The sequence below is a fragment of the Streptomyces canarius genome, assembly GCF_014650735.1.
GTDB lineage: Bacteria > Actinomycetota > Actinomycetes > Streptomycetales > Streptomycetaceae > Streptomyces > Streptomyces olivaceoviridis.
In genome coordinates this window covers 113,421-228,763 of the sequence record NZ_BMVN01000007.1, presented here as the reverse complement: position 1 = coordinate 228,763, position 115,343 = coordinate 113,421, and the positions used below count along the sequence as shown (strand labels likewise).

At 72.9% G+C, this 115,343-nt stretch carries 93 protein-coding genes, 1 tRNA gene and 2 pseudogenes (2 of these 96 cut by a window edge); 56 read left to right on the top strand and 40 right to left on the bottom strand.

Features of this window, described 5'->3' with window-relative positions:
• From IE294_RS13270 to IE294_RS13210, 13 genes are all read left to right on the top strand, one after another.
• Window positions 1-996, top strand: partial view of an ABC transporter substrate-binding protein gene (locus IE294_RS13270; protein WP_189885586.1) — the 3' portion only. The gene continues 348 nt to the left of window position 1, outside the view; 996 of the gene's 1,344 nt are visible here — the last part of the coding sequence; the start codon falls outside the window, past its left edge; it ends in the stop codon at window positions 994-996.
• A complete protein-coding gene (locus IE294_RS13265) occupies window positions 996-1,937 on the top strand; it encodes a carbohydrate ABC transporter permease (protein WP_189885584.1) in 942 nt (313 codons plus the stop codon). The genes IE294_RS13270 and IE294_RS13265 overlap by 1 nt, the downstream gene beginning before the upstream one ends.
• A gap of 2 nt (window positions 1,938-1,939) precedes the next feature.
• Window positions 1,940-2,833 carry a carbohydrate ABC transporter permease gene (locus IE294_RS13260; RefSeq protein WP_189885582.1) on the top strand — a complete coding sequence of 298 codons (894 nt, stop codon included), beginning with the start codon at window positions 1,940-1,942 and terminating at the stop codon, window positions 2,831-2,833.
• Window positions 2,834-2,840: 7 nt separating this feature from the next.
• Entirely contained in the window at window positions 2,841-4,106 is a 1,266-nt protein-coding gene (locus tag IE294_RS13255; RefSeq protein ID WP_189885579.1) for a 6-phospho-beta-glucosidase, read from the top strand.
• Window positions 4,097-5,083 carry an N-acetylglucosamine kinase gene (locus IE294_RS13250; protein ID WP_189885578.1) on the top strand — a complete coding sequence of 329 codons (987 nt, stop codon included), beginning with the start codon at window positions 4,097-4,099 and terminating at the stop codon, window positions 5,081-5,083. Before IE294_RS13255 ends, IE294_RS13250 begins: the two co-directional genes overlap by 10 nt.
• Before the next feature lie 72 nt (window positions 5,084-5,155).
• Window positions 5,156-6,610, top strand: a complete 1,455-nt coding sequence (locus tag IE294_RS13245; protein ID WP_189885576.1) for a purine-cytosine permease family protein — start codon at window positions 5,156-5,158, stop codon at window positions 6,608-6,610.
• A 196-nt stretch (window positions 6,611-6,806) separates the two neighbouring features.
• Window positions 6,807-8,255 (top strand): GlnX family signal transduction membrane protein, encoded by a 1,449-nt coding sequence (locus tag IE294_RS13240; protein ID WP_373315816.1) that lies wholly within the window; start codon window positions 6,807-6,809, stop codon window positions 8,253-8,255.
• Window positions 8,256-8,269: 14 nt separating this feature from the next.
• Window positions 8,270-9,301, top strand: coding sequence for a glutamate ABC transporter substrate-binding protein (locus IE294_RS13235; RefSeq protein ID WP_189885574.1), 1,032 nt, complete (start codon window positions 8,270-8,272; stop codon window positions 9,299-9,301).
• Between the two features lie 41 nt (window positions 9,302-9,342).
• On the top strand, window positions 9,343-10,623 hold the full coding sequence (locus IE294_RS13230; RefSeq protein WP_189885571.1) for a coiled-coil domain-containing protein: 1,281 nt from the start codon (window positions 9,343-9,345) through the stop codon (window positions 10,621-10,623).
• On the top strand, window positions 10,620-13,103 hold the full coding sequence (locus tag IE294_RS13225; RefSeq protein WP_189885569.1) for a serine/threonine-protein kinase: 2,484 nt from the start codon (window positions 10,620-10,622) through the stop codon (window positions 13,101-13,103). The genes IE294_RS13230 and IE294_RS13225 overlap by 4 nt, the downstream gene beginning before the upstream one ends.
• 3 nt (window positions 13,104-13,106) lie before the next feature.
• Window positions 13,107-14,486, top strand: coding sequence for a PP2C family protein-serine/threonine phosphatase (locus tag IE294_RS13220; protein ID WP_189885567.1), 1,380 nt, complete (start codon window positions 13,107-13,109; stop codon window positions 14,484-14,486).
• A gap of 115 nt (window positions 14,487-14,601) precedes the next feature.
• Window positions 14,602-15,945: a VWA domain-containing protein gene (locus IE294_RS13215; RefSeq protein WP_189885565.1), complete on the top strand. Its 1,344-nt coding sequence runs from the start codon at window positions 14,602-14,604 to the stop codon at window positions 15,943-15,945.
• A gap of 34 nt (window positions 15,946-15,979) precedes the next feature.
• On the top strand, window positions 15,980-17,692 hold the full coding sequence (locus IE294_RS13210) for an FHA domain-containing protein (protein WP_189885563.1): 1,713 nt from the start codon (window positions 15,980-15,982) through the stop codon (window positions 17,690-17,692).
• Window positions 17,693-17,698: 6 nt separating this feature from the next.
• Here IE294_RS13210 and IE294_RS13205 read toward each other — a convergent pair whose 3' ends face one another.
• Window positions 17,699-18,676, bottom strand: coding sequence for a methyltransferase domain-containing protein (locus tag IE294_RS13205; RefSeq protein ID WP_189885561.1), 978 nt, complete (start codon window positions 18,674-18,676; stop codon window positions 17,699-17,701).
• Window positions 18,677-18,762: 86 nt separating this feature from the next.
• Here IE294_RS13205 and IE294_RS13200 point away from each other — a divergent pair, with 86 nt between their 5' ends.
• From IE294_RS13200 to IE294_RS13185, 4 genes are all read left to right on the top strand, one after another.
• Entirely contained in the window at window positions 18,763-19,167 is a 405-nt protein-coding gene (locus tag IE294_RS13200; protein ID WP_014672780.1) for a globin, read from the top strand.
• A 163-nt stretch (window positions 19,168-19,330) separates the two neighbouring features.
• Window positions 19,331-22,642, top strand: coding sequence for an FtsX-like permease family protein (locus IE294_RS13195; protein ID WP_189885558.1), 3,312 nt, complete (start codon window positions 19,331-19,333; stop codon window positions 22,640-22,642).
• A 509-nt stretch (window positions 22,643-23,151) separates the two neighbouring features.
• Window positions 23,152-26,178 (top strand): FtsX-like permease family protein, encoded by a 3,027-nt coding sequence (locus IE294_RS13190; RefSeq protein WP_189885711.1) that lies wholly within the window; start codon window positions 23,152-23,154, stop codon window positions 26,176-26,178.
• An 82-nt stretch (window positions 26,179-26,260) separates the two neighbouring features.
• On the top strand, window positions 26,261-27,211 hold the full coding sequence (locus tag IE294_RS13185) for an ABC transporter ATP-binding protein (RefSeq protein WP_189885556.1): 951 nt from the start codon (window positions 26,261-26,263) through the stop codon (window positions 27,209-27,211).
• A 63-nt stretch (window positions 27,212-27,274) separates the two neighbouring features.
• On the opposite strand, the gene IE294_RS13180 is transcribed toward IE294_RS13185, so the two are convergent.
• Genes IE294_RS13180 through ettA form a run of 3 tightly spaced genes read right to left on the bottom strand, consistent with a single transcriptional unit; the run spans window position 27,275 to window position 30,066 of the window.
• Window positions 27,275-27,955 carry a DUF8185 domain-containing protein gene (locus tag IE294_RS13180; protein WP_189885554.1) on the bottom strand — a complete coding sequence of 227 codons (681 nt, stop codon included), beginning with the start codon at window positions 27,953-27,955 and terminating at the stop codon, window positions 27,275-27,277.
• On the bottom strand, window positions 27,952-28,395 hold the full coding sequence (locus IE294_RS13175) for an acyl-CoA thioesterase (protein ID WP_189813397.1): 444 nt from the start codon (window positions 28,393-28,395) through the stop codon (window positions 27,952-27,954). The genes IE294_RS13180 and IE294_RS13175 overlap by 4 nt, the downstream gene beginning before the upstream one ends.
• A gap of 6 nt (window positions 28,396-28,401) precedes the next feature.
• A complete protein-coding gene (ettA, locus tag IE294_RS13170; protein WP_189885552.1) occupies window positions 28,402-30,066 on the bottom strand; it encodes an energy-dependent translational throttle protein EttA in 1,665 nt (554 codons plus the stop codon).
• A 619-nt stretch (window positions 30,067-30,685) separates the two neighbouring features.
• Between ettA and IE294_RS13165 the strand changes: the two genes are divergently transcribed.
• The 5 genes from IE294_RS13165 to IE294_RS13145 all read left to right on the top strand — a co-directional run bounded on the left by IE294_RS13165 (window position 30,686) and on the right by IE294_RS13145 (window position 35,722).
• A complete protein-coding gene (locus tag IE294_RS13165; protein ID WP_189885550.1) occupies window positions 30,686-31,177 on the top strand; it encodes a hypothetical protein in 492 nt (163 codons plus the stop codon).
• Window positions 31,178-31,229: 52 nt separating this feature from the next.
• Window positions 31,230-33,197: an NHL repeat-containing protein gene (locus IE294_RS13160; protein WP_229917148.1), complete on the top strand. Its 1,968-nt coding sequence runs from the start codon at window positions 31,230-31,232 to the stop codon at window positions 33,195-33,197.
• 373 nt (window positions 33,198-33,570) lie between these two features.
• Window positions 33,571-33,720, top strand: a complete 150-nt coding sequence (locus IE294_RS13155; protein ID WP_189885548.1) for a hypothetical protein — start codon at window positions 33,571-33,573, stop codon at window positions 33,718-33,720.
• Window positions 33,705-34,337, top strand: coding sequence for a lytic polysaccharide monooxygenase auxiliary activity family 9 protein (locus IE294_RS13150; RefSeq protein WP_189885706.1), 633 nt, complete (start codon window positions 33,705-33,707; stop codon window positions 34,335-34,337). The genes IE294_RS13155 and IE294_RS13150 overlap by 16 nt, the downstream gene beginning before the upstream one ends.
• 179 nt (window positions 34,338-34,516) lie before the next feature.
• Window positions 34,517-35,722 carry a cellulose-binding domain-containing protein gene (locus tag IE294_RS13145; protein WP_189885546.1) on the top strand — a complete coding sequence of 402 codons (1,206 nt, stop codon included), beginning with the start codon at window positions 34,517-34,519 and terminating at the stop codon, window positions 35,720-35,722.
• A gap of 18 nt (window positions 35,723-35,740) precedes the next feature.
• Here IE294_RS13145 and IE294_RS13140 read toward each other — a convergent pair whose 3' ends face one another.
• From IE294_RS13140 to IE294_RS13125, 4 genes are all read right to left on the bottom strand, one after another.
• Complete coding sequence (locus IE294_RS13140; RefSeq protein WP_189885544.1) at window positions 35,741-37,099, bottom strand: Cys-Gln thioester bond-forming surface protein; 1,359 nt, start codon at window positions 37,097-37,099, stop codon at window positions 35,741-35,743.
• 330 nt (window positions 37,100-37,429) lie between these two features.
• Window positions 37,430-37,963 (bottom strand): single-stranded DNA-binding protein, encoded by a 534-nt coding sequence (locus tag IE294_RS13135; protein WP_189885541.1) that lies wholly within the window; start codon window positions 37,961-37,963, stop codon window positions 37,430-37,432.
• Between the two features lie 465 nt (window positions 37,964-38,428).
• Entirely contained in the window at window positions 38,429-40,888 is a 2,460-nt protein-coding gene (locus IE294_RS13130) for a YfjP family GTPase (protein WP_189885539.1), read from the bottom strand.
• A gap of 3 nt (window positions 40,889-40,891) precedes the next feature.
• Window positions 40,892-42,499 (bottom strand): dynamin family protein, encoded by a 1,608-nt coding sequence (locus IE294_RS13125; protein ID WP_189885537.1) that lies wholly within the window; start codon window positions 42,497-42,499, stop codon window positions 40,892-40,894.
• A 319-nt stretch (window positions 42,500-42,818) separates the two neighbouring features.
• Here IE294_RS13125 and IE294_RS13120 point away from each other — a divergent pair.
• The 4 genes from IE294_RS13120 to IE294_RS13105 all read left to right on the top strand — a co-directional run bounded on the left by IE294_RS13120 (window position 42,819) and on the right by IE294_RS13105 (window position 45,964).
• A tRNA-Arg gene (locus tag IE294_RS13120) sits at window positions 42,819-42,894 on the top strand.
• Between the two features lie 427 nt (window positions 42,895-43,321).
• Complete coding sequence (locus tag IE294_RS13115) at window positions 43,322-43,750, top strand: hypothetical protein (protein WP_189885704.1); 429 nt, start codon at window positions 43,322-43,324, stop codon at window positions 43,748-43,750.
• A gap of 475 nt (window positions 43,751-44,225) precedes the next feature.
• The gene (locus IE294_RS13110) at window positions 44,226-44,687 is read left to right on the top strand and encodes a hypothetical protein (RefSeq protein ID WP_189885536.1); all 462 of its coding nucleotides are present in this window, start codon (window positions 44,226-44,228) and stop codon (window positions 44,685-44,687) included.
• A gap of 317 nt (window positions 44,688-45,004) precedes the next feature.
• Entirely contained in the window at window positions 45,005-45,964 is a 960-nt protein-coding gene (locus IE294_RS13105; RefSeq protein ID WP_189885534.1) for a D-2-hydroxyacid dehydrogenase family protein, read from the top strand.
• A 12-nt stretch (window positions 45,965-45,976) separates the two neighbouring features.
• Here IE294_RS13105 and IE294_RS13100 read toward each other — a convergent pair whose 3' ends face one another.
• A complete protein-coding gene (locus IE294_RS13100) occupies window positions 45,977-46,567 on the bottom strand; it encodes a DUF2087 domain-containing protein (RefSeq protein ID WP_189885532.1) in 591 nt (196 codons plus the stop codon).
• Window positions 46,568-46,777: 210 nt separating this feature from the next.
• On the opposite strand from IE294_RS13100, the gene IE294_RS13095 reads away from it, so the two are divergent.
• Window positions 46,778-47,092 carry a chaplin gene (locus IE294_RS13095; protein WP_189885530.1) on the top strand — a complete coding sequence of 105 codons (315 nt, stop codon included), beginning with the start codon at window positions 46,778-46,780 and terminating at the stop codon, window positions 47,090-47,092.
• A 115-nt stretch (window positions 47,093-47,207) separates the two neighbouring features.
• On the opposite strand, the gene IE294_RS13090 is transcribed toward IE294_RS13095, so the two are convergent.
• From IE294_RS13090 to IE294_RS13060, 7 genes and pseudogenes are all read right to left on the bottom strand, one after another.
• Window positions 47,208-48,074: a tyrosinase family protein gene (locus IE294_RS13090; protein ID WP_189885528.1), complete on the bottom strand. Its 867-nt coding sequence runs from the start codon at window positions 48,072-48,074 to the stop codon at window positions 47,208-47,210.
• Window positions 48,058-48,552, bottom strand: coding sequence for a tyrosinase family oxidase copper chaperone (locus IE294_RS13085; protein WP_189885526.1), 495 nt, complete (start codon window positions 48,550-48,552; stop codon window positions 48,058-48,060). The genes IE294_RS13090 and IE294_RS13085 overlap by 17 nt, the downstream gene beginning before the upstream one ends.
• A 100-nt stretch (window positions 48,553-48,652) precedes the next feature.
• Window positions 48,653-49,165, bottom strand: coding sequence for a hypothetical protein (locus tag IE294_RS13080; RefSeq protein ID WP_189885524.1), 513 nt, complete (start codon window positions 49,163-49,165; stop codon window positions 48,653-48,655).
• 163 nt (window positions 49,166-49,328) lie between these two features.
• Window positions 49,329-49,607 (bottom strand): annotated as a pseudogene (locus IE294_RS13075) (vitamin K epoxide reductase family protein); the annotation flags it as partial.
• On the bottom strand, window positions 49,579-50,082 hold the full coding sequence (locus tag IE294_RS13070) for a DUF5949 family protein (RefSeq protein WP_189885522.1): 504 nt from the start codon (window positions 50,080-50,082) through the stop codon (window positions 49,579-49,581). The pseudogene IE294_RS13075 and the gene IE294_RS13070, both read right to left, overlap by 29 nt.
• 159 nt (window positions 50,083-50,241) lie before the next feature.
• Window positions 50,242-50,529 (bottom strand): hypothetical protein, encoded by a 288-nt coding sequence (locus tag IE294_RS13065; RefSeq protein WP_189885520.1) that lies wholly within the window; start codon window positions 50,527-50,529, stop codon window positions 50,242-50,244.
• A gap of 146 nt (window positions 50,530-50,675) precedes the next feature.
• Window positions 50,676-50,969: a hypothetical protein gene (locus tag IE294_RS13060; RefSeq protein ID WP_189885518.1), complete on the bottom strand. Its 294-nt coding sequence runs from the start codon at window positions 50,967-50,969 to the stop codon at window positions 50,676-50,678.
• Window positions 50,970-51,063: 94 nt separating this feature from the next.
• On the opposite strand from IE294_RS13060, the gene IE294_RS13055 reads away from it, so the two are divergent.
• On the top strand, window positions 51,064-51,756 hold the full coding sequence (locus IE294_RS13055) for a hypothetical protein (protein WP_229917146.1): 693 nt from the start codon (window positions 51,064-51,066) through the stop codon (window positions 51,754-51,756).
• Window positions 51,757-52,356: 600 nt separating this feature from the next.
• On the opposite strand, the gene IE294_RS13050 is transcribed toward IE294_RS13055, so the two are convergent.
• The gene (locus tag IE294_RS13050; RefSeq protein WP_189885514.1) at window positions 52,357-52,596 is read right to left on the bottom strand and encodes a chaplin; all 240 of its coding nucleotides are present in this window, start codon (window positions 52,594-52,596) and stop codon (window positions 52,357-52,359) included.
• 214 nt (window positions 52,597-52,810) lie between these two features.
• On the opposite strand from IE294_RS13050, the gene IE294_RS13045 reads away from it, so the two are divergent.
• The 9 genes and pseudogenes from IE294_RS13045 (at window position 52,811) to IE294_RS13005 (ending at window position 63,535) form a co-directional block, all read left to right on the top strand.
• Complete coding sequence (locus tag IE294_RS13045) at window positions 52,811-53,158, top strand: hypothetical protein (RefSeq protein WP_189885512.1); 348 nt, start codon at window positions 52,811-52,813, stop codon at window positions 53,156-53,158.
• 56 nt (window positions 53,159-53,214) lie between these two features.
• A pseudogene (locus IE294_RS13040) lies at window positions 53,215-54,354 on the top strand (glycosyltransferase); the annotation flags it as partial.
• Window positions 54,355-54,746: 392 nt separating this feature from the next.
• Window positions 54,747-56,168: an exopolysaccharide biosynthesis polyprenyl glycosylphosphotransferase gene (locus tag IE294_RS13035; RefSeq protein WP_189885510.1), complete on the top strand. Its 1,422-nt coding sequence runs from the start codon at window positions 54,747-54,749 to the stop codon at window positions 56,166-56,168.
• 3 nt (window positions 56,169-56,171) lie between these two features.
• Window positions 56,172-57,542, top strand: coding sequence for an O-antigen ligase family protein (locus tag IE294_RS13030; RefSeq protein ID WP_189885503.1), 1,371 nt, complete (start codon window positions 56,172-56,174; stop codon window positions 57,540-57,542).
• Between the two features lie 655 nt (window positions 57,543-58,197).
• Window positions 58,198-59,859 (top strand): murein biosynthesis integral membrane protein MurJ, encoded by a 1,662-nt coding sequence (gene murJ, locus IE294_RS13025; protein WP_189885501.1) that lies wholly within the window; start codon window positions 58,198-58,200, stop codon window positions 59,857-59,859.
• A 52-nt stretch (window positions 59,860-59,911) separates the two neighbouring features.
• On the top strand, window positions 59,912-60,604 hold the full coding sequence (locus IE294_RS13020) for a polysaccharide deacetylase family protein (protein ID WP_306433439.1): 693 nt from the start codon (window positions 59,912-59,914) through the stop codon (window positions 60,602-60,604).
• Window positions 60,601-61,758 (top strand): glycosyltransferase, encoded by a 1,158-nt coding sequence (locus tag IE294_RS13015; RefSeq protein WP_189885497.1) that lies wholly within the window; start codon window positions 60,601-60,603, stop codon window positions 61,756-61,758. The genes IE294_RS13020 and IE294_RS13015 overlap by 4 nt, the downstream gene beginning before the upstream one ends.
• The gene (locus IE294_RS13010; protein WP_189885495.1) at window positions 61,755-62,405 is read left to right on the top strand and encodes a YveK family protein; all 651 of its coding nucleotides are present in this window, start codon (window positions 61,755-61,757) and stop codon (window positions 62,403-62,405) included. Before IE294_RS13015 ends, IE294_RS13010 begins: the two co-directional genes overlap by 4 nt.
• Window positions 62,402-63,535 (top strand): GNAT family N-acetyltransferase, encoded by a 1,134-nt coding sequence (locus IE294_RS13005; RefSeq protein ID WP_189885493.1) that lies wholly within the window; start codon window positions 62,402-62,404, stop codon window positions 63,533-63,535. Before IE294_RS13010 ends, IE294_RS13005 begins: the two co-directional genes overlap by 4 nt.
• Here IE294_RS13005 and IE294_RS13000 read toward each other — a convergent pair.
• The 4 genes from IE294_RS13000 to IE294_RS12985 form a co-directional block, all read right to left on the bottom strand.
• On the bottom strand, window positions 63,532-64,836 hold the full coding sequence (locus IE294_RS13000; protein WP_189885491.1) for a glycoside hydrolase family 26 protein: 1,305 nt from the start codon (window positions 64,834-64,836) through the stop codon (window positions 63,532-63,534). The genes IE294_RS13005 and IE294_RS13000 overlap by 4 nt on opposite strands.
• Before the next feature lie 184 nt (window positions 64,837-65,020).
• On the bottom strand, window positions 65,021-65,899 hold the full coding sequence (locus IE294_RS49325) for a chaplin (protein ID WP_189885489.1): 879 nt from the start codon (window positions 65,897-65,899) through the stop codon (window positions 65,021-65,023).
• Between the two features lie 119 nt (window positions 65,900-66,018).
• Window positions 66,019-66,255 (bottom strand): chaplin, encoded by a 237-nt coding sequence (locus IE294_RS12990; protein WP_229917144.1) that lies wholly within the window; start codon window positions 66,253-66,255, stop codon window positions 66,019-66,021.
• A 249-nt stretch (window positions 66,256-66,504) separates the two neighbouring features.
• Entirely contained in the window at window positions 66,505-66,903 is a 399-nt protein-coding gene (locus IE294_RS12985) for a rodlin (protein ID WP_189885485.1), read from the bottom strand.
• A 247-nt stretch (window positions 66,904-67,150) separates the two neighbouring features.
• Between IE294_RS12985 and IE294_RS12980 the strand changes: the two genes are divergently transcribed.
• Window positions 67,151-67,555, top strand: coding sequence for a rodlin (locus IE294_RS12980; protein WP_189885483.1), 405 nt, complete (start codon window positions 67,151-67,153; stop codon window positions 67,553-67,555).
• A gap of 73 nt (window positions 67,556-67,628) precedes the next feature.
• Here the strand turns inward: IE294_RS12980 and IE294_RS12975 are convergent, their stop codons facing one another.
• From IE294_RS12975 to IE294_RS12955, 5 genes are all read right to left on the bottom strand, one after another.
• A complete protein-coding gene (locus IE294_RS12975) occupies window positions 67,629-69,551 on the bottom strand; it encodes an AMP-dependent synthetase/ligase (protein ID WP_189885481.1) in 1,923 nt (640 codons plus the stop codon).
• 106 nt (window positions 69,552-69,657) lie between these two features.
• On the bottom strand, window positions 69,658-71,139 hold the full coding sequence (locus IE294_RS12970; protein ID WP_189885479.1) for a vWA domain-containing protein: 1,482 nt from the start codon (window positions 71,137-71,139) through the stop codon (window positions 69,658-69,660).
• Window positions 71,140-71,297: 158 nt separating this feature from the next.
• The gene (locus tag IE294_RS12965; RefSeq protein ID WP_189885477.1) at window positions 71,298-72,152 is read right to left on the bottom strand and encodes an ABC transporter permease; all 855 of its coding nucleotides are present in this window, start codon (window positions 72,150-72,152) and stop codon (window positions 71,298-71,300) included.
• Window positions 72,149-74,791 (bottom strand): CocE/NonD family hydrolase, encoded by a 2,643-nt coding sequence (locus tag IE294_RS12960; protein ID WP_189885475.1) that lies wholly within the window; start codon window positions 74,789-74,791, stop codon window positions 72,149-72,151. The genes IE294_RS12965 and IE294_RS12960 overlap by 4 nt, the downstream gene beginning before the upstream one ends.
• 185 nt (window positions 74,792-74,976) lie before the next feature.
• Complete coding sequence (locus tag IE294_RS12955; protein ID WP_189885473.1) at window positions 74,977-76,368, bottom strand: APC family permease; 1,392 nt, start codon at window positions 76,366-76,368, stop codon at window positions 74,977-74,979.
• Window positions 76,369-76,799: 431 nt separating this feature from the next.
• Between IE294_RS12955 and IE294_RS12950 the strand changes: the two genes are divergently transcribed.
• Window positions 76,800-77,630, top strand: coding sequence for an SCO4651 family lipoprotein (locus IE294_RS12950; protein WP_189885471.1), 831 nt, complete (start codon window positions 76,800-76,802; stop codon window positions 77,628-77,630).
• Between the two features lie 54 nt (window positions 77,631-77,684).
• On the opposite strand, the gene mmsA is transcribed toward IE294_RS12950, so the two are convergent.
• The 5 genes from mmsA to iolC all read right to left on the bottom strand — a co-directional run bounded on the left by mmsA (window position 77,685) and on the right by iolC (window position 83,957).
• On the bottom strand, window positions 77,685-79,187 hold the full coding sequence (gene mmsA / locus IE294_RS12945) for a CoA-acylating methylmalonate-semialdehyde dehydrogenase (protein WP_189885469.1): 1,503 nt from the start codon (window positions 79,185-79,187) through the stop codon (window positions 77,685-77,687).
• Window positions 79,188-79,203: 16 nt separating this feature from the next.
• Window positions 79,204-81,081 carry a 3D-(3,5/4)-trihydroxycyclohexane-1,2-dione acylhydrolase (decyclizing) gene (gene iolD, locus IE294_RS12940; protein ID WP_189885466.1) on the bottom strand — a complete coding sequence of 626 codons (1,878 nt, stop codon included), beginning with the start codon at window positions 81,079-81,081 and terminating at the stop codon, window positions 79,204-79,206.
• On the bottom strand, window positions 81,078-81,902 hold the full coding sequence (gene iolB / locus IE294_RS12935; RefSeq protein WP_189813460.1) for a 5-deoxy-glucuronate isomerase: 825 nt from the start codon (window positions 81,900-81,902) through the stop codon (window positions 81,078-81,080). The genes iolD and iolB overlap by 4 nt, the downstream gene beginning before the upstream one ends.
• A 7-nt stretch (window positions 81,903-81,909) precedes the next feature.
• The gene (locus IE294_RS12930) at window positions 81,910-82,788 is read right to left on the bottom strand and encodes a Cgl0159 family (beta/alpha)8-fold protein (protein WP_189885698.1); all 879 of its coding nucleotides are present in this window, start codon (window positions 82,786-82,788) and stop codon (window positions 81,910-81,912) included.
• 218 nt (window positions 82,789-83,006) lie between these two features.
• Window positions 83,007-83,957, bottom strand: coding sequence for a 5-dehydro-2-deoxygluconokinase (gene iolC / locus IE294_RS12925; RefSeq protein WP_189885464.1), 951 nt, complete (start codon window positions 83,955-83,957; stop codon window positions 83,007-83,009).
• A gap of 321 nt (window positions 83,958-84,278) precedes the next feature.
• Here iolC and IE294_RS12920 point away from each other — a divergent pair, with 321 nt between their 5' ends.
• Window positions 84,279-84,479 carry a helix-turn-helix transcriptional regulator gene (locus IE294_RS12920; protein WP_103810279.1) on the top strand — a complete coding sequence of 67 codons (201 nt, stop codon included), beginning with the start codon at window positions 84,279-84,281 and terminating at the stop codon, window positions 84,477-84,479.
• Between the two features lie 67 nt (window positions 84,480-84,546).
• Here the strand turns inward: IE294_RS12920 and IE294_RS12915 are convergent, their stop codons facing one another.
• Together IE294_RS12915 and IE294_RS12910 are read right to left on the bottom strand one after the other, a co-directional pair.
• On the bottom strand, window positions 84,547-85,590 hold the full coding sequence (locus tag IE294_RS12915) for a zinc-dependent alcohol dehydrogenase family protein (RefSeq protein ID WP_189885462.1): 1,044 nt from the start codon (window positions 85,588-85,590) through the stop codon (window positions 84,547-84,549).
• Window positions 85,591-85,620: 30 nt separating this feature from the next.
• Window positions 85,621-87,891: an MMPL family transporter gene (locus IE294_RS12910; RefSeq protein WP_189885460.1), complete on the bottom strand. Its 2,271-nt coding sequence runs from the start codon at window positions 87,889-87,891 to the stop codon at window positions 85,621-85,623.
• A gap of 164 nt (window positions 87,892-88,055) precedes the next feature.
• Between IE294_RS12910 and IE294_RS12905 the strand changes: the two genes are divergently transcribed.
• From IE294_RS12905 to IE294_RS12895, 3 genes are all read left to right on the top strand, one after another.
• A complete protein-coding gene (locus IE294_RS12905) occupies window positions 88,056-88,787 on the top strand; it encodes a TetR/AcrR family transcriptional regulator (protein ID WP_189885458.1) in 732 nt (243 codons plus the stop codon).
• A 146-nt stretch (window positions 88,788-88,933) separates the two neighbouring features.
• A complete protein-coding gene (locus IE294_RS12900; RefSeq protein WP_189813465.1) occupies window positions 88,934-89,173 on the top strand; it encodes a heavy-metal-associated domain-containing protein in 240 nt (79 codons plus the stop codon).
• 87 nt (window positions 89,174-89,260) lie between these two features.
• Window positions 89,261-91,522 carry a heavy metal translocating P-type ATPase gene (locus tag IE294_RS12895; protein ID WP_189885456.1) on the top strand — a complete coding sequence of 754 codons (2,262 nt, stop codon included), beginning with the start codon at window positions 89,261-89,263 and terminating at the stop codon, window positions 91,520-91,522.
• A gap of 626 nt (window positions 91,523-92,148) precedes the next feature.
• Here IE294_RS12895 and IE294_RS12890 read toward each other — a convergent pair.
• Complete coding sequence (locus IE294_RS12890; protein WP_189885454.1) at window positions 92,149-93,438, bottom strand: citrate synthase; 1,290 nt, start codon at window positions 93,436-93,438, stop codon at window positions 92,149-92,151.
• Window positions 93,439-93,720: 282 nt separating this feature from the next.
• Window positions 93,721-95,976, bottom strand: coding sequence for an SF1B family DNA helicase RecD2 (gene recD2 / locus IE294_RS12885; RefSeq protein ID WP_189885452.1), 2,256 nt, complete (start codon window positions 95,974-95,976; stop codon window positions 93,721-93,723).
• Window positions 95,977-96,030: 54 nt separating this feature from the next.
• On the opposite strand from recD2, the gene IE294_RS12880 reads away from it, so the two are divergent.
• Window positions 96,031-96,549, top strand: coding sequence for a hypothetical protein (locus IE294_RS12880; RefSeq protein WP_189885727.1), 519 nt, complete (start codon window positions 96,031-96,033; stop codon window positions 96,547-96,549).
• Window positions 96,550-96,702: 153 nt separating this feature from the next.
• The gene (locus IE294_RS12875) at window positions 96,703-96,963 is read left to right on the top strand and encodes a hypothetical protein (protein ID WP_189885449.1); all 261 of its coding nucleotides are present in this window, start codon (window positions 96,703-96,705) and stop codon (window positions 96,961-96,963) included.
• On the opposite strand, the gene IE294_RS12870 is transcribed toward IE294_RS12875, so the two are convergent.
• Window positions 96,950-97,330 carry a VOC family protein gene (locus IE294_RS12870; protein ID WP_189885447.1) on the bottom strand — a complete coding sequence of 127 codons (381 nt, stop codon included), beginning with the start codon at window positions 97,328-97,330 and terminating at the stop codon, window positions 96,950-96,952. The two genes, IE294_RS12875 and IE294_RS12870, sit on opposite strands and share 14 nt — an antisense overlap.
• Before the next feature lie 514 nt (window positions 97,331-97,844).
• Here IE294_RS12870 and IE294_RS12865 point away from each other — a divergent pair.
• Window positions 97,845-98,741: an RpnC/YadD family protein gene (locus IE294_RS12865; RefSeq protein WP_189885445.1), complete on the top strand. Its 897-nt coding sequence runs from the start codon at window positions 97,845-97,847 to the stop codon at window positions 98,739-98,741.
• 887 nt (window positions 98,742-99,628) lie between these two features.
• On the opposite strand, the gene IE294_RS12860 is transcribed toward IE294_RS12865, so the two are convergent.
• Window positions 99,629-100,399 carry a DUF2637 domain-containing protein gene (locus IE294_RS12860; protein WP_373315814.1) on the bottom strand — a complete coding sequence of 257 codons (771 nt, stop codon included), beginning with the start codon at window positions 100,397-100,399 and terminating at the stop codon, window positions 99,629-99,631.
• Between the two features lie 641 nt (window positions 100,400-101,040).
• On the opposite strand from IE294_RS12860, the gene IE294_RS12855 reads away from it, so the two are divergent.
• The 5 genes from IE294_RS12855 (at window position 101,041) to rbsD (ending at window position 106,959) form a co-directional block, all read left to right on the top strand.
• On the top strand, window positions 101,041-102,099 hold the full coding sequence (locus tag IE294_RS12855; protein ID WP_189813473.1) for a LacI family DNA-binding transcriptional regulator: 1,059 nt from the start codon (window positions 101,041-101,043) through the stop codon (window positions 102,097-102,099).
• The gene (locus IE294_RS12850; RefSeq protein ID WP_189885443.1) at window positions 102,096-103,652 is read left to right on the top strand and encodes a sugar ABC transporter ATP-binding protein; all 1,557 of its coding nucleotides are present in this window, start codon (window positions 102,096-102,098) and stop codon (window positions 103,650-103,652) included. Before IE294_RS12855 ends, IE294_RS12850 begins: the two co-directional genes overlap by 4 nt.
• Window positions 103,642-105,591 (top strand): ABC transporter permease/substrate-binding protein, encoded by a 1,950-nt coding sequence (locus IE294_RS12845; protein WP_189885440.1) that lies wholly within the window; start codon window positions 103,642-103,644, stop codon window positions 105,589-105,591. Before IE294_RS12850 ends, IE294_RS12845 begins: the two co-directional genes overlap by 11 nt.
• Window positions 105,592-105,670: 79 nt before the next feature.
• Window positions 105,671-106,573 carry a ribokinase gene (locus IE294_RS12840; protein ID WP_014672851.1) on the top strand — a complete coding sequence of 301 codons (903 nt, stop codon included), beginning with the start codon at window positions 105,671-105,673 and terminating at the stop codon, window positions 106,571-106,573.
• Window positions 106,570-106,959, top strand: coding sequence for a D-ribose pyranase (gene rbsD, locus IE294_RS12835; RefSeq protein ID WP_059261525.1), 390 nt, complete (start codon window positions 106,570-106,572; stop codon window positions 106,957-106,959). The genes IE294_RS12840 and rbsD overlap by 4 nt, the downstream gene beginning before the upstream one ends.
• A gap of 210 nt (window positions 106,960-107,169) precedes the next feature.
• Here the strand turns inward: rbsD and IE294_RS12830 are convergent, their stop codons facing one another.
• The 3 genes from IE294_RS12830 to IE294_RS12820 are packed head-to-tail and all read right to left on the bottom strand — an operon-like array spanning window position 107,170 to window position 110,305.
• Window positions 107,170-107,970, bottom strand: a complete 801-nt coding sequence (locus tag IE294_RS12830; RefSeq protein ID WP_373315817.1) for a sugar phosphate isomerase/epimerase family protein — start codon at window positions 107,968-107,970, stop codon at window positions 107,170-107,172.
• Window positions 107,971-108,005: 35 nt separating this feature from the next.
• A complete protein-coding gene (locus tag IE294_RS12825; RefSeq protein ID WP_189885436.1) occupies window positions 108,006-109,157 on the bottom strand; it encodes a dihydrodipicolinate synthase family protein in 1,152 nt (383 codons plus the stop codon).
• A complete protein-coding gene (locus IE294_RS12820; RefSeq protein ID WP_189885434.1) occupies window positions 109,154-110,305 on the bottom strand; it encodes a Gfo/Idh/MocA family protein in 1,152 nt (383 codons plus the stop codon). Before IE294_RS12820 ends, IE294_RS12825 begins: the two co-directional genes overlap by 4 nt.
• A 235-nt stretch (window positions 110,306-110,540) precedes the next feature.
• Here IE294_RS12820 and IE294_RS12815 point away from each other — a divergent pair, with 235 nt between their 5' ends.
• From IE294_RS12815 to IE294_RS12795, 5 genes are all read left to right on the top strand, one after another.
• Window positions 110,541-111,587, top strand: a complete 1,047-nt coding sequence (locus tag IE294_RS12815; protein ID WP_189885432.1) for a LacI family DNA-binding transcriptional regulator — start codon at window positions 110,541-110,543, stop codon at window positions 111,585-111,587.
• A 223-nt stretch (window positions 111,588-111,810) separates the two neighbouring features.
• Window positions 111,811-112,407 carry a dihydrofolate reductase family protein gene (locus IE294_RS12810; protein WP_189885430.1) on the top strand — a complete coding sequence of 199 codons (597 nt, stop codon included), beginning with the start codon at window positions 111,811-111,813 and terminating at the stop codon, window positions 112,405-112,407.
• Window positions 112,408-112,485: 78 nt separating this feature from the next.
• Entirely contained in the window at window positions 112,486-113,412 is a 927-nt protein-coding gene (locus IE294_RS12805; RefSeq protein ID WP_189885428.1) for a bifunctional helix-turn-helix transcriptional regulator/GNAT family N-acetyltransferase, read from the top strand.
• 828 nt (window positions 113,413-114,240) lie between these two features.
• Window positions 114,241-115,041, top strand: coding sequence for a sugar phosphate isomerase/epimerase family protein (locus IE294_RS12800; RefSeq protein WP_189885426.1), 801 nt, complete (start codon window positions 114,241-114,243; stop codon window positions 115,039-115,041).
• Between the two features lie 120 nt (window positions 115,042-115,161).
• Window positions 115,162-115,343, top strand: partial view of an MFS transporter gene (locus IE294_RS12795; RefSeq protein WP_189885425.1) — the 5' end (the start) only. Its footprint extends 1,060 nt past the window's final position; only the first 182 of its 1,242 coding nucleotides appear in the window; the start codon lies at window positions 115,162-115,164; the stop codon falls past the right edge of the window.

The following is a 115,343-nucleotide window of genomic DNA, read 5'->3' as shown; positions in this document are numbered from 1 at the left end:
GGCGCGCTGGTGGATCTGAACCCGTTCTTCGAGAAGTCCGGGATCGACCCGGAGAAGACGTTCCCGAAGCCGATGAACGAGTACACCCGGTTCGACGGCAACCGCTGCACGGTGCCGCTGCTCGGTGACGCGTACGGGCTCTACTACAACAAGACGGCGTTCGAGAAGGCGGGCATCGCGCATCCGCCGAAGACCTGGTCCGAGTTCGAGGCCGACGCCAAGAAGCTGACGATCCCCCAGGGCAGCGGGTACAAGCAGCTCGGGTTCATGCCGAACTACCACGGCTGGGAGTCCACCACCGAGCACTACCTCGGCCAGTTCTCGCCGACGTACTTCGACAAGAACGGCAAGTCGAACGTCGCCAAGGACCCGGCCTTCGCCCAGGGCTTCACGCTCCAGAAGAAGCTCGTGGACGAACTCGGCGGATTCCAGAAGCTGGAGAGGTTCCGCGCCACGCTGGGCGACGAATGGGGCCCCAAGCACCCCTTCCACACCGGCCAGGTCGCCATGCAGCTCGACGGCGAGTGGCGGCTCGGGATGGCCGAGGAGGCGAAGCCGGACTTCGAGATCGGGGTCGCTCCGCTGCCGGTCCCGGACGACCGGGCCGAGCAGTACGGCAAGGGCTACATCACCGGCACCATCGCGGGCATCGCCGCCACCAGCCACAAGCAGAACGCGGCCTGGGAACTGGTGAAGTACATGACCACGGACACGGACGCGGTGGTCGGCTTCGCCAACGGCATCCACAACGTGCCCTCCACGCTGGCCGCGCTGAAGTCGCCGAAGCTGAAGTACGACCCGCGGTTCAAGACCTTCCTGGACATCGCCGCCAACCCGGACTCCACCACGACTCCCGCCTCGATCAACGGCGGTGTGTACCTGGTGACGATCCAGCAGTTCGGCTACGACTACGAGAGCGGCAAGGTCAAAGATCTCAAGGCCGGGCTGAAGAAGACGGCCGCGCAGATCGACACGGACATCGCGCAGGCCCAGTGATGAGCGCCGTGACCCTCGCGTCGAAACGCCGGCGCTCGGCCCTGCGCACGCTCGCCTTCATGTCCCCGTGGCTCATCGGCTTCGCGGTCTTCTTCGCCTACCCGCTGATCTCCACGGTCTACTTCTCCTTCATGCACTACGACGGCTTCCGGCCGCCGACGTGGAGCGGCGGGAAGAACTGGACGTACGTCTTCGAGCACTATCCGCTGTTCTGGCCCGCCCTGCGCAACACGCTCTGGCTGGTCGTGATCATGGTGAGCCTGCGGGTGGTCTTCGGGCTGGGCGTCGGACTGCTCATCACCAAGATCAAGACCGGTACGGGCGTCTTCCGCACCCTGTTCTACCTGCCGTACCTCGCCCCGCCGGTCGCGGCCACCATGGCCTTCGCGTTCCTGCTCAACCCCGGTACCGGCCCGGTGAACTCGCTCCTGGAGAAGGCCGGGCTGCCGGCGCCGGGCTGGTTCAACGACCCCGCCTGGTCCAAGCCGGCGCTGACCCTGCTGGCCCTGTGGGGCGTCGGCGACCTGATGGTGATCTTCATGGCCGCGCTGCTCGACGTACCGACGGAGCAGTACGAGGCGGCGGAGCTGGACGGCACCTCGGCCTGGCAGCGATTCCGGTACGTGACCCTGCCGAACATCTCCCCGATCGTGATGTTCGCCGTCGTCACCGGCGTGATCCAGACCATGCAGTACTACACCCAGCCACTGGTGGCCGGGAAGGTCGCCTCCGGCGTGATCCAGGGCGCCGGGACCCAGTTCGAGCCCGGCTACCCCGACAAGTCCACGCTCACCCTCCCCCAGCTCGTCTACAACCTCGGCTTCCAGCGCTTCGACTACGGCTCGGCGTGTGTGGTGGCGCTGGTGCTGTTCGCCCTGTCGATGGCGTTCACCGCGCTGCTGATGCGGCGCCGGGGCGGCCTGATCCAGGCAGGTGACTGACCATGACGCAAGTACTGGAGCAGCCGGTCAAGCCGGCGCCGCTCGTCACCGGCGCCGAGCGCACCGCCCGGCGCCGGGCGGTGCTGGAGTGGGTCGCGGTCCACTCGCTCGGCGTCGCCGCCGCGCTGTTCTTCACGCTGCCGTTCGTGTTCGTGTTCCTGACCTCGCTGATGAGCGACAGCCAGGCCCTCAGCCGGGACCTGGTCCCGCACACCTGGGAGTGGGGCAACTACCACAAGGTCTTCGACACGCCCGGCTTCCTCACCTGGTGGAAGAACACGCTGCTGTACGCCGGTCTCGGCACCGTGCTGACCGTGGTGTCCTCGATCCCGGTGGCGTACGCGCTCGCCAAGTTCCGCTTCCGGGGGCGCAACCTGTCGCTCATGCTGGTGATCTCGATGATGATGCTGCCCCCGCAGGTGGTCGTCATCCCGATGTACCTCTTCTGGGCGAAACAGCTGGACCTGTCGGGCACGCTGTGGCCGCTGATCGTCCCGATGGCGTTCGGGGACGCGTTCTCCATCTTCCTGCTGCGCCAGTTCCTGATGACGATCCCGAACGAGTACCTGGACGCGGCGAAGGTGGACGGCTGCGGCGACCTGCGCACCCTGCTGCGGGTGGTGCTGCCCATGGCGAAGCCGGGCATCGCCGCCGTCGCCCTCTTCCAGTTCTTCTACGCCTGGAACGACTACTTCGGGCCGCAGATCTACGCGTCCGAGAACCCCGGCGCCTGGACGCTCTCCTACGGCCTGGAGTCCTTCAAGGGCGCCCACCACACCGACTGGAACCTCACCATGGCCGCCACCGTGCTGGTCATGGCCCCCGTGATCCTCGTGTTCTTCTTCGCCCAGAAGGCGTTCGTCGAGGGCGTCACCCTCACCGGAGTAAAGGGTTGAACTGGCTATGAAACTCACCGTGGTCGGCGGCGGCTCGACCTACACACCGGAACTCGTCGACGGCTTCGCGCGCCTCAGGGACACCCTGCCCGTCGAGGAACTGGTCCTGGTCGACCCGGCCGAGGACCGGCTCGAGCTGGTCGGCGGGCTGGCCCGGCGGATCTTCGCCAAGCAGGGCCACGGCGGCCGGATCGTCACGACGTCCGACCTGGACGCGGGAATCGACGGCGCCGACGCCGTCCTGCTCCAACTGCGCGTCGGCGGCCAGGCGGCCCGGCAGCAGGACGAGACCTGGCCACTGGAGTGCGGCTGCATCGGCCAGGAGACCACCGGCGCGGGCGGCCTGGCGAAGGCCCTGCGCACGGTCCCGGTGGTCCTGGACATCGCCGAACGGGTCCGCCGGAGCAACCCGCGCGCGTGGATCATCGACTTCACCAACCCGGTCGGCATCGTCACCCGCGCCCTGCTCCAGGCCGGGCACCGGGCGGTCGGCCTGTGCAACGTGGCGATCGGCTTCCAGCGGAAGTTCGCGGCCCTGCTCGGCGCGGCCCCGACGGATGTGCACCTGGCCCATGTGGGCCTGAACCACCTCACGTGGGAAACCGGTGTGCGTCTGGGCGGACCGGAGGGCGAGAACGTCCTGCCGAAGCTCCTGGCCGAGCACGGCGAGGCCATCGCGGACGACGTCCGCCTCCCCCGCCCCCTGCTGGACCGCCTCGGCGTCGTCCCCTCCTACTACCTGCGCTACTACTACGCGCACGACGAGGTCGTCCGGGAACTGCGCACGAAGCCCTCGCGGGCGGCCGAGGTGGCGGCGATGGAGCGCGAACTCCTGGCGATGTACGGCGACCCGGCCCTGGACGAGAAGCCGGCCCTGCTGGCCAAGCGCGGCGGGGCGTTCTACTCGGAGGCGGCCGTGGACCTGGCGGCGGCCCTGCTGGGCGGCGGGGGCAGCCCCTACCAGGTGGTGAACACGCTCAACAGGGGAACGCTGCCCTTCCTCCCGGACGACGCGGTGATCGAGGTGCAGGCGGCGGTCGGCCCGGCCGGCCCGGTCCCGCTCCCGGTCCCCGGCCTGGACCCGCTCTTCTCGGGCCTGATCGCGAACGTGACGGCCTATGAGGACCTGGCCCTGGAGGCCGCCCTGCGCGGCGGCCGGGACCGCGTCTTCCGCGCGCTGCTGGCACATCCCCTGATCGGCCAGTACGCGTACGCCGACGCCCTCACCGACCAGCTGATCGCACACAACCGGGAGCACCTCGCGTGGGCCTGACCGCACCTGACCCCCTGACGGTCCTCGCCATCGACGCGGGCAACAGCAAGACCGACGTGGCCGTGGTCAACGCCGCCGGGGAGGTGCTGGCCACGGCTCGCGGCGGCGGTTTCCGGCCGCCCGTGGTGGGCGTGGGCGCGGCGCTGGACGCGCTGGCGGAACCGGTGGCCCGGGCGTTCGCGGACGCCGGGGTCAGCTCCGTCGGCCATGTCGCGGCCTGTCTGGCCAACGCCGATCTGCCGGTGGAGGAGGAGCAGTTGGCGACCGCGCTGCACACGCGCGCGTGGGGCACGTCGGTGGAGGTCCGCAACGACACCTTCGCGATCCTGCGCGCGGGCGTCGCCGAGCCGCGCGGGGTGGCGGTGGTGTGCGGCGCGGGCATCAACTGCGTGGGCATGCGGCCCGACGGCCGTACCGCCCGCTTCCCGGCCATCGGCCGTATCTCCGGCGACTGGGGCGGCGGCTGGGGCCTGGCGGAGGAGGCCCTGTGGCACGCGGCCCGCGCGGAGGACGGGCGCGGCGGACCGACCTCCCTGGCCCGCACCCTGCCCGCGCACTTCGGCCTGCCGACCATGTACGCCCTCATAGAGGCGCTGCACCTGGAGCACCTGGACCACGACCGCCGGCACGAGCTGACCCCGGTCCTGTTCGCCACGGCGGCGGACGGCGACCCGGTGGCCCACGCGATCGTCACCCGGCTCGCGGAGGAGGTCACGGTGATGGCCACGGTCGCGCTGACCCGCCTGGACCTGCTGGACGAGGAGACCCCGGTCCTCCTCGGCGGCAGCGTCCTCACCGCCGGCCACCCGCAGCTGAACGACACCGTCCGCACCCTCCTGGCGGACCGCGCCCCCAAGGCCGACGTCCGCGTGGTGACGGCGAGCCCGGTGCTGGGAGCGGTCCTGCTGGGCCTGGACCGGCTGGGGGCGGACGCGGGGGCGCAGGAGCGGGCGCGGGGCCACTGGGAGGGGGGCTGATCCTGAGTCGTCCCGGGGGCGGAGCGGGGCAACAATGTGACCAGAGGTGCGGACCCGGCCTCGGGAGGCATCATGAGCGCATCGGCCGAGCCAAGAGTGTCCGGTCTCGAAGTCCGGTCCATCGACTACGTCCCGCTGGACGAGCGGCACGGCAAGCTCTGGCACCTGGGCCCGCTGTGGTTCATGTCCAACGCGCAGATCGCCACCCTGGCGGTCGGGCTGGTCAGCATCACCCAGGGCGGCAACCTCGTCTGGTCACTGCTGGCCATCGTCTCCGGCACCGTCATCGGCACCTTCTTCATGGCCTTCCACTCCGCCCAGGGCCCCCAGCTCGGGCTGCCGCAGATGATCCAGTCCCGGCCCCAGTTCGGCTACGTCGGCGCGCTGCTGGTGTGGCTGTTCGCCTATGTGCAGTACGCCGGGTTCAACGTCTTCAACAGCATCCTCGCCGCCGGCTCCCTGCACACCACGCTGCACGGCGGCGTCAAGCTGTGGGTCGTCGTGGTGACCGCCGTCGCGCTCGTCATCGCGCTGGTGGGCTACGACATCATCCACAAGGCCGAGCGGATCCTGACGTACACCTTCCTGGTGATCTTCGGGGTCTTCACCGTGGGCGTCCTGGTCACCCTGCACTACCCGGCGGGCTCCTTCGACCTCGGCGGCTTCCGGTGGACGCCGTTCCTCGCGCAGTTCGGCGTGGTCGCGGGCTACCAGATCAGCTGGGCCATCTACGTCTCCGACTACTCCCGTTACCTGCCTCCGGACGTGACCGTCCGCAAGACCTTCTACTGGACCTACTTCGGCTCCGCGCTGGGCGGCATCTGGCTGATGGTGCTCGGGGCGCTGCTGGCGGCCTGGGCGGGCCCGGGGACCTTCCAGACGATCCCGGCGATCGACGCCGCGGGGGACAAGGTGTTCACCGGGTTCGGCGCCGTCGTGCTGCTGTTCTCGGCCCTCGGCCTGGTCTCGGTGACCGCGCTGAACATGTACGGCGGGTCCCTCACGCTCATCAGCGCCATCGACTCGTTCAAGCGGGTCCGGCCGACGCTCGCCGTACGGCTGGTCACCCTCGGCCTCACCGCGGCGCTCTCCCTGGCCGGCGCGCTGGCCGCGACGTCGAACTTCCTGGCGAACTTCGAGAACTTCCTGCTCCTGGTGCTCTACCTGTTCATCCCGTGGACCGCGGTGAACCTCATGGACTACTACGTGGTGCGCCGCGGGCACTACGCCATCGCCGAGATCTTCAACCCGCACGGCATCTACGGCCGCTGGGGCCGGCACGGCATCATCGCCTACCTCGTCGGTTTCGCCGCCATGGTCCCGTTCTTCTCCGTCGGCACCCTGTTCCTCGGCCCCGCCGCGAGGGCGTTGGGCGGCGCCGACATCTCCCTCTTCGTCGGCCTGCCGGTCAGCGCGCTCCTGTACTGGTGGCTGACCCGCTCGATCGACGTGGCGGCGGAGACCCGGCTGGCGGAGGCGGAGGCGGCGGCCCTGGAACAGGCCGCCCACGAGCACCGCGAGCCGTGAGGCCGTCCCCGGCCGGCCCGTCGCCCGGGGAACCGATCCCCCGTCACCGGCGTGTTCCAGCACGGGAGGTAGTGCGTGAGCCGGTACGCGCCCCCGGGCACGCGGCGATCCGATCAAGATCCAGTGAAGGCCGGTGCGCGATGTCAGTGCGGGCGGTGATACTGGGCGGCGTACGGATGACCATGGGGGAGGTCGAGTGACACACCCGCCGAAGAGCAGCGCGGCGCCACCGCCGGCCGGGTCCGTCGGTGTAGCCGGTGTCCCCGGCATCCCCGCCCAGCCCGGACCGCCCGGGTTCCCCCCGGCCGTCGCTGCGGGGGTGCCGCCCGCGCGCCGGACCGCCTTCGCCGAGGGTGCCGAGCGGCTGCGGGCCGCCGCGACGACCGAGCCGGGGCGGTTGCGGATCATCGGTGCCGTCCTGGCGCTGCTGGTCGTCGCGTTCGGGGCGGTCACCGCCTGGCAGACCAGCACCCGCTCGGCCGCCGCCGACGACGTGCTGCACCGCAGCCAGCCGCTCAGTTACGGCGCGGCCGGCATCTACCGGTCGCTGGCCGACGCCAACACCGCGGCCTCCAGCGGGTTCCTGGCGGGCGGGCAGGAGAACGCCCGGTCCACGGACCGGTACGAGAAGGACATCCGCTCCGCCGCCGCCGGGCTCGTCACCGCCGCCGCCAACGCCGAGCCGGGCTCCGCGTCCGAGGAGACCATCGCCGGCCTGAACCGGCTGCTACCCGAGTACAAGGGCCTCATCGAGCGGGCCCGGACGTACAACCGGCAGGGCTATCCGGTCGGCGGCGCCTATCTGCGGTACGCCAACGAGAAGATGCAGGCGGAGATGCTCCCGGCGGCGGAGGACCTCTACACCACGGAGAACCGGCGGCTCGACGCGGACTACGCGGACGCGACGCCGTACCCGTGGGTCGCCATCGGGCTCGGGCTGCTCGCGCTGGCCGCGCTCGGCTGGGCCCAGCACCGCACGTACCGGCGCACCCACCGCGTCCTCAACCACGGCCTGGTCGCCGCCAGCGCCGCGACGGCCGTCGCCCTGCTGTGGCTGGTCGTGGGCCACATGGTCGCCCGGTCGGGGCTCGACGGCTCGTACGAGCACGGCATCCGCTCGCTCAACGTCCTCCACGACGCCCGGATCGCCTCCCTCAAGGCGCGTGGCAACGAGAACCTGAGCCTGGTGGCGCGCGGCGCCGAGACCGTCACGGTCGACGGCACCACGTACGACGCCTACTACCGCGACTTCGACCAGGACATCGCCGTGCTCGGCAAGGGGCTGACCGAGGCGGCGCGGCTCGCCGACGACCAGGGGGGCACCGCCCCGGTCAAGGAGGCCGAGGACGACATGGCGGTGTGGAAGCAGCGCCACGCCACGGCCCGCGCCGAGGACGAGAACGGCAACTACCAGCAGGCGCTGGACAAGGTGATCGGCGCCAAGGGCGCGACCGCCGAGTGCTTCGACGGCGTCGACCGCAGCCTGGCCCGGGCCATCGCCCACGAGCGGGCCGAGTTCCAGCGGGCGGCCGGGGACGGGCGGGACGCCATGACCGGGCTGCCGGAGGGCGCCGCCGTCCTCGCGGTGCTGGGCGCGGCCGGCGCCGTCGCCGGCATCGGCCGCAGGCTTTCGGAGTACCGGTGACAGGGGGCAAGGCGATGGACGTGAGCCGTGCGCGGTCCGCCCTGCGGGGCTGGGGCGGGGTCGCCGTGATGGCGGTGCTGTGCGCGCCGGCGCTGGCGTTCGTCCTGCTGCTGCCGTGCACCCAGCAGGCGCCGGACGACGCGCGGCAGGCCGGGCAGAAGACCGTCACCGGCACCCAGGCCCGCGCCGACGGGTGCGTGGACGCCGAGGCGCACGAGCGGACGCCGGCGCCGTCCGGCGCGGACGGTCCGACGATCGACGCGATCAAGGCACGCACGGGCGCCAAGCGGAAGCTGATCGTCGGCGTCGACCAGAACAGCTACCGCTGGGGCTACCGCAACCCCAACACCGAGGGCGCCCAGCTGGAGGGCTTCGACATCGACCTCGTCCACCGGATCGCCGAGGACATCCTCGGCGACCCGGACGCGGTGCAGTTCAAGGCCATACCGACCAACCAGCGCATCCCGGCGATCGAGGACGGACGCGTGGACATGGTCGTCCGCACCATGACGATCACCTGCGGCCGGCTGGAGCACGTCGCCTTCTCCGCGCCCTACTTCAAGACCGGCCAGCAGATCCTCGCCCCCAAGTCCTCCCCGATCACGGGCTACGACGCCTCGCTGGCGCACAAGAAGGTGTGCACGGCGGCCGGTTCGACCGCGCTCGCCAAGCTGGAGGCCGACAAGAAGGGCGGCCGGCTGCCCGCCACCACCGACCTGTCCACCACCGTGCCGAACCAGCTGGACTGCCTGGTCCGGCTGCAACTCGGCGAAGTGGACGCGGTGGTGACCGACGGCGCGCTCGCCGCGAGCCAGGCCGCGCAGGACCCGACCGTCGAACTGAAGGGCGCGCCGTTCACGACCGAGTACTACGGCGTGGCGATGAAGAAGGACGCCGGCGATCTGGTACGCCGGGTCAACCGCGTTCTGGTGGACTACCGCGCACACGGCTGGCAGACGTCGTACGACGACTGGCTGTCGGCGACACTGGGCAAGGACTCGGCCGCGTCGAAGCCGCCCGCGCCGCAGTACCGGCGCAGCAGTTGAGCCGTACCCGACCGGAACAGACAGCAAGCGAGAGGTGATCGATGGGCGTCACGGACCCCGCCGGGCCGGTGATGGACCGGGACGAGGTGGACCGTGCGCTGGCGCGGCTCGGCCAGGAGCACGAGGCGATCGAGACCTCGCTGCTGGCCCTCCAGGACCACGCGGGCCGCAGACTCCTCGAAGGCGCGCGGCTGACCGGCGTCACCAAGGAGCGCTGGCAGGCCGCGGAGACGCAGATCACCCGGCTGTGGGCGTACTTCGACGCCTACACGGCCGCGCTGCGCGGCGCCCGTGAGATCCGCGCCCGGCGCCGCTGGTCCAGCCGGGAGGACCTGGCGGAGCTGACCGAGGTGCTGCGCGGCGAGTCCGTGACCGTCCCCGACGGCGGGAACGGCAGACTGAGCGAGTCGTTCTCGCTGTCCGCGCTGGTGGAGCGGATGAACGAGCTGTACGCGACGAGCCTGGACATGATCGTCGCCGCCGACGCGGTCTGGTCGGCGCTGCCCGCGCGGATCGATCTGCTCGCCGCGGAACTCCAGCGCACCCGGCAGCTCGCGCACTCGGTGGGGGTGCGCCCCGGCGAGCACCCGGCCGGTGACGACCTGGAGCGGATCACCCGCACGCTGACCAGGCTGCGCGAGGACGTCGTCTCCGACCCGCTGGCCTTCTGGGTGCCGGCCGAGGGCAGTTCGGCGCCCGGCGGCGGACGCCCGGACACGACGGTGTACGACCGTGAGGCCCGCGCACTGGAGGACGTGCGCCGGGAGATCGACGCCGTGTTGACGGTCCGGCAGGACGCGGAGGCGCGGCTGATCCGGCTGCGGGACGTGCTCTCGCGCGCGGACCGCACCCTGGCCGAGGCGCGTACCGCGCGCGGTGAGGTGCTGGCCAAGATCGCCGCGACCGAGGTGCCGGTGGTGAGCGGGCCGCCGACCGCGCTCCAGGAGCAGCTGGCGACCGCGGCCGAGTACCGCAGGCAGGCCCAGTGGCACCGGCTCTCCCCGCTGCTGGAGTCGCTGGAGGTGCAGGCGGAGGACGAACTGCTGCGCGCCCGCGAGTCGTTGACCGCGGTCACCGCGCCGCTCGCGGTCCGCGCCGAGCTGCGCGGCCGGCTCGACGCGTACAAGGCGAAGGTCGCCCGGCACGGTCTCGCGGAGGACCCACTGCTGGTCGAGCGGTACGACGCGGCCCGCCGCATGCTGTGGAGCGCGCCCTGCGACCTGCGGGTGGCGGAGCAGGCCGTGCTGCGCTACCAGCAGGCGGTGGCGGAAGTGCTCGGCAGCGCGAGCGCGCCGGAGGACCGTAAGGGGGGCGAGTCATGAGTCAGCCGGGGCAGAGCTGCCAGCGGCCGGGCTGCGAGGGGACGTACGAGGACGTCGGCGGCGGCGAGCTGTACTGCGACACGTGCGGTCTCGCACCGGTCGTCTCGGCTGGGGGTCCCCCCTCTGGGGGAGGCATGGTGGGCTCGCCGCCCACCGGGGTCGCCCGGGGGGCGTCCGACAGCGGCAGTTCCCGCAGCTCGCGCAGTGCGCGCACGACCTCGCAGTCGTCGAGGTCGCGCCGCTCGGTGTCCGGGCGGCTGTCCCGGTCGCTGTCGGGGAAGCCCACGGGCCGCTCGGTGTCGGTGCGCAGCTCGGGCTCGTCCTCCGGGGCCTCCTCGCGGGGGCGGCTGGGCGCCGGGCTGGTCGCGGTGCCGCAGGTGCCGCGGCCCGACCCGCGCGCGATGGTGCTGGAGAACCCGGAGGTGCCGGAGCGCAAGCGGTTCTGCTCGCGGTCGGACTGCGGGGCGCCGGTCGGCCGGGCGCGGGGCGACCGGCCGGGCCGCACGGAAGGTTTCTGCACCAAGTGCGGGCACCCGTACTCCTTCGTGCCCAAGCTGCGGGCCGGGGACATCGTGCGCGGCCAGTACGAGGTCGCGGGCTGCCTGGCGCACGGCGGGCTGGGCTGGGTCTACCTGGCGGTGGACCGGGCCGTCTCCGACCGGTGGGTGGTGCTCAAGGGCCTGCTGGACACCGGTGACCAGGACGCGATGGCCGCGGCGATCTCCGAGCGGCGGTTCCTCGCGGAGATCGAGCACGCCAACATCGTGCGCATCTACAACTTCGTGGAGCACCTGGACCAGCGCACCGGCTCCCTCGACGGCTACATCGTCATGGAGTACGTCGGCGGCAAGTCCCTGAAGGAGATCGCCAACGCCCGACGGACGCCCGACGGACGCCGCGACCCGCTGCCGGTGGAGCAGGCGTGCGCGTACGGCATCGAGGCGCTGGAGGCGCTCGGCCATCTGCACAGCCGGAACCTGCTGTACTGCGACTTCAAGGTCGACAACGCCATCCAGACCGAGGACCAGCTCAAGCTGATCGACATGGGCGCGGTCCGCCGGATGGACGACGACGAGTCGGCGATCTACGGCACGGTGGGCTACCAGGCACCGGAGGTCGCCGAGTCCGGCCCCTCCGTGGCCAGCGACCTCTACACGGTGGCCCGCACGCTCGCCGTGCTGGCCTTCGACTTCCAGGGCTACACCAACGTCTACGCCGACTCCCTGCCCGACCCCGACACCATCGAGGTGTTCCGCCGCTACGAGTCCTTCTACCGGCTCCTGGTGCGCGCCACCGACCCCGACCCGGGCCGCCGGTTCGCCTCCGCGCAGGAGATGGCCGAGCAGCTGACGGGAGTGCTGCGCGAGGTCGTCTCGCTCCAGACCGGGCAGGCGCGGCCCGCGCTGTCGACGCTGTTCGGGCCCGAGACCAAGGTCACCGACACGGAGTTGTTCCCCCGGCTGCACGGGGACGTGTCCCGGCTGGGCGCCCGGCCGGTGCGGAAGGCTCCCGCCACTCCCGCCCCGCCCCCGCCGGCCCTGGTCGGGCCGGTCGACACGCCGGCCGCCGCGCTCGCCCTGCCGGTCCCGCTGGTCGACCCGGACGACCCCGGCGCCGGTTTCCTCGCGGGCCTGACGGCCTCGGCGCCGGCCGAGCTGATGAGCGCGCTGGCGGCGGCGCCCGCGCAGACCGTGGAGACCCGGCTCCGGCAGATCCGCGCCCGGCTGGAGAGCGGCGACCACCAGGGTGCGCTGATGAGCCTGGCCACGCTGGACGAGGAACAGGGCGACGACTGGCGGGTGGTGTGGTACCGGGGCGTGGCCGCGCTGGTCACCGGGGACTTCGAGCACGCCGCGCTCGCCTTCGACGCGGTCTACGACGCCTTCCCCGGCGAGGCCGCGCCCAAGCTGGCGCTCGGCCTGTGCGCCGAGGTGCTGGGCCAGCTGGACAACGCGGCCGAGTACTACCGCCTGGTGTGGACGACCGACCCGGGCTTCGTGAGCGCCGCGTTCGGGCTGGCCCGGGTGCGGCTCGCGGCCGGGGACCGCCGGGGCGCCGTGACGACGCTGGAGTCGGTGCCGGAGTCCTCCATCCACTACACGGCCGCCCGGGTCGCCGCCGTCCGGGCCCGGCTGAGACAGCGCACCGCGAGCGCGGGTGACGTACCGTTCCTGGACGATCTGACGGCCGCCGCCGGTCAGGTCGAGGCACTCCAGGCGTACGGCCTGGACCCGGCGCGGCGCGAGCTGTTGTCGGCGGAAGTGCTCGGCTGCGCGCTGGACTGGATACTCTCCGGGGGCCAGGGCACCGGGCCCGCCGCCGGAGGCCGGGTGCTGCTGGGCAGCGGTCTGGACGAGCGGGGCCTCCGCTTCGGCCTGGAGCGCGCCTACCGCACGCTGGCACGGCTGGCGCCCGGCGGTGATGAGAGGATCGAGCTGGTGGAACGGGCCAACCGTTACCGTCCCCGGACGTGGGTGTAGTCGATGTCGCAGATGCCCCAGCAGGCCGCACTGGCGAAGTGCCCGAGCTGCGCGGAGCCCGTGGAGTCGGGTGACCTGTTCTGCGGAGCGTGCGGATACGACCTTTCGGTGGTGTCCGCGCCGCCGCAGGACCATCCGACGCTGACCATGACGGGCCCCACCGGCCCCGGGGACGGCACGGCGTGGCCCACCCCCGGACCGCCCGGCCCCGCGGCCTCCCCCGAGCCGCACCTCCCGACAGACCTCCCGGGCACCGACTCGGGCGGCACGCCCCTGTCCGGCGAGGGATCCGGCGCCGCTCCGGGGGCCACGCCCCCGGCGGGGCCGGGCGGCGCCGAGCCGGGCGGGCACGAGGGCGGCGGGGGGCATTCCTCCGGTTCCGGGGTGCGGTTCGACCGGCCGGACGAGCCCGACGAGTACCCGTTGCAGGCACCGGACCCCCGGCCGGCCTCCGCACCGGCCGACCCGGCGCAGCTCTGCGTGGCCTGCCGGGCGGGCCGGGTGGACAGCGACGGCTACTGCGAGAACTGCGGGCACGCCCAGCCACGCGAACGCGACCACGTGGAGCGGGAGTCGGGACCGGTCGCCGCCGTCAGCGACCGCGGCCTGCGCCACCACCGCAACGAGGACGCCTTCGCCGTCGGCCACACCACGCTGCCCGACGGCACGCCGGCCGCGCTGGCGATCGTCTGCGACGGCGTGTCGTCCGCGACCCGCCCCGACGACGCCTCCCTGGCCGCCTCCCGGGCGGCCGGCGACACCCTGCTGGCCGCGCTGCCGCGCGGCACCCACCCGCAGGCGGCGATGCACGAGGCGATCGTCGCCGCCGCGCAGGCCGTCAACGCGCTCGCCGAGGAACCCGCCACCGCCCGCGAGCACGCCCCGCACCAGAACGCGCCGGCCTGCACGATCGTCGGCGCGGTCGTCACCCCCGGGCTGCTGGTCGTCGGCTGGGTCGGCGACAGCCGCGTCTACTGGGTGCCCACCGACCGCACCGCACCGCCCGCCCGGCTGACCGAGGACGACTCCTGGGCCGCGCAGATGGTCGCCGCCGGCCTGATGAGCGAGGCCGAGGCGTACGCCGACGCGCGCGCCCACGCGATCACCGGCTGGCTCGGCGCGGACGCCTACGAACTGGAGCCGCACACCGCGTCGTTCAAGCCGGACCGGCCCGGCGCCGTGGTGGTGTGCACCGACGGGCTGTGGAACTACGCCGAGACGGCGGAGGAGATGTCCGAGGTCCTCCCGCTCGACGCGGCGGCCCGCCCGCTGCACAGCGCACGGGTACTGGTCGGTCACGCCCTGGACGGCGGGGGCCACGACAACGTAACAGTGGCGGTCCTGCCGTTCCCGCTGCCGCCGCAGGGGGCAGGATCGGCCTGAGGGCCGTATCCGACGGGGGAACGGCACGGGGAAGCCGCGGCGGACCGGAGGGGACCGGTCCGCTCACAGTCGTCGCCTCGCGTCGGCGAGGTGTCCTAGGGGGATGTGAGCAAGCATGGCCAATTTCGCGAAGTCGAACGTGCCGCGGTTCTCGGTGGACGTCTACCAGAACGAGTACCTGCCCCAGGGCGGCAGCGAGGTCAACGCCATCGTCACGGTGACCGCGACCGGCGGCGGCACCATCGGCAGCGCGCTCACCGCGCCGGTGTACCCGCCGGGCGGGGGGCCGTCCGCCGCCGTGGCGCTCATGGTGGACTGCTCGGGTTCCATGGACTACCCGCCGACCAAGATGCAGGGCGCCCGGAACGCCACGGCCGCCGCGATCGACACCCTGCGCGACGGCACCCGCTTCGCGGTGATCGGCGGCACGCACGTGGCCAAGGAGGTCTATCCGGGCGGCGGGCGGCTCGCGGTCGCCGACGCCACCACCCGCGAGCAGGCCAAGCAGGCGCTGCGCCGGCTGAGCGCGGGCGGCGGTACGGCCATCGGCACCTGGCTGCGGCTCGCCGACCGGCTGCTGTCCGCGGCGGACGTCACCATCCGGCACGGCATCCTGCTCACCGACGGCCGCAACGAACACGAGTCGGCGGAGGATCTGCGGGCCACGCTGGACGCCTGCGCCGGCCGGTTCACCTGTGACGCGCGGGGCGTGGGCACCGACTGGGAAGTGAAAGAAGTCACAGGGATCGCCTCGGCGCTGCTCGGCACCGCCGACATCGTCGCCGACCCGGCCGGTCTGGCCGCCGACTTCACGCGGATGATGGAGACGGCGATGGGCAAGGAGGTCGCCGACGTCTCCCTGCGGGTGTGGACACCCGTCGGCACGACCATCCGGTTCGTCAAGCAAGTCGCCCCCGCCGTCGAGGACTTGACCGGCCGTCGTACCGAGGCCGCGCCGCGCGCCGGGGACTACCCGACCGGCTCCTGGGGCGACGAGTCCCGTGACTACCACCTGTGCGTGACGGTCCCGCCCGCCGGGCTCGGCCAGGAGATGCTCGCCGCGCGGATCTCCCTCGTCATCCCGGAACCGGACGGAACTGCACAGAACCTCGGCGCGCAGGGGCTGGTTCGGGCCGTCTGGACCGACGACATGACCGCCTCCACCGCGATCAGCCCCCAAGTCGCCCACTACACCGGGCAGGCCGAACTGGCGCAAGTCATCCAGAAGGGCCTGGACCTTCGCAAAGCGGGGGATTTCGACGGAGCAACCGCCAAACTGGGGCGCGCGGTTCAGCTCGCGAACGCCTCGGGGAACGCGGATACTGCGAAACTGCTTGCGAAGGTGGTGGACGTGGTCGACGCCGTGACAGGTACTGTGCGGTTGAAGACGAGGGTCGCGGAGGCGGACGAGATGACTCTGGAGACCCGGTCCACCAAGACTGTTCGTGTGAAGAAGTGACCCTCGGAAGCGTAGGAGAAGGGGAAGCACCGACATGCCGACCTGCCCGAACGGACACCAGTCGGGTTCCGACGACTGGTGCGAGGTCTGCGGTCACCGCATGGCCGGTGCCGTACCTCCGCCCCCTCCGCCGCCCCCGGGCGGTTACGGCTTCCCGCCCCCGCAGGGCGGCCCGGCCGGCGCCCGGCCGCACCCGGCCGGCGGCTCCGACCCGGAGCCGGAGCTGTGCCCGCAGTGCCGTACGCCCCGCGAGGGCGGCGCGCCGTTCTGCGAGGAGTGCCGGTGGAACTTCCTGACCAACACGGCGACCTCCTACACCCCGGCCGCCCCGCGCTCGCCGCAGCCGCGGTTCCAGCCGCCGAGCTCGACGTACGGCGGCGATGACGGGTACGAGTACCAGGGTTCGCGGCCCTCGCAGGTGAACCGGCCCGCCGAGCCGCTCCCGTCCTTCCACAGCGAGCCGTCGGGCCCGACGCCGTTCGGCGGCGACCGGGCCCCGTCCGGCCCGCGGACCTCCCCCGGCCCCTCGGGTCCGGCCCCCTTCGGCGCGGGCAACCAGCGCCCGCCCGGGGCGCCGCAGGGCTTCGGCCAGGGTCCGGGGCAGGGCGGTCCGGGGCAGGGCGGTCAGGGTGGTCCGGGGCAGGGTGGTCCGGGGCAGGGCCCGGGTGCCGGCAACCCGCCCGGTCCCGGCGGCCCCGGCGGTTTCGGTGGCCGGGGCACGGTGCCGGGCCAGGGTGGCCCGGGTGGCCCGGGTTCCGGTGGCCCGTCCGGCTTCGGTGGCGGTCCCGGGCAGGGACCGGGCGCGGGTGGCCCCTCCGGTCCGTCCGGGTTCGGCGGCGGTCCGGGGCAGGGTCCCGGCGGCCCGTCCGGCTTCGGCGGCGGCCAGGGCCCCGGCGGTCCGGGTGGCCCGGGTTCCGGCGGTCCGTCCGGCTTCGGCGGCAACCCGGGGCAGGGCCAAGGCCAGGGCCCGGGGTTCCAGGGCCCCTCCCCCTTCGGGCGTGAGCCCTCCCGTCCCGGTGGCCCGACCGCGCCCGGCCCGTCCGGCTTCGGCGGTGACCCCTCGCGTCCGGTGCCGCCGCCCGGCGGTCCCGGCGGTGCCCCGCAGGCGTTCCAGCCCTCCGGTGCACCGGCCCCGCCCGCGTTCCCGGGCCAGACCCGCCGGCCCCCGGCCGCCGACGACGACTGGGTGATCTCCCCGCCGTCGTCCACCGGCCCCGGCGGTCAGGGCGGCGGCTACGGCTACCCGCAGCCCGGCGGCACCCAGACCCCGCCGGGACCGGGCGGACCGGGCGGCTTCCCCCAGGCACCCCAGGCTCCGCACGCGCCGCAGGCCCCCCGGTCGACCACCTGGACCGCGACCATCGGCCCGGACCGCGAGTACTTCATGGCGATGATGCAGCGCTCCGGCCCCGAGGCCGCGGGCCTGAACCTGCCCGCGTACTCGCCCGAGCAGCAGCGCACGCTGACCGGCGACCAGGTCACCATCGGCCGCCGTCGGCACTCCACCGGCGACACCCCCGACATCGACCTGTCGGTGCCGCCGGAGGACCCGGGTGTCTCGCACCAGCACGCGATGCTGGTGCAGCAGCCGGACGGAAGCTGGGCGGTCGTCGACCAGAACTCGACGAACGGCACCACGGTCAACATGTCGGAGGAGCCGATCCAGCCGTTCGTGCCGGTCCCGCTCCAGGACGGCGACCGGGTGCACGTGGGCGCCTGGACGACGATCACCGTCCGCCGGGGCTGACCGCGCTCAGGGCAGGGGCCAGGCGTACGGCCCCTGCGGGTCGTCCAGCCACGCCCAGGCGTGCTCGCCGGCGACCGTGACGCCGTACCGGCCGCGTTCCGGTTCGCCCTCGCGCTCCCACAGGGCGTACGCCTCCTGCGGGTCGAGGGTGCCGCGGGTCAGGGTGAGCAGGAAGCGGAACGGCTCCTGCTCATGGGCCCGGCGTGGCAGTCCGGCCGGCGGGACGCCCTCGGGCTGCGCCCGGCGCCCGCCGCGCAGCGGCACGAAGAAGGCGGCCCCGGGCAGGAACGGGCCCTCCGCGTGCTCCGCGTCCCGCACGGTGAGCGTGAGCAGGCCGGTGGCGAGCGGGGTGAGGACGCGCGCGCCGGGGCGGCACTGGGCGAGCCAGGCGCGCGGCACCGTGGGCAGCTCGCAGGTGGCGATGATCCGGTCGAAGGGGGCGCGTGCGGGCACCCCGCGCGCGCCGTCACCGGTGACGACGACGGGGTGGTGGCCGGCCGCCGCGAGGTGCTGCCGGGCCGACTCGGTGATCTCCGGTTCCAGGTCGATGGTGGTGACGAGGTCGTCGGCGCCGAGCCGGTGGGCGAGCAGGGCCGCGTTGTAGCCGGTGCCGGCGCCCACCTCCAGCACCCGGTCGCCGTCCTCGACGCGCAGGGCGACCAGCATCCGGGCCATCAGGGAGGGCTGGCTGCTGGAGGAGAGCAGCTCGCCGTCGCGCAGCCGGGTGGCCAGCGGTACGTCCGCGTAGGCGCCGCGCACCCAGCGCTCCCGCGCCTCGCGGTCGGGACTCTCGCCCCAGCGGCGCTCGTAGCCGCGGGCCCCGGTGACGTAGTAGTACGGCACGAACAGGTGCCGGGGCACCGCCGCGAACGCCTCCCGCCACACCGGGTCGTCCGCCCAGGCCCCGTCGGCGTCGATCTCGCGCACCAGCTCGGCCCGCGCCGCGTCGGCGAGAGCCTCGATCCCGGTGTCGTAGGCGCCCATGGGTCCACAGTAGGGGCGGGCGGTCCGCGGACGGGGCTGGTCCTAAGCCTTGAGTCCTCGGTCACCCGGTCTGAGACGATGGACGGGTGAATGAGATTCGGCGCGGCACGCTTCAGGAGCAGACCTTCTACGAGCAGGTCGGCGGGGAGGAGACCTTCCGCCGGCTCGTCCACCGTTTCTACGAGGGGGTCGCGGAGGACCCGCTGCTGCGGCCGATGTACCCGGAGGAGGACCTGGGCCCGGCCGAGGAGCGGCTGGTGCTGTTCCTGATGCAGTACTGGGGCGGTCCGACGACGTACAGCGAGAACCGCGGCCACCCCCGGCTGCGCATGCGGCACGCCCCGTTCACCGTGGACCGGGCGGCGCACGACGCGTGGCTGCGGCACATGCGGGTGGCCGTGGACGAGCTGGGGCTGTCGGAGGAGCACGAGCGGACGCTGTGGAACTACCTGACGTACGCCGCCGCGTCGATGGTCAACACCCCCGACTGAGCACCCGGGACTGACGGGTCGTCACTGAAGGTCGGATTCCGGTCACCCGTCGCCGCATTCCGATCACAATCCGGTATAGACCGGCGAACAACCGCTTACCCGCCGCCCGGCCCTCTGCCAGCATCGCCCGCAGGTCTGGAAGCACCGGACACACGGGGGCCGGGTGACGGGGTTCGTCTTCTCACGCGCGCGTGCGCACCGCCTGCTGCTGGGCGCCGCGCTGCTGACGGTGGTGCTGACCACCGCCGTGCTCGCGACGCTCACGGCGTACTCGGGGGCGATCGGCGACGCGGCACTGCGCCATGTGCTCGGCGACCCGCGCAACGCCGCCGACACCGCGCTGATCGTGAAGGCGGACGTGCCCCCGGCCGAGCGGACCGCCGCCGACACCGCCGTACGCCAGGGCGCGCGCCGTACCTTCGCCGGGTCACCGGTGACCGTACGGACCCTGCGCCGCTCGGGGCCGTACGCCCTGCCCCGCTCCCTCCAGCCGCCCGCGAGCAGGTCGGGCGACCCGGACCTGACCTACTTCGCGGCACTGGACCACACGCAGGTGCGGGTGGCCGCCGGCCGCCTCCCCCGCCGTAGCGACGGCGAGGCCGAGGTGGCCCTCCCGGAGACGGCGGCCCGCGCGCTGCGGCTGGAGCCCGGCGCCCGGCTCACCCTGGCGGACCGGCTGGAGGGGCCCGCGGTCCGGGTCCACGTCGTCGGCGTGTACCGCCCCGCCTCGGTGACGGCACCGTACTGGCGGCTGGACGACCTGCTCGGGCGTGGGGTGAAGAAGTCCGGCTTCACGACGTACGGCCCGCTGCTCACCGACCCCGCCGTCCTCACCGGCGGCCGGGTCAGCGCCGGGGCGACGGGCTGGCTGGCGTCGGCGGACTTCGCCTCGGTGACGACCGGCCGGATCGGGGAGCTGCGGGCCGCGGCCCGGGCCGGCAGCGCGGCCCTGCGCGAGCCGGCCGCGCTGAGCGGTACGACGGTGTCGCAGAGCGCGCTGCCGGACGTGCTGGACCGGGTGGACCGTTCCCTGCTCGTGGCCCGCTCCACCCTGCTGATCGTCGCGCTCCAGCTGGTGCTGCTCGCCGGCTACGCGCTGCTGCTCGTCGCCCGGCTGCTCAGCACCGAACGCGCCGAGGAGACCCGGCTGCTGCGGGCCCGCGGCGCCTCCCGCACCCGGATCGCCGCGCTCGCCGGGGCCGAGGCGCTGCTGCTGGCGCTGCCCGCGGCCGTGGGCGCGCCCCTGCTCGCCGGCCCGCTCACCGCCCTGCTGGCCGGACACGGCCCGCTGGCCCGGCTCGGCCTGCGCCTGGACCTGCCGGCCGCCGGCCGGCCCGCCGTCTGGCTGGTCGCGGCCGGGGTCGCCGTCGGCTGCGCGCTGGCCGTGACCGTACCGGCGGTCACGGGCACGGGGGCCGAGGCACGCCCGTCCGGACCGCGGCGCTCCTGGGCCCCGAGGCTGCGCCGGAAGGCGGCCCGGCCGGGCGGCACGCGGGCCGTGCCGGCCCCGCTGCGGACCGGCGCCGACCTCGGGCTCCTCGCCATCGCTACGGTGGCCTACTGGCAGCTGAGCCGGCAGGACTCCGGCGCCGTGGCCGCCGACCGGTCGGGCGCGCTCGGCGTCGATCCGCTGCTGGTGGCCGCGCCCGCGCTGGCCCTGCTCGCCGGGACCGTGCTCACGCTGCGGCTGCTGCCGCCCGTGGCGCGGTTCGCCGAACGCTGGGCGGCCGGCGGGCGGGGGCTGCCGGCGGCGCTGGCCGGCTGGCAGTTCAGCCGGCGCACCGCACGCGGTGCGGGCCCGGTGCTGCTGCTCGTCCTCGCCGTCGCCCTCGGCATGCTCGCGATCGGGCAGGCAGCCTCCTGGGACCGCTCGCAGGACGACCAGGCCGACTTCCGGGCCGGGGTGCCGGTGCGGGTCGTGGCCTCCGGGGAGGACGGGTTCGGCCGTACGGACCTGTACGCCGGCCTGCCACGGGTGCGCGAGGCCGCCCCGGCCGTGCGTGCCGCCCAGCCGCTGTCCGGCGACCGCACGGCGACCGTGCTGGCCCTCGACACCGCCCACGCGGCGGACGCGGTCCTGATGCGCCCCGACCTGGCGGACGAGCCGGTACGGCCGCTGCTGGGCCGGCTCACCCCCAAGAGCACCCCGGCCGGGGCCGGCGTCCCGGCGGGCACCGCCCGGCTGAAGCTGACGGCCCGGCTGCGCAGCTCGACCGGGCCGGGCACCACGACCGCGGTGACGGTCACCCTGACCGACCGGTACGGGGTGCCGTACCAGCTGCCGGCCGGGCAGCTCCCCGCCGACGGGCGCCCGCACACCCTGACCCTCGCCCTCGGCACCGCCACCGGACCGGCGACCCTCACCGGTCTCCGCCTGGACCTGGCCCAGCCCGCCGAACGGGCCGAGCACCACCGCCTCACGATCGACGGGCTGACCGCGTCGGGCACGGACGGCACGGACCACCCGCTCACCCTGCCCGCCCGGTGGACCACCACCGCGGAGGCCGGCGGCGCCGCCGTACCGAGCGCCGCGACCAGCCCCACCCGTCCCGAGGTCACCGGCACCCACCCCCTGGCCTTCGCCTACAGCACCGGCTACCTCCCGGACGCCGGCATCTGGACCGTCGCCTCCGTCACCCTCCGGCTCCAGGCCGCCCAGCCCGCGCCCGCCGAGGTGCCGGCCGTCGCGACCGACCGCTACCTGGGCGCGGCGGGCGCCCGCACCGGGCAGCGGGTCGACCTCACCCTCGGCGACCGGCGGGTGCCGGTGCGGATCGTACGGGCGGTACGGGCGCTGCCGGCCACCGCCGACCCTGCCGCCACCGGCACCCACGACGGCGGTGCCGTCCTGCTCGACCTGCGTGCCCTGAACCAGCTGCTCCAGGCCCGGTACGGCGAGAACGCCACCCCCACCGAGTGGTGGCTCGCCACCGCGCCCGGCGCCTCCGCCCGCGTGGCCGCCGCCGTCCGGGCGCTGCCGGACGTCGATCCCGGGCAGGTCGTGGTCCGCGACGAGATCGCCGCCGAACTGCGCGACGACCCGTTCGGCGCCGGACCGGAGGCCGCGTTCACGGCGGCGGCCGTGGTCGCGGCGGCGCTCGCCGCCGTCGGCTTCGCGGTCGGCGCCGCCGGCGCGCAGCGGGCGCGCGGCGCCGAGTTCGCCGTCCTGCGCGCACTCGGCGCACCGCGCCGCCAACTGGCCCGGACGGTCGCCGCCGAACAGGCCGTCCTGGTGGGGCTGGCCCTGGCGGTGGGCCTGGGCCTGGGCACTGTACTGGCCCGCACCGTCCTGCCCCTGATCGTCCTGACCGGCGAGGCGACCCGCCCGGTACCGGACCTGCTGGTCCGACTCCCGTCCGGACAGGTCGCGCTGCTGCTCACCGCCGTCGCCGTGGCACCACTGACGATCGCGGCGACAGCCGCCGTACGCCGGGCGGACCCGGCACGGGCGCTGCGCGGGCAGGGGGGTGAGTGACGTGGGGATCGCTCCGGGTCCCGTCGCTCCGCAGGCGGCCACCGCGTGCCTGGTGACTCCCTACCGGCGGACCCGTCCACGGGACGCACTCGGACCGGTGCCCGCCACGCACCGGACCCCGACGGACCGGCCGACACCGCACGCCGTCCCCACCGAGGTGTCCCACGCGGGCGCTCCGACGGTACGCGCCCGACTGCGGGACACGCCCACGACGGTGACCACCACACACCGGAACCCCACGGACCGGCCGACGCCACGCACCGACTCAGCCGAAGCGCCCCGCGCGGGCGCTCCGACGGTACGGGCCCGGCTGCGGGACGCACTCGGACCGGTGCCCGCCACGCACCGGACCCCGACGGACCGGCCGACGCCGCACGCCGTCCCCACCGAGGTGTCCCACGCGGGCACTCCGACGGTACGGGCCCGGCTGCTGCGGGCGCTCGCGGCGGGGGCCGCCGTGGGTCGGACGGGGCGCGCGCGGGCTGCGCACGCTCAGGGAGGTGAGTGACATGGGCCGGCCGTTGCCGCGCGTGGTCGCTCCGTGGGTGCGGACCCGGCTGCGGGCCGCGCCCGGTGCCGCCGTCGCGCTCGCGTTGCTGGTCGGGCTGGCCGCGTGTCTGGCGGGCGCCTTTCCGCGGGCGGTGGACCGGTACGAGGACGCGGGACTGCAACGGACGCTCCGGCAGGCCCGCCCGGAGCACACCACCGTACGGGTGTCGGCGCCCCAGCCCGACCTCGGCCTGCCGCCCGAGCGGCGCGCCGCGGCACTGCGCCCCGACGCACTGGAGCGGCAGTACGAGAAGGTGCTCGGCACGGTCGGCAGCCCGTTGAGCGTGCAGCGCGCCCAGTCCGCGTACGGCGTCGCCGGCACCGTCAGCCCGGCGGTGCCCGACCCGTGGCTGCCCCGGCCGACCGGACTGCCCGCCCACATCTCGCTGGCCGCGCAGAACGGCCTCGCCGACCACGCGCGCGTGCGCACCGGCCGGCTGCCGCGCGCCCCGCACCCGGTCGACGCCTCGACCCCCGAGGTGGAGGCCGCCGTCACCGCCGCCACCGCCAAGGCCCTGCACATCAAGGTGGGTTCGGTCGTCCACATGCCCGCGCCCGGCCGCGGCCCGCTCGCCGTCCGGGTCACCGGCATCCTCGTCCCGCGCGACCCCGACGGCGCCTACTGGTCCACCGTCCCGCTGCTGCGCACCCCGACCCTGGTGACCCTGCCCACCCCCGGCCCGGACCCGGACAAGTACTGGCTCGGCGCGCTGCTGCTCGCCCCCCAGGCGGCCCCCGCCCTGCTGGGCACCAGCACCAACCCGGCCCGCTACTGGCACCTCGCCCCCGCCCTGCGCGGTCTGCACGCCCACGACCTGGACCGTCTGCGGCCGGCCGTCGCCGCCCTGGAGTCCGGCCCCGGCCTGCAACGCGCCCGCGCCGTCACCGACGACGGCACCGACATCAACACCGACCTGGACGACGCCCTCGCCTCCTTCTCCCGGCTGCGCTCCGGCATCGCCCCGCTGGTCTCCGTGGCCGCCGCGGGCGCCGCGACGGTCGTCGCCGTCGTCCTGCTCATGACCGGTGGCCTGGCCGCCGACCGGCGCCGCGCCGAACTCGCCCTGCTGCGCGCCCGCGGCGCCTCCCTGTCCGGCCTCGCCGGGCGGCTGCTCGCCGAGACCGCCGTGATCGCCGTACCGGCGGGCGCCATCGGCCTGGCGGGGTCCCTGCTCGTGGTCCCCGCCGGCCGGGTCGTCCCGGCCGTCCTCTCCGCCCTGGCCGTCACGCTCGCCGCCTGCGCCGCCCTCCCCCTGCGCGCCGCCCTCGCCCACCGCGCGGTCCGGCTGACGGCCCCGCGCGAGGACATCGCCTCGGTACGGCCGTCCCGGCGCCGTACGGTCGCCGAGCTGACCCTGCTGGTGCTGGCCGCCGGTGCGGTGGCCACCCTGCGCCGGCGCGGCACGACGGGCGACCAGCTGACGGCCGTGGCCCCCGTGCTGGTCGGAGTCATCGCCGCGTTGGTGCTGCTCCGCGTGTACCCGCTGCTGCTGCGGCGCCTGTCCGGTCCCGCCGGGCGGCTGCGCGGCGCGGTGGGCCACCTCTCCCTGGCCCGCGCGGGCCGCACCCAGGGCTCCGCGGTACTCCCGCTCCTCGCCCTGCTGACCGCGCTGACCACGGCGGCGTTCGGCGGCTCGGTACTGGCGGGTGTGGCCGAGGCCCGCGACCGGGCGGCCCTGCTCACGGTCGGCGCGGACGCCCGCGCCGACGCGGGCGCCCCCCTGCCGGCCGACGCCCCCGCCCGGGCCCGCTCGGTCCCCGGGGTCCGCGCGGTGACGCCCGTCAGCATCGCGTACGAGGCGAAACCGGAGGACGGCGAGAACGCGGTACCCCTGCTGGGCGTCGACCCACAGGGCTACGGCGCCCTGACGACGTACACCGGCCTGGGCACGTTCCCGTCCGCCCGGCTGACGGCGGGGGGTAGGACCGGCACGGGCCGGCTGACGGCGGGGGGTCACTCCGACGCGGTCCGCCTGCTGGCTGGGGGCCACCCCGGCACCGGCCCGCTGACGGCGGGGGGCCAGTCCGACGCGGTCCGCCTGCTGGCTGGGGGCCACTCCAGTAACGGCTACCCGGCAGGCGGGGACCACTCCCGCACCGCCCGCCTGACCGCCAAGGCCCGCCCCGGCACCGACTCCCTGACCGCCAAGGCCCACCCCGGCACCGCCCACCTGACTGCCAGGACCCGCCCCGGCGCCGGCCGCCTCGCGGGCGACGACGGGTTCGGTCCGCTCCCCGCCGTCGCCTCCCCCTCCGTCGCCTCCTCGTACGGCACCCGGCGGCCGTTCCTGGTGCGGCTGGAGGACGGCAGCGCGGTCACCGTGCGGATCGTCCTGGTCCGCGACCGCACGCCGGCCGTCTCCGGTCCCGACTTCCTCGTCGTGGACCGGGCGGGCCTGCCCGCCCGGTCGAGCCGTCCCACGACCCTGCTGCTCACCGGCGACCACGTGGACGCGGACGCCCTCCGGAAGGCCGTGGGAGGCTCCGCCGCCGTACGGCTCCGGGCCGGGGAACGCGCCCGGTACGCCGACTCGCCCCTCCAGTCCGGCGCCGAACACGTCTACACGGCGGCCGTCGCCACGGGGGCCGGCTTCGCCGTGCTGGCCCTGCTGCTGTCGCTGCTCCGGGCCGCCCCCGAACGGTCCGCGCTGCTGGCCCGCCTGCGCACGATGGGCCTCACCCGCGCCGAGTCCCGCCGCCTGCTGATCCTCGAATCCCTGCCCCAGGCCCTCCTGGCAGCCCTGGGCGGCACACTGACCGGCTGGACGGCGATCCGCCTCCTCGCGCCCGGCATCGACCTGACGACCGTCGCCTTCCCGACCGCCCAGACCCCCTTGACCGAGACCCGCCTCCACCCGGACACCTGGTCACTCCTGCTCCCGGCACTCGCGGTGGTGACGGTGGCGGTGGGAGTGGCGGCGCTGCAAGCCTGGTGGACGGGACGACGGGGCTCAGTGACAGAACTACGGGCGGGAGACGGCCGATGACGCCCCCCAGGACACCCGGCCGGCACGGGCAGACGACCCCACCCCCGCCCGGCACGGGCACGGCGCACCCGCAGGAGACCCCATGACAACCGACCCGAGCCTGACCGAGCCGGCCCACCGCGTCACCGAGGCCGGATCGAACCCCGCCTACGGCCACGACGCCCTGATCACCTGCGACCGCCTCGTCCGCGTCTTCACCACCGCCGGCACAGAGGTCCAGGCGCTCCAGGGCCTGGACCTCCTCGTCCGCGAGGGCGAACTGATGGCGCTGGTCGGCGCGTCCGGGAGCGGCAAGTCCACCCTGATGAACATCCTCGCCGGCCTCGACACCCCCACCGCCGGCGCGGCCCGCGTCGCCGGCCGCGACCTGCTCACCATGACCGCCGCCGACCGCCTCGCCTACCGCCGCGAGGTCGTCGGCTTCGTCTGGCAGCAGACCGCCCGCAACCTCCTCCCCTACCTCACCGCGGCCCAGAACGTCGCGCTGCCCCTCCAGCTCTCGCGCACCCGCAAGGGCCGCCGCGCCCGCACCGAACGCGCCCTGGAACTGCTGGAGCTGCTCCAGGTGGCCGACTGCCGCGACCGCCGCCCGCAGCAGCTGTCCGGCGGCCAGCAGCAGCGCGTGGCGATCGCCGTGGCCCTCGCCAACGACCCGGCCGTCCTGCTCGCCGACGAACCCACCGGCGAACTCGACTCCCAGACGGCCACGCAGATCTTCGACGCGTTCCGCACGGCCAACGAGACCCTGGGCACCACGATCGTCATCGTCACGCACGACCAGGCGGTGGCGAGCGAGGTCCGCCGTACGGTGGCGATCCGGGACGGCCGTACGTCCACCGAGGTGCTGCGCCGCAGCGAGATCGACGCGGCGACCGGCCACGAGACGGTCGTGGCCCGCGAGTACGCCATGCTCGACCGCGCGGGCCGCCTCCAGCTGCCCGCCGACTACCTCCGCGCCCTGGACATGCGCGACCGGGTGGCCCTGGAACTGGAGTCCGACCACATCGGCGTATGGCCCGACGACACACAGTGAGCCGAACCACCCGGTTCAGCGCACGCCGACCCGCCTGGCCAAGCGCACGCCGGTCCGCCCCGCTCAGCGCACGCTGACCCCGAAGGCCCCGAGCAGCCCCGCCTGGCGCACGGCCACCGAGCCGTACGGCGTACGCAGCCGCAGCCACGCCCCCGAGGAGAACAGCCCGATGTCGCCCGGCTCGCTGCCGGGCCGCAGGAAGCCCAGTGACCGGGCCGCGTGCACGGCCCGTACCGGCAGCCGGGTGCCCGCGATCCGCCGGGACCAGATGTCCTGCCCGATCCGGTCCAGCTCCGCGCGGGTACGGTTCTGCGGGCCCAGTTCCTCGGTGCGCGAGCGGAATTCGGCCACCGAGGCGGCGACCGTGGCATGCAGCGCGTCGGGCGCCGGCAGCCCCGGCTCGGGCTGCCAGCCGGCGCGCGGCGGCAGCACCCCGGCCCACGGCGGTCCGGTGACCGCGCCGGGGACGGCGGCGGTGGCCGCGCGCTCGTCCACGGACTCCAGGAACTCACCAGCGGAGACGGTCACGTCGAGGGTGACGTCGAGCCCGTCCTCGTACGGCTTCGCCAGCCGCACCGCGCGGACGGCCAGCACCTCGAAGGACGGTGGCCGGCCGAAGACGGCGAGTGCGGTGCCGGCCGCCTGCAACCGCACCGCGGCTCCACGGTCGAAGTGGAGCAGCCGGGAGAGGAAGGCGGCGAGGTCCGCCGCCTCCGTCTCGTCGGCGAGGTGCAGCACGGTCATGCCGCGACGGCCTCCCCTTCGGGATCGGGCTCGGCGTCCGCGGGGCCCTCGGCGGTGTCCGTGTACTCCTGGAGGAACTCACGCTCCTCCGCGGTGATCCGCCGCGGGCGCTGGGCGTCGAAGTCGAACGGGACGATGACCGTCGACGCCCGCACGTACACGAGATCGCCGTCCTTCACCTCGTAGGTGAGGGTGAAGGACGCGGCCTTGATCTCGGTGACCCACAGCTCGATGTCCACCGGCTCGTGCCGGTGGACGAGCTGCCGCTTGTAGTCGATCTCGTGGCGCGCCACCACGGACCCCTGCTTGAAGTCCTTGTCCGGGCGGAACAGGAAGTCGATCCGGGCTTCCTCCAGGTAGCGCAGGAACACCACGTTGTTGACGTGGCCGTACGCGTCCATGTCCGCCCAGCGCAACGGGCAGCGGTAGATGTGGCGCAAGACCGATCAGCCCCGGGTCAGCTTCTTGTAGGTGGCACGGTGCGGACGCGCGGCGTCCGGGCCGAGCCGCTCGATCTTGTTCTTCTCGTACGACTCGAAGTTGCCCTCGAACCAGAACCACTTCGACTCACCCTCGTAGGCGAGGATGTGCGTCGCGACGCGGTCGAGGAACCACCGGTCGTGGGAGACGACGACGGCGCAGCCGGGGAAGTCCAGCAGGGCGTTCTCCAGGCTGGAGAGCGTCTCGACGTCGAGGTCGTTGGTGGGCTCGTCGAGGAGCAGCAGGTTGCCGCCCTGCTTCAGGGTCAGCGCCAGGTTGAGCCGGTTGCGCTCACCGCCGGAGAGGACGCCGGCCGGCTTCTGCTGGTCCGGGCCCTTGAACCCGAAGGCCGACACATACGCCCGGCTCGGCATCTCGACCTGGCCGACGTTGATGTAGTCGAGCCCGTCGGACACGACCTCCCACAGCGTCTTCTTCGGGTCGATGTTCTCGCGGCTCTGGTCGACGTAGGAGATCTTGACGGTCTCGCCGACCTTGATGTCACCGGAGTCCGGCGTCTCCAGGCCCTGGATCATCTTGAAGAGGGTGGTCTTGCCGGCGCCGTTCGGGCCGATGACACCCACGATGCCGTTGCGCGGCAGCGTGAAGGACAGCCCGTCCACGAGGATCTTCTCGCCGAAGCCCTTGTGCAGGTCGTTGACCTCGACGACGACGTTGCCCAGGCGCGGGCCCGGCGGGATCTGGATCTCCTCGAAGTCCAGCTTCCGCATCTTGTCGGCCTCGGCGGCCATCTCCTCGTACCGCGCGAGACGGGCCTTGGACTTGGCCTGCCGCCCCTTGGCGTTCGACCGCACCCACTCCAGCTCTTCCTTGAGCCGCTTCTGGCGCTTGGCGTCCTTCTGGCCCTCGACCTTGAGGCGGGCGGCCTTGGTCTCCAGGTACTTGGAGTAGTTGCCCTCGTAGCCGTGCAGGCGGCCCCGGTCGACCTCGCAGATCCACCCGGCGACGTTGTCCAGGAAGTACCGGTCGTGGGTGACGGCCACGACGGTGCCCGGGTACTTGGCCAGGTGCTGCTCCAGCCAGTTCACCGACTCGGCGTCGAGGTGGTTGGTGGGCTCGTCCAGGAGCAGCAGGTCGGGCTGCTCCAGCAGCAGCTTGCAGAGCGCGACGCGGCGCTTCTCACCACCGGAGAGGTTGATCACCGGCCAGTCGCCGGGCGGGCAGCCCAGCGCGTCCATGGCCTGCTCAAGCTGGGCGTCGAGGTCCCACGCGTTCGCGTGGTCCAGCTCCTCCTGGAGCTTGCCCATCTCGTCGAGCAGCGCGTCGGAGTAGTCGGTCGCCATCAGCTCGGCGATCTCGTTGAACCGGTCGAGCTTGCCCTTGATCTCGGCGACACCCTCCTGGACGTTCTCCAGGACGGTCTTCTCCTCGTTCAACGGGGGCTCCTGGAGCAGGATGCCGACGCTGTAGCCGGGCGAGAGGAAGGCGTCACCGTTGGACGGCTGCTCCAGCCCCGCCATGATCTTCAGCACGGTCGACTTACCGGCACCGTTCGGGCCGACGACGCCGATCTTCGCCCCGGGGAGGAAGTTCAGGGTGACGTCGTCGAGGATCACCTTGTCGCCGTGCGCCTTGCGCGCCTTGCGCATGGTGTAAATGAACTCAGCCAAGAGAAACCGTCCGGCAGCTTGAAATCTGGCAGTGGGCAGATACACCCCATCTTGCCTGACCGCCAGCCCTGGATGGAAACCCGTCCGGTGCGGGTGCCCTGACCTGCGCTTTCTCGGTGGCGGCTGCTGCCTGTCCGGCACAGCAGGTCACTGCCGGCCGCCCTCGGCGCCCTCGTACGGACCAGGGACAGCCCAGGACGGCCCAGGGACGGCCCAGGACGACCCGAGCTGATCACCACGGTCCCGCCGGCCGCTCGACGGCGGCCGTCGGCGATACGGCGCATGGTTCCCAGCCGGGCCGGCCGGCGTCGGCAGCGGTGGCGGTTCTCCCCGAGGGCGCCGACAATGGTGATGGCCGGCCCGATGCCAAATCCCGATGCCAAATCCCGATATCATATCCCGATTCCCTATCGAGCGATCCAGCACCGGCGTAGAAGCGCTGACGTGCACGGCGGCGGCATCAGGCGGTGGCATTCTGCGGCCGGCTGCCCTATATCTTCTCGCCTCCGAAATCCATTCCAAAGGTCTCGAAGGTCCCCGGACGAGCGGGCGCATTTCCGAGTCGAGGCCGCGTCGGGGCACGGGGGACGTTTCGTAACGACTGCCGGGAGGATGCATCGTGGCACTCACCGAGACGGATCTGCTCACCATGGGCGACGGGGGCCTGGTGGAACTTTTCCGCGCCAGTCCACCCGGTGGCATTCCGCACGGCCCGCTGGAGGGCACGGGCATCGTCCGGTGGGGAGGCAAGTGGGTGGCCGAGCCGCTCGCCCGGCTGGTACGCCTGGCCGTGTGGCGGGGCAAGGTCTTCGACCACGAGGGCTATCTGAGCAATCGGATGACCTCGTTCGACGTGCTCGCCATTGTGGCTCAGGTGTACACCGGACCGAGCCTGCTGGACGACCAGGAGTGCATCGTCATCGACTATTCCAGGATTTCACTGGTAGCTCGGGGCGTTCGGGACGAGATGCGCGAAGTCGGCCCAGGACTTTATCTGGGCGTGGTCTGGCTACTGGGGGTCCGGGTCGGCTGGTTCGCACTGAGAGTGCCGGAAACAGGGTCCAAAGGCTTCGGGGCCGAGCAAGCCGCCGGCGGGCAGTCTGCTTTCTGATTGATCCGCTCCGCTCCGCATGCTTTCGCCGCACGGCGCAAAGGAATGATTCATGAGTATCCCTGGCATGCGTGTTCGCCCGCTGCCGGCCCGCAGAGGCAGCCGCAGCAAGGTGCGGGCCGGGGCCCTGCGGCTGGCGTCGGCCACTGTCGCAGCGGCCTGTACCGCCTTCGCCCTGCCGACATCAGCGCTCGGCGCCGCGCCGACCTCCTTGCAGGGGACCGTCACCGGGGCGGGCAAGCCCCTCCAGGGTTCCCAGGTCACGCTCATGGCGGGGTCACGCTCCGGAGCCACGAAGCTGGGCCAGGCCACCACCGACGCGCACGGTTCCTTCCGGATCACGTACACCAAGCCTGCCGACGGTGTCTTCTACGTCGAGGCCGCGTCCCAGCGGGCGCACCGGCTCCGACTACGCTCGGTCGTCGGGTTCGGCGCGGGCGGCGCGGTACACGAGCGGGCCGCGACCAAGGTGACGGTCAACGAACTGACCACCGTCGCCGCGACGTACGCCCTCGCCCAGTTCAGCGGCCGACGCGGCATCGCGGGACCCGCTCCGGGGCTTCAGAACGCCGCCGCGACCTCGTACACCCTCGCCGACCCGACGACCGGCAAGCCAGGAAGAGCTCTCACGGGTGACAGCGCCAACAGTGAGACGCTCGCCACACAGAACACGCTGGCCAACCTGGTCTCGCTCTGTGCGACGGACAACGCCGGATGCGGCAAACTGATCCGCCTGGCGACACCGGCCGGCGGCAGCCCGCCGGCCGACACCGTGCAGGCGGTCCTCAGCCTGGTGCGCAACCCGACGCAGTCCCCGGGCCGCCTGGAGGCCCTGGCCCGTACCGCGACCGTGTTCACTCCGGCTCTCACAGCGGCACCCCCGTCCTGGATCCTGGCCGTCCGCCACCCCGCTTCCCAGGTCTACGCGCCGGGCCGCATCGCGTTCGACGCGAAGGGCAACGTGTGGGCGAGCAACAACTGGAAGCCGGGTACGAGGGATCCCAGTGCCTACGTCACCGTGCAGGATCCCACCGGCCGGCCGACCCTCGGCAGCCCCATCAGCGGAGGCGGCATGAAGGGCGGAGCCTGGGGCCTGGCGATCGATCACGACGGATCCGTGTGGGTGCCCAGCTACGGCGGCAACGCGATGTCGAAGTACTCGTCCTCCGGCAAGCCCCTGTCACCCTCTGCCGGGTGGAAGAACGGTGATCTCGCCAAACCTCAGGGCGTCGCCGTCGACCAGCGAGGCAACATCTGGATCGCCAACTCCCACGGCCTCAAGGGCAAGCCCGGAGTGGGCAGCGTCGTGGTGTACCCCCATGGCGATCCGAGCAAGGCCATCACCATCACCGACAAGAGCTTCAACCACCCGTTCGCCGTGCAGATCGACGGCCAGGGCCGGGCCTGGGTCACCAACAGCCACCTCTCCCTCCAGCAGATCAGGGAAGCGGGCCGGCCCAGCAACATCGGGGGGAGCGTCACGGTCATCGGCCCCGACTTCAAGCCGGTCGCCTCGACCACCGACAAGTCGCTCCAAGGACCCCTCGGGTTCGCCCTGGACAGCAAGGGCAACGCCTGGGTGGCCAACTTCTTCACCAGCTCCGTCACCGAGGTCCGGCCGAACGGAACCGTCGCGGGCGTGCACCGACTGCCCAAGAAGGTCTTCCCCTGGTCGGTCGCCGTCGACGGCCAGGACCGCGTGTGGGTCGCCGGTTTCGGCAACTCCTCCGTGACACTCCTGTGCGGGGTGAACCGCGCGGCCTGCCCGTCCGGCGCGTCCACCGGCACCTTCCTGTCCCCCGCGCAAGGCTTCCGGAACAAGGCGATCCAACACCTCACCGCGGTACAGATCGACTCCTCCGGCAACGCCTGGGTGGCCAACAACTGGTCGAAGATCGTCCCGCCCACCGGCGGTGTGGGCCTGGTCGAACTCATCGGCGTCGCCACCCCGGTCTGCACACCCTTGACCCCCCTGCCGGCGCGCCCGTCGTCGGCGACCACCACCGCCTGCCCGAAGTAGACCGCGCGAGCCGACTACGCCCCGGCTCAAGGATCCGGGGCGCAGCTTCGGCGCTCGTGCGGGCCCCACGAGTTTGTCGTTCTGTTCGGTGTGCCACCGATGGGGAGGTTCGGAGCCGGCTGTGGCTGCGCCGCGGCTGCCGGGTCATGTGGGGTGCCGACGCGGTGGATTCCGCCGGTCTTGGCGCCCGCCGACTCGGCGACTCCCAGGTTTGGCGGAAACGAACCGTTGCCGCCGCGGGGCGCACCGCGCAGCCTGGAGGCGCGGGAGCGCTCCCATGCTGACTTCCGCCACAACCCCACAGTGAACCCGCGCGTGCACGGTGAAACCCGTCCCCCACACAGGAAGAGCCCCGTCATGCATTGTCATGAGCATGTACATCGTTCTGAGCCCGCACAGCATCGTGATCTCGTGCGTGGTGATCTCGTACGTCGTGTCCTCGTACGTCGCGATCCCGCACGTCGTGACCTCGCGCATCGGTATGTCACACGTCGTACCGTCGGCCGTCTGGCGCTCGTCCTGAGCACCCTCGTCGCGGTGCTCGTCAGCCTGATCACCTGGGGCGGTACGGCCTCCGCCCACGGCTCGGTGATCGATCCGGCCTCGCGCAACTACGGCTGCTGGCAGCGCTGGGGCAACGACTTCCAGAACCCGGCGATGGCGGAACAGGACCCCATGTGCTGGCAGGCATGGCAGGCCAACCCCAACGCCATGTGGAACTGGAACGGCCTCTACCGCAACGGTTCCGCCGGCAACTTCCAGGCCGTCATCCCCAACGGACAGTTGTGCAGCGGCGGCCAGACCGAGGGCGGACGCTACAACTCCCTCGACGCCGTCGGCCCCTGGAAGACCACGGACATCGGCGCCAACTTCACCGTCAAGCTGTACGACCAGGCCAGCCACGGCGCGGACTACTTCCTCGTCTACGTCACCCGGCAGGGCTTCGACCCCACCAAGCAGCCGCTGACCTGGAACGACCTGCAACTGGTCGCCCGGACCGGCAAGTACGCGCCCAGCCAGAACTACTCGATCCCCGTCAACACCTCCGGCTACAGCGGTCGCCACGTCGTCTACACCATCTGGCAGGCCTCGCACATGGACCAGACGTACTTCCTGTGCAGTGACGTGAACTTCCGCTGACCCACTGCCGGCCCCCGCACCCCGCCCCGCATCTCCCTGTCGTCACCCCGTCCCCACCCGATGGACGCGACCCGGGCGAACTGAGACCGGGTCGCGTCCAGCTCGGTTGGGAGCGCTCCCGTAACCGCGGAGGGGGCCTCCCCCCTCCCCCTCCCCACCCCTCCCGCTTGGAGCCGCACATGCCCGCCCTGCTCGCGCGATGCACGCGATGGCTGCGCCGGCCCTGGACCGCGGCCACGACCGCTCTCGCAGCCACGGCCGCCCTCGCCTCGGCGGTGTCGCTCCTGGTCGCGGTGCCCGCCAGCGGCGCCGGCACAGCGCCCGGGTGCCGCGTCGACTACACCGTCAACCAGTGGACCGGCGGCTACACCGCCCACATCCGTGTCACCAACCTCGGCCCCGCGCTGAACAGCTGGCGCCTGGCCTGGACCTACGGCGGCGACCAGCACATCACCTCGGCCTGGAACGCCACCGTCACCCAGACCGGCCACTCCGTGACCGCCGTCAGCACGGATTGGAACGCCGCCCTGGCCAGCGGCGCCGGCACCGACTTCGGCATACAGGGGACCTGGCAGTCCGCCGACCCCGCGCCCACCGACTTCAGCCTCAACGGCGCGCCCTGCGCCGGTGACGGCTCCGTCCCGCCGACCACACCACCCACCACGCCGGGCACCCCTCCTCCCACAGACCCGCCCGCCGACTGCGGTGGCGCAGTCCTCTGCACCGGCTTCGAGGACCAGGCCGGCACCTCGCCGTCCGGCGACTGGCACCTCACCGCGCCCGACTGCCAGGGCACGGGCACGGCCACCGTCGACACGGCCGTCGCGCACAGTGGCACCAGGTCAGTGCGGGTGGACGGGCGAGCCGGCTACTGCAACCACGCCTTCGTCGCCGCCACCGCCGACCTGTCGTCGGTCGGACCGGTGCTGTACGTCCGTCTCTGGATCCGGCACACCACCCCGCTCCCCTCCTCCCACGTCACCTTCGTGTCCCTGCCGGACTCCTCCCAGGGCGGCCGGGCGCTGCGGGTCGGTGGCCAGAACGGCGCCCTCCAGTGGAACCGGGAGAGCGACGACGCCACGCTGCCCGCGCAGAGTCCGGCCGGGGTGGCGCTGAGCAGGCCGCTCCCGACGGGCAGTTGGCAGTGCCTGCGGTTCGCGGTCGACACTTCCGCGCCCAAGCTGGACACCTGGGTCGGCAATGAGCAGGTGCCCGGGCTGCACGCCGACGGAGTGCCGACCCAGGACGTCGACCAGCAGTGGCTCTCCCGGACCACGCCGCCCCGGCCGACGGCTCTGCGGCTCGGCTGGGAGAGCTACGGCACCGGTGACGACACCCTGTGGTTCGACGACGTGGCCGTCGGCTCGGCGCCGCTCAGCTGCTGACGAGCGTCGCCCAGGGGGTCACCCGCCGTGGGCCGACTCCCTCTTGCGCAGCACGATCAGGACCACGCCGCCGATCACCACCAGCCCGATGGCCACGCCCGCGATCATGGGAGTGATCATCGAACCGCCGGTCGCGGCCAGGTTGGTGGTGTCGGCGGTGTCGCCGCCCACCGTGACCGGGCTGGGCTCGGTGTGGAGCTGGGCCGTCTCCGTCGTGATCGTGCCCTGGGTCTTGCAGTCCAGGACGCCGGTGAAGCGGTGGCTGAAGCCATGGGGGCCGGTGATCGTGAAGTCGTAGGCCTGGTCCTCCTGGAGCGGCACGGTCACCGTGCGGGACGCGCCCGCGGGGATCGTGTGCTCGGTGCCCATCAGGCGGAAGGTGAACGGCTCGTCACCCTTGTTGGCCGTGGTGATGTCCACACCGCCCTTGGCGCAGTTCTTGTGGGCCGAGACCGCCGGTATGGCGCCCTTCTCCGCCCAGCCGGCCGTCGCGGTCGCGGAGACCGTGGACTCGCTGGAGCCGGCCAGGATCTGGGTCTGGCTGCGATTCTCGGAGGCGAAGGCCCGGCCCACCGGCACGGTCGTCGACGCCTGCACGTTCAGCTGGGCCGTTCCGTCCGCCGCGTCCTCGGGGACGTCGAAGAACAACTGGCTGCCGTTCTTGGCCGAGGTGATCACCTTGCCGGTCTTGTCGATGATCCGCACTCCGCTGGTGGCCGCGTCCGCCGGCGGGTTCACCGTGACCGCGCCCGCGTTGGTGTGTACGGTCACCGGCCCGAGCAGGTCGCCCGGCCGGCCGGAGACCGCGGGCGGGTCCAGGGTGAGCGAGGCCTGCGGCTCGGCGACGTTCCGGGCGCTCTTCTCCAGGTAGTCGGCGAGCTTCTCGGCCTGTGGGTCCACGGCGTCGACCTTCGCGCCGTCGGAGTAGCGCCAGATGGCCACCTGGGTGCCGGCCGCCGCGTCCTGCTCGGTCAGCCCGCTCGCTCCCGCGTGCCGCGCGAGTGCGGCGAGGTCGTTGACCTGGGGGTAGGAGTTCTGAAGGATCCAGCGGATCCGGCCCGCGTCCTTGTTGGTGCCCAGCGAGGTGCCGCTCCAGGGCGTTTCCTGGTATCTGGCGTCCCGCTGGGTGGGGTTGTGGAGGTCGACGCAGTACGTCTGCAAGGTGCCGCCGCCGTCCACGGACATCTCGAACAGGCCCGCGGACACCCGCTGGTCGCCGCCGTCCTCGTGGATCACGGCCTCGCCGTAGGTCTTCAGACCGTTGATCGTGGCCGTCGCGCCGCCCTGGGTCTGCGGTGTGTCCTCGGCCACGGCCGTACCGGCGCCGGACAGCACGCCGGCCGCCATGAGGCCGGTCACCGTGGTGGCGGCGGCCATGCGGGCCGTTCCCGTGGACCGGCAGAACCCAGAGAGCGCAGCAAGCACAGAATTCCCCTTCGAGCAGGACCCGTTGGACGTGGGGGACGGTCCCACCAGCAGAATCGGCAGCCCCAAGGGGCACGCCCGGCATCCTATGGATCAGCCGGAGCCTCACCCGCCGGTCGGATCATCCGATGGCCGATCCGATCCGTAATCGTTATCGCCGGGACCGTCCACGAGCTGGCGGTATCGACAAATCCATCGGTTCGTACAGTGCGTTCAGCCGGTACGCACAGCACGGGGGGGACCGATCAGCGACAAGACGCGTTCTGCGATGTCTTCCTGACGTCACGTCACCGCCACCGCCTCCTGCTCATGTGGCGCGAGTCCCCCTTCCTCCACGCCCTGTTCCTGCATGTGCTGCTGCTCCTGGCCGCGCTGTTCCGGCTGTCCGTCCTGCGGTTCCGTCGGCCGCGGTGTCTCCCAGTTCGGCTCCGGGCGGGCCGCCGTCGGTGGCGCCTCCGGTTTGACCGCGCGCTGGAAGAAGGCCATACCGCGCGACAGGTCGTGGCCGATCGCCACGGCGTCGATGTCGGCGGACGCCCACTGCTGCTGTCCCTGCACCTCCGTGCGCACCTTGAGCCGGCCCTGGACGACGACCGGCTGGCCCACCTCCACGCACGCGGCCACGTTGACCGCGAGCTGCCGGTTGGCCCACACCGTGAAGAAGTTGGTGTGCCCGTCCGTCCAGACGTTCTTCTCCCGGTCCCAGTAGCGGGCGGTCACCGCGAGCCGGAACCGGGCCGACGGTCCCGTCGCCAACTCGCGGTAGGCCGGCCTGGTCGCCACGTTCCCCACCACACAGACGTTGGTCTCGTTCACTTCGATCGCTCCCCTCCCTCGCCCGGCCCTTTCCGGCCGGGCGGGCACGCGTACGGGCCCGTCCCGTACGGCTGCGTCTGCCGTACCAGCGCGCACCTCTGCCGTACGCGCCGGCACCTCACGACGACCGCCCGCACCGCCCGCCGCTTCTCCTGGCCGGACCCGCCGTGCGATCGCCGTGACCTCAGACTGCCTCCGCCGGGCCGAGCCCGCTGAGCGCTGTGGACGACCACCCCCCTGTGGAAAACCCCGCCACCCGCACGGGGGACAGCCGGCGCGGGTGACGAACGGCGCGGCTCACGACCGGCGCAACTCACGACCGGCATGAGTGACGATCGGCGCGGGTCACGAACGGCGCGGCTCACAACCGGCACGGATGACGACCGTCCGCCGCCCCCGTCACCCACCCCCCGCCGGCCACCTCTCCCCGCACTGACCAGGCACCTAACCTCACCCCACCCCGCCTCACCTCACCCCGCTCCCGGTCCGCACGACCCTTCCGTACTGCTCGCGCACCTCCCGGTACCGCAGCAGTTCCGCCGCCACCGGATCGAGCACCCGGGCCCGGCCGCAGCTAGCCGCCGCCTCTCGTAGCCGGCGTTCCGCTTCCTGGCCGTAACGTCGTGCGGGCCCCCGCGCCGCCATCCGGCAGGCCCACTCCACCAGCGGCCCGCCGATGATCCCGCACACCATCAGCAGCACCGGAACACCCAGGTTGGGCGCCATCACCCCGGCGATCTGTCCCACGAGCCACGCGCCGCCCGCGATCTGGAGCAGGGTCATCGCCGCCTGGACCAGTACGGCCACCGGCCACCAGCCCGGCCGGGGCGGGCGGCCCGGCGGCAGTCCGGCCCGGGCCGCCAGGTCGTCCAGCGCCTCGGACAGTCCGTGGGAGCCGCGTACGGCCGCTTCGCGCACCGCCTGGGCCCAGGGAGCGGGCAGCCCGGCCGAGGCCCGGTCGGACACCGTACGCACCGCCTGTTCGACGCTCTGCCGGGCCGTGGCCTCCTCGTCTGCCTGGGCGCGCACCGCGTGGCGGCCCGTCGTGGAATCGCCACGGCCCTGGTACCAGCGCCACAGCCGCAGCCAGGGCGTGCCGCAGGCGCGGTTGGCGTTGCGCAGCCAGGCGCGCTCGGCGGCCTCGCCCGCCGCGGTGGCGCCGACCGCGTCCGCGAGCCGTGCGGCGAACTCCTCGCGCGCCTCCTCGCTGAGGCCGACCCGTCGTCCGGTGGCGTAGACGGGTCGCAGCTCGGCCGCGGCGGTGTCGACATCGGCCGCCACCCGGCGGGCCGCGGCGCCGCGCTCCGCCACGAACTGGCCGAGCGCCTCGCGCAGGTCGCCGACGCCCTCGCCGGTGAGCGCGGACAGCGCGAGCACGGTGGCTCCCGGTTCGCCGTGCTCGCCGAGTGCGATGCCGTCCTCGTCCAGCAGCCGTCGCAGGTCGTCCAGGACCTGGTCGGCGGCGTCTCCGGGCAGCCGGTCCACCTGGTTGAGGACGATGAACATGATCTCGGCGTGGCCGGCCATCGGCCGCAGGTACCGCTCGTGCAGGACGGCGTCGGCGTACTTCTCCGGGTCCACCACCCAGATGACCGCGTCGACCAGTTTCAGGATCCGGTCCACCTGTTCGCGGTGCTGTACGGCGGCCGAGTCGTGGTCGGGCAGGTCGACCAGGACCAGCCCGCGCAGTTGCCCCTCGGTGTCGGGGCCGTGCAGCGGGCGGCGGCGCAGCCGGCCCGGGATGCCGAGCCGGTCGATGAGGCCGGCCGCGCCGTCGCTCCAGCTGCACGCGATGGGTGCGGCCGTGGTCGGACGTCGTACACCGGTCTCCGAGATGGGTACGCCGGCGAGCGCGTTGAACAGCTGGGACTTGCCGCTGCCGGTCGCTCCGGCGAGGGCGACGACGGTGTGCCGCCCGGAGAGTTTGCGGCGCGCGGCGGCCTCGTCCAGGACGCGGCCGGCCTCGGCGAGGGTGCGGTTGTCCAGTCGGGTGCGGGAGAGCCCGACGAGTTCGCGCAGGGCGTCCAGGCGGGAGCGCAGCGGGCCGTCGTACGCCAGCGGGGCCGGGGTGTGGCTGCCTGGCCCGCGGTGCGCGGGTTCCGCGGCGGAGGCGCGCTCGGTGGCGAGGGCGGCGGCGCTGGCGTCGGTGACGCGCCGCGCGATGAGACCGTCGTCCCAGGCGCCGGAGGAGTCGGGCCTGGCGTCGGCACCGGTGCCGGCGGCCGCGCCGGTGCCGGTGCCGGAGTCGGCCGTGGTGGTGGTCTTGGGGGGCGTGGTCTCGGCTGCGAGGCGGGGCTTCGGCGAGTGGGGCTGTGGCCGGGGTACGGAGACGCCGGATACGTCGCCGTCCTCGGCGCTGTGCCCGCGCGCGGGGCGCTCACGATCGGGGGTGCGGTCGCGTGCGCCGTTACGTTCGCGGTCGCCGTCCCCGTCCCGCGCGCCGTCACCGTCCCGCTCGGAGTCGCGGACCCGTTCGGAGTCGCGGACCCGCGCAGTGACGCCGTCCCGTTCGGCGTCGCGGTCGGCGTTCTCGTCCTTCACGCGCGCGGGGCGCCCGCCGCCGGAGTCCGGGCCCGGGCCGTCGCCCCCGTCCGAGCCGTCGTCGTTGCCCCCGGCGCTCTCCGCCCCCTTCCCCGCGCTCCCGTCCCCGTCGCCGTCTCCCTTCCCCGAGCGGCCGATGGTGGCAGGCCGCGGCGCGTCCGCGGGGCGATCGGCGCCGGGGCCGTCGTCCCCGCGCTTGCCCTTGACGAGGCTCGGACGCGCTTCCGGGAGGCCACCCGCGCGCTCGACACCGTCCATGGGGCCCGAGCCGGGGTGACCGCCGTGCTCCCTGGACCCCGTGTCGCCGCTGTCGCTGCCGAGGTGGTCCGTGCGCCTCATGTGCTCGGTGTGATCCGTGTGGTCGTGGTCAGTGACGGCGGTCACCGGTCACCTCTCCTTCTGCAGTACGGACAGCGCGGCGATGAGTTCGGCCTGGGGCTCGGGATGGACGTCCAGGGCGTCGAGCGGAGCGAGGCGCCGCTCGCGTTCGCGGTGCATGACGCGGTCCACGTGTTCGATGAGCAGCCGTCCGGCCCGGTCGCGCAGCCGCAGCACGCCGTGGGCGCCGAGCCGCTCGGCGAGCCCCTCGCCCGCGGTACGCGCCCGGCGCCCGCCGAGCACGGCCGTGGCGACGAGGGCGGCGACGACCTCCGGGTCGGGTGCGCCGGTGCGCTCCAGCACGCGTACCTCCTCCTCGGCGTACTCCTCCAGCTCGCGCCGCCAGCGGCGGGCCGCGAGCCCGATGCGGTGCTCGGAGCTCTCCAGGGAGGCGTCCCGGGCGGTGAGCCCCGGGGCGTCGGCGGCGGGTTCGCGCCGCCAGGCATCGTCGACGCGCTCGTCGGCGGCGGTCACGGCGCACAGCAGCAGGGCGGCCAGGCTGTCCACGAGGGCGTCCAGGAGTTCCCCGGCGGTGCAGTCCAGGGGGAAGGCGCGCCAGCGTTTGAGGGCGTCCCCGGCGAGTACGGCGCCGGACTGGAGACGGGCCCGCACGCGCGCGTGCTCCTTGTCGTAGGCGGTCTCGACGGCGGAGGTGAGCCGGTGGGCCGCCGCGTACTGGGAGGCGGCGGCGCCGGCCAGCTCGGGCAGGCGGGACTTGAGCGAGTCGAGGAGGCCGTAGGCCGTACGGGCCATGACGTGGTGGCGGGCGGCGGGGTCCTGGGCGTGGTGGACGAGCCAGCTCTTCAGGGGTGCCACGGCGGTGGCGGGCAGCAGTCCGGCGCCCCAGGCGGATTCGGGCAGCTCGGGCACGGTGAAGCGGGGTACGTCGCCGAGTCCGGCCTTGGTGAGCAGGGCCGCGTACTGCCGGGAGACCTCGGAGACGACCTGGTGGGGTACCCGGTCCAGGACGGTGACGAGGGTCGCGTCGTACTCCTTGGCGGTGCGCAGCAGGTGCCAGGGGACGGCGTCGGCGTAGCGGGCGGCGGTCGTGACCATGATCCAGATGTCGGCGGCGCAGATCAGTTCGGCGGCGAGGACGCGGTTCTCGGCGATCAGCGAGTCGACGTCGGGGGCGTCGAGGAGGGCGAGCCCGCGGGGGAGGGTGTCGGCGGTCTCGACGCGCAGCACGCGCGCGGGGCCCTCGTCGGTGAGCAGAAGCTCGTCGGCGGGGTCCTGGTGGGGCACCCACACGCGGGTGAGCTGGGGAAGCACGCGCATGCCGCTGAACCAGTGATGATCCTCCGGATGGCAGACAAGGACCGGTGTGCGGGTGGTCGGCCGCAGCACACCGGCCTCGCTCACCCGTCGGCCGACCAGGGAGTTCACGAGCGTGGACTTGCCCGCGCCGGTGGAGCCGCCGATGACGGCCAGCAGCGGCGCCTCGGGCTCCCGTAGGCGGGGTACCAGATAGTCGTCGAGTTGCGCGAGGAGTTCGTCGCGGTTGGCACGCGCGCGTGGCGCCCCCGCGAGGGGCAGCGGAAAGCGTGCGGCGGCGACACGGTCGCGCAGTGCGGAGAGTGTGTCGAGCAGCTGAGGCCGTACGTCCAAGGTCACCACATGCGAAGAATGCCCAATTTTAGGGGAATTCTGAAGCATATGGACATGTCTGCGCGCCGACGGACGGAACGGACGGAAGGGATGACCGGGACACGCACACAGTCCAGGCATAACGAGTGCACAACACCCGGGGCGTCGGGCGCCAAAAACGATGCACGATTCGTACCTGCCTGCGATTATCAGGACCGCTTCACCGAACCTCCACATCGAGCCACGGAGGCGAAGCGACAGGGTCAAGGAACCGGGAGCCCTATCCTTGACCCCGGCAACGTCACGGGTCAGCCCCCACCAGGGCACCAGGCACGAGGCCACCCCACCGGCCCCCGTAGCTCAGTGGATAGAGCAGGCGCCTTCTAAGCGCTTGGCCGCAGGTTCGAGTCCTGCCGGGGGCGCCAGTATCCGCCCTCCCGCTCGGGAGGGCTTTTCGCTGGTCAGAGCGGTTGTCAGCGGGTGCGACGAAGCCCCGGGCGCCCCCTTGATGATCAAGGGCGGCTCCGGGGCATTCCGGCTGTCGCCGGGCGCGGGTGGCCGTGCCGAGTACGTGTCGATGTTCTCGGCCCGAGGAAGATCAGCCAGCCCCGGCACTTGGCCACCCGGGCGGGCGGGGTGGCGTCGTTTGAGCCGCTTCGCAGGCATGGATCTCTCCGTGCCGGTCCGCTGGTTCCCGGCGGTGGTGTCGGGCTCGGGCAGGGGCACGCTCTCCGCGCACGTGGCTACGGTTCTCCCACCAGCCCCTGGCCCGGCGCTCTCGCGTTGCCTCGGGAGAAGAGCGTTGGTGTCAGCCGTGAGTTTGCCACTGACGCGAGCGGCAAGGCGAAGTCCATGAGTCAGTCGAACAGCGGCACGAATCAGAGTTCCGTATCCAAGCGGAGTACGTCTGCCAAGGCCCGGCGGGCCACGGCGAAGGCGACCGCTCCCGCGTCGCAGGCGGCGGACAAGGCGGCCGAGAAGGGCGGTGACGCGACGTCAGCAGCGGTGGACGGTGCCGGGCGTGTGGCCGGGACGAGCACCGCGGTCGTGCACAGCGCGGCCGAGCGTGTCCAAGCCGGCCGTCAGGCCGTCATCGCCGCCTCGGGACACGCCGTGGCCTTCGCCAGGACGGCGTGGACGGTGATCGCCCACCGAAAGCTCCTCGCCGCCGGTGTAGGTGCGGGCTTGTCGGCGTTGGGTGCCACGTCATACCTGGCGGGTCACCGCGCGGGGCGCCGCACGCACGGTCCGATCACCCGTCTGACCGGCGGGCGTATCTGAGCGGTGCCCAGGGGGCTGCGGTCGGCGGCAGTGACGGCAGCGCTGACGGCAAGACACCGGGCGGCGACGGCACTCGGCGATCCAGTGCGGCACTGGCGAGGTGTCGGCGGCCCACGCCAACGACGTCCGCTCGCTTTTCCAAGCGCTCGGCCGCAGCTTCGGGTCCCGCCGGGGGCGCCGGTCTCGCCCTCCATCTGGTCGCCAACGCCTGGGGTGTACTCGGCGCCTCCCACCACGTCGACACGGTGGCCTGCACCGAGGCGGGAAGCAGCGAGGTCCGTCAGGCAGAAGTCACGGACGCGTGTTCCTGAGTGAACCCCGGACCGGCCTGGACCACAGGGAACGTTTTTGCTGGTCACCCCGGCGCTGCCAAGTTCCCTCACTTTGCTGAAGCCGACCGCCACCCCGCAACGGGTCACGCTCGGCCCCGGTTGCCCCGGATGTTCATCGGGCGATCATCAGAAGGGGACCGATCTTGGCCGTGCAGTACCTCAGGCGTGTCGTCACGACGCTGGCCGCCGCAGCATCCCTCGCCCTCGCCGCGCCGACGAGCGCGCACGCCGGCGCCATGGGCTCGACGCCCGTGCGTACCTTCGTGTACAGCGTGGGCGGTATGACCGTGAAGGTGCCGACGGGTTGCATGTTCACGCACATCATCCGCGGCAGCGGCAGGAAGATCACGTACCAGAACGCCGGCGTCGACTGCGCCTTCGTCGCGGCCCTCAGCAGCGGCTTCTGCAACTGGCGCATCGACTTCACCTACGCCGACACCAACAACCGCACCTACCGCACCTCGCGGGGCAAGACGCACAGTGAGTGCAAGATCGACCCCATGCGGAACAACGCTCCCCAGACGCTTCCTCGTTATGGCAGGGCGTGTGCCCTCTATGTCAACGGCGTGCGACGCGTCAGCCAGTGTCACCACATCACCAAGTGAGTCGGTCATGAGTGAGCAGGAGCGGGGCCCCGGGCGGGGGCAAGCGGAGGATGTGCGCCGGCGGTGGGTCGGTGGGGGTGCGTTTGTGGTGGGGCTCGTGGGAGCCCTGGCGTTCTTCGCGTTCTTTCCCGGCCTTCCCCATGTCATCGACTGGGGAGCCGTTCTCGTGGCCCTCGGTGTGGGCGGCCTCATGCAGTGGGGGTGTGTGGCGTGGCTGAGCAGGAAGGGGGAAGTGAGAGTGGGCGTCGGGTGCAGCGGGATCAGCTGGGAGGGGTGTGCAGGCGCGCGCTAGAGTCGCCGCGCGGGAGGGAGATCGCGTGCGGCTTCGCTGTGTGGTGCTGGATGACTTCCAGGGTGTGGCGACCCGGTTGGCCGACTGGTCGGTGATCGAGGAGCAGGTGGAGGTCGTCGCGCTGCGCGAGCACCTCGACGGAGAGGACGCCGTCGCCGCGGCGCTCGCCGAGTACGACATCGTCGTGACGTTGCGCGAACGCGTCCCCTTCCCCGGCTCGTTGATCGCCCGCCTCCCCCGGCTGAAACTGCTCATCGCCTCCGGGATGCGCAACAGCGTCATCGACTACGCCGCCGCCGAGGCGCACGGGGTCACCGTGTGCGGTACGGCGAGTTCCAGCACCCCGCCGGTCGAGCTGACCTGGGCGCTGCTGCTCGGTCTCGCCCGTGGGATCGTCCAGGAGAACAACGCGCTGCGCGGCAACGGGCCCTGGCAGTCCACCGTCGGCGCCGATCTGCACGGCCGCCGGCTGGGCCTGCTCGGGCTGGGGAAGATCGGCGGCCGTGTCGCCCAGGTCGGCCTCGCCTTCGGCATGCGCGTCAGCGCGTGGAGCCAGAACCTCACCAAGGAGCGCGCCGAGGAGGTGGGCCTCCAACTCGCCGAGTCCAAGGAGGAATTGCTCCGCGACAGCGACTTCGTGTCCGTCCACCTCGCCCTCGGCGACCGTACCCGCGGTCTCGTCGGCGCCGCCGAACTCGCCCTGATGAAACCGACCGCCTACCTCGTCAACACCTCCCGCGCCGCGATCGTCGACCAGGACGCGCTGCTGGCCGCGCTGCACGAAGGCCGTATCGCCGGCGCCGGAGTCGACGTCTTCGACATCGAGCCGCTGCCGGCCGGTCATCCGATGCGTACCGCGCCGCGCCTCCTCGCCACGCCCCACCTCGGCTACGTCTCCCACGCCAACTACACGACGTACTACGGCCAGGCCGTGGAGGACATCCAGGCCTATCTGGCGGGCTCCCCCGTACGACGCCTGCCCTGAGGGCCACAGCGGTCAGGCGGGCCGGGGTCGCACGCGTTCGTAGACGCCCTCGCTCCGGCGTAGTTCGCGCAGGTCCACGAGGTACCGCCGGAGCGTCACATGGTCGATCTCGTCGGTGCCCTCGCACCAGGCCCGCAGGCGCTCGTTCACGACCCGCTCCGGGTAGGCGACCCCCGGCTCGAAGGTCCGCTCCGCGATGTGCCGCAGCACCTGCTGCTTACGGGTCCACTGGGCCGGCAGCCGCAGCAGACGGCCGTCCCGGACGAAGGTGCTCACCACATCGCCCGCGGCCGGGCGCGCGGAACCCTCCGTTCGCCGCGGGCGGGCCAGTTCGCGCAGGAGGTCGTGGGCGACGGCCAGGCCGTCCTGCGGTCCGTCCGTCACGGCTCCCTGCTCGCGCAGTCTGAGCAGGGCGAGGGCCGTGTCCTTGGGCGTGAGGCCCGCCGTCTCGGCGACCTGCCGGGTGCTCCGCGCGCCCAGCGCCACCGCCGCGAAGGCCCGCAACCTGTTCTCCTCGGCGAGCAGACCGATCAGCTGCCGCGACCGCTCACCGGCGTCCGGACCGTCGCCGGGACCGCTGTCGGGAACGTTGTCCGTGTCCATACCCGGAGGGTAGGGGCGGACCCCGGCCGACGCCCGTGAATAAACCCCGGCCCCGCGCGGCAGCACCCTGCCGTCGAAGCGACAGCACCCTGCCGTTGAAAGGGTGATCCGCCGCTGATCACCGTGACCAGCCCCGTGCGGCGCCGTTGAACGGGAAGTGCGGCGGCGGGCTTGCCGCTGCGCTTTCCGAGCTACAAAAAGGAGAACGTGATGTCTCGCATCGCGAAGGCAGCCGCTGTCGCTCTCGGCACCGGTGCCGTGGTGGTCAGCGGCGCCGGACTGGCCCTGGCCGACGCGGGCGCTCAGGGCGGCGCCGCCGGTTCGCCCGGCGTGGTGTCCGGCAACGTGGTCCAGGTTCCGGTGCACATCCCGGTCAACGTGTGCGGAAACACCGTCGACGTCGTCGGTGTGCTGAACCCGGTCTTCGGCAACGCCTGCGTCAACCACAGCGACAAGGGCAAGCCCGCCAAGCCCGCCAAGCCCGGCCCGGGTCACGACGGCTACGGCAACGGCTACGGCAACTGAGCCGACCGGCACGACAGCACGACAGGCGCCACACGCAACACGACAGGCACCACCACAGGAAAGGACCCCGGCACTCCGAGCGCCGGGGTCCTTTCCGCGTGCGGACACGTGCCGCTCAGGCGTACCGGTAGATCCGGCTCACGTCCTCCAACTGGTCCGGTGTCTCGTCCCACGGCGGCAGCTTCTCGTGCCGGGCGACGATCCGCTGGTGCTGGTCGTCGGCGGCGCCGGGCGGCTCGGCCGGGAGGTAGCGGTGGCTGCGGTGGGCCCGCTGCCAGCGGTACCACTGGAGGTCGAGGAAGGCGTGGTGCAGCCAGAACACCGGGTCGTTGACGGACGCGCCGCCGAGCATGGCGCCGCCGACCCAGCGGTGCACCCGGTTGTGGTTCTTCCAGGAGCCGCTGCCGCTGCCGGCCCCCCAGCCCTCCAGCTTGTTGCGGAAGCCCTTGCGGACGGTGGAGTCCCAGGGCCGGGCGTCGTAGACGGGGTCGTCCAGCGCCCACTCCAGCTCGCTCCGGGTGGGAAGCTGGAGCGGGGCGGCCGAGCGGCCGAGGTCCCGGGTGAGGAACTTGCCGTCGGTGACGCCCTCCCTGAGGGTCCAGTGGCCCGCCGCATAGGCGAACGGACCGGTCGTCACCTGCCGGTCGGAGCGCCGCCCGTTCCCGCCGAGCAGGTCCTTCGTCCACGGCACGGAGGTCGTCGTACGGTCCCGGGTCCAGTCCCAGTACGGCACCGTCACCGACGAGTCGATCCGGCGCAGCGCCCGTTCCAGGTCCAGCAGGAACCTGCGGTGCCAGGGCAGGAAGGACGGCGCCATGTGGGCCGTGCGCAGGCCGTTCTCGCCGTCGGTGGTGTAGAAGTCGATGTGCAGGCGCACGAACTCGTCGTACTGGCCGCGCCGTTTGAGCGTGAGCAGCGCGTTCACGAACCGTCGTCGCTCGCTCGCGGTGAGCGTGCTGACGTTCTTACGCACGTACGCCATGCTGTCCCCCCGTGTGCGCGTGCCCTCCCGGCTGTCCACCGGTGAGCCGGCCCGGCGCGAGGTCGCGCAGCTCCCGGCCCGGGCCGATCTCGTCCACGGCCGCCCGGGTCGCCTCCAGCGGTGTCCGGTACGACGTGTAGTGGTCGACCATGCTGAGCCAGGTGCCGTCGGCCCGGCGCATCAGGTGCAGCGGGCGTCCGTCGACGGTGATCCGCCACTCGCCCCCGTCCGCCTCGGGCCCCGCGGCCGGTACCAGGACGCCCTGGATACGGCGGCCCCGATAGGTCTCGTCGAAGGAGCTGCCGCCGGACCCACCGGCCGACGGCGCGGGGCGGGAGGCGGCGACGACCGGGGCCAGTCCCAGCGCCGCCGTGGAGGCCAGCAGCCTCCGCGCCACCTCCCTGCGGGACGGTCTCGCCGCTCCCGTTCCGGCCTGCTGCTCCGCACCGACCGCCACCGCGCCGACACCGACGACCATGCCCACTCCTCGTCCGGGATCAGATTCCGTACCGGCTAACCGGCCGAGGGCGCGCGGGGTCACTGAAACAGAGCCGTACGGCGGGTACGGCCGTGCCCGGCTACAGTCCCGGGCCCGTGCCCAGGTTGCCGCCGGCGACGGTCTGGAGGACCGGGGCGAGGACACCGGCCTGGGGCAGCTTGGCGCCGGGGAGGCCGAAGTTGTTCCCGTCGGGCGCGGTCAAGGGGGCGTCGAGGGACAGGCCGGGGGCGAGGGCCCGCAGGTCGCCGGCGGGCGCGTCGGCGTCGAGGTGGTCGAAGCCGTCGCCCAGGAGGTGCGGCAGCGGAGCCCTGGCGTCCAGGCCGGGCAGCCCACTGGTCACCGGCAGCTGGGGCACGGTCCGGTCGGGGAGGAGCCGGCCGGTGACGTACCGGGGTCCGTCGGGGGCGCCCGGCTTCGGCAGCGGCAGCTCGGCGCCGAGCCTCGGCACCTCCATGCCGAGCGCCGTCGAGACACCGCCCAGGGGCACGGGGACGGGGACCGTACCGGCCGCCGCGGCCGGGGCGGCGGCCCCCACGGCGGCCGCGACGCCCGTGACGACGGCGGCAAGGGTTCCTCGGGTGGTCGGCTTCATGTCAGGTACGGTCCCTTTCAGGATGCGGGGTGTTCGACGTCCGTACCGCGTAACGAGTGGAAAACGCCTTCATTTCGCAATTCGCCCGAGTGCCGTAATAGTCAGCCCATCGGTCGGCTCCTCGGTCAGCTCGTCCAGAAGTCCCACCAGCGGGTCAGCACGGCGACTCGAACTGCAACCAGGACACGAACCCGGCGCCGAACAGGCATCCGGCCTCGAACAGCAGCCAATACCAGCCGGGGAAGCGGGCGTCGGCCGGCAGGCTCATGCCGACGCGGGCGACGACGCCGTAGGCCGCCAGGCCCAGCATTGGGTCGGGGAAGCCGAAGACCGACGCCTGCGCGCTCCTCAGGGTGATGTTCCACGAGGCCGGCAGGGCGGCACCGCGGCTGGGCTGCCGGCCTCGTGGGGCATCAGACGCGCAGGCTGCGGGCCGGCAGATAGGCGTGCGCGGCGGCGTTCGTCGTTTCCGGGGATCCCGCGAACGCGGCCAGCTCCGCGCCCTCGACCGGCCGGCGGGGGCCCGTCGTGGGGCAGACGCGCGTCGTGAACATGAAGTAGGTGTAACCGAGTTTCCCGACCGCCTTCAGCCACTCCGCCGGCGGGGTGACCTGGGTGGTGACGTGCGGCATCTGCACGACGATCTGGCCCGCGACGACCAGCATGCTGACCTTCAGGCTCGGCCGGGTGGTGCCGTCGACCGGGTCGCCGCCCACGGGCAGGCCCATCTCGTCGAGGAGCCGGGCCACGGCGGCGGACGCGGCCTCCGGGCCGTCCGGGCCGTCGCCCAGCGAGCAGGCGAGGAGACACGGCGTCCTGCCGTCGCCCTCCTCGTTCCTGGCCATCCAGGCGAGCAGGGCGAGCGTGCCGAGGTCGGCGGCGCGGAAGGGGCGGATTTCGCTGGATACTGAGGTCACCGCGCGACCATATCGACGGGCCGGGGCGTCACCCGGCGGCTTCTCACCCTTCCGGAGCAGCGCCCGGGGTCGCTCCACACGATCGGGGGACGGGGTCCCCGGCACGCGTCAGGGCCGGTCCGCACGGGTGCGGTACCGGCCCTGACGGGCGCGCGGGCGTCAGCGTCGCAGGGGCAGGCCGCCGAGCAGCCCCCGCTGGTTGAGGGTGGTGGTGGCGCCCTTCACGCTGCTGAGCACGGAGTCCTTGTTCTCCGTGTTCAGCGCGTCCGACTGGTGCTGCAACGGCATCAGATCCCGCACGGCGGGCGGCTTCTCGGCCAGCTCGGCGAGCGCGCCGTTGAGGCTCATCGGCGGCAGGTGCCGGGCGTCGTAGGCGAACGCGGGTGCGGCGACGCCGGCAAGGGCCACGGAACCGGCGACAACGACGGCGGCCTTCAGGGACTTCATCGTGTTCCTTTCTTCGGCAACTCACGTCACCCCGGGAATTCTGACGCCCTGCCTAACGATGTCCGGCCGGGGCGGAAACCCCGCACCGAGAAGACATATGAAATTGCCGTACGGTCCCAGGGTCCAGGTAATTCCCCACGTCAGCGTCAGCCGGCCGTCGGCTGGCTCGACTCCACGGGGAGGCTGGGCAGGGAGGGCAGGGATTCCACGCCGGGGGCGGGCGCGTCCTTGCCGAGGAGGGTCGTCCCCAGCAGGTCGACCAGGCCGGACACCACGTCGCCGGCGGACGACAGGATCTGGTCGAGCTGCTCGGTGACCGCCTTCACCAGGTTGTCGATCGCGGCCTGGAGGGAGGAGAGCGCGTCACTGGTCAGGTCGCGGGAGGAGGGCAGCTTGGCGATGCCGCCGTGCCACGTGGCCGCCCGCGCGGCCAGGGCCACCGGGACGGCGGGGGCCGCGTGAGCGACCGGCGACGCGGGGGTGGTGGGAGCGGTGGAGGCCGCGGGGGTGGTGGGTGCCGTGGAGGCCGCGGGCTTGACCGGGGTGCTCGGTACGGCGGCGGCGGTGGGCGCGGCGGGCTTGGCGGAGGTCGCGGGAGACGCGGGGGCGGTGGGCGCGGCGGAGGCCGTGGGCGCGGACGGCTTGGCGGACGCCGACGAAGTCGAGGACGCGGCCGGGGCGGTGGGGACCGCGGGCTTGGCGGCAGCCGTCGAAGAGGCCGATGCCGTGGGGGCGGCGGGGGACGTGGGGGCGGCGGGCTTCGTCGATGACGTGGAGGAAGTCACGGGTACGGTGGCTGCCGCGGGCTTGGCCGAGGTCGTCGAAGAGGCCGGGGCGGTGGGCGCGGCGGGCTTGGCCGAGGTCGCCGGGGACGCGGGGGCCGCGGGCTTGGCGGGGGCCGCGGACGTGGTGGCCGCTGCCGGCTTGGCGGGCGCCGAGGGGGCCGCGGGCTTGGCGGAACTCGCCGGAGACGCGGACGCCGTGGGCTTCGCGGAAGCCGCCGAAGACGCCGAAGACGCAGACGCCGTGGGCGTAGCCGCCGTCGGCTTCGCCGGTGCCGTGGACGCCGCGGGAGCCGTAGGTGCCGCGGGCTTCGCCGTGTTCGCGGGCGTGGCCGCCGTAGGTTTCGCCGCCGTCGTAGGCGTGGCCGCCGTAGGTTTCGCCGCCGTCGTAGGAGTGGCCGTCGGTTCGGTGGCCGGCTTCGCCGCTGTCGTGGGCGTCGTCTGAGCCGCAGGCTTCGCGGGCGTCGTAGGCGTCGCCGCCGCAGGCTTCGCGGGTGTCGCCGCCGTGGGCTGGACGGCTGCCGGGTGGACCGCCGCTGTCATCGGGGTGGCCGGTTTCGGGTCGGTGGCGGCCTTGGCGACGGCCGCCTTCGCCGCCTCGCCCAGTCGCCTGGCCTCGTCGGCGGGGAGCTTGCCCCGCTCCAGCGACCGGTTGAGCAGATCGACGACCGGACCGAGTGCGGAGTCCGCGTTGCCCAGCGCTCTGACCTGGGCGAGCAGTGTGTCCTTCTGCGCTGCCGAGACGGGCGCCCGGGAGGCGGCACGGTCATGCTCCCGGGCCGTGTCGGCGGCGACCGCGATCGGGCCGGTGATCCCGACCAGGACGGACGCGCAGAGGACGGTGGACGCGAGACGCCGGGCAGGCAGATCACGCATGGTGTTCCTTTCGGTGAACAGTGGGACCTGACCCCACCGTCGATTCACCGATCGCCCACCGCAACCGCTCACCTACGTGCTGTGACCCGTCTGGGGGCCACAAAACCGGCCGTCCACCCCGCGACGGACGAGCGGGACGGGCGGCCGGCCGAAGGGTTGCGCCCTGACGTCAGTCGCTGACGCAGGTGCTGCCGAACGCCGGGTTCAGCAGCGCGATGACGTCCACCGTGTTACCGCACACGTTGACCGGCACGTGGATCGGGACCTGAACGGCGTTGCCCGACAGCACACCGGGCGAGCCGGCGGCGAGTGCGCCCGCACCGGCATCGGCGGAGGCCACGCCGGCACCGCCGGCGACGGCCGCGACGGCGGCGGAGGTCAGGACCAGGCCCTTCGCGATACGCGACATGGAGAGGTGCTCCTTGGGATCGACACAAACATCCGGGCGGGATGCCCGGCGTTGTGTCAACGCCTGGCGCTCCCCGGGGTTGTGCCGCCAATGGAGTGACGTGCGAACGACACGCCTTCACAACTCCGACACACTTGAGCAGTTTCTGATGATTAGTCCGGTTAGCCGCTAGAGTTGCGACCCTCTCCAGCACGTGTGAAAGGGCTCCGCCGTCATGCGCAAGTTCCCGGGTCCGCTGCTGCGTACGACGGCGGGCGCCTCCGCCGCCCTCCCCTCCCGCGAGACGCTCACGCTCTCCCCCGGCCCCCGGCGTACGCCCGTCGCACGGCACGACCCCGCTGCTCCTGCGGACGACGTACCCGACTCCACGGTCATCGCACCGGGTGACGTGCCCGCCCGGCGGGTTCCGGCCTACGCCGACACGCTCGGCCACGGCGGCGACGGGTGCGATCTCGGCCGGGCTCCGCGACGGGGTGGTGACCAGCCGGGCATCCGGCTCGTTTCCCACGCGGACGCGGCACGGGCCGGCGTGCTCTTCGCCGCTGCGAACGCCCGGAGGTAACAGGCGCGTTCACGACCGCAGTCCCCAGAGCGCCCCCGTGAGCGAGGAACCCGCGAATGCACCATCCAGCACCCGGCCTTCGACCCCGGGTCCTGCACCTCACGCAACCCGTCGACGGCGGCGCCGCCCGGGTCGTGCTCGACCTGGCCCGCGCCCAGCTCGCGGCGGGCCTGCGGGTCACGGTGGCCTGCCCGGGCGGCGCACTCGCCGCCGACCTGCGGGAACTGGGCGCCGACGTCCGGAACTGGCGGGCGAGCCGGTCCCCGGGTCCCACTCTGCGGGGCGAGGTACGGCGGCTCGTACGCCTGATCGACGAGGTACGGCCCGAACTGGTGCACGCACACAGTGCGAAGGCCGGCCTGGCCGCGCGGCTCGCCGTCCGCGGGCGTGTCCCGACCGTGTTCCAGCCGCACGCCTGGTCCTTCGAGGCGGTCGGCGGCCTCACCGCGGGGCTCGCCCTGCGCTGGGAGCGGTGGGGGGCGCGCTGGGCGGACCGGGTGGTGTGCGTCAGCGAGGCGGAGCGTGCGACAGGTCTGCGCGCCGGGGTACGCGCGGCGTACGTGGTCATCCCGAACGGCATCGACACGACCCGTTTCGCACCGGCTCCGGCCGGCGGCACTCCCTCGACTCCCGTGACGGACGGCCACGGTCGCCCCGTCGACGCCGAAGACCGCCCCCTCGTCGTCTGTGTGGGCCGCCTCTGCCGGCAGAAGGGTCAGGACGTCCTGCTGCGCGCCTGGCAGGACGTCCTCGGCGTGCTGCCCCGGGCGAGGCTGGTGCTGGTCGGTGACGGCCCGGACCGGGAGGGCTTACGCCAACAGGCGCCCCCCTCGGTGCAGTTCACCGGTGCCGTGGCCGACCCCGTGCCCTGGTACCGGGCCGCCGACCTGGTGGTGCTCCCCTCGCGCTGGGAAGGCATGGCGCTCGCCCCGCTGGAGGCGCTGGGCTGCGGCACCCCCGTCGTCGTCACCGACGTCGACGGCGCCCGCGAGAGCCTGCCGCCGGCACTCGCCGCGCACTGCCTGGTACCGCCGGAGGACCCCGCGGCGCTGGCCGGCGCGATCACCGCGCTGCTGTGCGACCCACCGCTGCGCGCGGGGCTCGGCGACCAGGGCCGCCGGCACATCCTCTCCGCGCACGACGTACGGCACACCGCCGAACGGATCGCGTCCCTCTACGACGAACTCCTCGGCACCGCCGACACGGACTCCGACACCACCGGCACCGGCTCCAACACCGCTGACACAGGCCGCGACCCCGCCGCCCCAGCCCCCGGCACCACCGACACCCCCGGCAGCAGCCTCGGCAGCACCGATGCGGGCTCCGACGCAGCGGCCCCGAGCCCCGGCACCGCCGACACGGACTCCGACACCACCCACACGGACCCCGGCACCGCCGACACCGGCTCCAACACCGCCGACGCAGGCCGCGACCCCGCCGCCCCACCTCCCGGCACCGCCACCCCAGCCCCCGGCACCGCCGACACCGGACCCGGCCCCGCCTCTCCGGGCCCCGGTCCCGCCGGCCCATCCGGGGCCGGTGAAGCAGCCCAGCTCGTGTCCTCCGAGTGCAGGGAGTCCATCCACTCGTGACTGCGGAAAGCACCGTTCCCTCCCCCGGCTCGCAGCCATGGGACCACGGATTCTCGCCCGTCTCGGTGTTGCCGGCCCGCACCGCCGACGGCTTCCGGTTCCCGGTGCGGCGCCCACCCGCGCGGCCCGCCTCCCCGCTGCCGCTGCTCGCCGCCGACCTGCTCGCCGCGCTGGTGGGCGCGGTCGCGCTGGACGAGGCCGCCCGCCGGCCGGTGCTCGTCGCCGCGCTGGTGTCCGGCGCGCTGCTGCTGCGCCCGCACCCCGCGCGGCCGGTGCCCGGTGTGCTCGACGAACTCCCCGTGGTGTGCGGGCGGATCGCGGTGGCCTGGCTGGGCCTCGCCGCGCTGCTCGCCGCGTACGACCCCGAGCGCGCCCTCACCGTCCGGACCCTGCTGCTGGGCTGCGCGCTGCACACGGCGGCGGCCGGTGCGGGCCGGGGCGCGGTGTACTGGCGGCGCCGGGTCGGACTGCGCCGCCACCCGCGTCCCGCCCTGGTGATCGGGCCCGCGGCGACCGCGCAGCGGGTGGCCGCCGCACTGCTCCGCCGGCCGGGCTGCGGGGTGCGGCCGGTGGGCGTGGTCGCGGAACACCCGGACGGCACCGGCGGGCTGCCGGTGCTCACCACCGGTGAGGAGGTGGAGCGGGCGCTCATCCAGAACGGGGTCCGGGTCGTCCTCACCGTCCACCCGGCCGTGCGCACGGAGAAGGGGCCGCTGCTGCGGGCGCTCACCGAGTCCGGCTGCACGCTGTGGGAGGTGGACGTGGACAGTCCGGCGTACGAGATGCGCGACCGGCTCGCCGGGTTCGCCGTGCGCCGCCTGGACCTGGGCGCGCGGCGGCGGACGAGCGTGGCCAAGCGGCTGCTGGACATCGCGGTGTCCGGGGCGCTGCTGGTGCTGGTCAGCCCGCTGCTGCTGGTGTGCGCGGTGGTGCTGCGGCTCACCGACGGGCCCGGGGTGGTGTTCCGGCAGGAGCGCATCGGCGAGAACGGCCGTCCCTTCACGCTGCTGAAGTTCCGCACCCACCGCCCGGTCGACGAGCACGAGGCGGCCACCCGGTGGAGCGTGGCCGGCGAGCGGAGGATGAACCCGTTCTGCCGGTTCCTGCGGCAGGCGTCGCTGGACGAGCTGCTCCAGCTGTGGAACGTCTTCCTCGGCGACATGAGCCTGGTCGGCCCGCGCCCCGAACGGCCGTACTTCGTCGCCCGGTTCAGCCAGACCTACCCGGGGTACGCGGCCCGCCACCGCATGCGGACCGGCATCACCGGGCTCGCCCAGATCAACGGACTGCGCGGTGACACCTCGATCGAGGACCGGGCCCGTTTCGACAACGCCTACATCGACAACTGGTCGCTGTGGCAGGACGTCTGCATCCTGCTGCGCACCGCCGCCGCGCTGGTGCGGTCCACGGGGAGCTGACCGATGGTCCTCCCCCTGCCGCTCCGGCACCCCGCTCGGCTGTCCCCGGTGCTGCCGGTGCTGCCAGTGGTGGCCGTCGTCGCGCTGCTCGCGCTGCCCGTCGCCCCCGGTGAGGAGGGCGGCGCGGGTCCCGCCGACGCGGTGTCCGCGCTGGTCGTCGTCTTCTGCGGGGTACGGCTGCTGCGCGCGCGCCGCCGCCCGCTCACCCGGACCGCGGCGGTCCTCCTCGGCCTGCCGGTTCCCGGTCTGGCGCTGGCCGCGCTGCACGCGCTCTCGCCGGGCGCCGGGCTCACCGGCCTCGGCCGTTACCTCCAGGTCTTCGTCCTGGTCCCGGCCGCCGTCGTGCTCCTCGTCCGTGACCGGGCCGGCCTCCGGCTGCTGGCCTGGTCGTTCGTGGCGCTCGGGGCCTGGCAGGGGGCGGTCGGCACGCACCAGTACGCCACCGGCACCGGCGCCTCCTACCAGGGCCAGGACATCCGCGCGGTCGGCACCTTCGGGGTGTCGGACGTGATGGGCATGGCCACGGTGGTGTCGTTCGGGCTGGTGTGCGCGGTGGGTCTGGCGCTCGGCCGGACCTCGGCGCGGGAGCGGACGCTCGCCGTGTGCTGCGCGCTGGCCCTGTCGGTGCCGCTCGCCCTGTCCTTCAGCCGGGGCGCCTGGATCGCGACCGTGGTCACGCTCACCGTGCAACTGGTGCTGTCCGGGCCGCGCCGGGCGCTGAAGGTGGGCGCGGCGGCGGTGGCCGCGTGCGTGGTGCTGGTGGGCGGGCTGGGGGTGGGTACGGCGATGCTCCAGGAACGGGTCGACAGCATCACGCGGGTCACCGACGCGCCCGACCAGTCGGTCACCGACCGGTACACGATGTGGGCCGCGGCCGGCGCCATGTGGCGCGACCGCCCGCTGACCGGCGTCGGCCTGAAGGGCTTCCCCGAGTACCGCGACGGGTACGCCTCGCTCGCGCTGTCCTCGGGCAGCGACACCGAGGGCGCGGGAGCCGCGTTCCGCCGGCAGCCGCTGCTGTCGCCGCACAACATGTACCTGCTGGTCCTCAGCGAACAGGGCCTGATCGGGCTGCTGTGTCTCGCGGGCGGCTGGATCGCCCTGCTGGTGTGCGCGCTGCGCGGCCTGTGCCGGACCCGCGCGTCCGGCGGCCGGGGCCTGGACTGCGCGCTGGTCGCCTGCGGGTTGCTGGTGTGGCAGCTCGTGGACTTCGCGTACGCCGACATCGGCGGCCCGTCGACCGTGCTGACGGCGGTGTGCTTCGGCCTGATCGCCTGGTGGGCGCTGATCGGCGGTGACCAGGTGGGCTCCGCGGAGCGCACCGCCGTACCGGCCGGACGGGGCAGCCGGCCCGGGGAGGCGGTACTGCGATGACGGCGCCGGCGCCCTGTACGCCCCCCACGTCCGCCGCGTTCCGCGCTCGGCCGCGCTCCCGGAGGCCGCCGCGATGATGCCGCCCAGAACCGACGGAACGCCGGCCCCGGAACCCGGCGCGCCCTTCCGCTCGACGCTCGACACGGAACCGGAAGCCAACGCGCCCCGGCCGACGCCCGACCCGGAACCAGAGGCCCACGCGTCCCGGCGACCGGCGCTCCACGCGGACCCTGAACCCAGCGCGCCCCGGCGACCGGTGCTCGGCCTCGGACCGCAGGCGCACGCACCCGGCCGGCCGGCACCCGGCGCACGACCGGAACCCGGCCCGGTCCGGCCGAAACGCAGCACGGAACCAGAACCCGGCCCACCCCGGCCAACACCCGACACGAACCCGCACCTCGGCCCACCCCAGCCAACGCTCGACACGAACCCGCAACCCGAGCCGCCCCAGCCAACACCCGACACGAACCCGCACCTCGGCCCACCCCAGCCAACGCTCGGCACGAACCCGCACCTCGGCCCACCCCGGCCAACGCTCGGCGCGGATCCCGAACCCGAGCCGCCCCAGCCGACGCTCGGCACGAACCCGCAACCCGGGCCGTCCGCGCCGTCCCGGCCGGCGTTCGGTGTGGGACCGGCAGGTGGTGGCCAGGGAGTGAGCCTGCCCATCGCCCGGCCGGCCGAGGCGGCCACGGTGGCGGGGCCGTTCCACCCCCCGGTGTCCCTTCCTGCCGATCCTGCCGAACACGCGCCGCCCACGCGGCGTTTCCTCGCTCAGGCCACTCTCGTCACCGCCTCGCTCTCCATGGCGGCGGCGCTGCTCGGGCTGGTGCGGGACCAGTCGCTGGCCCGGCTGTTCGGAGCCGGGCGGGACACGGACGCCTTCCTGGTCGCCTGGACGGTGCCGGAGTTCGCGGCCACGCTGCTGATCGAGGACGGGCTGGCCTTCGCGCTGATCCCGGCGTTCAGCATGGCCCTGGCCCGCCGCGCGCAGGGCGCGCCGGGGGATCCGGTGCGGTCGCTGGTGGCCGGCACCCTGCCCCGGCTGGCCCTGGGATTCACGGCGGTCGGGGCGCTGCTCGCGGTGGCCGCGCCGCAGTTCGTCGCCGTGCTCGCGCCGGGACTGCCCGACCCCGCTCTCGCCGTGGACTGCACCCGGCTCACCGCGACCTGTGTGCTGAGCTTCGGCCTCGCCGGGTACTCCAGCGCCGCCCTCAGGGCCCACCGCCGCTTCCTGGCACCGGCCGCGATCTACCTCGCGTACAACGTCGGCATCATCACGGCGATGTACGCGCTCGGTGGCCGGTGGGGCGTGCGGTCGGCCGCGTTCGGGGTGGCGGCGGGCGGCTGTCTGATGGTGCTGGTCCAGCTCCCGCCCCTGGTACGGCAGTTGCGTCGCCGCCGGACCGGCGGAACGGACGCCGGGGCCGCCGCCGTCGCGCAGCCGCTGGCGGTGCCGCTGCTGGCCACCGTGCTGCTGTTCGCGCTGTGCCGGCAGTCGCAGGTGCTGATCGAACGGTTCCTCGCCTCCGAACTGCCCGCCGGGGCCATCTCGCACCTGAACTACGCGCAGAAGGTCGCGCAGATCCCGATGACGTTGTCGATGATGCTGTGCACGGTCACCTTCCCGGTGGTGGCGCGGGCGCTGGCCGACGGCGACACGGAGCGGGCCCGGGACCGGGTGGAGCGGGATCTGGCGCTGGCCGGCTGTCTGGTGCTGCTCGGCACGGCGGCCGTCGTGGCCTGTGCCCCGCAACTGATCGGGCTGTTGTTCCAGCGCGGCGCGTTCACGGCCCGGGACACCGCGGCGACCGCCGGTGTGATGCGGGTCTACGCGCTCGGTCTGCTCGGCCAGACGCTGACCGGCGTCCTGGTCCGCTCCTACTTCTCGGCGGGCCGCGCCGCCTGGTACCCGGTGGCCGCCATGGCCGCGGGCATCGTCGCGACCTCCTGGACCGGTGCCTGGACGCTGGGGCCCTGGGGGGTCACCGGGATCGCCGCCGCGAACGCCACGGGCATCACCCTCACCGCCGTCCTGCTCCTCGCCGGGATGCGGCGCCGCAGCGTGCCCATCCGGACCGGGCCGGTGCTGCGCGAGCTGAGCCGGCCGCTGCGGGCGGCGACGGTGGCCACCGTGGCCGGCGGATTCGTGGGGAGCATACCGGCGGGCCCGCTCGCCGGGCTGGCCGCCGGCGGAGCCACGGTGACCGTCGTGTTCGTCCTGCTCGGCTGGGCGCTGGGCGCCCAGGGCTTCGCCCCCGCACTCCGTTCCGTACGCACCCTCACCCGAAAGCTCGCCCATGCCGCCCTTCGTTGAGTCCCCGGCCCCCACTCGGCACCTCGCCCCCGGCCCGGTCCCGTGGATCGCCATGTACCACTCGGTCGGCGACTGCTCCGACGACCCGTACCGCCTCACGGTCGGCCCGGACCGGCTGGAGCGGCAGTTGCGCTGGCTGCGCCGGCGGGGGCTGCGCGGGGTGTCGGTCGCCGAACTGCTCGCCGCCCGGGCCCGGGGCGAGGGACGGGACCTGGTGGCGCTCACCTTCGACGACGGGTACGCCGACTTCCTCGGCAACGCCCTGCCGCTGCTGATCCGTTGGGGGTGCACGGCGACCCTGTTCGTGCTGCCCGGCCGGCTCGGCGGCGACAACGCCTGGGACCCCCTCGGCCCGCGCAAGCCGCTGCTGACCGCCGACGGCATCCGGCGGGCCGCCGCCGCGGGCATGGAGATCGGCTCGCACGGCCTCACCCACGTAGACCTCACCCGGGCCGACGACGCCCTGCTGAAGGCCGAGACCGCCGAGAGCCGGGCGGTGCTGGAGGAACTGACCGGCACCCCGGTCACCGGCTTCTGCTATCCGTACGGCACGGTCGACGGGCGTGCCGTGGAGGCCGTACGGGAGGCCGGTTACGCCTACGCCTGCGCCATCGACCCCGGTGAGCTCACCGGGCCGCACGTCCTGCCGCGCGTGTACATCGGGCAGAACGACACCGCCGTGCGCCTGTTCCTGAAGTACCGGCTGCACCGGCTGCGCCGGCGGCCCGTCGAGGGGCTGCGGTGAAGGCCCTGCACATCATCACCGGGCTCGGCGTGGGCGGCGCCGAGCAGCAACTGCGGCTGCTGCTGCGGCACCTGCCGGTCGCGTGCGAGGTGGTGACCCTGACCAACCCCGGGCCGGTGGCCGACGGGCTGGCGGCCGACGGGGTCCGGGTGACCCACCTGGGCATGGCCGGGAACCGCGACCTGGCCGCGCTGCCCCGGCTGGCCCGGCACATCCGGCGCGGCCGGTACGACCTCGTGCACACCCATCTCTACCGGGCCTGCCTGTACGGCCGGATCGCCGCCCGGCTGGCCGGGGTCCGCGCGGTCGTCGCCACCGAACACTCCCTCGGCGACTCGCAGCTGGAGGGCCGTCCGCTCACCGCGGGGGTCCGCGCGCTGTACCTGCTGGGCGAGCGGCTGGGCCGGTCCACCGTCGCCGTCTCCCCCACGGTCGCCGCCCGGCTCGCCCGCTGGGGGGTGCCCGGGCCGCGCATCGCGGTCGTGCCCAACGGCATCGACCTGGCGCGGTTCGCCTTCGACCCGGACGCCCGCCGGCGCACCCGCGACCGGCTCGGGCTGCCCGCCGACGCGTTCGTCATCGGCGGCGTCGGCCGGCTCATCCCCGGCAAACGCTTCGACCTGCTGATCCGCGCCCTCGCCCGGCTGCCCGCCGACTGCCGGCTGCTGCTGGTCGGCGGCGGCCCGGAGGAGCCCGCGCTGCGGCGGGCCGCGCGGGAGGCGGGGGTCGCCGGGCGGGTGCTGTTCGCCGGGGAGCGGCCGTACCTGCCCGACGGCTCGTCCGGGCCCGCTCTGCCCGCGCTGGCGGCGGCGATGGACGTGCTCGCCGCGCCCTCCCCCGAGGAGGCGTTCGGCCTCGCGGTCGTGGAGGCGCTGGCGGCCGGGCTGCCGGTGCGCTACACCTCCTGCCCCGCCCTAGAGGACCTGCCGCCCGGGGCCGCCCCGGACGCGGTGCGGGTCCCGTGCGACGCCGGCGCCTACGCCCGCGCGCTCGCCGAGGTCCGCGCCGCCGGGCCCGGCCCGCGTACCGCCCCCGAGGCGGCCCGCCACTACTGCATCACCCGCAGCGCCGCCCGGCTGATGGACGTCTACACGGCGGCGCTCGCCCGCACGGTCCCCCCGTCCCGATCCCCCGAGGGAGTCATCCCGTCATGACCGACAACCGCGTCCACCGCCGCCCCCTGCGTCCCTCCCGTCTCCGTGCGCTGCCGCCCTGGTCGCTGGTGGCGGCCGGTGTCCTCGCGGGCGGGCTGCTGGGCGGCGGGTACGGCGTGCTCAGGGCCCCGGAGTACACGGCGACCAGCTATGTCGTCGCCGTCCCCACCGAGCGGTCCGACACCGCCACCGCGCTCGGCTTCGCGCAGGCCTACGGCCGGGTCGCCACCCAGGTGGCGGTGCTCGGCGACGCCCAGGTGTGGGCCGGGGTGCCGGCGGCCACCCTGCGCGACAGCGTGCGCGCCGCGACCTCGCCGGACGCGCCCATGGTCGCCGTGTCCGCCACCTCCGACCGCCCGGCGCGGGCCGCCGACATGGCCAACGCGGTGGCCCGCGCGCTCACCCGGCACGCCGACGCCGCCGAGGCCGACACGCACGTCGAACTCGTGCAGTTCTCCCGCGCGGTGACGCCCAGCGCGCCCACCTCGGCGTCCGCCGGGGTGACCGGACTCGTCGGGGCGAGCGCGGGCGGACTGCTCGGCGCCCTCGCACTGCTGGTCCGCCCGAGGCGGCGGCAGGAGGAGACGCTCCGCCCGGCCTCGGTGCCCGGTCCGGCCCTGGCCGCCGACGCGCACGGCCAGCTGTGACCGCCACCTACCCGGCGGGCCTCGCGCGTCCCACCCGTCACCCGGAACTGGTCACCGAACTCGTCACCGACGAGGACGCCTTCGCGGCCCTGGGCCCCGCCTGGGGGCGGCTGCACGCGCGGTGCGCCGCCGCGACCCCGTTCCAGAGCCATGCCTGGCTGTACTCGTGGTGGCGGTCGTACGGCCGGCGCGGGCGGCTCCGGCTGCTCGTGGTGCGCGCGGGCCGGGAGCTGGTGGCCGTCGCGCCGCTGATGCTGGTCCGCCGGCCGCTGCCCGCGCTGGTGCCGCTCGGCGGGACGATCTCCGACTACACGGACGTGCTGCTGGACGACGGCGACGACGGGCGGGCGGCCGGCGCGCTCACCGAGGCGCTCATTGACGCGGCGCGCACGGCGCTGGTCGACTTCCGGGAGGTGCGCCCGGGAGGTGCGGTGGAAGGGGTCTACGACCGCTGGCGCGGGCCGCGCCGCACGCTCCGCGACTCGCCGTGCCTGGAACTGCCCGCCGTGTCCATGGAGGAGCTGATCGCCCGGCTGCCGTCGAAGAAGTCGGCGCAGCGGGTGCGGGCCAAGCTGCGCCGGCTGACCGCGCTGGGCGTGCAGCGGCGGACGGTGGGCCCGGAAGAGGTCGACGCGGCGCTCGACCGGCTGCTGGAGCTGCACCGGATGCAGTGGCAGGGGCGGAAGGTGACGAGCGAGCATCTGCGGCCCCGGTTCCGCGAGCACCTGGTGCGCGCGGTGTGTCCGATGGTGCGCTCGGGGGACGCGGTGGTCACCGAGTTCCGGCTCGGCGAGGAGGTGGTGGCCGTCGACCTGACCCTGCTCTCGGGCAGCCTGGCCGGCGGCTACCTCTACGGCGCGCATCCGGGCCTGCGGCAGCGGAAGGCGGACGTGGCGGTGATACTGCTGGACGCCTGCACCGAGCACACGGGTGGCGGCCGGCGGGGCACGCTGAGCCTGCTGCGCGGCGACGAGCCGTACAAGCACCACTGGCGGCCCGAGCGGGTCGTCAACCGGCGGCTGCTCATGGCCCGGCGGCGCACCGCACCGCTGCTGACCGCCGCGCTGTGCGACGCGACCGTCCGGCAGCGGGGCCGGGAGGCGTTGCAGCGGTGGCGGGAGCGGGCTTAGCGGGTCCGCGACCAGGAGTCGAAGGGGAAGCAGAGGTCTGGGCCGAGCCAGTACCCGGCCCAGTCGCCCAGGCCCAGCGGCGAGCAGTCGGCCGGGGGCTCGGTGGTGGGCGCCGGCGTGGGGGCCGGGGGCGGCGTGGGCAGCGGGGCGGGCTGCTCGGTGCGGCCGTACAGGGCGGCCCGGTAGATCCGGGACGAGCGGGGATTGGCCGAGCACTGCCACACGCCGTGCGGGCAGTAGTCGGTCAGCGTGTTGTACAGCGGCTTGTGCGCGTCGATCCAGTCGAGCATGCGCCGCATGTACTCGGCGTTGTCACCATTGCGGAAGAGCCCCCACTCCGGATAGGAGATCGCCTTGCCGTGGGCCTTCGCGAAATCCACGTGCTGCTGGAGGCCGTACGGCTCGGTGACCTGGTCGTCGAAGGACAGCCCGCTCGGCTGGTCGTAGGAGTCCATGCCGATGATGTCGACCGTGGCGTCCCCGGGGTAGCACTCCGTCCACGGTACGGCGTCCCGGCCGCGGCTCGGCGCGAAGTCGAACCGGAACTTCTGTCCCGGCACCGAGCGCATGGTGGCGACGATCCTGTTCCAGTACGTCTTCCATGCCTCGGGGTCCGGTCCGCAGCGGTGGGTGTAGGTGGTGCCGTTCATCTCCCAGCCGAGCACGATCACCGTGTCCGGCACCTCCAGTTCCACCAGCCGCTGGGCGAGGGCCCTGAAGTGGTGGTCGAACGCGCCGTCCGCGGCCTGCCGCAGCAGCCACCGCACCTGGACGTCCGAGAGGTCCTCCTCGTTGCGCTCCTGCATCGGCACGTTGAGGACGAGTGTCCGGTCCGCCTTCTCGTGCCGCCACCGCGCCCATACGTCCAGGAAGCCGGGCGCTCCCTCGATGTCCCGCCAGCGGTCGCCGGGCAGATAGGTGTGGGCGACCTTCAACTCGGTCCCGCCGAGCCACTGACTCACCTCGGCCATGCGCGCGACACCGCGCGGCCCGGAGTCGAGGAACACCCCGAAGTCCGCGACGGCCCGACCGGACGCGGGAGGCACCGGACTCTGCGACGGGGTGGCGGGGAGCGGGACGGGCGGTGTCACCGGTGCGGGGGCCGGTGGAACGGGCGGGGTGGAGGCGGCCGTCGGAGTCGCCAGGGCCGTCGGGAGCGGGGTGGGCGGGACGGCGGCCCGCGCCGTCCCGGGGCCCGTGCTCAGCCCGGGGCCGGCCGCCAGGGTGACCGACGCGACGATCGCCGCCGCGAGGACGGCGGCCGGCCGACTGGACCGGGCCCTGCGCTGTCGCGGAGCCATGCCCGCTCCTTTCCCCACTGCCCTTCGAAGTCCGCCCCGCGCCATCCGGCACCTGACGCACAGTCACATACGGCCCGGCCGGCTGGGCGTGCGTGGGGGGCGGGCCGGGATCGCGCCGGTACGGCGGGTGGCGTGGGGGCCGGGCGCGGTCGGGTGCCGGGCCCTCGGTCCGGCACCCGGTGCGCTAGCGACGGGAGGCGGACCGGCCTCGCCGGTACAGGACGGCACCGGCCGCGATCAGGGCGGCGCTCGCGGCCGAGGTCGCGATCATGGCCGGGCCGTCACCACCGGTGTGCGCGAGCACGGGCGGCTCCTCGGGGTACTCCCCACCAGGCGGCGTGGCGTGGCCGCCACCGGGGGGCGTGCCCTCCTCGCCGCCGTAGGGAGGCGTGCTCTCCTCACCGCCGTAGGGAGGCCGGGTGGTCTCCTCACCGCCGTACGGAGGCGGAGTCGTCTGGCCACCGCCATAGGGAGGCGGGGTCGTCTTGCCGCCACCATACGGAGGGGCGGAGTGGCCGCCGCCATACGGAGGCGGGGTCGTCTCGCCACCGCCGTACGGAGGCGGGGTCGTCTCCTCGCCACCATAGGGGGGCGGGGTCGCCTTGGCACCACCATACGGAGGCGCGGAGTGGCCGTCACCGTACGGAGGCGCGGAGTGGCCGCCGCCGGAGGGAGGCGTGGAGTGGTGGCCGTCCGAGCTGCCGTACCCGGAGTCGCCCGAGTCGCCGTACCCCGTGTTCCCCGAACCACCGTGACCCGAGTTCTGCGAACCGCCGTTCCCGGAGTCGGCGTGCTCCTCGTCGGCGCTTTCGCTCCGTCGGCCGTGCGTGGCGCAGGAGTTGGCGAACGCCGGGTTCAGCGCGGCGGCGGCGTCGACGGAGTTGCCGCAGACGTTGACCGGGATGTTCACGGGGATCTGGATGGTGTTCCCGGACAGCACCCCGGGGGAGCCCTGTGCGGCACCGTGCGCGCCGGAGTCGGCGAGTGCGGAGCCGCCGTACAAGGACAGCACGCCGGTCGCGGCGGCGGCCACGGCCATGCCCTTGCTGAGTGTCTGTCGCAATCTCGTGGTCTTTCCTGCTCGAAGAAATGGGAAGGCCGGCCCCGGAGCGCGGAATCGACGGATCGGCGGTCCGGGGCCGGCCAGCGCGCAGCCAGGGGCTGGTGCGGTGTGCCGCGTCGTCAGTGAATGTCGCCGTTGATGCAGGTGTTGCCTGCCGCCGGGTTCAGCAGACCGATGACGCTGATCGTGTTGCCGCAGAGGTTGATCGGAATGTGGATCGGGACCTGGACGACGTTTCCGGACAGGAGGCCCGGGGAGTTCGCGGCGGCGCCATTGGACTCGGAGTCGGCGAAGGCGGGTCCGGCCAGGCTCAGGGCCAGGATGGCGCCCGCAACGGCAGCAGCGGTCTTCTTCATGAACGTTCCCTTCTCTGGGGTCATGCCCCAATGACGACCAGAACCGTGTGAGCACGACGTGAACGGTCGCGGCACGGAACGAGAGATTGACACAACAGGACACCGCGGAACGCGGACCGCACGACAATCACTCGATCGCACCCGCTCTCTCACACGTTTCCCTTCGCCCTCCCTCGCCGAAATACGTGGAAAAAGGCCCGGGAAGTCCGCGGACAACGCAGCGGACGACCCGGGCCCTGCCCTTTCGGCTCAGCTTTCGCCGTTGGCCGAGAGGACCGACAGGTCCTCCAGGACGTGCGAGACCGCACCGTCGCGCTTGGCGTTGGTGGAGTTGTCGTTGCACTGCTGTTGCAGGTGGTCCGACAGGATCGGGATGTCCTGGGCGGTGACGCCGATGAGGGCGTCGACCGCGACGTCGACGTCCTGGACGCCGACACACGGCTTGTTGAGCGAACCCTGCACCAGCGAGAGCTGCGGGCTCATGTCGCCCTTGGTCGCCGAGTTGCCCCACGACGACGCGGCGCCGTTGCCATTCGCGACGGTCGGTCCGTCGTCGTTGCCGATGGCAAGCGCCTGCGGCGCGGCCGCCACCGCCATTCCCACGACAGAAGCGGCGGTCGCGGCGGCGACCATTGCCTTCTTGAGCACTTCGCGTTCCTTTCCTCGTAGCGACGCATGCCCTACGGCCTCATCAACCCGGTGCATCAGGAATGGTTCCGCTGATTCACTCGGTTGGAGCGCGATTGCCTGGGGGGTGACGAGAGGTCATCAATCCGAAAAGCACACCACCAGCCCACCGCATCGGCCGTCGGGGTGAACGGGAGAAACCAGGATGGGTCAGCGGAGTTGACCAGTGCGCTCCGGTGGACGGGGTTTCCTCAGAAAGGACTGGCCAGTGATCAAGAAGATTGTTGCCACTGCGGCCGTCGCCGCTTCCGCCATGGGCGCCTCCGCCGCCGCGGCACCGCAGGCGCTGGCGCTCGGGAACGACAGCGGCCCGACCGCCGCCAATGGCAACGGTGCCTGGCAGAGCTACGGCAACTCGGCCACGTACGGGAACATGAGCCCGCAGATCGCCCTGATCCAGGGCTCTTTCAACAAGCCGTGCATCGCCCTGAACGACATTCCGGTCGGCGTCGGCGCCCTCATCGGTGTCAACGTTCAGGACATCCCGATCCTCTCGGACCACATGCAGCAGCAGTGCACCGAGAACTCCTCGAACGTCAAGCGCGACGGCGCGCTGGCGCACCTGCTGGAGGACGTGTCGATCCTGTCCGAGAACTCCGAATCCGGTCACTGATCCCGGTCCTTGGAGCGGGTCGCCGAGCCCTCGGCGGCCCGCTTCGGCGTGTCCGTGGCACCCGTCGGGTGTGTCAGCGCCGGTACAGCGCCTCGATCTGCTCCGCGTACGCGGCCGTCACCGCGTGCCGCTTCACCTTCAGCGACGGGGTCAGCAGCCCGTTCTCCTCGGTGAACTCGCCCTCGACCAGCGCGAACGCCCGGATCGACTCGGCGCGGGAGACCGCTTCGTTGGCGTGGTCGACCGCCTTCTGCACCTCGGCGCGCAGCCGCTCGTCGCGCACCAGCGTGGACAGCGGGGTGTCCGGTGGCAGCTTCCGTACGGACAGCCAGTGGGCGACCGCCTCCGGGTCGAGGGTGATCAGCGCGGCGACGAAGGGCCGGTTGTCGCCGACGACCAGGCACTGGCCGACGGGTGAGCGGCTGCGCAGCCGGTCCTCCAGGACGGCCGGGGAGACGTTCTTGCCGCCGGAGGTGATGAGGATGTCCTTCTTGCGCCCGGTGATGCTGAGGTAGCCGTCGTCGTCCAGCGCGCCGAGGTCACCGGTCGCGAACCAGCCGTCGCGCAGTGCGGCGTCCGTGGCGGCCGGATTGTTCCAGTACGACGCGAAGACCACCCCGCCCTTGATCAGCACCTCCCCGTCGTCGGCGAGCCGGACGCAGACGCCCGGCACCGGCCGGCCGACCGTGCCGGGGCGGGGGCTGAGCGGGGGCACGATCGTGGCGGCGGCGCTGGTCTCGGTCAGGCCGTAGCCCTCGTAGACGACGATGCCGGCCGCGAGGAAGAACAGGTTGAGGTCGCGGTCCAGCGGGGAGCCGCCGCTGATGGCGTACCGCGTCCGGCCGCCCAGCTCCTTGCGGATGCGGCGGTAGACCAGCAGGTCGTACAGCGCCCAGGCGGCGTACAGGCCCGGCCCTGGGCCCTTGCCGGTGCCGAGGAACTTCCGCAGGTGGGCCTCGCCGAAGCGGACGGCGACGCGTTCGGCACGGTCGAAGGAGGCGGCCCGGCCGAGTTTCTCCGCGGTGGCCCGCCCGGTGTCGTGGATCTTCTCGAAGAGGTACGGCACCCCGACCAGGAAGGTGGGCCGGAACTCCTTGAGCGCGGGCCGCAGTTCGTCGGGCTTCACGCTCGGGAAGTGGCCGGTCTCGATGCGGGCCAGCAGACAGGCGAGCTGGAGGGTGCGGCCGAGGATGTGGGCGAGCGGCAGGAAGAGCAGGGTGGACGCGGCCTGACCGGTGACCGCCTGGAAGACCGGGTGCAGCAACCCGACGGTGCCCGCGGCCTCGGCGTGCAGGTTGGCGTGGGTGAGGACGCACCCCTTGGGGCGTCCGGTGGTGCCGGAGGTGTAGCAGAGGGTGGCGATGGTGTCGGGGCCGAGTGCCCCGCGCCGCTTGGCGAGTTCGTCGTCGGGGAGGTCCCGGCCGAGGACGGTGAGGTCGGTGAGGGCGTCGGCGTCGAGTCGCCACAGGCGCGGGGGGTGCGCGTGGCCGGCGGTGCCGGTGGTGACGGTGGCGGCGTTCGCGATGGTCTCGGTGACGGCGAACCGGGCGCCGGAGTCGCGGACGATCCACTCGACCTGCTCGGCGGAGGAGGTCGGGTAGACCGGCACGGACTGGCCGCCGGCCGCCCAGATCGCGAAGTCCAGGACGGTCCATTCGTAGCGGGTGCGGGACATCACCGCGACCCGGCCGCCGGGTTCGAGCCCGGCGGCGACGAGCCCCTTGGCGACGGCGGCGACCTCGGCGGCGAAGGCGGACGCCGTCACCGGGTGCCAGGCACCGTCGCGGTCGCGGCGGCGCAGCAGCACCGCGTCGGGGGTCTCGGCCGCGTGCGTGAACGGCAGGTCGGCCAGGGAACCGGTGGTGAGCGGGGGTGCCAGGGGCGCGGCGCGCACCTCGCGGACCGCGCCCAGGGGGTCGCGGACGATCTCCACCGCGGCGCGGTCCACGAGACCGGTGCGCTGCCGTGCCCGTTTCAGATCCCTGCGTACGCCCATGACGGCTCCCGGTGGCGGTGCGTGGCCTGCCCAAGGTTCTGGCTGATGGGTCAACTTACTCACAAGTAAGGAAAGGTCAATGGGGCCCGCGGGCGTCGCTCCACGTTCACTCCACGGGGTCCGTGCCGCTCGCCTCGCGGATGGCGTCGGCGAGGCCGCGTACGTCGGCGTCCTCGGTGGTGCGGGCCAGCCCGGCGGCCCTGCGGGCGAGGCCGGTCAGGCCGGGGGCGCCGGGGAGGGCCGGGCGGTCCGCGGAGCCGGTGCGCAGGGCGTCGGCGAAGTACGCGGCGACCGCGGTGACCTGGAAGCGGGGGCTCGCCCGCCAGACCGAGCCGGCCAGGGCCCCGGTCTCCAGGGCGCCCGACGCCTCGTGCGGGTCGCGGGTCTCCGGGTCGAGCCAGCGGACGGTGGCGGTGGCGAGGTGACCACGGGCGCCGTGCCGGGTGTGGACGGCGTACAGGGCGGTGACGGTGTGCCCGGGGCCGACCTCGCCGCCGTCGACCCGGTCGTCGCGGAAGTCCTGGTCGGCGACCTTGCGGTCGTCGTAGCCGATGAGGCGGAAGCCGGTGACGGTGTGCGGGTCGAAGGCGACCTGGGCCTTGGCGTCCCGGGCGGTCAGCTCGATGTTCTGCGGGAGCTGCCCGGCGAAGACCTTGTCGGCCTCGCCGGGATCGGAGACGTACACGGTGTGGCCGTCGCCCCGGTCGGCGAGGCGCTCCATGAGGGAGTCGCCGTAGGTGCTGCCGACACCGACGCCGAAGAGGGTGACGCCGTGTTCGCGGCGGGCGTCGTCGATCCGGCGGAGGATCGCGTCCGCGCTGGTCTCGCCCGTGTTGGCGAGGGCGTCGGAGACGAGGACGACCCGGTTGGTGGCCCCCTTGCGGGCGCCCTCCACGGCGGTGGCGTAGCCCTCCTCGACGCCCGCGCCGAGGTTGGTGGAGTTCTGCGGCTCCAGGCTCTCGACGGCGTCGCGTACCGCGCCGCGGTGGCCGCCGAGCCGGGTCATCGGCAGCACGGTCTCGGCGTCCCCGCTGAAGGTGACGAGGGCGACGGAGTCGTCGTCGCGCAGCCGGTCCGTCAGGGTGGTCAGGGCGTGCTGGGCGAGGTCCAGGCGGCCGGGTTCACCCATGGAGCCGGATGTGTCGATGACGAAGGTGAGCGCGGCGGGCGGGCGGTGCGCGTCCGGCGCGGCGGGCCGGGTGGCGAGGCCGACCCGGACCAGGGACCAGTCCGGCTCGCCGGTGCGGGCGCCGTCGACGGTAACCGTGAAGCCGTTGCCGTCGGGCCGCCGGTAGTCCTGGCGGAAGCTGTTGACGAACTCCTCCGGGCGGACGGTCCCGGGATCGGGCCTGCGGCCGTCGGCGAGGGTGCGGCGGGCGTAGGTGTAGGAGGCGGTGTCGACGTCCAGCGCGAAGGTGGACAGCCGGCCGCCGGCGTCCTGCCGGACCACGCCGGACCCGCCGTCGCGGGCCTTCTCGCCGGCCGTCGGCGCGGCGCCGCCCGCGCTGCACGCCGTCAGCAGCAGCCCGCCCGCGGCCGTGAGCGCGAGCAGCGCCCGCCGTGCCCGGTGGTCCCCGTACCGCTCCATCTGGTCCTCCCCGTCTGCCCGTTGGCGCCGGACGTGTGCGTCCGCTGCCGACTGTGACGGGGCGGGGGCCCGGAACGTGCGCCCCGGGGAGTTGCGGATGGATCTCGAACCGGCCACGGCGGCGGCCCGTCGTGACCGGCGGGTGACGCGCCGGTGACCTAGGAGACGACGTCCTTGCGGGCGAAACCCCGGAAGGCCAGGGCGAACAGCACCAGGGCGTACGTTATGGAGAGCGCGGTGCCCTGGATCATGCCGGACCACTCGGGGCGGGGCTGGACGGCGTCGGCCCACGCGAACTGCCAGTGCGCGGGCAGGAAGTCACGCCAGTGGCCGAGGGCGGTGACGGCGTCCAGGACGTTGCCCACGATGGTCAGGCCGACCGCGCCGCCGACCGCGCCGAGCGGGGCGTCCGTCCTGGTGGACAGCCAGAACGCCAGCCCGGCGGTGACCAGCTGGGACACGAAGATGTACGCCACGGCCACCAGGAGCCGCTGGGCCGCCGTCCCCGTGTCGAGCGCGCCGCCGGTCGGTATCTGAAGCGGGCCCCAGCCGTAGGCGGCCGTGCCGGCGGCGAGCGCCACGAGCGGCAGCAGCACCATCGCGGTGAGGCTCATCCCGAGCGCCACCACGAGCTTGGACCACAGCAGCCGGGCCCGGGGCACCGGCGCGGCGAGCAGATAGCGCAGCGACGACCAGCTCGCCTCCGAGGCGACCGTGTCCCCGCAGAACAGGGCGACCGGGATCACCAGCAGGAAGCCCGCCGAGACGAACAGGTTCACGGCGGCGAAGTTGGCGCCGGAGGCGGTGGCCGTGTCCATCAGGGTGACCTGGTTGTTCCGGCCGCCCGGGTCGCCGCCGATCGCGAAGGCGATCAGCAGCACGAACGGCAGTACGGCCAGGACGGCCCCCATGACCAGCGTGCGGCGCCGCTTGAGCTGGCGGACCAGCTCGACCCGCAGCGGCAGGGTGCGCCCCGCCTGATAGCCGGAGGCGACCTCGGTGAGCGTGCTCATGCGGAACCTCCGATCAGGGTGAGGAAGGCGTCTTCCAGGCGGCGGTGCGGGCCGACGGAGGCGACCGGCACCTCCAGCCGTACCAGCTCCACGACCAGCCGCTCGGCGGTGCCGCCGGGTTCCAGCCGGATCAGCAGCCCGTCGTCGGTGCGCACGGCGGAGGCGACGCCGTCCAGCGCGCCCACCTTCTCCACCACGGGCTCCTGCACCGGTACGGCGGTGCCGACCAGCAGGGTGTCGCCGGAGCCGACGATCTCCCGGACCGGGCCCGCCTGCACCAGCCGGCCGCGGTCCATCACCACCAGGTGGGTGCAGGACTGCTCCACCTCGGCGAGGAGATGGCTGGAGACGATCACCGTACGGCCGCCGGCCGCATAGCGGATCATCACCTCGCGCATCTCGCGGATCTGGGGCGGGTCCAGGCCGTTGGTGGGCTCGTCGAGGATGAGCAGGTCGGGCAGGCCCAGCATGGCCTGGGCGATGGCGAGGCGCTGCCGCATGCCCTGCGAGTACGTGCGGACCGCGCGGGCGAGCGCGTCGCCGAGCCCGGCGATCTCCAGGGCCTCGTCCAGGTGGGCGTCCTCGGGCGGGCGGCCGGTGGCCCGCCAGTACAGCTCCAGGTTCTCCCGGCCGGACAGGTGGGGCAGGAAGCCGGCGCCCTCCACGAACGCGCCGACCCGGGAGAGCACCGACGCGCCGGGCCGGACGGCGTGGCCGAAGACGCGGATCTCGCCGGCGTCCGGCCGGATGAGGCCCATCAGCATGCGCAGGGTGGTGGTCTTGCCCGCGCCGTTCGGTCCGAGCAGGCCGAGGACCTGGCCCTTCTCCACCCGGAAGGAGAGGTCCCGGACGGCGTACCGGTCGGTGGACCCGGCGTACCGCTTGCTCAGGTCAGTGATCACCAGCGGGACCTCGGCCAGCGCGGGGTCGGGCGCGGGGGCGGCCGTCCGGCGGCGGGTGGTGAGCAGCAGGGCGAGGGCGGCGACCGCGCCGGCCACGGGCAGCCACCAGACCCAGGCCGGCAGGGGCGCGGCGGCGGTGGTGACGGAGGGGGCCGTCGGCACGCTCAGGCCTCCCTTCAGGGAGACGGTGTAGGTGGCCGGGGCGGCCGGGGAGGCGTAGCCGAGGTCGGTGGAGGCGAGGACCAGGCGGAGCCGGTGGCCCTTCTGCACCTCGTGGTCGATCGCCGGGAGCGTGACGGTGACGTCCTTGCCCGTCCTGGCGCCGGTCACCCGGAAGGGGGCGACGAGCTGGGCGGGCAGCACCTGCCGGGTGCCGTCGGGGCCGACGTCGTAGACCTTGCCGAACAGGACGGCGTCGTCGCGGGTGGAGGTGATGTGCACGGTGGCGGTCGGGGTGCCGGTGATGCGCAGGTCGCGGGTGAGCGGCGCCGAGTCGAACCGGGCGTACTGGCCGGGGAAGTCCAGGGAGACGCCGACGCCGAGCGCGGAGAGCTGGGCGAGGCCGCCGGAGCCGCCGAGGCCGGGCAGCGCGGAGACGCCGGGCGGGCTGGCGCCGGCCGGGTTGGCGACGCGCTGCGTGCCGCCGGTGAGGGCGATGGTGCGCGGATGGTCGCGCAGGCCGGGATAGGCGGCGGCGCTCGCGCCGCGCAGCCGGGCGGTGCCGTCGGCGGAGTCGACGCCGCCGGTGCGGGTGATGCGGAAGGCCGGGCCGGTGTCGGTGCCCTTGTCGCCCTTCAGGTAGCGGTCGAACCACGCGCGCACGCGTGTCTCGACCCGGCTGGTCTCCATGTCGCCGCCGTCGTGCCCGCCGGCGATCCAGTCGACGTCGACGGGGGCGCCGTTCGCGCGGATCGCCTTCTCGGCGGCGTCGGCCTGGCCCAGCGGGAACAGGGAGTCCGTCTGCCCCTGCACCAGCAGCGTGGGCACCTTGATGCGGTCGCCGACCGCCGACGGTGAGCGTTCCTCCAGCAGCTTGCGGGCGGCCGGGTCCGGGGTGCCGGACTCGGCGACCCGGTCGTACATCCGGCACAGGGAGGGCTCGAACTTCGCGCAGCCCCCGCCGGTGTTGACGAAGACGCCCGCCCACAGCTTCTTGAACACGTCGTCCGGGAAGAGGGCGTCCGCGAGGTTCCAGTAGGTGATGGCCGGGGCGATGGCGTCGACCCGGTGGTCGTACCCGGCGGCGAGCAGGGAGATCGCGCCGCCGTAGGAGCCGCCGGCCACGCCCACGCGCGGGTCGCCGGGCTTGTCGAGCCGCACCTGGGGCTGTCCGGCCAGCCAGTCGATGAGCCGGGAGACGTCGGCGACCTCGCCCTTCGGGTCGTTCAGGCCGATCTTCCCGGTCGAGCCGCCGAATCCGCGCGCGGACCAGGTCAGGACCGCGTACCCGTCCCGGGCGAGGTCCTCGGCCTGCCGACGCATGTCGTCCTTGCTGCCGCCGAAGCCGTGCGCGAGCAGGACGGCGGGGTGCCGGCCGGCGCCGGCCGGGGTGAAGTACGAGGTGTCCAGGCGCACCCCGTCGACCGCCATGACCTGGTCGCTGCGGCGCACGGCCCGCGGGTCGTCGGAGGCGACGGCCGCCGTCCACGTCCCGGCGCCGGCGAGCACCACGACGGCGGCCCCGGCGGCCAGGAGCCGACGGGGCCGCCGTAGCAGGGCGGGCAGTCGAAGATCCATGCGTCAACGGTACGGGGCGGTGCTGACAACCGCTGCCGACCTGGGGGTGAGCGGGTGCCCCTCCTCCGGGAGTACGGGGGTGCTGTGCCCTACCGCGGTCGTGGTACGGGCGGCGGCTCGGTCGCTTCCGTACCACGACCGCTGATGCGTCGTGCAGTTCCCCGCGCCCCTTCGGGGGCGGGTGATCAAACCTGCGCGTCCTCCGGGATCGACACCAGCCAGTGGGTGTCGCGGCGCGGGCGCAGGTACAGGGCCCAGTAGAGGGTCGCCGCCGCGGTGATGCCGCCGGTCCACAGCAGGTAGCTCGTCTCCTGCTGGGTCAGGATGTAGGCCAGGACGGCGATGAGCAGGACCGGCACCGCGGGCCACAGCGGCATCCGCCAGGCCGGGGTGTGCTTGTGGGAGCCGCGGCGGGCGAGCAGGGCGGCGACCGCGACGAGCAGGTACATGCCGGTCACCGAGACGCCGGTGACGCCGTACAGGGTGTCGAGGTTGACGAAGCAGAGCACCGCTCCGGGGACGCCGACCGCGAGGGTGGCGACCCAGGGGGAGCCGAAGCGGCCGAGCTTGGAGAAGACGGTGTTGACCGGGCCGGGCCAGGCCTTGTCGCGGGCCGAGGCGAACAGGACGCGGGAGTTCTGGATGACCATGACGATGCCCGCGTTGATGATCGCGAGGGCCACGCAGAGGCTGACGAAGGTGCCGACCGCGGAGTTGGACCAGGCGGTGACCATGGAGCTGATGTCGCCGCCGGTCAGTTCCTTGAGGTCGGAGGCGCCCATGGTGATGGCGGCGACCGGCACCAGGATGACCACGGTGGAGATGGCGAGGGTGGCGAGGACCGTCCGGGCGACGTTGCGGCGCGGGTTCTCCAGTTCCTCGGAGAGGTAGACGGCGGTGGAGAAGCCCTGGGTGACGAAGAGGGCGATGGCGAGGCCGGAGACCACCAGCATGGCCGTCACGGTGTCGGTGTGGCCGTTCGCGCCGGCCACCTGCATCGAGACCAGGCTGCCCACCCCGCGGTGGCTGTGCGAGAAGCCCAGCAGGGCGACGACCCCGGCGGCGATGACCTCCAGGACCAGGAAGATGCCGGTGATCCAGGCGTTGGCACGCAGGTCCAGCAGACCGGCGAGGGTGGCCAGCAGCATCACTCCGGCGCCCGTCATGGACGGGTCCAGGTGGACGAGGGGGGCGAGGTAGTCCGCGGTGCCCATCGCGATCACGGGGGGCACGATCATCACGACCAGCAGGGAGAGCACGAAGACCAGCCAGCCCGCGAGCCGTCCGGCCATCGTGGAGACCATGGCGTACTCGCCGCCCGCGCTGGGGATCAGGGTGCCCAGCTCGGAGTAGCAGAACGCCACGGCGATACAGAGGAGCGAGCCGATGGCGATCGTCAGGGCGGTGGCGGTGCCGAGGGAACCGAACAGGTCGGGGACGACGACGAAGAGCGTGGAGGCGGGCGTGACGCAGGACAGCGTCAGCAGGGTGCCGCCGACGACACCGATGGAACGCTTCAGCCCGGGTGCGGGGGCCGTCGCGGTGTCTACCACGGACTTCTGGAGCGTGTCGGTCATACGGCGGTTCCGTTCGACGTGAGCGGCTGGGGTGGGGGTCGGGAGCGCTATCGCCTCCGGCGGATCGTCGTACGTTCGTCTCGTCCGCTCCCGGCGCTGCATAGAGAACCCCGGCGAAAACCACCACGTCAATGGCCGTTTACCTTCGGAATCCGCACCTCCGGACGGGTGTGTGCCGCACCACTTTCCCAGGCTATGACGCCCCATAGGTGCATCCATCAAGCCCATGACTGATGTGACCTTGCTTTTGAAGGTCATCTGCTCGTAACCCCTTCGCCACCCGTTTCGTCCGGCCTGAACGGGAACCGCAGCCAAGGTTTCAAAAAAATGTCAGCCGTCCGGTATCCGGACGGGTTATCCGGTCGCGTCCATGTCAGTGGTGGCCGATAGAGTGCGCCGCGCACAACAGACGCACAGCTTGGGGTGGGGACATGAGGAAGAGGCACACCGCCGCCTGGGTGGCCTGCACGGCGGCAGCGCTGGTGGCGGTCTCCGGCTGCGGCACGGAGAGCGCCAGGACGGCCGTCAAGGCGGTCGACAAGGCCGATCAGGCGATGGCGGCACTGACGAGGGCGACGGACCGGACGGAGCGGCTGGGCTCGGCCGAGGTGCGGATGACGACCGACACCGGCACCAGCGGCCCGATCTCCATGAAGGGCACGTACTCCTGGGGCGGCGGATACGCCTTCGACGTGGAGATGGACACCAGGGCCGCGAACATGCAGGCCATGAACCACTCCCCCACGACGCACGTCCTGTTCGTCGACGGCGTCTACTACTACGACGTCGACCGCTTCGCCTCCGGCCCGTACCAGGGCAAGGACTGGATCAAGATCGACGGCTCGGTCCTCTTCGGGAAGAAGGGCGCCGAGGCCCTCAGCGGGGACAACGGCAGCCCCTCCGCCTCCATGAAGGGCCTGAAGTACGCCAAGGACGTCCAGGACCTCGGCACGCAGACCGTGAACGGGAAGCACACCACGCACTACCGCGGCGTCATCGACAGCGCCCACATGGGCAAGCTCAAGGACGTCTACGGCGAGGGCAGCCCCCTGAGCAAGGTGACCGGCGCGGAGTCGATCCTCATGGACGTGTGGGTCGGCTCCGACGACCTGCCGGTCCGGCTCAAGGAGAAGATCGGCGTCATGACCATCAGCATGGACTTCGACAAGTTCGGCAGGACCGCCACCGTGCAGGCCCCGCCCGCCGGGCGCGTCGCCGACCTCACCGACATGATCAAGAAGCAGCGGAACCAGCAGGGCTGAACGCGCCGGTGCCCCGCCCTCTCGCGCGAGGGGCGGGGCACCGTGCCGTCCGGCTCAGTGGTTGCGGGGGAAGCCCAGGTCCACGCCCGCCGGGGCGTCGGCCGGGTCGGGCCAGCGGGTGGTGACGACCTTGCCGCGGGTGTAGAAGTGCGTGCCGTCGTTGCCGTAGATGTGGTGGTCGCCGAAGAGCGAGTCCTTCCAGCCGCCGAAGGAGTGGTAGCCCACCGGCACCGGGATCGGCACGTTGACGCCGACCATGCCGGCCTCGATCTCCAGCTGGAAGCGGCGGGCGGCGCCGCCGTCCCGGGTGAAGATCGCGGTGCCGTTGCCGAACGGCGAGGCGTTGATGAGCGCCACGCCCTCCTCGTAGGTCTCGGCGCGCAGCACGCACAGCACCGGGCCGAAGATCTCGTCCTGGTACGCCTTCGCGCTGGTCGGCACCTTGTCCAGCAGCGAGATGCCGATCCAGTGGCCGTCCTCGAAGCCCTCGACGGTGTAACCGGTGCCGTCCAGCACCACCTCGGCGCCCTCGGCGGCGGCGCCCTCCACGTACGAGGCCACCTTGTCCCGGTGCGCCTTCGTGATCAGCGGGCCCATCTCGGACGTCGGGTCGTTGCCCGGACCGATCTTGATCTTCTCGGCGCGCTCGCGGATCTTCTCCACCAGCGTGTCGCCGACGGCGCCCACCGCCACGACCGCCGAGATGGCCATGCAGCGCTCGCCCGCGGAGCCGTAGGCCGCGCTCACGGCCGCGTCGGCCGCCGCGTCCAGGTCGGCATCGGGCAGGACCAGCATGTGGTTCTTGGCGCCGCCCAGCGCCTGCACGCGCTTGCCGTTCGCGGAGGCGGTGGTGTGGATGTAGCGGGCGATCGGGGTCGAGCCGACGAAGGAGACGGCCTTGACGTCCGGGTGCTCCAGCAGACGGTCCACGGCCACCTTGTCGCCGTGCACGACGTTGAAGACACCGTCGGGCAGACCGGCCTCGGCCAGCAGCTCGGCGAGGCGGACCGACGCCGACGGGTCCTTCTCGCTCGGCTTCAGCACGAAGGTGTTGCCGCACGCGATGGCGATCGGGAACATCCACATCGGGACCATCGCCGGGAAGTTGAACGGCGTGATGCCGACGACGACACCGAGCGGCTGGCGGATCGAGGCCACGTCCACCCGGCTCGCGACCTGCGTGGACAGCTCGCCCTTCAACTGGACGTTGATGCCACAGGCCAGGTCGACGATCTCCAGGCCGCGTGCCACCTCGCCCAGCGCGTCCGAGTGCACCTTGCCGTGCTCGGCGGTGATCAGCTCGGCGATCTCGTCCCGGTGCGCGTCGAGCAGCGCCCGGAACTTGAAGAGGACGGACGTGCGCTGAGCCAGGGAGGACTGGCCCCAGGTCAGGTAGGCGTCCTTGGCCGCCGCGACGGCCGCGTCCACCTCCTCGACCGACGCGAACGCGACCTTCGTGGTGACCGCGCCGGTCGCCGGGTCGGTGACCGGCCCGTACGCACCCGACGCGCCTTCGACGGTCTTCCCGCCGATCCAGTGGTTGACGATCTTCGTCATGTCCGGAGACTCCTTCTCACAGATGGCGGCGTCGGGTCGAGACGTGCCGTTCGTACAGCTCACGTGCCTTGACCGCGGCGGGGCGGGTCGCGGTCTCGGCCACAGGAACATCCCACCAGGCCTGCGCCGGAGGCGCCCCCGACACAGTGTCGGACGTTTCCGTCTCCACGTAGACACATGTGGGTGTGTCGGCCGCGCGCGCCTCCGCGAGCGCCGCGCGCAGGTCCCGTACGGTCTTCGCGCGCAGCACCCGCATGCCGAGGCTGGCCGCGTTGGCGGCGAGGTCGACGGGGAGCGGGGCGCCGGTGAAGGTGCCGTCCTCGGCGGTGTAGCGGTAGGCCGTGCCGAACCGCTCGCCGCCCACCGAGTCCGAGAGCCCGCCGATCGAGGCGTACCCGTGGTTCTGCACCAGCAGGACCTTGATCGCGATGCCCTCCTGCACGGCGGTCACGATCTCCGTCGGCATCATCAGATAGGTGCCGTCGCCGACCAGCGCCCACACGTTCCGCTCGGGCGCGGCGAGCTTCACCCCGAGGGCGGCCGGGATCTCGTAGCCCATGCAGGAGTAGCCGTACTCCAGGTGGTACTGGTCGCACGACCGCGCCCGCCACAGCTTGTGCAGGTCGCCCGGGAGCGAGCCGGCCGCGTTGATGATGACGTCCGACTCGTCCACCAGCGCGTCCAGGGCGCCGATGACCTGCGGCTGGGTCGGCCGTGCGTCGAGCTCCTCGGCCTCGAAGCAGGCGTCGACGCGCTGCTCCCAGCGTTCCTTGTCCTCGGTGTACTCGCTGACGTAGGAGTCGGCGACGCCGTGGCCGTGCATGACCAGTGCCTCGGTCAGCTCGCCCAGACCGCTGCGGGCGTCCGCGATCAGCGACAGCCCGGCCAGCTTGTGGCCGTCGAAGGGCGCGATGTTGAGGTTCAGGAAGCGGACGGCCGGGTTCTCGAAGAGGGTGCCGGAGGCGGTGGTGAAGTCGGTGTACCGGGTGCCGACGCCGATGACGAGGTCCGCGGTGCGGGCCAGCTCGTCGGCGGTCGCGGTGCCGGTGTGGCCGACACCGCCGACGTCCTGCGGATGGTCGTACCGCAGTGAGCCCTTGCCGGCCTGGGTGGAGGCGACCGGGATGCGGGTCGCCGCCGCGAACTCGGCGAGGGCCTCCTCCGCGCGGCTGTGGTGGACCCCGCCGCCGGCGATGACGAGGGGCCGTGCGGCGGAGCGGATCGCCCGGACCGCCTCCGCCAGCTCGGTCGGGTCCGCGCCAGGCCGCCGTACGGTCCACACGCGCGTCGAGAAGAACTCCTCCGGCCAGTCGAATGCCTCCGCCTGCACGTCCTGCGGCAGGGCGAGCGTGACCGCGCCGGTCTCCACGGGGTCGGTGAGGACCCGCATGGCCTGGAGGGCGCTCGGGATCAGGGCCTCCGGGCGGGTGACGCGGTCGAAGTACTTCGACACCGGGCGCAGGGTGTCGTTGACCGACACATCGCCCGCGTACGGCAGCTCCAGCTGCTGGAGGACCGGGTCGGCGGGGCGGGTGGCGAAGACGTCGCCGGGCAGGAGCAGCACCGGGAGGTGGTTGATGGTCGCGAGGGCGGCGCCGGTGACGAGGTTCGTGGCGCCGGGGCCGATCGACGTCGTGACCGCGTGCGTGGACAGGCGGTTCGACTGGCGGGCGTAGCCGACCGCCGCGTGCACCATGGACTGTTCGTTGCGGCCCTGGTGATACGGCATCACGTCCGCGTACTCGACCAGGGCCTGGCCGAGGCCGGCGACGTTGCCGTGTCCGAAGATGCCCCAGGTGGCGCCGATCAGCCGCTGCCTGAGGCCGTCCCGCTCGGTGTACTGGGCGGCGAGGAAGCGGACGAGCGCCTGGGCGACGGTCAGCCGGATCGTCATCGGTAGCCCCCTGTGCTTTCTACGTGGTCGGGGTGGAAACAGATCCGCCATTCCCGGGTCTCGCCCGGGCCCGCCATGACGTTCAGGTAGTACATGTCATGTCCGGGCTGGGCGATGGACGGGCCGTGCCAGCCGTCGGGGACGAGGACGGCGTCGCCGGAGCGGACTTCGGCGAGGACGTCGGCGCCGCCCTCCCGCGAGGGGAACACCCGCTGGTAGCCGAGCCCGTTCGGGCCGTCGATCTCGAAGTAGTAGATCTCCTCCAGCTCGGACTCCTCGCCCGGCCGGTGCTCGTCGTGCTTGTGCGGCGGGTACGAGGACCAGTGGCCGCCCGGCGTGATCACCTCCACGGCGATCAGCTTGTCGCACGCGAAGGAGTCGGCGGAGGCGAAATTGCGCACCCGGCGGGCGCAGGAGCCGCTGCCGCGCTCCTCGACGGGGACCTCCGGCGCGGGGCCGTAGCGGGCGGGGAGTCGTCGCTCGCACTTCGCTCCTGCCAGGGCGAAGCGGCCTCCCGCGCCGGAGGCGATCAGGACCTGGGCGTCCCGGGGCACGTACGCGAAGTCGGAGACATCCGCGAACACGCTTTCCCGGCCCAGGAGTTGGAACTCGTCGTGCTCCATATGTACGGTACATCCGCCTTCCAGCGGAAGCACGATCCACTCACTGTCCCCAGTGGTGAACGTATGGCTGCCACCGGGCGCCAGCTCGACGACACGCAGGCTGCTGTGCGTCCAGCCGGCCACCTTCGGATCGATGTCGACGGCGTACCGGGAGTTCGCGGTGGCACCCCGGGGCAGATGCAGGTCGGTGCTGGTCATGCGGCCCTCACAGCAGTCCTACGGCGGTGTCCACGGCGGCGGCCACATCGCCGTCCGCCGGGTACAGCAACGAGCGACCGACCACCAGGCCGCGCACGGTGGGGAGTTGGAGCGCGCCGCGCCACTTCTCGTACGCGGAGACCTGGTCCTCGGGCGAGTCGCCGATGTCCCCGCCGAGCAGCACGGCGGGCAGGGTGGAGGTCTCCATCACCCGGGCCATGTCGTCGGGGTTCTCGGTGACCGGCACCTTCAGCCAGGTGTAGGCGGAGGAACCGCCGAGGCCGGAGGCGATGGCGATGGACCGGGTGACCGCTTCGGCGGACAGGTCGTTCGTCACCTTTCCCCCGGGGGTACGGCGGCTGATGAACGGCTCCACGAACACCGGCAGCCGGCGCTCGGCCATGGCGTCGATGACGCGGGCGGTGGACTCCAGGGTGGTCAGGGAGCCGGGGTCGCTGTAGTCGACGCGCAGCAGCAGCTTGCCCGCGTCGAAGCCGAGGCGCTCGATGTCCTGCGGGCGGTGGCCGGTGAACCGGTCGTCCAGCTCGAAGCTGGCCCCTTGCAGACCGCCGCGGTTCATGGAGCCCATGACGACCTTGTGGTCCAGGGCGCCGAGGAGGAGCAGGTCGTCCAGGATGTCGGCGGTGGCGAGGACGCCGTCGACGCCGGGCCGGGACAGCGCGAGGCAGAGGCGTTCGAGCAGGTCGGCCCGGTTGGCCATGGCGAGCTTGCGGTCGCCGACGCCGAGCGCGCCACGGGCCGGGTGGTCGGCGGCGACGATCATCAGCCGTCCGCTGTCGTTCAGCAGGGGCCTGCGAGCCCGACGGGCAGCGGCCTCCGCGATCGCCTCGGGGTGCCGGGTACGGATCCGGACGAGTTCGCCCACGTCGACACGGGTGCCTGCGGCGCCTTGGCGGGGGGAGGCCGCGGGGACGTCGGGACGGGAGGGTGCGGTGCCTTCACGGGGAGCGGACGCGAGGGCGTCGGAGCGTGGGGGCACGGCGCCTTCGCGGGGAGGGGTCGGGGAGCCTTCGCGGGGAGCGGACGCGGTGGAGCCGGTGCCCGAGCCGTCGTCGGGGTGCGTGCCGGTGACGCGGCCGGCCCTCACAGCACCGCTCCGGCGTCGAGCGCGGCGGCCACCTCGTCCGGGGTCGGCATCGCGGAGGAGCACTCCAGGCGGGAGGCGACGATGGCACCGGCCGCGTTGGCGTGCCGCATGATCGTCTCCAGGTCCCAGCCGGCCAGCAGGCCGTGGCAGAGGGAGCCCCCGAAGGCGTCCCCGGCGCCGAGTCCGTTCAGGACGGTGACGGGCAGGGGCGGGACCTCGGCCGACTCACCCTTCTGGTTGACGGCGAGGACCCCCTTGGGTCCCTGCTTGACGACGGCCAGCTCGACCCCGGCGTCCAGCAGGGCACGGGCGGCGGCATGCGGCTCGCGCACTCCGGTCGCGACCTCCACCTCGTCCAGGTTGCCGACGGCGACGGTGGCGTGGCGCAGGGCCTCGGCGTAGAAGGGGCGGGCGGTGCCGGGGTCCGACCAGAACATGGGACGCCAGTCGAGATCAAAGACGGTGATGCCCGCCTTGGCCCGGTGGGCGAGGGCCGCGAGGGTCGCCGTACGGCTCGGCTCCTCGCTCAGGCCGGTGCCGGTGACCCAGAAGATCCGGGCCTCGCGAAGGGCGTCCAGGTCCAGCTCGTGGGCGTCGATCTCCAGGTCGGGGGCCTTGGGCTGCCGGTAGAAGTAGAGCGGGAAGTCGTCCGGCGGGAAGACCTCGCAGAAGGTCACGGGGGTCGGCAGGCCGGGGACGGGTGTGACCCAGCGGTCGTCGACGCCGAAGCCGCGCAGCGCCTCGTGGAGGTAGGTGCCGAACGGGTCGTCGCCGGTACGGGTGATCACGGCGGTGTGCCGGCCGAGGCGGGCCGCGGCCACCACCACGTTCGTCGCCGATCCGCCGAGGAACTTGCCGAAGGACGACACCTGGGCGAGCGGGACACCGGTCTGGAGCGGATAGAGGTCCACTCCGATCCGCCCCATGGTGATGAGGTCGTAGGCCATCGGCTTCCCTTCGTCATGGCTCTCCCCGGCTTTCTAGTCCCGCATGCCGAGCCATGTCAATGTTTTGTCCAGACATTCGGACTAGTCTCCGTCCGGGACGGCGTCACGCGGGCTCCCTATGTGGCTGCTGTGTCACAAAGACCTCGCTCCTGTCACACATGTCACGTGTACGCGGGTTCTCGGTCACACCCGGTCGACAGGGAGGCTCGGCTGGTCACTCAGCGTCGTTCACCAGGCGCAGGTTTGTGATCAGCGCAGCGCCCGGTCCCCCCGGTGGCCCTTCCCGGTCGCCGCCGCGGTGCGCGCGGGGAGGTGCAACGCATGGCCGATCGAAGGCTCTGGTCCTACAAGGAGATCGCGGCGCACATCCGGGTGCAGCCGGACACCGTACGGTCCTACCGCAAGCACGGGCTGCTGCCCCCGCCCGACCACGTCGAGGGCGGCAAGCCCTACTGGTACGCCGACACCGTCCGCGCCTGGGTCGCCTCCCGTCCCGGCAACCGCGGTCGCAGAGAGGACTGACGCGCTCTCGCGGCACGGTGCCGGGCGGCGGGGAAGCCGGGCGGGAGCGGTGGCGGGCGCTGGGCTCTCAGCTCCAGGGCTCGATGACCGTGACGCCCGCGCCCGGCGCCGTGTCCATCGCCGCGAGGGCCGCCGGAGCCGCGTCGAGCGTGATCGTCCGGGTCACCAGGAGATCCGGACGCAGCACGCCGGCGCGGACCAGGTGCAGCATGCCGGGATAGGTGTGGGCGGCCATGCCGTGGCTGCCGAGGAGTTCCAGCTCCAGGGCCGTCGCGCGGGCCAGCGGGACCGGGGTGGTGCCGTCGGGCGAGGGCAGCAGGCCGACCTGGACGTGCCGGCCGCGGCGGCGCAGACCGTTCACGGAGGCCGCGCAGGTGGCCGGCGAGCCGAGGGCGTCGAGGGAGAGGTGGGCACCGCCGCCGGTCAGCTCCCGGACGACGGCGGCCGGGTCGGACACCCCGGTCGCGTCCAGGCACTCGGCGGCTCCGAACGTGCGCGCCAGCTCCAGCGCTCGGGGTGACACGTCGACCGCGACCACCCGGGCCCCCGAGGCCGCCGCGATCATCACCGCCGACAGGCCGACCCCGCCGCAGCCGTGCACCGCGACCCACTCCCCGGCCGCCACCCGGCCCTGCTGCACCACGGCCCGGAACGCGGTGGCGAAGCGGCAGCCGAGCGCGGCGGCGGTGGCGTACGTCATGTCGTCCGGCAACGCGACGAGATTGACGTCGGCGTGGTCGAGCGCGACGTACTCGGCGAAGGAGCCCCAGTGGTGGAACCCGGGCTGGGTCTGCCGCTCGCACACCTGCTGGTCGCCCGCCGCACAGGACGGGCAGCTGCCGCAGGCGCAGACGAACGGCACGGTGACCCGGTCGCCGGGCCGCCAGCCGGTCACCCGCGCGCCCACCGCCTCGACCACACCGGCGAGTTCATGCCCCGGCACGTGCGGCAGCGTGATGTCCGGGTCGTGCCCCATCCAGCCGTGCCAGTCGCTGCGGCAGAGGCCGGTGGCCTCGACACGGACGACCACACCGTGTTCCGCGGGCTCCGGGTCGGGTACGTCCCGCACCTCGGCCGGCTTTCCGTACTCCTCGAACATCACGGCTCGCATGCATGCTCCTTTCGGGAACCTGCGCGAAGGCTAGACGCTCCGGGGGCCGCCGGGGTGGGTCACCAGTTCCGGTTCGTCGTGGCCGGTGAGGCCGCTCCCCGCGCCGCTACCGGGCGCTTCCCGCTCGCCCTCGCTCATGCCGAACCGGTCGTGGAAGCGCCGCAGCCACGCCGGCGCCCACCAGGTCGCCCTGCCCGTGAGCCGCATGACGGCCGGGACCAGGAGGCCGCGGACCACCATCGCGTCCATCAGGACCGCGAGCGCGATGCCGAGGCCGAGCATCTTGGTGTTGGTCACCCGGGAGGTGCCGATCGCCACCATGACCACGGCCAGGATGACCGCCGCCGCCGTGATCAGGCCGCCCGTGCGCTGGAGGCCGAGGCGGACCGCTCCCTCGTGGTCGCCCGTGCGGTCGTACTCCTCCTTGATGCGCGAGAGCAGGAAGACGCCGTAGTCCATGGAGAGGCCGAAGGCCACGCAGAACATCAGCACGGGCAGGGTGGTCTCGATGGAGCCGGGGCTGGTGAAGCCGAGCGGGCCGGACAGGTGGCCGTCCTGGAAGACCCAGACGACCGCGCCGAACATCGCCGTCAGGCTGAGCGCGTTGAGCACCACGGCCTGGAGGGGTATCAGCACGCTGCCGGTGAGGAGGAAGACCAGCAGGAGCGTGACGACGGCGATGAACACGGCCGCCCAGGGCAGGCGCTCCGCTATCGCGTGCTTGGTGTCCACCAGGACGGCGGCGGTGCCGGTCACCTTGGTGGCGAAGGGGGCGTCCAGCGCGCGCAGGTCGCCGACCAGCCGTTGGGCCGGGTCGCCCACGGCCTCTCCCGCGGGCTGGACCGTGAAGTAGGCGGTGTCGCCCTTGACCAGGGGGCCGTCGACGCGGACCACCTCGGGCAGGGCGGCCATCCGCTGCTTGTAGGCGGCGTACTGGGCGTCGGTGGCCCGGCCCTCGGCGAGGACTTCCAGGCCGCCGCCGGGGCTGCCGGGGAAGCCCTCGCGCAGGTGCTGCTGCACCACGTGGGACTCGGCGGTCGAGGGCAGCTGCCGGTCGTCGGCCGTACCGAACTCGACCCCCAGGAAGGGCAGTCCGAGCAGCACGAGCAGGGCGGTGGTGCCCAGGGCGAAGAGGGGGGCGCGGCGCATGACCAGGCCCGCCGTACGCGACCAGGCGGCGCCTCCCCCTGCCGGCTTCGACGCGCGGTCCCGGCGGAAGAGGCGGCGCAGGTCCAGGGAGTTGACCCGGTGGCCGAGCAGGACCAGCGCGGCCGGGAGCAGGATCAGGGCAGCCGCCGCCGCGAGGAGGACCACGGCGATGCCGGCGTAGGCGAAGGACCGCAGGAAGTACTGCGGGAAGAGCATCATGGCGGCCAGGGAGACCGCGACGGTCAGGGCGGAGAAGAGCACGGTGCGGCCGGCCGTGCGCAGGGTCGTGCCCACGGCGGCCGACGGGTCGGCGCCGGTGGACAGTTCCTCGCGGTAGCGGCGGACGATGAACAGGGCGTAGTCGATGGCGAGGCCGAGCCCCAGCGCCGTGGTGAGGTTCAGCGCGAAGACGGAGACGTCGGTGAAGGTGGTCAGGCCGCGCAGCACCGCGTTCGTCCCGAGGATGGCGACGATGCCGATGCCCAGCGGGAGCAGGGCCGCCACCGCGCTGCCGAAGACCATGACCAGCAGCACCAGCGTGATCGGCAGGGCGATCAGTTCGGCGCGGGTGAGGTCCTCCTTGATGACCGTCTGCATCTCGTGCCGCACCGCGACGATGCCGCCGATCCTCACCTCGACCGGGCCGTGCGTGCCCCGGTAGTGCGGGGCGATGCGGTCCAGGGTGCGGCCCATCGCGCTCTCGTCGCCGGTGACGCGGGCGGCGATCAGCGCCTCGTGACCGTCCTCGGCGCGCAGGGCCGGGGCCTGCGCGGGCGCGGCCTGCCAGTAGGAGCCGACGCCGGTGACGCCCGGCTCCCCCGCGAGCCGCGCGGCCAGGGTGCGGGCCTCGGCGGCCACCGCCGGGTCGTCCACCGAGGCGCGGCCCGCGTCGACCAGGAGCAGCAGGTTCGGCTCGGAGGCGGGGAACGCGCGCTCCAGCGCCTTGGTCGCGTACGTCGACTCGGCGGCCGGGTCCTCCCAGCCGCCGCTGCCGAGGCGGTCCGCGACCCCGCTGCCGGCCAGCACGGCGAGCGCGGTGAGCACGAGGGCGACCAGGAGCGACAGGCGTGGCCGGGCGGTGACGAATCGGGTCCAGCCACCGGCCCGGGACGGTTGGGCCCCGGACCGCGGCGCCTCGTTGACATCGGTCATCGTGCGGTGTCCCCTTCACCGTGACCAGCGCTGACGTGTGCGAGCACGGCGGCATGGTCCAGCCATTGCCTAGACTGGCAAACACGAGAGATCGCTCGCGTTTCATCAGAATGCGAGCGACCACTCGCGTTTGTCAATCGCGTTCGGAGAGCTGGGGATGACGCGTGCCCGACACCACGCAGAAGAACGGCACCTCGGAGGCCGCACAGAAGGACGGCACCCCGGAGGCCGGCACCTCCAAGGCCCGCACCTCGGAGGCCGGCGCCTCGGAGAAAGAGCAGACGCCGCGCCGCCGCCAGGCCCGCGGTGAACGCCGTATCGCCCAGCTGCTCGAAGCCGCCGCCCAGGTCTTCTGCACCACCGGCTACACCGCCGCCAGCACCAACGCCATCGCCCGTGCGGCGGGCGTCTCGCCCGGCACGCTCTACCAGTTCTTCCCGAACAAGGAAGCGATCGCGATCGAGCTGGGCGACCGGCTGATGCACGAGATGCGGGAGGCGTACGGCGAGGCACTGGCCCCCGTCGACACCGCCACGCCGCTGGAGGAGGCGATCGGCTCGGCCGTCGACCGCTTCATGGCCTTCAACACCGACCATCCGGCCTTCTTCGCGCTGATGCACGGATCCGACGTCCCGGGCCGGATGGCCGAGGCGCACGACCAGCTGCACACGACGGTGATCGGCCGGATCGAGGCCCTGCTCGGCTCGCTCGCGCCCGGCGCCGACCCGGCCGACGTCACCCGCACGGCCCGCGTCTGCCTCGGCATCTACAAGGCCGGCCTGGAGCTGGTCCTGGCCCACCAGGGCGCCGAGCGCGCCGCGTACATCCGGGAGACCAAGGACGTCCTGATCCGCTACCTGGAACCCCTGGTGGGTGACCGGCTCGGCCGCATCTGACACGCGACACCGCGAACCCGGGCGCGGGACCCCGGTGAAGTCATACCCCCTAGGGGTATAGTCTGAGAAGAGATGGGGTTCCTCCGCGGCCTCCACGGCCTCCGTGGACCCCACTGGCCCCACATGCCTCGACGAGGAGTAACGACATGACCGCTCAGACCGACACCACGGGCCCCGTCACCACCGTCTACCAGGTGACCGGCATGAGCTGTGGCCACTGCGAGGGCTCCGTCTCCGGCGAGATCTCCCAGATCCCGGGTGTCAGCTCGGTGAAGGCCGTCGCGTCGACCGGCGAGGTGACCGTCGTCTCCGAGGCCCCGCTGGACGAGGAGGCCGTGCGCGCCGCCGTGGACGAGGCCGGTTTCGAGCTGGCCGGCCAGGCCTGAGGAAAACCCTCCGTTTCCCCGACCCGGGCCGTGCCGACCAGCTGATACTGGATCCGTACGGCCCGGTCCGATGTCTGGAGTCCGGACATGACCAGCACCACCGCACAAGCCGCGAAGACAGCCGAAGCCACGGGCAGCACCTCCGAGACCGAGCTGCTCATCGGGGGGATGACCTGCGCCTCCTGCGCCGCCCGGGTGGAGAAGAAGCTCAACCGGATGGACGGCGTCAGCGCCACCGTCAACTTCGCCACCGAGAAGGCCAAGGTCACCTTCGCCGACGGCGTCCGGGTCGCCGACCTGATCGCCACCGTGGAGAAGACCGGCTACACCGCCGAGGAACCGCCGCCGCCCCGGCCCGCGCCCGAAACGGAACCGGGAACCCCCGCACCGGACGCCGAACTGGGCGCCCTGCGCCACCGCCTGCTCGTCTCCGTGCTGCTCGCCGCCCCCGTGGTCCTGCTCTCGATGATCCCGGCGCTCCAGTTCGACAACTGGCAGTGGCTCTCGCTCACCCTCGCCGCGCCGGTCGTCGTCTGGGGCGGCGCTCCCTTCCACCGGGCCGCCTGGACCAACCTCCGGCACGGCGCCGCCACCATGGACACCCTCGTCTCGGTCGGCACGCTGGCCGCGTTCGGCTGGTCGCTGTGGGCCCTGTTCTTCGGCGACGCCGGCATGCCCGGTATGCACGACGAGTTCCGTCTCACCGTCTCCCGTATGGACGGCGCCTCCACGATCTACCTGGAGGTGGCCGCCGGGGTCGTCGCGCTGATCCTGCTCGGCCGCTATCTGGAGGCCCGCTCCAAGCGCCGCGCGGGCGCCGCCCTGAAGGCCCTGATGGAGCTGGGCGCCAAGGACGTGGCGGTGCTGCGGGAGGGCCGCGAGGTACGGATACCGGTGTCGTCCCTGGCCGTCGGCGACCGGTTCGTCGTCCGGCCCGGCGAGAAGATCGCCACCGACGGCACGGTCGTGGAGGGCGTCTCCGCGGTGGACGCCTCCATGCTGACCGGCGAGTCCGTGCCGGTGGACGTCGGCCCCGGCGACCGGGTCACCGGCGCCACGGTCAACGCGGGCGGCCGGCTGGTCGTGGAGGCCACCCGGGTCGGCGCGGACACCCAGCTCGCCCGGATGGCGAAGCTGGTCGAGGACGCGCAGAACGGCAAGGCCGAGGTGCAGCGGCTCGCCGACCGGATCTCCGCCGTCTTCGTCCCCGTGGTCATCCTCATCGCGCTCGGCACGTTCGGAGTCTGGCTGGGCGTCACCGGCGACACGGTGGCCGCGTTCACCGCCGCCGTGGCCGTCCTGATCATCGCCTGCCCCTGCGCGCTGGGCCTGGCCACGCCGACCGCGCTGATGGTCGGCACGGGGCGCGGTGCCCAGCTCGGCATCCTGATCAAGGGCCCCGAGGTGCTGGAGTCCACCCGCCGCGTGGACACGGTCGTCCTGGACAAGACCGGCACGGTCACCACCGGCCGGATGAGCCTCCAGGCCGTGTACGCCGCCGAGGGCGAGGACGAGAAGGAGCTGCTGCGGCTCGCGGGCGCCCTGGAGCACGCCTCCGAGCACCCCGTGGCCCGTGCCGTCGCCGCCGGCGCCGAGGAACGCGCCGGAGCGCTCCCGCCGGTCGAACACTTCGAGAACGTGCCCGGTCGGGGCGTGCGCGGGCGCGTGGACGGCCGCGAGGTGGCCGTGGGGCGCCTCTACGACGACCTCCCGCAGGAGCTGGCCCGCGCGGCCCGCGAGGCCGAGCAGGAGGGCCGTACGGCCGTCGTGGCGGGCTGGGACGGGCGGGCCCGCGGGGTCCTCGCCGTCGCCGACGCGGTCAAGCCGACCAGCGCCGAGGCGATCCGCGAGCTGCGGGCGCTGGGGCTGACGCCGGTGCTGCTCACCGGGGACAACCGGACCGTCGCCGAGGCGGTCGCGCGCACGGTCGGCATCGACTCCGCGCACGTCTTCGCCGAGGTGCTGCCCGAGGACAAGGTGGACGTCGTACGCCGGCTCCAGCGCGAGGGGCGAGCCGTGGCCATGGTCGGCGACGGCGTGAACGACGCCGCCGCGCTCGCCACGGCGGACCTGGGTCTGGCCATGGGCACCGGCACGGACGCGGCGATCGAGGCCGGCGACCTGACGCTGGTGCGCGGGGACCTGCGGGTGGCCGCGGACGCGATCCGGCTGTCCCGGCGGACGCTGGCCACCATCAAGGGCAACCTGGTGTGGGCCTTCGGCTACAACGTCGCCGCGCTGCCGCTGGCCGCCGCGGGGCTGCTCAACCCGATGATCGCGGGGGCGGCGATGGCCTTCTCCTCGGTGTTCGTGGTGACCAACAGCCTGCGGCTGCGGACCTTCCGGTAGGGCGGGGGCGATTGCCGGGGCGGATGTCCCGGCCCCCCTGGAGTCCGGCGCGAGCCTCACATAAGCTCTACACAAGGCTCTCGCATCTTCCTTACGCTTGAGCCCCGATCGCCGTATCGGGGCTCTTGCGCACCTAAGGGACATATGCAAGAGACACAGATCACAGTGATGCGAACGTAACCATCGAAGGGGTTCGAGGGTCTAAGTTGGCGATGTCAGCCCAGCGTCTTGGGGGGCGCTGACTGGCATCTGGGGATGTCTTGGGGGACTTCCTCAGAGATGCGTTGCCGGGGCACGCACACCGGGAAGCTTTGAGCGGCCCTTCCGGCGTGCGTTGTCCCGGCAGATCGCACCGCACCACTGGAGCAGACCGAGTTTTGCTCGTTCTGCTCACAGACAGCGATTCAGGCGCTGTCCTCTCCGAGCGCCCGGCCGGATCCCGTGGGGGGAATCCGCACCGGGACATGGGAAGGCGCCCTGGTCGTCGGCCCGTGGGGGGACCGGCGTCCCAGGGCGCCTTCCGCTTTTTCCGCCTGTACCGCTACGACCCTCCGGCCCCTGCGGCTACGACGCGACCGCCGGGTACCTGGAGGCTCACCGCACCCCAGGCACCCGCCGAGAAGAACTCAGCGCTCCTCGACCGGCACGAAGTCGCGCTCCACCACGCCCGTGTAGATCTGGCGCGGGCGGCCGATGCGGGAGCCCGGCTCCTTGATCATCTCGGTCCACTGGGCGATCCAGCCCGGCAGGCGGCCGAGGGCGAACAGGACCGTGAACATCTCGGTCGGGAAGCCCATGGCGCGGTAGATCAGACCGGTGTAGAAGTCCACGTTCGGGTACAGCTTGCGCTCGACGAAGTAGTCGTCGGACAGCGCGTGCTCCTCCAGCTTGAGGGCGATGTCGAGGAGCTCGTCCTCCTTGCCCAGCGCGGAGAGCACGTCGTGCGCGGCGGCCTTGATGATCTTGGCACGGGGGTCGAAGTTCTTGTAGACCCGGTGGCCGAAGCCCATCAGGCGGACGCCGTCCTCCTTGTTCTTCACCTTGCGGATGAAGGTGTCGACGTCGGAGCCCGAGTCGCGGATGCCCTCCAGCATCTCCAGCACGGACTGGTTGGCACCGCCGTGCAGCGGGCCCCACAGGGCGCTGATGCCGGCCGAGATCGACGCGAACATGTTGGCCTGCGAGGAGCCGACCAGGCGGACCGTGGAGGTCGAACAGTTCTGCTCGTGGTCGGCGTGCAGGATCAGCAGCTTGTCCAGCGCGGCGACGACGACCGGGTCGAGCTCGAACTCCTGCGCCGGCACGGAGAAGGTCATGCGCAGGAAGTTCTCGACGTAACCGAGGTCGTTGCGCGGGTAGACGAACGGGTGGCCGATCGACTTCTTGTAGGCGTACGCCGCGATCGTCGGGAGCTTGGCGAGCAGCCGGATCGTGGAGAGGTCGCGCTGCTTCTCGTCGAACGGGTTGTGGCTGTCCTGGTAGAAGGTGGACAGCGCCGAGACGACCGAGGACAGCATGGCCATCGGGTGGGCGTCGCGCGGGAAGCCCTTGTAGAAGTTCTTGACGTCCTCGTGCAGCAGCGTGTGCCGCGTGATGTCGCTCTGGAACGCCGTCAGCTGGTCGACGGTGGGCAGCTCGCCGTTGATCAGCAGGTACGCCACCTCAAGGAAGGTGGAGCGCTCGGCAAGCTGCTCGATGGGGTAGCCGCGGTAGCGGAGGATGCCCGCCTCGCCGTCGAGGTAGGTGATCGCGGATTTGTAGGCGGCGGTGTTGCCGTAGCCGCTGTCCAGAGTCACCAGACCGGTCTGGGCGCGGAGCTTCCCGATGTCGAAGCCCTTGTCACCGACGGTGCTGTCGACCACCGGGTAGGTGTACTCGCCGTCGCCGTACCGCAGTACTACAGAGTTGTCGCTCACGTCTTCCCTCACCGACGTAGTGCCTCATCTTCGAGGTGCCCTGACTGTCTCTACCATCCCCCATTTGGCTCAGGAGAGTGCACTCGGGGTCGACCATTGGGCCTATTGGCGGCACTCAGTGCCGTCAACCTGCTCATCCTGCCCCCTCGAAGGGGTAACCGGAAGTGCTCTGTGACCTTCACGACTCGTTTGATCGATCATTTTCGCCGCGGGCCCGGATTCCGTGCCGCCACCGTGACTTCGGGGCCACCGCCCGTGACTTCGGGGCCCGCTGCCGGAGGCTCAGGCCCCCAGTCTGTAGTCCAGGGCCGTGCACCGCCGCCCGGCCGACACCGTGCGCACCGCCTGCCCGATCGCCTTGCGCGAACCGACGAGAACGACCAGTTGACGGGCCCGGGTGACCGCCGTGTAGAGCAGGTTCCGCTGGAGCATCATCCATGCTCCCGTGGTGACGGGAATCACCACGGCGGGATATTCACTGCCCTGCGAGCGGTGGATGGTCACCGCGTACGCGTGGGCCAGTTCGTCCAGTTCGTCGAATTCGTACGGAACCTCCTCGTCCTCGTCCGTCAGCACGGTCAGGCGCTGCTCCACCGGGTCGAGCGAGGTGACGACACCCACGGTGCCGTTGAAGACACCGTTCTTCCCTTTCTCGTAATTGTTGCGAATCTGGGTGACCTTGTCGCCGACGCGGAAGACCCGGCCGCCGAACCGCTTCTCCGGCAGATCGGGCCGTCCGGGCGTGATGGCCTGCTGGAGCAGCCCGTTGAGCGTGCCCGCACCGGCCGGCCCCCGGTGCATCGGCGCGAGCACCTGCACGTCCCGGCGGGGGTCCAGCCCGAACTTGGCCGGAATCCGCCGCGCGGCCACGTCCACGGTGAGCCGGCCGGCGGCCTCCGTGTCGTCCTCCACGAAGAGGAAGAAGTCCTTCAGCCCGTCGGTGAGCGGATGCTGCCCCGCGTTGATGCGGTGCGCGTTGGTGACGACACCGGACTGCTGGGCCTGCCGGAAGACCCGGGTGAGCCGGACGGCCGGGACGGGACTGCCGTCGGCGAGCAGATCGCGGAGGACCTCCCCCGCGCCCACGCTGGGCAACTGGTCCACGTCCCCCACGAAGAGCAGATGGGCCCCCGGCGGTACGGCCTTCACGAGCTTGTTGGCGAGCAGCAGGTCCAGCATGGATGCCTCGTCCACGACCACCAGGTCGGCGTCGAGCGGCCGGTCCCGGTCGTAGGCGGCGTCCCCGCCGGGCTTCAGCTCCAGCAGCCGGTGCACGGTGGAGGCCTCGGCCCCGGTCAGCTCGGCCAGCCGCTTGGCGGCCCGTCCGGTCGGGGCGGCGAGCAGCACCTTGGCACGCCGGGCCCGGGCCAGCTCCACGATCGAGCGCACGGTGAACGACTTGCCGCAGCCGGGGCCGCCGGTGAGGACGGCGACCTTCTCGGTCAGCGCGAGCTTCACCGCCGCCTCCTGCTCGGGCGCGAGGTCGGCGCCGGTACGGGATCCCAGCCACCCGAGCGCCTTGCCCCAGTCCACGTCCCGGAACCCCGGCATCCGGTCCTGGTCCGTGCGCAGGAGCCGCAGCAGCTGGGCGGAGAGGGAGAGTTCGGCGCGGTGGAAGGGGACGAGGTACACGGCGCTGACGGGCTCGTCGCCGCCGCCCTCGGGCCCGGGCACCTTCTCCCGGACGACCCCCGGATCGCCTCCGTCCTCCGGTACCCGGCCCAGCTCGCCCAGGCACTCGATGACCAGCCCGGTGTCCACCTGGAGCAGCTTCACGGCATCGGCGATCAGCCGCTCCTCCGGCAGGAAGCAGTGCCCCTGGTCGGCGGACTGCGACAGCGCGTACTGCAAGCCGGCCTTCACGCGCTCGGGACTGTCGTGCGGGATCCCGACCGACTGGGCGATCTTGTCGGCGGTGAGGAAGCCGATGCCCCAGACGTCGGCGGCGAGCTGGTAGGGGCGTTCCTTCACGACGGAGATCGACGCGTCGCCGTACTTCTTGTAGATCCGCACGGCGATGGAGGTGGACACCTCGACGGTCTGGAGGAAGAGCATGACCTCCTTGATGGCCTTCTGCTCGTCCCAGGCGTCGGCGATCTTCTTGGTGCGTTTGGGGCCGAGGCCGGGGACCTCGACGAGGCGCTTGGGCTCCTCCTCGATGATCCTCAGGGTGTCGACGCCGAAGTGCTGGGTGATGCGGTCGGCGAAGACCGGCCCGATGCCCTTGACCAGCCCGGACCCCAGATAGCGCCGGATGCCCTGGACGGTGGCCGGCAGCACGGTCGTGTAGTTCTCCACGTGGAACTGTCTGCCGTACTGCGGGTGCGACCCCCAGCGGCCCTCCATCCGGAGGGATTCACCGACCTGGGCGCCGAGGAGCGCGCCGACCACCGTGAGGAGATCCGCGGCGCCTCTGCCGGTGTCGACCCGGGCCACCGTGTACCCGTTCTCCTCGTTGGCGTACGTGATCCGCTCCAGCACGCCTTCGACCACGGCAAGACGCCGTTCGCCGGTCTGGGTCCCCGCCTGTTGAGCCATGATCCGACGGTACCGGTGAGGTCTGACAGCGGCCCACTGGTACCGTCCCCGCCCATGACCGACGCCGAGGGGAACGGGGCCGCCGCCCGGGAGTTGCGGGACCGCGTCGAGGCGGCCACCGCGGGAACGCCGTACCGCATGCAGGGGACGGCGCAGGGCTTCGACCTGACCGTCGACGTCCGTACCCCGCAGTGGCGGGAGCTCCTGACCCGGCACCGCGTCGGTCAGGTCCACACCTACCGGGTCGCGCTCCGCCCGCGGGAGAAGCGCTTCACGCTGACCGACGTCGTCCGCACCGTCGAGTACGAGGCGGGCCCGGGCGGGGTGCGGCTGGGCAGGACCGTGTCCGTCGGCCGGAGCGTGTACGTCACCAGGACGTGGAGCCCGGGCGGTACACCGGAGTACTCCTTCTCCTCCGCCGAGGGCCACCGCCTGATCCGTGGCGCGGCCCGGGAGCTGGGCTGGCAGGAGGTCCGGCCCACGAGCGTGAAGATCGCCATGGCCTTCGGCATCCTCGGCGGCGTCGTCGCCCTGGGCACGTTGATCGCCCTTGCCGCCGTGTTCTGGCTCTGAACGGCCAACTCGCCCACGAGCGCCGGGATTCGAGGCGCCGGACCGGCGCACTCCGCACACCGGCGAGCCGGCCTCTTCGGCCACTGGAGTGGCGGGCGCCCCGCACCCTGATCCTCGTATCGACGGGAGCCAGGACACGTGACCGGCTCCGTGATGGCTGCCACCGATGGCGGCGGCGAACGGCTCGGGGAACGCGTCGGCTCCACGGCGCCCGCACTCGCCGACGCGGCCGAATTCGACGAACCCCACGGGGTGGACTGCCTCGTCTCCGGCCGGGACGACGGCGACGCGGTCACGCTGTACGAGCGGGACGCCGACGGCTCCCGGTCGGTGGTCGCGGCCGAGGTCGACGTCGAAGAGCCATCCCGACGCGGGGCTCTCCCGGACCTCTTCGCCGCGCTCAGAGGGGGTTGATGCGGGCCTTGAGCAGGCAGAACTCATTGCCCTCGGGGTCGGCGAGAACGTGCCAGGACTCCTCGCCGGTCTGACCGATGTCGGCCGGGCGCGCCCCGAGCTTCAAGAGGCGTTCGAGTTCGGCGTCCTGATCACGGTCGGTGGCGTTGACGTCGATGTGCAGCCGCGGCTTCCCCGGCTCCGGCTCGGCCCTGCGGCTCAGGAAGAGCGTCGGCTGCGCGCCGCCGAACCCTTCCCGCGGCCCGATCTCGATGCTGCCGTCCTCTTCGCGTCCCAGCACCACGAAGTCCAGGACCTCGCACCAGAACCGCGCCAGCACCTCGGGTTCGCGGCAACCGAGCACGAGCTCACTGATACGACATGCCATGGAAGGAACCTGCTCTCAGCGTGGGGCGACCGGTGCGGCCACGCGAACCGGATGGGCTCAGCCCGGCGGCGCGGCGGGAACACGCCGAGACCGTACCGGGCGGGGCGAGGAGGTGCGAAGGGTTTTGGGAAGGCGAGGGTCGCCGCCCGGATGAGGGTCTTGAAAAAGCCCGGAAAGTGTTGCGGTCACTGACCCTGATGCGTACGCGATGGGGCGCAACTGCTTCTCGCTCACGCCCGCGAGGCCGGACGCGATCTGACGGATGACCGGAGCGGTCTCGCCGAGCAGGCCTGCTGCATCGCAGATGCCTGCGCAGCTCGACCGCCAGCCGCGACTGACGGCCGCCGCACCCCGCGCGTGATCCTGGCGTTGCACGGCCTGACGGGGCTGGTGACGGCCTGTGCGCAGTGCTGGGGTGGCAGCCGTCGGCGTGGTTCGGGGACCGGGGGAAGTACGCGTGGGGCGAACCCGTGGCGAGCCGGCTCGTTGATCACGTCGTATGAAAGGAGAGCTGATGGTCGGCTCGTCGCATGAGGCGTTGCACCGGATCTTCCAGAAGGATCCGGCGTTGCTGACGCGGGCGTTACAGCGGGTGCTGGATGTGCCGTTCCCGGAGCCGCGGGAGATCGCGGCGCTGAACGTGGACCTGACGGAGATCGAGCCGGTCGAGCGCCGAGTGGACACGTTGCTGCGGGCGGAGACGGATCAGGGCACGTATCTGCTGGTGGTGGAGTCGCAGGGGAAGGTGGACGAGCGTAAGCGGGGAAGCTGGCCGTACTACCTGTCGTACCTGTACGAGAAGTACCGGTGCGAGCCGGTACTGATCGTGATCACGCAGAGCAGTGCGACGGCGAAGTGGGCCTCGCGTCCGATCCGGTTCGGGTTCTCGGGGTGGGACTCGCTGACGGTGCGTCCGCTGGTGCTGGGTCCGGACAACGTGCCGGTGATCGCGGACGAGCGGCAGGCCGAGCGGGACGTCCCTCTTGCGGTGCTCTCGGCGATGACACACGGGCGTGGGCCGGGGGCGGCGGCCATACTGGAATCCCTGGCATCCGCCCTGCGGACCATCGACCCCGACAGTGCCGCGGTCTTCGTGCAGTTCGTCGACTCATGCCTGGCCGACCCCCAGGCGAAGCAGATGTGGAGGGATTTGATGACGGCGATCCAGTACTTCTGGCGACACCCCCTGGCCGAACAGGTACGGGAAGAAGGGCGGGAGCAGGGCCTGGAGGAAGGCCGAGCGGAGGCCAAGGCCGAGATGGTGATGCACATCCTGGAATGGCGTGGCGTCCCCGTACCGGAAGCCGTCCGCGAACGGGTGAACGCCTGCACAGACCTCGACCGGCTGGAAACCTGGGCCCAACGAGCCGTTCACGCGGCGGACGCCACGGAGTTGTTCACCGAGGAGTGAGCAAGTAGCCCTTGGGTCGCTCGCTCGCTTCCGGGCCAGTGCCGTGCTTCCGCGAGCCGAGTGAAGAGCGCTGCGCGTCGCCTTCGGCCCACCCTTGACCCAGCCCGCTCCAGCACGAGGGAGAAGCGAGCGAGCGGCCCGCAGAAGCGGTGGCCTAGCCCGGCACCGGGCCCTCGGGTCGGTTACGTCCGCATCGTCGGCAGGGGTGCGCGGTCGCGTCTCGGCAGCACGCCGGGTGGGCTCAGCGACTTACGGCCGGTGGGGTGCGCATCCGCGTCTCGCCCACACGTCGGGTGGGCTCGGCGACTTACGGCCCGGGGGGCGCGGGGGCGCCCCTCGCACGCCGGGCCGGCCCAACGGCGAACGGTGGATGGGGAGGGGCGCGACCACCTCTCGCCCACACGCCGGGCGGGCTCGGCGACTTACGGCCCGGGGGGATACGCATACGTACCTCGCCAGCACGCCGGGTGGCTCGGCGGCTTACGGCCGGTGGGGGGTGCGCATCCGCGTCTCGCCCACACGCCGGGCGGGTGCGGCGACTTACGGCCCGGGGGGATACGCATACGTGCCTCGCCAGCACGCCGGGTGGCTCGGCGGCTTACGGCCGGTGGGGGGTGCGCATCCGCGTCTCGCCCACACGCCGGGCGGGTGCGGCGACTTACGGCAGGGGGGCGCGGGGGCGCCCCTCTCGCACGCCGGGCCGGCCCAACGGCGAACGGTGGATGGGGAGGGGCGCGGACGCGTCTCGCCCGCACGCCGGGTGAGCTCGGCGGCTCGCGGCTGGGGGGGTGATTGGCAGATCTGTACCGGGGCCTACCGGGAAGGCGCAGGTGGGGTGGGGCGGGGGTGGAACGGATCTGCCTGTCTTCCGGGAGGAGCTGCTGGGGCTAGCGGCGGTGGCGGGGTTTGTCCTGGCGTGGGGGGAGCGTCAGGGTGATTTGGCGGACCAGTTGCTGGAAGCATGCCAGGGACGCGCAGGCGGGGAGGGCGGCGCCGGCGATTCCTGTGATCGTTCGGTCGGCCTGGGCCACGCACAGCATCATCGCGACGGATGAGAACATCAGGACGATGAACCACGAGTGCAGGGCCCGGCGCTGGTGCAAGGCGCTGCGCAGGATGGAGAGGGAAGCCACCATCCAGGGGCCGTACACGAGAATGGGCCACCAGGCGATCATCTCGCCGCTCGTGCCTGACGTGATGTTCCGCAGTGGCCCGTAAGCCGCCATTCCGCCGAAAACGCTGACCATCGCCACGATGACGGAAACGAATGCGGCGATCACGAAGCTGCCGGTCTGCATCCATTTGACGTGGATCTTTCGAACCCGGCTCTTGCGGTGTCCGGCCCCGGCGGAAGGGCGTCGGAGGGGCGGCAGCTGTGCGGTGATCCGGGCCAGGTTCTCCATCGGGTCGGCGTAGTCGGGTGACGGTTCGCCGCGAGGGGGCGGGACCACGGCCGGCTGTTCGGCCGGAACGGCTTCCTGGAGGAGGTAGGCGAGTTCCTCGGCCGGGTCCCAGCCCGAGTCGGGGGGCACCAGGAGGGGCTCCGAGTCCAGGGCGTCGACGGGGCTGCCGTGCCAGACGGTACCCACCGTGTAGGGGGGTGTGTCCGCGTACCGTTCACGCCGGGCGAAGGGGGAACCCGCATAGTCGTGATTCATGAAAATCCGCCCCGTCACACGCGATCCGCGCGACAGTCAGAGTTTGCCTGGTCGGTCCATCGTTGATTAAGTTCCTCCTGAACCGCTTCCAATAGCGTGAGGAACTCGCGGAGCAGCGACTCGGTGGCCTGGGGTTCGACGCGCACGCCGTCCCCGCGCAAGGTGCCACGCGCCTCCAGCGAGCGTGCAACACCGGGTGTGTAAATATACCTTCCCACCGTCGCCACACGACTCGCAGACAGACTGTCTTTCCTCGCGTCGCGGTGAGGCAAGCCATGGAACCTTGCTGTCGTCATATTCGAGCTAACGCCGCCCCCTCTCCTCCAGATGCGCGGCAAATGAGTGAACATGGCGTAGGGGAAACATTGGAAGTGCGTTTTTTCATTTGTGTCATTCACTTTTCAGTGGCCCGTTTGTGAGTCGAGTGGTTTGTATTCTGAAAACCCTTGCGGTCTGATCGTCCGCCCCGCCGCCGGCGGCTCGTCCGGCGCCGGGGCGGCCGGCCCCCTCACGCACCCCCGGTCACGATTGGGTCTCGGCCACCCGGCACCCCTTGCCTCCGACCTGTGTAATCGATTCCAATCCTCCCTACGGCAGGGATGTAATCGATTCCACGAGTCCACGAGGAGGTGGGGCCGGCGATGGCGAGCATCAAAGATGTGGCCGCTGCGGCGGGTGTGTCCGTGGCCACCGTGTCGCGCGCGCTGAACGGGCATCCGTCCGTCAGTGCCGACGCGCGGGCGCGGGTGATGGAGGCCGTGGACGCCCTGGGCTACCGGCCCAACGCCGTCGCCCGCTCCCTCCGGACGGATCAGACCCGTACCCTCGGCCTGGTCATCAGCGACGTGCTGAATCCTTACTTCACCGAGCTGGCCCGTTCCGTCGAGGAAGAGGCCCGCGCGCTCGGCTACAGCGTGATCATCGGGAACGCCGACGAGCGGCCCGAGCTCCAGGACCATCACGTACGGACTCTGCTCGACCGGCGGATCGACGGGCTGCTCGTCTCCCCCACCGACGGCGGTTCGCCCTTGATGCTGGATGCCGCCCGGGCGGGAACGCCGATGGTGTTCGTCGACCGGTGGATCCCGGGCGTGGACGTTCCAGTCGTCCGCGCGGACGGGCAGGCCGCCGTACGGGACCTCGTCGCCCATCTGTGCCGGCTCGGGCACCGCAGGCTCGCCATCATCGCCGGGCCCGCCGCCACCACCACCGGCAGCGAGCGTGTGGAGGCGTTCCGGGCCGCGCTCGCCGAGTACGGGCTCTCGCTCCCTGACGTCTACATCGGGCAGGGCGACTTCCAGGCGGAGAGCGGGCGGCGGGTCACCGAAGGGTTCCTCGATCTGCCGGAGCCGCCCGAGGTCGTCTTCGCCGCCGACAACCTGATGGCGCTCGGCGCCCTGGACGCCGTACGGGCGCGCGGGCTGCGCGTGCCCGACGACATCGCGCTGGCCGCGTTCGACGACATCCCGTGGTTCGTGCACACCGATCCGCCGGTCACCGCCATCGCCCAGCCGACCGGTGAGCTGGGGCGGGCCGCCGTACGGGCCCTGGTCGACCGGATCGAGGGGCGCACCCCGCGCTCCGTCACCCTGCCCGCGCGGCTCGTCGTACGCCGCTCCTGCGGAGAGACGCACGTGCCCTCCCAGACCCCCGCACCCCCCACGCAGTCCCCCTCCCCAGTGCAAAGGAGCACGTCGTGAGCAACCCGGACGAGTTGCTGCGCATCGAGGGCATACGCAAGACCTTCCCCGGCGTGGTCGCGCTCGACGGCGTCGACTTCGACCTGCGCCGGGGTGAGGTCCATGTACTGCTCGGTGAGAACGGCGCCGGCAAGAGCACCCTCATCAAGATGCTCTCCGGTGCCTACACCCCCGATGCCGGCCGGATCCTCGTAGGCGGTGAGGAGGTGCGCATCCATGGTGCGCAGGACTCCGAGCGCCTCGGGATCGCCACCATCTACCAGGAGTTCAACCTCGTTCCCGATCTGACCGTCGCCGAGAACATCTTCCTGGGCCGGCAGCCGCGCCGGTTCGGGATGATCGACCGGAAGCGGATGGAGGCGGAGGCCGCGACGCTGCTGGAGCGGGTCGGGGTCGACGTCTCGCCCCGGGCCCGCGTGCGGGAACTCGGCATCGCACGGCTCCAGATGGTCGAGATCGCCAAGGCGCTCAGCCTGGACGCGCGCGTGCTCATCATGGACGAGCCGACCGCCGTGCTCACCTCGGAGGAGGTGGAGAAGCTCTTCGCCATCGTGCGGTCGCTGCGCGAGGACGGCGTGGGGATCGTCTTCATCACCCACCACCTGGAGGAGATCGCCGCCCTGGGGGACCGGGTGACCGTCATCCGGGACGGGCGCAGTGTCGGGCAGGTGCCCGCCTCGACGCCCGAGGACGAGCTCGTACGGCTGATGGTGGGGCGCTCCATCGAGCAGCAGTACCCGCGTCAGCGGCCGGAGCAGGGCGCCGCGCTGCTGTCCGTCGAGGGACTGGGCCGCAACGGCGTGTTCCACGACGTGAGCTTCGAGGTGCACGCCGGCGAGGTCGTCGGTATCGCGGGGCTCGTGGGGGCCGGCCGTACGGAGGTCGTCCGGGCGGTGTTCGGCGCCGATCCGTACGACCACGGGGTCGTGCGGGTCTCCGGTGCCGAGCTCAAGCGGCACGACGTGAACGCCGCGATGGCGGCCGGGATCGGACTGGTGCCGGAGGACCGCAAGGGCCAGGGACTGGTGCTGGACGCCTCCGTCGCGGAGAACCTGGGGCTGGTGACCCTCCGGTCGGCCACCCGGGCCGGGCTGGTGGACCGCAAGGCGCAGTACTCCGCCGCCGAGCGGATCGCCGGGCAGCTGGGCGTGCGCATGGCGGGCCTCGGGCAGCATGTGCGGACCCTGTCCGGCGGCAACCAGCAGAAGGTCGTCATCGGCAAGTGGCTGCTGGCCGACACCAAGGTGCTGATCCTGGACGAGCCGACGCGCGGTATCGACGTCGGCGCCAAGGTCGAGATCTACCAGCTGATCAACGAGCTGACGGCCGCCGGTGCCGCCGTGCTGATGATCTCCAGCGATCTGCCGGAGGTGCTCGGCATGAGTGACCGGGTGCTGGTGATGGCCCAGGGCCGGATCGCCGGTGAACTCCCGGCCGACGAGGCCACCCAGGACGCCGTCATGGCGCTCGCCGTCTCCACCCCGACCGCCGGCTCGGACTCCGCCACCGGCTCCACCCCCCTCACCGACAAGGAGGCCACCCGTGGCCACTGACACGCTCAAGAGGCCGGCGGGCGCGAGTGGCGCCCCGGGCGGCCTGCGCCGGCTGCTCCTCGACAACGGCGCGCTCACCGCGCTGATCGTCCTGGTCATCGCCCTGTCGGCGCTGTCCGGCGACTTCCTGACGACGGACAACCTGCTCAACATCGGCGTCCAGGCGGCCGTGACGGCGATCCTCGCCTTCGGTGTGACCTTCGTGATCGTCTCGGCGGGCATCGACCTGTCGGTCGGCTCGGTGGCCGCGTTGTCGGCGACCGTGCTGGCCTGGAGCGCCACCTCCCACGGGGTGCCGGTGGTGCTCGCGGTGCTGATGGCGGTCGCCACCGGCATCGTCGCCGGTCTGGTGAACGGTTTCCTCATCGCCTACGGCAAGCTGCCGCCGTTCATCGCGACGCTGGCCATGCTGTCGGTGGGCCGCGGTCTCGCCCTGGTGATCTCGCAGGGCTCCCCCATCGCCTTCCCGGACTCGGTCTCCCACCTCGGGGACACCCTCGGCGGCTGGCTGCCGGTGCCGGTGCTGGTCATGGTGGTGATGGGACTCATCGCCGCGTTCGTGCTCGGTCGGACGTACATCGGCCGGTCCATGTACGCGATCGGCGGCAACGAGGAGGCCGCGCGGCTGTCCGGTCTCCGGGTGAAGCGGCAGAAGCTCGCGATCTACGCCCTGTCCGGGCTGTTCGCCGCCGCGGCGGGCATCGTGCTCGCCTCCCGGCTGTCCTCGGCGCAGCCGCAGGCCGCCGACGGTTACGAGCTGGACGCCATCGCGGCGGTCGTCATCGGCGGCGCCTCGCTGGCGGGCGGCACCGGCAAGGCGTCCGGCACGCTGATCGGCGCGCTGATCCTGGCGGTGCTCCGCAACGGCCTCAACCTGCTCTCGGTCTCCGCGTTCTGGCAGCAGGTCGTGATCGGTGTCGTGATCGCGCTGGCGGTGTTGCTGGACACCGTGCGCCGCAAGGCCGGGGCGACCCCGGTGGCCGCCGGCACGGGCGGGCCGAAGGGCAAGCAGGCGGCCACGTACGCGCTCGCCGCCGTGGTCACCGTCGCCATCGTCGGCGCGACCTCCTTCCTGCACAGCGGTTCCTCGTCGTCCACGACGCCGAAGATGGGGCTGTCCCTGTCCACGCTCAACAACCCCTTCTTCGTACAGATCCGGTCGGGTGCCCAGGCCGAGGCGAAGAAGCTGGGCGTGGACCTGACCGTCACCGACGCCCAGAACGACGCCTCGCAGCAGGCCAACCAGCTCCAGAACTTCACCAGTTCGGGCCTGGGTGCGATCATCGTCAACCCGGTGGACTCGGACGCGGCGAGCAACTCCGTGAAGGCCGCCGACAAGGCGAAGATCCCGGTCATCGCCGTGGACCGCGGTGTCAACCACGCGTCCGTGGACACGCTGGTGGCCTCCGACAACGTCGCCGGTGGTGAGCTGGCCGCGAAGACCATCGCCGAGAAGCTGGGCGGCCAGGGCAAGATCGTCATCCTCCAGGGCCAGGCGGGCACGTCGGCGGCCCGGGAGCGGGCGGCCGGGTTCGCCCAGGGCCTCAAGGCCTACCCGGGCATCCAGGTGCTGGCGCAGCAGCCCGCCGACTTCGACCGCACCAAGGGCCTCGACGTGATGTCGAACCTGCTCCAGGCCCACCCGGACGTGCAGGGCGTCATCGCCGCCAACGACGAGATGGCCCTGGGCGCGATCAAGGCGCTCGGCTCCAAGGCCGGCAAGTCCGTGCAGGTGGTCGGCTTCGACGGCACCCCGGACGGTCTGACCGCGGTCAAGAACGGCACGCTGTACGCGTCCGTCGCCCAGCAGCCCTCGCAGCTGGGGAAGATCGCCGTGGACAACGCCCTCAAGGCGGTCAAGGGCGACAAGGTGGACCCGACGGTGAAGGTGCCGGTGAAGGTCGTCACGAAGGACAACGTGGCCGGCTTCACCGGCTGACAACAGGCGATTCGGGCGGGCGGCCCCGGGCACTTCCGGGGCCGGCCCGCCTGGCGTCATCTCTCAGGGGAGTCAACTGATGTACGACTACGACCTTCTGGTCGTGGGATCGGCCAATGCCGACCTGGTGATCGGTGTCGAGCGGCGGCCGGCCGCCGGCGAGACGGTGCTCGGCGGCGATCTGGCCGTGCACCCGGGCGGCAAGGGCGCCAACCAGGCGGTCGCCGCGGCCCGGCTCGGTGCCGCCACGGCCCTGCTGGCGCGGGTCGGCGACGACGGCCACGGCCGGCTGCTGCTCGACTCCCTGCGCGCGGCCGGGGTCGACACGGTGGGCGTGCTGGTGGGCGGGGCCCCGACGGGGGTCGCGCTGATCACCGTCGACCCGTCCGGCGACAACAGCATCGTGGTGTCGCCGGGCGCCAACTCCCGCCTGCTGCCGGCGGACGTCCGGGCGGCGGCGGGCGTCCTGCGCGCCTCCCGGGTGGTGTCGGCGCAGCTGGAGATCCCGCTGGAGACGGTCGTGGAGGTCGTACGGAACCTGGCGCCGGGCAGTCGCTTCGTGCTGAACCCGTCGCCGCCGCGCGAGCTGCCCGCGGAGGTGCTGGCGGCGTGTGACCCGCTGATCCTCAACGAGCACGAGGCGCGGGTGGTCCTCGGGGACGCCTGCGCGAGCGACGATCCCGAGGACTGGGCCCGGCTGCTGCTGGCCAGGGGTCCCCGCTCGGTGGTGGTGACGCTGGGCGCGGAGGGGGCGCTGGTGGCCGACGGCTCGGGGGCGACCCGGGTGCCGTCGGTGACGGTGGACGCGGTGGACACCACGGGTGCCGGGGACGCGTTCACGGCCGCCCTGGCCTGGAAGCTCGGGTCCGGTGCGGACCTGGCGGACGCGGCGGCCTACGCGGCCCGCGTCGGCGCGGCGGCCGTGACCAGGCGGGGCGCGCAGGAGTCGTACCCGACGGCGGAGGAGGTCGAGGCCCTGTGAAGAAGGCGGGGATCCTCAATCGTCATCTCTCCGGCGCCCTGGCCGAACTGGGCCACGGGCACGGGGTGCTGGTCTGCGACGCGGGCATGCCGATACCCGACGGCCCCCGGGTGGTGGACCTGGCCTTCCGCGCCGGTGTGCCGTCCTTCGCCGAGGTGCTGGACGGCCTGCTGGCCGAGCTGGTGGTGGAGGGCGCCACGGCGGCACAGGAGGTGCGGGCGGCCAATCCGGCGGCGGCCGGGCTGCTTCAGGCCCGCTTCCCCGAGCTGGCCCTCGTCTCGCACGAGCGGCTGAAGGAGCTGTCGGCCGGAGCCCGGCTGATCGTCCGCACCGGCGAGGCCCGGCCGTACGCGAACGTCCTGCTGCGCTGCGGGGTGTTCTTCTAGGGCGGACACGGCCGGAACCCAGGGCGGGGACGGCCGGAACGTTTCGAGGGGGCCTCCCCGGCCCGTAGGCCCGGGACGCCCCCTCGGCGTTCCCCTCCCCTGCCGGAACCCGATCCCCCCCCGGGGTCCCCCGTGGTTCCGACGACGGTTACGACACGGCAGGCGGCGGAATGGTTGCACCCGCTTCCGCGCATTCCTCCGCGGGGTCCGCTAGCGGATCACGTGCTCCACGAACCGCTGCGCCGTCTCCGCCAGCACCTCGCGCCCGTCCCGCGCCCACAGCCGCTCGTTGAACAGCTCGACCTCGATCGGGCCGGTGTACCCGGCGGCCTCCACCCATCTCTTCCACTCCCGCATGTCGACCGCTCCGTCGCCGAGCTGACCGCGCCCGTTGAGGACGCCCTCGGGCAGGGGGGTGGTCCAGTCGGCGAGCTGGAACGTGTGGATGCGGCCCGCCGCGCCCGCGCGGGCGATCTGCGCGGGCGCCTGGTCGTCCCACCAGACGTGGTACGTGTCCACGGCCACCCCGACCTGGTGCGCGGGGAAGCGTTCGGCGAGGTCCAGGGCCTGGGCGAGGGTGGAGACCACACAGCGGTCGGACGCGTACATCGGGTGCAGCGGCTCGATGGCGAGACGTACGCCGCGCTCGGCCGCGTAGGGGGCGAGGACGGCCAGCGCGTCGGCGATGCGCTCCCGGGCGCCGCGCAGGTCCCTGCTGCCGGCGGGGAGTCCGCCGGAGACCAGGACCAGGGTGTCGGTGCCGAGGGTGGCGGCCTCGTCGATCGCCGCGTGGTTGTCGCCCAGCGCCTCGGCCCGCTCGACGGGGTCGGTCGCCGTGAGGAAGCCGCCCCGGCACAGCGTCGTCACCGTCAGGCCCGCGTCCCCCACCAGCGTGGCCGCGGCCTCCACGCCGTACCGCCGCACCGGCTCCCGCCACAGGCCGACCCCGGGGACGCCCAGCGCGACACAGGCGTCGACCAGGTCCGGGAGGGACAGCTGCCTGACCGTCATCTGGTTGACGGAGAAGCGCGCGAGTTCCGCCGTGCTCACTGGTCCACCCCGTACAGCGACAGAAGGGTCTTCATCCGTTCCTCCGCGAGCTTCGGGTCCGGGAACAGGCCGAGGCCGTCGGCGAGTTCGTAGGCGCGGGCGAGGTGCGGCAGGGAGCGGGCCGACTGGAGGCCGCCGACCATGGCGAAGTGGCTCTGGTGGCCGGCGAGCCAGGCGAGGAACACCACCCCCGTCTTGTAGAAGCGGGTGGGCGGCTGGAACAGGTGGCGGGACAACTCCACCGTGGGGTCGAGGAGTTCGCGGAAGCCCTGGACATCGCCCGTGTCCAGGACCCGTACCGCCCCGGCCGCGAGCGGGCCCAGCGGGTCGAAGATGCCGAGCAGGGCGTGGCTGAAGCCCTGGTCGTCGCCCGCGATCAGCTCCGGGTAGTGGAAGTCGTCGCCGGTGTAGCAGCGCACGCCCCGCGGCAGCCGTCGCCTGAGGCCGACCTCGCGCCGCGCGTCCAGCAGGGAGATCTTGACGCCGTCGACCTTGTCGGGGTGTGCGGCGATCACCTCCAGGAAGGTGCCGGTGGCCGCGTCCAGGTCGGACGAGCCCCAGTAGCCCTCCAGGGCCGGGTCGAACATCGGGCCGAGCCAGTGCAGGACCACCGGTTCGGCGGCCTGGCGCAGGAGGTGGCCGTAGACCTCCAGGTAGTCCTCGGGGCCCTTCGCCGTCGCGGCCAGCGCCCGGGACGCCATGAGGACGGCCTGGGCGCCCGCCTCCTCCACGACCGCGAGCTGCTCCTCGTACGCGGCCCGGATCCGGGCGGGGGTGCCCCCGGCGAGCTGGTCCGTGCCAGCACCGCAGGCGATACGGCCGCCGGCCGCGCGCGCCTCCGCGGCGCTGCGCCGGATCAGTTCGGCGGCGCCCGCCCAGTCCAGGCCCATCCCGCGCTGGGCGGTGTCCATCGCCTCGGCGACACCGAGCCCGTGCGACCACAGGTGGCGGCGGAAGGCGAGGGTGGCGTCCCAGTCGATCGCGGCGGGCGCGTCGGGCGGGACGTCGGCGAACGGGTCGGCGACGACATGGGCCGCCGAGAAGACCGTGCGGGAGCTGAAGGGGGCGCCGGGGGCGACGGAGAGGGGTGCGGTGCGCGGCTCGTACGCGCGCAGGGTGCCGTCCGCCGCGGGGAGTCGGATGGTCACAGGGAGATCTCCGGTACGTCGATGCGGCGGCCCTCGGCGGAGGACTTCAGGCCCAGTTCGGCGAGTTGGACGCCCCGGGCGCCGGCCAGCAGGTCCCAGTGGTAGGGGGCGTCGGCGTAGACGTGTTTGAGGAACAGCTCCCACTGGGCCTTGAAGCCGTTGTCGAACTCGGCGTTGTCGGGGACCTCCTGCCACTGGTCGCGGAAGACCTCGGTGGCGGGGACGTCCGGGTTCCACACCGGCTTGGGGGTGGCGCTGCGGTGCTGGACACGGCATCTGCGCAGGCCGGCGACGGCCGAGCCCTCGGTGCCGTCGACCTGGAACTCGACCAGTTCGTCGCGGTGGACCCGGACCGCCCAGGAGGAGTTGATCTGGGCGACGGCGCCGCCTTCGAGTTCGAAGACGCCGTAGGCGGCGTCGTCGGCGGTGGCGTCGTAGGGCTTGCCGTTCTCGTCCCAGCGCTGGGGGATGTGGGTGGCGGCGAGGGCCTGGACGGAGGTGACCCGGCCGAACAGCTCGTGCAGGACGTATTCCCAGTGCGGGAACATGTCGACGACGATGCCACCGCCGTCCTCGGCGCGGTAGTTCCAGGAGGGGCGCTGGGCGGGCTGCCAGTCGCCCTCGAAGACCCAGTAGCCGAACTCGCCGCGCACGGAGAGGATCCGGCCGAAGAAGCCGCCGTCGACGAGGCGCTTCAGCTTCAGCAGACCCGGCAGGAAGATCTTGTCCTGGACGACGCCGTGCTTGACGCCCTTGTCGTGGGCGAGGCGGGCGAGGGCGAGGGCGCCGTCGAGGCCGGTGGCGGTGGGCTTCTCGGTGTAGACGTGCTTGCCGGCCGCGATCGCCTTCGTGAGTGCCTCCTCGCGGGCGGAGGTGACCTGGGAGTCGAAGTAGACGTCGACGGACGGGTCGGCGAGGACGGCGTCCACGTCGGTGGAGACCTGGTCCAGGCCGTGCCGCTCGGCGATCTCCCGCAGGGCGTGCTCACGCCGGCCGAGCAGGACCGGTTCGGGCCAGAGCACGGTGCCGTCGCCGAGGTCGAGGCCGCCCTGCTCGCGCAGGGCGAGGATCGACCGGACGAGGTGCTGGCGGTAGCCCATGCGCCCGGTCACGCCGTTCATGGCGATACGCACCGTCTTGCGTGTCACGTGAGTCCCCTTCGTGGGCCGGTGGAGGAGGCAGTTCAGCCATCGGATAGCAAGCGCTTTCTACATGGGGAGAAGCTAGCCTCTGGAAGTGGTCTGTACAAGACCGTGTCCGCTTCGGGTTGTTCGAGGGGGCGAACAAGCGGGGTCCGTGGCCTTAGGGTCTGCTCGGAACCAGGACGGATGCCTGGCTGTCTACGAGGGCGTACCACATGACGCGTGACCGGAGGACGACGAGATGACGGTGACCCTGGCGGACGTGGCGGCCCGCGCCCAGGTCTCCCCCGCGACGGTGTCGCGCGTGCTGAACGGCAACTACCCGGTCGCCGCGTCCACCCGCGAGCGGGTGCTGCGCGCGGTGGACGAGCTGGACTACGTCCTCAACGGCCCCGCCAGCGCGCTCGCCGCCGCCACCTCCGACCTGGTCGGCATCCTCGTCAACGACATCGCCGACCCGTTCTTCGGGATCATGGCGAGCGCGATCCAGGCGGAGATCGGGGGCCCGGGCGGGCGCGCGGGCGGCGAACGCCTCGCGGTCGTCTGCAACACCGGCGGCTCCCCCGAGCGCGAGCTGACGTACCTGACCCTGCTCCAGCGGCAGCGGGCCGCGGCCGTCGTGCTGACCGGCGGGGCCGTGGAGGACGCGCCGCACGCTGCCGCGGTCGCGGCGAAGCTGCGGAAGCTGGCGGACGCCAGGACCCGGGTGGTGCTGTGCGGGCGCCCGCCGGCGCCGGACACCGAGGCCGTCGCGCTGACCTTCGACAACCGGGGCGGCGCCCGCGAGCTGACCGACCACCTCATCGGCCTCGGCCACCGCCGGCTCGGCTACATCGCCGGCCCCGAGGAGCGCACGACCACCCGGCACCGCCTGGAGGGCCACCGCGCGGCGCTCGCGGCGGCGGGCATCGAGGAGGACCCGCGCTGGACGGTCCACGGCCGCTACGACCGCCGGTCCGGTCACGAGGCCACCCTGGAACTGCTGCGCCGCGATCCCTCGTTGACGGCGATCGTGGCCGCGAACGACTCCGTCGCCCTCGGCGCCTGCGCCGCGCTGCGGGAGTCCGGGCTGCGGATTCCCGAGGACGTCTCGGTGGCCGGCTTCGACGACCTGCCGTTCAGCATCGACGCGGTGCCGTCCCTCACGACGGTCCGGTTGCCGCTGGCGGAGGCGGGAGCGCGGGCCGGGCGCATCGCGATGGGGCGGGAGGAGCCGCCGCCCGGGGGGATCGCCGCGGTGCGGGGGGAGTTGATGGTGCGGGGGTCCTCCGGGGCGCCGCGGGAGTAAGGGCGCGGGGTGCCGGGGCCGCGTCGGGGTGGGGGCTGTGGTGGTGTGCCGAGTGCGGGTGCGCGGTGGTCGAGCGCGCCCGCGCGGCGCAGCCGCACATCCATACGGCCCCGCGCCCCCGAGGCTGGCCGGGCCGCCGTTTCCTGGTCGGCACCGATGAGTTTTCGAGGTGCCGGGCGTCTTCATCGTCGTAAGCAACGGACACTTGCCGAGGAGCGGATCCATGCGTGTCGTCGTCACCGAGTTCATCAGCCTTGACGGAGTAGTGCAGGCCCCGGGCGGGCCCGAGGAGGACACCGACGGGGGGTTCGCGCACGGTGGGTGGTCGCACCCGTTCTTCGACCCGGAGGTCGTGGGCGGGGCGTTCGCCGCGGGGCTGGAGAAGGCCGAGGCGCTGCTGTACGGGCGGCGGACGTACCTGACGATGGCCGCCGCGTGGCCGGAGCGGGCGGGGGATCCCTTCGCCGACCGGCTGAACTCCATGAAGAAGTACGTCGTGTCCGACACGCTCGGCGAGTCCGAGCTGAGCTGGGAGAACACCGTGCGGATCCCGGGGGCGCGGGCCCTGGAGACGGTACGGGAGCTGCGGGCCACCGAGGGCGGGGACCTGGCGATGATGGGCAGCCCCACGCTGGTGCGGGCGCTGATCGCGGCGGGGCTCGTGGACGAGTTGCGGCTCGTCGTCATGCCCGTGCTGCTCGGCGGCGGGAAGTCGGTCTTCCCTGCCGACGGGGGGCTGCGCAGCTGGGAACTGGTGTCGTCGGCCACCGCGAAGACCGGGGCGCAGGTGAACGTGTACCGGCCGGCCGGGCGGTCGTAGGCGTGGACGGGGGAGCGCGGGCGGCCTAGGCTCGCAGGGGGCAGGATCTCTGACTGGGTCAAGCATCCGGGGGCGATCATGACCGTCCAGGACGTCCGCGCTTTCAACCGCTTCTACACCGGTGTGATCGGCGCCCTCGACTACGAGCGCCACCTGTACGCCCCGTACACCCTGACCGAGGCCCGCGTGCTCTACGAACTCGCGCACGCGCCGTACCTGGACGCGGCCGACGTGCGCGGCGGGCTGGGGCTCGACGCCGGGTACCTGAGCCGGATCCTGAGCCGGTTCGAGGAGGACGGGCTCGTCCGGCGGGAGCCGTCGCAGGACGACCCGCGGCGACGCCGGATCACGCTGACCGCGCACGGGCGGGAAACCGCCGCGCTGCTGGACGAGCGGGCCCGGGAGTCCGTCGCGGCGCTGCTCGACGGCGTCGCTCCGGCGGACCGGGCCCGGCTGGCCGAGGCCATGCGGACCATCCGGGACGTCCTGGGCGGCCAGAAGCGGGCCGCGGACGTGGTGGTGCGGGAGCCGCGGGCCGGGGAGCTGGGGTGGATCGTGCAGCGCAACGGCGCGCTGTACGCGGTCGAGTACGGGTGGAACGCCGAGTACGAGGGGCTTGTCGCCCGGATCGTCGCCGACTACGCGGAGGATCACGATCCGCATCTGGAGCGGGTGTGGATCGCCGAGTTGGCCGGGCGGCCCGTGGGCTGTGTGATGTGCGTACGGGACGACGCGCCCGGCACCGCGCGGCTGCGACTGCTGCTCGTGGAGCCCGAGGCGCGCGGGCACGGCGTCGGGGACCGGCTGGTACGGGCCGTGATCGACTTCGCCCGTGGGGCCGGCTACCGGGAACTGGTGCTGTGGACCAACGACGTGCTCGGCAGCGCCCGCCGCCTCTACCAGCGGCACGGGTTCGTCCTGGTCGCCGAGCGGCCCCACCGCTCCTTCGGCAAGGACCTGGTCGGCCAGGACTGGCGGCTGACGCTGCGCGGACCGGGCGAGTGACGCACGGTCCCCGGACAGCGCCGAAGGGTCCCACCGCCTCCGTGAGTCACGGTCCGCGGGCGCACGGGCCGCACCCGGCGAGTGACACGGGGGATCCCGGACCCCGGCCGACCTGTCGACCAGGACCGACGGCTTGCTGCCACGATCCGGTCGGCCAGGACCGGCGGCTCCCTCCGGCACGCCCCAGTCGGCCAGGACCAGCGGCCCCCTCCGGCACGCCCCAGTCGGCCAGGACCAGCGGCCCCCTCCGGCACGCCCCAGTCGGCCAGGACCAGCGGCCCCCTCCGGCACGCCCCAGTCGGCCAGGACCAGCGGCCCCCTCCGGCACGCCCCAGTCGGCCAGGACCAGGCGCACGCACCGCCCGCCCCGAGCCGGCGACGCACGACAACCCGGACCCCAGCCCGACCAGTCGACCAGGACCGGCAACTGACTGCCACCACCCCCTCGGCCAGGACCGGCGACTGACTTCCCCTCCCCCCGGCCAGGACCAGCCGTTCCTTCCCCCGTCGACCAAGGGCCGACGGCTCCCCGCCACGACCCCACCGGCCGGGACCCGCGGCTCCCTGCGACCACCCCCTCGGCCAGGACCAGCCCCTCCCCGCCACCACCCCGCCCCCACCGGCCAGGACCGCCGGCTCCCCCGCTCGCGACCCCACCTGCCAGGACCGGTGGTTCCCCGGCCGCGGCCCAGCCCGCGAGACCAGGCGCACGCACCGCCCGCCCCGAGTGAGTGACGCACGGCAATCCGGGTACCAGTCGGCCGGGAGCGACGGCTCGCGCCGGGGGGATCGAGCGTGTGGCCGGTGGGGCGAGTAGGGTCCCTGCCCATGAAGCTGGCGTTCTCCACTCTCGGTGTCCCCGGCCTGCCCGTCCCGGAGGTCCTCGCGCTCGCGACCGCGCACGGCTACCACGGTGTCGAGTTGCGCGCCCATCCCGAGGAACCGGTGCACCCCGGCCTGGCACCCGCCCAACGCGCCGAGACCGCGGCCCTGTTCCGGGACGCCGGGGTCGAGGTGCTGGGCCTCGCCGGTTACGCGCGCGTCGCCGCTCCGGGCGACGACGGGCCCGTACTGGCGGAGATCCGGGACCTCCTGCGGCTGGCCCACGACCTCGGCGCACCCTTCGTCCGGGTCTTCCCCGGCGCCGACCCGGACCGGCCCCACGAGGAGTCGGACGCGATCGCCGCCCGGCGGCTCGGCACCGCCGCCGAGGACGCCGCCGCCCTGGGCGTCCGGATCCTGCTGGAGACCCACGACTCGCACCGCACCGGCGCCGACGCGATCCGGATCCTCGGCCCGGTCGGACACCGGCAGGTGGGCGCGCTGTGGGACGTGATGCACACCTGGCTGGGCGGTGAGCAGCCGTCGGACACCTACGCGGCCCTCGCCCCGCACCTGGGCTACGTCCAGGTCAAGGACATCGCCTCCGCCGAGGACACCACCCCGCTGCCGCTCGGCGCCGGAGTGCTGCCCCTCGGCGAGTGCGTGGACGTGCTGTCCCGGCACCACTGGGACGGCTGGCTGTGCTGGGAGTACGAGAAGCGCTGGTACGAGGGGGCCGCACCGCTTCCGGGTCTGCTCGGCGCCGGCCGCGAGCACCTGCTGAGGCTGCTGGGCGAAGCGGCCTAGCCCCCGCCGCTCCACCCGGGAAGGGCCGCTGCCCGGGTGGAATTCGCTGGCCCGGGCGTCGGCGTCCGGTTACCCTCCCCCGGTGATCCAGCCACCGGGGCCGTCCGCCCGCTTCCGCTCATGAGCCTCACCCGCTCGCTCATCGACGTACGCCCCCTGCGCACCTCGCCCGTCTTCCGGCGGCTGCTGATCGGCCGGACCGTGTCCGTGCTCGGCGGGTTCATGACCATGGTGACGGTCATGTACCAGGTCTGGGACCAGACCCGCAGCACCGCGTGGACCGGTGCCGTCGGGCTGGCCCA

Bases quoted from the DNA above. Each gene is read 5' to 3' on its own strand.
- IE294_RS13155 (WP_189885548.1), top strand. From the start codon at position 33,571: ATGTACATCGTTCTGAGCCCGCACAGCATCGTGATCTCGTGCGTGGTG.
- IE294_RS13180 (WP_189885554.1), bottom strand. From the start codon at position 27,955: ATGACCGTGCTGCACCTCGCCGACGAGACGGAGGCGGCGGACCTCGCC.
- IE294_RS13260 (WP_189885582.1), top strand. From the start codon at position 1,940: ATGACGCAAGTACTGGAGCAGCCGGTCAAGCCGGCGCCGCTCGTCACC.
- IE294_RS13090 (WP_189885528.1), bottom strand. From the start codon at position 48,074: ATGGCGTACGTGCGTAAGAACGTCAGCACGCTCACCGCGAGCGAGCGA.
- IE294_RS12965 (WP_189885477.1), bottom strand. From the start codon at position 72,152: ATGAGCACGCTCACCGAGGTCGCCTCCGGCTATCAGGCGGGGCGCACC.
- IE294_RS13080 (WP_189885524.1), bottom strand. From the start codon at position 49,165: ATGAAGCCGACCACCCGAGGAACCCTTGCCGCCGTCGTCACGGGCGTC.
- IE294_RS13145 (WP_189885546.1), top strand. From the start codon at position 34,517: ATGCCCGCCCTGCTCGCGCGATGCACGCGATGGCTGCGCCGGCCCTGG.
- IE294_RS13160 (WP_229917148.1), top strand. From the start codon at position 31,230: ATGAGTATCCCTGGCATGCGTGTTCGCCCGCTGCCGGCCCGCAGAGGC.
- IE294_RS13000 (WP_189885491.1), bottom strand. From the start codon at position 64,836: ATGGCTCCGCGACAGCGCAGGGCCCGGTCCAGTCGGCCGGCCGCCGTC.
- IE294_RS12810 (WP_189885430.1), top strand. From the start codon at position 111,811: ATGCGTGTCGTCGTCACCGAGTTCATCAGCCTTGACGGAGTAGTGCAG.
- IE294_RS12920 (WP_103810279.1), top strand. From the start codon at position 84,279: ATGGCCGATCGAAGGCTCTGGTCCTACAAGGAGATCGCGGCGCACATC.
- iolC (WP_189885464.1), bottom strand. From the start codon at position 83,957: ATGGCCTACGACCTCATCACCATGGGGCGGATCGGAGTGGACCTCTAT.
- IE294_RS13100 (WP_189885532.1), bottom strand. From the start codon at position 46,567: ATGGACACGGACAACGTTCCCGACAGCGGTCCCGGCGACGGTCCGGAC.
- IE294_RS12805 (WP_189885428.1), top strand. From the start codon at position 112,486: ATGACCGTCCAGGACGTCCGCGCTTTCAACCGCTTCTACACCGGTGTG.
- recD2 (WP_189885452.1), bottom strand. From the start codon at position 95,976: ATGGCTCAACAGGCGGGGACCCAGACCGGCGAACGGCGTCTTGCCGTG.
- IE294_RS13245 (WP_189885576.1), top strand. From the start codon at position 5,156: ATGAGCGCATCGGCCGAGCCAAGAGTGTCCGGTCTCGAAGTCCGGTCC.
- IE294_RS13050 (WP_189885514.1), bottom strand. From the start codon at position 52,596: ATGTCGCGTATCGCGAAGGGCCTGGTCCTGACCTCCGCCGCCGTCGCG.
- IE294_RS12875 (WP_189885449.1), top strand. From the start codon at position 96,703: ATGGCTGCCACCGATGGCGGCGGCGAACGGCTCGGGGAACGCGTCGGC.
- IE294_RS13095 (WP_189885530.1), top strand. From the start codon at position 46,778: ATGTCTCGCATCGCGAAGGCAGCCGCTGTCGCTCTCGGCACCGGTGCC.
- IE294_RS12870 (WP_189885447.1), bottom strand. From the start codon at position 97,330: ATGGCATGTCGTATCAGTGAGCTCGTGCTCGGTTGCCGCGAACCCGAG.
- IE294_RS13235 (WP_189885574.1), top strand. From the start codon at position 8,270: ATGGACGTGAGCCGTGCGCGGTCCGCCCTGCGGGGCTGGGGCGGGGTC.
- IE294_RS13030 (WP_189885503.1), top strand. From the start codon at position 56,172: ATGGTCCTCCCCCTGCCGCTCCGGCACCCCGCTCGGCTGTCCCCGGTG.
- IE294_RS13140 (WP_189885544.1), bottom strand. From the start codon at position 37,099: ATGGCCGCCGCCACCACGGTGACCGGCCTCATGGCGGCCGGCGTGCTG.
- IE294_RS12975 (WP_189885481.1), bottom strand. From the start codon at position 69,551: ATGGGCGTACGCAGGGATCTGAAACGGGCACGGCAGCGCACCGGTCTC.
- mmsA (WP_189885469.1), bottom strand. From the start codon at position 79,187: ATGACGAAGATCGTCAACCACTGGATCGGCGGGAAGACCGTCGAAGGC.
- IE294_RS13085 (WP_189885526.1), bottom strand. From the start codon at position 48,552: ATGGTCGTCGGTGTCGGCGCGGTGGCGGTCGGTGCGGAGCAGCAGGCC.
- IE294_RS12900 (WP_189813465.1), top strand. From the start codon at position 88,934: ATGACCGCTCAGACCGACACCACGGGCCCCGTCACCACCGTCTACCAG.
- IE294_RS12880 (WP_189885727.1), top strand. From the start codon at position 96,031: ATGACCGACGCCGAGGGGAACGGGGCCGCCGCCCGGGAGTTGCGGGAC.
- IE294_RS13225 (WP_189885569.1), top strand. From the start codon at position 10,620: ATGAGTCAGCCGGGGCAGAGCTGCCAGCGGCCGGGCTGCGAGGGGACG.
- IE294_RS12960 (WP_189885475.1), bottom strand. From the start codon at position 74,791: ATGGATCTTCGACTGCCCGCCCTGCTACGGCGGCCCCGTCGGCTCCTG.
- IE294_RS13230 (WP_189885571.1), top strand. From the start codon at position 9,343: ATGGGCGTCACGGACCCCGCCGGGCCGGTGATGGACCGGGACGAGGTG.
- IE294_RS13045 (WP_189885512.1), top strand. From the start codon at position 52,811: ATGCGCAAGTTCCCGGGTCCGCTGCTGCGTACGACGGCGGGCGCCTCC.
- IE294_RS13020 (WP_306433439.1), top strand. From the start codon at position 59,912: ATGTACCACTCGGTCGGCGACTGCTCCGACGACCCGTACCGCCTCACG.
- IE294_RS13115 (WP_189885704.1), top strand. From the start codon at position 43,322: ATGAGTCAGTCGAACAGCGGCACGAATCAGAGTTCCGTATCCAAGCGG.
- IE294_RS13265 (WP_189885584.1), top strand. From the start codon at position 996: ATGAGCGCCGTGACCCTCGCGTCGAAACGCCGGCGCTCGGCCCTGCGC.
- iolD (WP_189885466.1), bottom strand. From the start codon at position 81,081: ATGACGATCCGGCTGACCGTCGCCCAGGCGCTCGTCCGCTTCCTCGCC.
- IE294_RS12895 (WP_189885456.1), top strand. From the start codon at position 89,261: ATGACCAGCACCACCGCACAAGCCGCGAAGACAGCCGAAGCCACGGGC.
- IE294_RS12970 (WP_189885479.1), bottom strand. From the start codon at position 71,139: ATGGAGCGGTACGGGGACCACCGGGCACGGCGGGCGCTGCTCGCGCTC.
- IE294_RS13215 (WP_189885565.1), top strand. From the start codon at position 14,602: ATGGCCAATTTCGCGAAGTCGAACGTGCCGCGGTTCTCGGTGGACGTC.
- IE294_RS13255 (WP_189885579.1), top strand. From the start codon at position 2,841: ATGAAACTCACCGTGGTCGGCGGCGGCTCGACCTACACACCGGAACTC.
- IE294_RS12950 (WP_189885471.1), top strand. From the start codon at position 76,800: ATGAGGAAGAGGCACACCGCCGCCTGGGTGGCCTGCACGGCGGCAGCG.
- IE294_RS12955 (WP_189885473.1), bottom strand. From the start codon at position 76,368: ATGACCGACACGCTCCAGAAGTCCGTGGTAGACACCGCGACGGCCCCC.
- IE294_RS12990 (WP_229917144.1), bottom strand. From the start codon at position 66,255: ATGAAGAAGACCGCTGCTGCCGTTGCGGGCGCCATCCTGGCCCTGAGC.
- iolB (WP_189813460.1), bottom strand. From the start codon at position 81,902: ATGACCAGCACCGACCTGCATCTGCCCCGGGGTGCCACCGCGAACTCC.
- IE294_RS13190 (WP_189885711.1), top strand. From the start codon at position 23,152: ATGGGCCGGCCGTTGCCGCGCGTGGTCGCTCCGTGGGTGCGGACCCGG.
- IE294_RS12800 (WP_189885426.1), top strand. From the start codon at position 114,241: ATGAAGCTGGCGTTCTCCACTCTCGGTGTCCCCGGCCTGCCCGTCCCG.
- IE294_RS12915 (WP_189885462.1), bottom strand. From the start codon at position 85,590: ATGCGAGCCGTGATGTTCGAGGAGTACGGAAAGCCGGCCGAGGTGCGG.
- IE294_RS13205 (WP_189885561.1), bottom strand. From the start codon at position 18,676: ATGGGCGCCTACGACACCGGGATCGAGGCTCTCGCCGACGCGGCGCGG.
- IE294_RS12840 (WP_014672851.1), top strand. From the start codon at position 105,671: ATGTACGACTACGACCTTCTGGTCGTGGGATCGGCCAATGCCGACCTG.
- IE294_RS12855 (WP_189813473.1), top strand. From the start codon at position 101,041: ATGGCGAGCATCAAAGATGTGGCCGCTGCGGCGGGTGTGTCCGTGGCC.
- IE294_RS12865 (WP_189885445.1), top strand. From the start codon at position 97,845: ATGGTCGGCTCGTCGCATGAGGCGTTGCACCGGATCTTCCAGAAGGAT.
- IE294_RS12910 (WP_189885460.1), bottom strand. From the start codon at position 87,891: ATGACCGATGTCAACGAGGCGCCGCGGTCCGGGGCCCAACCGTCCCGG.
- IE294_RS12815 (WP_189885432.1), top strand. From the start codon at position 110,541: ATGACGGTGACCCTGGCGGACGTGGCGGCCCGCGCCCAGGTCTCCCCC.
- IE294_RS12830 (WP_373315817.1), bottom strand. From the start codon at position 107,970: ATGACGGTCAGGCAGCTGTCCCTCCCGGACCTGGTCGACGCCTGTGTC.
- IE294_RS13065 (WP_189885520.1), bottom strand. From the start codon at position 50,529: ATGAAGTCCCTGAAGGCCGCCGTCGTTGTCGCCGGTTCCGTGGCCCTT.
- IE294_RS13010 (WP_189885495.1), top strand. From the start codon at position 61,755: ATGACCGACAACCGCGTCCACCGCCGCCCCCTGCGTCCCTCCCGTCTC.
- IE294_RS13220 (WP_189885567.1), top strand. From the start codon at position 13,107: ATGTCGCAGATGCCCCAGCAGGCCGCACTGGCGAAGTGCCCGAGCTGC.
- IE294_RS13210 (WP_189885563.1), top strand. From the start codon at position 15,980: ATGCCGACCTGCCCGAACGGACACCAGTCGGGTTCCGACGACTGGTGC.
- IE294_RS12860 (WP_373315814.1), bottom strand. From the start codon at position 100,399: ATGAATCACGACTATGCGGGTTCCCCCTTCGCCCGGCGTGAACGGTAC.
- IE294_RS13185 (WP_189885556.1), top strand. From the start codon at position 26,261: ATGACAACCGACCCGAGCCTGACCGAGCCGGCCCACCGCGTCACCGAG.